The 115,343-nt window shown below is 36.0% G+C and carries 97 protein-coding genes and 1 tRNA gene (1 of these 98 running past the window's edge); 27 read left to right on the top strand and 71 right to left on the bottom strand.

Translation table 11 applies throughout. From position 1 onward, the window contains the following. The 3 genes in view from J3U42_RS00485 to rbsK are tightly spaced (at most 21 nt apart) and all read right to left on the bottom strand, a layout consistent with a single transcriptional unit that may run on beyond the window. Window positions 1–490, bottom strand: partial view of an MFS transporter gene (locus J3U42_RS00485; protein ID WP_267334977.1) — the start only. It extends 899 nt beyond the left edge of the window; the window shows 490 of its 1,389 coding nt (coding positions 1–490); it begins with the start codon at window positions 488–490; its stop codon lies beyond the left edge, outside the window. Next, window positions 487–1,443, bottom strand: coding sequence for a nucleoside hydrolase (locus tag J3U42_RS00480; RefSeq protein WP_267329907.1), 957 nt, complete (start codon window positions 1,441–1,443; stop codon window positions 487–489). The genes J3U42_RS00485 and J3U42_RS00480 overlap by 4 nt, the downstream gene beginning before the upstream one ends. A 21-nt stretch (window positions 1,444–1,464) precedes the next feature. Next, complete coding sequence (gene rbsK, locus J3U42_RS00475; RefSeq protein WP_267329906.1) at window positions 1,465–2,658, bottom strand: ribokinase; 1,194 nt, start codon at window positions 2,656–2,658, stop codon at window positions 1,465–1,467. Between the two features lie 364 nt (window positions 2,659–3,022). Between rbsK and J3U42_RS00470 the strand changes: the two genes are divergently transcribed. Together J3U42_RS00470 and pntB are read left to right on the top strand one after the other, a co-directional pair. Further along, complete coding sequence (locus J3U42_RS00470; RefSeq protein ID WP_220218074.1) at window positions 3,023–4,555, top strand: Re/Si-specific NAD(P)(+) transhydrogenase subunit alpha; 1,533 nt, start codon at window positions 3,023–3,025, stop codon at window positions 4,553–4,555. Between the two features lie 15 nt (window positions 4,556–4,570). Next, a complete protein-coding gene (gene pntB, locus J3U42_RS00465) occupies window positions 4,571–5,959 on the top strand; it encodes a Re/Si-specific NAD(P)(+) transhydrogenase subunit beta (protein WP_220218075.1) in 1,389 nt (462 codons plus the stop codon). A gap of 369 nt (window positions 5,960–6,328) precedes the next feature. Here pntB and fabR read toward each other — a convergent pair whose 3' ends face one another. Continuing rightward, a complete protein-coding gene (fabR, locus tag J3U42_RS00460; protein ID WP_267334976.1) occupies window positions 6,329–6,973 on the bottom strand; it encodes an HTH-type transcriptional repressor FabR in 645 nt (214 codons plus the stop codon). 28 nt (window positions 6,974–7,001) lie between these two features. Next, window positions 7,002–7,931 carry a DNA-binding transcriptional regulator OxyR gene (gene oxyR, locus J3U42_RS00455; protein WP_220218077.1) on the bottom strand — a complete coding sequence of 310 codons (930 nt, stop codon included), beginning with the start codon at window positions 7,929–7,931 and terminating at the stop codon, window positions 7,002–7,004. 418 nt (window positions 7,932–8,349) lie between these two features. Between oxyR and pcnB the strand changes: the two genes are divergently transcribed. From pcnB to sppA, 6 genes are all read left to right on the top strand, one after another. Then, complete coding sequence (gene pcnB / locus J3U42_RS00450; RefSeq protein WP_324169855.1) at window positions 8,350–9,678, top strand: polynucleotide adenylyltransferase PcnB; 1,329 nt, start codon at window positions 8,350–8,352, stop codon at window positions 9,676–9,678. Window positions 9,679–9,753: 75 nt separating this feature from the next. Continuing rightward, window positions 9,754–12,102 carry an LPS assembly protein LptD gene (gene lptD / locus J3U42_RS00445; RefSeq protein ID WP_267334974.1) on the top strand — a complete coding sequence of 783 codons (2,349 nt, stop codon included), beginning with the start codon at window positions 9,754–9,756 and terminating at the stop codon, window positions 12,100–12,102. 88 nt (window positions 12,103–12,190) lie between these two features. Continuing rightward, window positions 12,191–13,504, top strand: a complete 1,314-nt coding sequence (gene surA, locus J3U42_RS00440) for a peptidylprolyl isomerase SurA (RefSeq protein ID WP_220218079.1) — start codon at window positions 12,191–12,193, stop codon at window positions 13,502–13,504. Further along, entirely contained in the window at window positions 13,497–14,294 is a 798-nt protein-coding gene (gene rsmA, locus J3U42_RS00435) for a 16S rRNA (adenine(1518)-N(6)/adenine(1519)-N(6))-dimethyltransferase RsmA (protein WP_267334972.1), read from the top strand. The genes surA and rsmA overlap by 8 nt, the downstream gene beginning before the upstream one ends. A 4-nt stretch (window positions 14,295–14,298) precedes the next feature. Next, complete coding sequence (gene apaH, locus J3U42_RS00430; RefSeq protein WP_220218081.1) at window positions 14,299–15,117, top strand: bis(5'-nucleosyl)-tetraphosphatase (symmetrical) ApaH; 819 nt, start codon at window positions 14,299–14,301, stop codon at window positions 15,115–15,117. 29 nt (window positions 15,118–15,146) lie between these two features. After that, window positions 15,147–16,964 carry a signal peptide peptidase SppA gene (gene sppA, locus J3U42_RS00425; RefSeq protein WP_267334970.1) on the top strand — a complete coding sequence of 606 codons (1,818 nt, stop codon included), beginning with the start codon at window positions 15,147–15,149 and terminating at the stop codon, window positions 16,962–16,964. A 38-nt stretch (window positions 16,965–17,002) separates the two neighbouring features. Here the strand turns inward: sppA and J3U42_RS00420 are convergent, their stop codons facing one another. The 5 genes from J3U42_RS00420 to moaC form a co-directional block, all read right to left on the bottom strand. Beyond that, window positions 17,003–18,832, bottom strand: a complete 1,830-nt coding sequence (locus J3U42_RS00420; RefSeq protein ID WP_267334968.1) for a sulfatase-like hydrolase/transferase — start codon at window positions 18,830–18,832, stop codon at window positions 17,003–17,005. 179 nt (window positions 18,833–19,011) lie between these two features. Next, a complete protein-coding gene (locus J3U42_RS00415; RefSeq protein WP_220218084.1) occupies window positions 19,012–19,740 on the bottom strand; it encodes a Bax inhibitor-1/YccA family protein in 729 nt (242 codons plus the stop codon). Between the two features lie 56 nt (window positions 19,741–19,796). Beyond that, window positions 19,797–20,240: a molybdopterin synthase catalytic subunit MoaE gene (gene moaE, locus J3U42_RS00410; protein WP_267334966.1), complete on the bottom strand. Its 444-nt coding sequence runs from the start codon at window positions 20,238–20,240 to the stop codon at window positions 19,797–19,799. Between the two features lie 4 nt (window positions 20,241–20,244). Continuing rightward, window positions 20,245–20,490: a molybdopterin synthase sulfur carrier subunit gene (gene moaD / locus J3U42_RS00405; RefSeq protein WP_220218086.1), complete on the bottom strand. Its 246-nt coding sequence runs from the start codon at window positions 20,488–20,490 to the stop codon at window positions 20,245–20,247. Between the two features lie 17 nt (window positions 20,491–20,507). Further along, window positions 20,508–20,987 (bottom strand): cyclic pyranopterin monophosphate synthase MoaC, encoded by a 480-nt coding sequence (moaC, locus tag J3U42_RS00400; RefSeq protein ID WP_220218087.1) that lies wholly within the window; start codon window positions 20,985–20,987, stop codon window positions 20,508–20,510. Window positions 20,988–21,231: 244 nt separating this feature from the next. Here moaC and priA point away from each other — a divergent pair, with 244 nt between their 5' ends. Beyond that, the gene (gene priA, locus J3U42_RS00395; RefSeq protein WP_267334964.1) at window positions 21,232–23,400 is read left to right on the top strand and encodes a primosomal protein N'; all 2,169 of its coding nucleotides are present in this window, start codon (window positions 21,232–21,234) and stop codon (window positions 23,398–23,400) included. A 43-nt stretch (window positions 23,401–23,443) separates the two neighbouring features. Here the strand turns inward: priA and J3U42_RS00390 are convergent, their stop codons facing one another. The 21 genes from J3U42_RS00390 to accD all read right to left on the bottom strand — a co-directional run bounded on the left by J3U42_RS00390 (window position 23,444) and on the right by accD (window position 49,220). Continuing rightward, on the bottom strand, window positions 23,444–23,749 hold the full coding sequence (locus J3U42_RS00390; protein WP_267334962.1) for a ComEA family DNA-binding protein: 306 nt from the start codon (window positions 23,747–23,749) through the stop codon (window positions 23,444–23,446). 162 nt (window positions 23,750–23,911) lie between these two features. Beyond that, window positions 23,912–25,765, bottom strand: coding sequence for a SurA N-terminal domain-containing protein (locus tag J3U42_RS00385; protein ID WP_267334960.1), 1,854 nt, complete (start codon window positions 25,763–25,765; stop codon window positions 23,912–23,914). A 136-nt stretch (window positions 25,766–25,901) separates the two neighbouring features. Then, window positions 25,902–28,337 (bottom strand): endopeptidase La, encoded by a 2,436-nt coding sequence (lon, locus tag J3U42_RS00380; protein ID WP_267334958.1) that lies wholly within the window; start codon window positions 28,335–28,337, stop codon window positions 25,902–25,904. Between the two features lie 186 nt (window positions 28,338–28,523). Beyond that, window positions 28,524–29,798, bottom strand: a complete 1,275-nt coding sequence (gene clpX, locus J3U42_RS00375; RefSeq protein ID WP_267334956.1) for an ATP-dependent protease ATP-binding subunit ClpX — start codon at window positions 29,796–29,798, stop codon at window positions 28,524–28,526. Window positions 29,799–29,808: 10 nt separating this feature from the next. Continuing rightward, window positions 29,809–30,411 carry an ATP-dependent Clp endopeptidase proteolytic subunit ClpP gene (gene clpP / locus J3U42_RS00370; protein WP_294833167.1) on the bottom strand — a complete coding sequence of 201 codons (603 nt, stop codon included), beginning with the start codon at window positions 30,409–30,411 and terminating at the stop codon, window positions 29,809–29,811. A gap of 92 nt (window positions 30,412–30,503) precedes the next feature. Then, on the bottom strand, window positions 30,504–31,805 hold the full coding sequence (gene tig, locus J3U42_RS00365) for a trigger factor (protein WP_267329897.1): 1,302 nt from the start codon (window positions 31,803–31,805) through the stop codon (window positions 30,504–30,506). A 108-nt stretch (window positions 31,806–31,913) separates the two neighbouring features. Then, window positions 31,914–32,942 carry a UDP-3-O-(3-hydroxymyristoyl)glucosamine N-acyltransferase gene (gene lpxD / locus J3U42_RS00360; protein ID WP_220218094.1) on the bottom strand — a complete coding sequence of 343 codons (1,029 nt, stop codon included), beginning with the start codon at window positions 32,940–32,942 and terminating at the stop codon, window positions 31,914–31,916. Continuing rightward, window positions 32,942–33,430, bottom strand: coding sequence for an OmpH family outer membrane protein (locus J3U42_RS00355; protein ID WP_220218095.1), 489 nt, complete (start codon window positions 33,428–33,430; stop codon window positions 32,942–32,944). Before J3U42_RS00355 ends, lpxD begins: the two co-directional genes overlap by 1 nt. A 41-nt stretch (window positions 33,431–33,471) precedes the next feature. Beyond that, on the bottom strand, window positions 33,472–35,892 hold the full coding sequence (bamA, locus tag J3U42_RS00350; RefSeq protein WP_267329896.1) for an outer membrane protein assembly factor BamA: 2,421 nt from the start codon (window positions 35,890–35,892) through the stop codon (window positions 33,472–33,474). Between the two features lie 25 nt (window positions 35,893–35,917). Further along, window positions 35,918–37,240, bottom strand: coding sequence for an RIP metalloprotease RseP (rseP, locus tag J3U42_RS00345; RefSeq protein ID WP_267329895.1), 1,323 nt, complete (start codon window positions 37,238–37,240; stop codon window positions 35,918–35,920). A gap of 13 nt (window positions 37,241–37,253) precedes the next feature. Then, entirely contained in the window at window positions 37,254–38,096 is an 843-nt protein-coding gene (locus tag J3U42_RS00340; RefSeq protein ID WP_267334954.1) for a phosphatidate cytidylyltransferase, read from the bottom strand. Next, window positions 38,090–38,821 (bottom strand): isoprenyl transferase, encoded by a 732-nt coding sequence (locus J3U42_RS00335; RefSeq protein ID WP_267334952.1) that lies wholly within the window; start codon window positions 38,819–38,821, stop codon window positions 38,090–38,092. The genes J3U42_RS00340 and J3U42_RS00335 overlap by 7 nt, the downstream gene beginning before the upstream one ends. Window positions 38,822–38,880: 59 nt before the next feature. Next, window positions 38,881–39,513 carry a cAMP-activated global transcriptional regulator CRP gene (gene crp / locus J3U42_RS00330; protein WP_220219656.1) on the bottom strand — a complete coding sequence of 211 codons (633 nt, stop codon included), beginning with the start codon at window positions 39,511–39,513 and terminating at the stop codon, window positions 38,881–38,883. Window positions 39,514–39,600: 87 nt separating this feature from the next. Then, entirely contained in the window at window positions 39,601–39,807 is a 207-nt protein-coding gene (locus J3U42_RS00325; RefSeq protein WP_220219657.1) for a YheU family protein, read from the bottom strand. A gap of 257 nt (window positions 39,808–40,064) precedes the next feature. Beyond that, entirely contained in the window at window positions 40,065–41,093 is a 1,029-nt protein-coding gene (locus J3U42_RS00320) for a hypothetical protein (RefSeq protein WP_267334950.1), read from the bottom strand. A gap of 118 nt (window positions 41,094–41,211) precedes the next feature. Further along, window positions 41,212–43,902 (bottom strand): inverse autotransporter beta domain-containing protein, encoded by a 2,691-nt coding sequence (locus tag J3U42_RS00315; RefSeq protein WP_267334948.1) that lies wholly within the window; start codon window positions 43,900–43,902, stop codon window positions 41,212–41,214. Window positions 43,903–44,363: 461 nt separating this feature from the next. After that, window positions 44,364–45,881 carry an amidophosphoribosyltransferase gene (gene purF / locus J3U42_RS00310; RefSeq protein WP_220218102.1) on the bottom strand — a complete coding sequence of 506 codons (1,518 nt, stop codon included), beginning with the start codon at window positions 45,879–45,881 and terminating at the stop codon, window positions 44,364–44,366. Between the two features lie 17 nt (window positions 45,882–45,898). Next, window positions 45,899–46,384 carry a CvpA family protein gene (locus J3U42_RS00305; protein WP_366518669.1) on the bottom strand — a complete coding sequence of 162 codons (486 nt, stop codon included), beginning with the start codon at window positions 46,382–46,384 and terminating at the stop codon, window positions 45,899–45,901. Window positions 46,385–46,460: 76 nt separating this feature from the next. Beyond that, complete coding sequence (locus tag J3U42_RS00300; protein ID WP_220218104.1) at window positions 46,461–47,036, bottom strand: SPOR domain-containing protein; 576 nt, start codon at window positions 47,034–47,036, stop codon at window positions 46,461–46,463. Between the two features lie 12 nt (window positions 47,037–47,048). Further along, entirely contained in the window at window positions 47,049–48,323 is a 1,275-nt protein-coding gene (gene folC, locus J3U42_RS00295; RefSeq protein ID WP_267329888.1) for a bifunctional tetrahydrofolate synthase/dihydrofolate synthase, read from the bottom strand. Between the two features lie 6 nt (window positions 48,324–48,329). Continuing rightward, window positions 48,330–49,220, bottom strand: a complete 891-nt coding sequence (gene accD, locus J3U42_RS00290) for an acetyl-CoA carboxylase, carboxyltransferase subunit beta (protein WP_220218106.1) — start codon at window positions 49,218–49,220, stop codon at window positions 48,330–48,332. A gap of 292 nt (window positions 49,221–49,512) precedes the next feature. On the opposite strand from accD, the gene tmaR reads away from it, so the two are divergent. Further along, window positions 49,513–49,833 carry a PTS system regulator TmaR gene (gene tmaR / locus J3U42_RS00285; RefSeq protein WP_220218107.1) on the top strand — a complete coding sequence of 107 codons (321 nt, stop codon included), beginning with the start codon at window positions 49,513–49,515 and terminating at the stop codon, window positions 49,831–49,833. A 61-nt stretch (window positions 49,834–49,894) separates the two neighbouring features. On the opposite strand, the gene yciH is transcribed toward tmaR, so the two are convergent. From yciH to tmk, 7 genes are read right to left on the bottom strand one after another with little or no spacing between them, the layout of a single operon-like run. Then, window positions 49,895–50,215, bottom strand: coding sequence for a stress response translation initiation inhibitor YciH (yciH, locus tag J3U42_RS00280; protein WP_220218108.1), 321 nt, complete (start codon window positions 50,213–50,215; stop codon window positions 49,895–49,897). Window positions 50,216–50,222: 7 nt separating this feature from the next. Then, complete coding sequence (gene pyrF, locus J3U42_RS00275) at window positions 50,223–50,927, bottom strand: orotidine-5'-phosphate decarboxylase (RefSeq protein ID WP_267334945.1); 705 nt, start codon at window positions 50,925–50,927, stop codon at window positions 50,223–50,225. A 28-nt stretch (window positions 50,928–50,955) separates the two neighbouring features. Next, window positions 50,956–52,131: an SGNH/GDSL hydrolase family protein gene (locus tag J3U42_RS00270; RefSeq protein ID WP_267334943.1), complete on the bottom strand. Its 1,176-nt coding sequence runs from the start codon at window positions 52,129–52,131 to the stop codon at window positions 50,956–50,958. Continuing rightward, window positions 52,124–53,635 carry a GDSL-type esterase/lipase family protein gene (locus tag J3U42_RS00265; protein ID WP_267334941.1) on the bottom strand — a complete coding sequence of 504 codons (1,512 nt, stop codon included), beginning with the start codon at window positions 53,633–53,635 and terminating at the stop codon, window positions 52,124–52,126. The genes J3U42_RS00270 and J3U42_RS00265 overlap by 8 nt, the downstream gene beginning before the upstream one ends. Window positions 53,636–53,653: 18 nt before the next feature. Beyond that, window positions 53,654–55,054: an MBOAT family O-acyltransferase gene (locus J3U42_RS00260; protein ID WP_267329883.1), complete on the bottom strand. Its 1,401-nt coding sequence runs from the start codon at window positions 55,052–55,054 to the stop codon at window positions 53,654–53,656. A gap of 52 nt (window positions 55,055–55,106) precedes the next feature. Then, the gene (holB, locus tag J3U42_RS00255) at window positions 55,107–56,105 is read right to left on the bottom strand and encodes a DNA polymerase III subunit delta' (protein ID WP_267334939.1); all 999 of its coding nucleotides are present in this window, start codon (window positions 56,103–56,105) and stop codon (window positions 55,107–55,109) included. Continuing rightward, a complete protein-coding gene (tmk, locus tag J3U42_RS00250) occupies window positions 56,102–56,743 on the bottom strand; it encodes a dTMP kinase (RefSeq protein WP_267334937.1) in 642 nt (213 codons plus the stop codon). Before tmk ends, holB begins: the two co-directional genes overlap by 4 nt. 343 nt (window positions 56,744–57,086) lie before the next feature. Between tmk and J3U42_RS00245 the strand changes: the two genes are divergently transcribed. Beyond that, entirely contained in the window at window positions 57,087–57,509 is a 423-nt protein-coding gene (locus J3U42_RS00245) for a hypothetical protein (RefSeq protein WP_267334935.1), read from the top strand. A gap of 15 nt (window positions 57,510–57,524) precedes the next feature. Further along, complete coding sequence (gene frdD / locus J3U42_RS00240; RefSeq protein ID WP_220218116.1) at window positions 57,525–57,881, top strand: fumarate reductase subunit FrdD; 357 nt, start codon at window positions 57,525–57,527, stop codon at window positions 57,879–57,881. Between the two features lie 67 nt (window positions 57,882–57,948). Here the strand turns inward: frdD and J3U42_RS00235 are convergent, their stop codons facing one another. The 5 genes from J3U42_RS00235 to J3U42_RS00215 form a co-directional block, all read right to left on the bottom strand. Next, window positions 57,949–58,788 carry a hypothetical protein gene (locus tag J3U42_RS00235; protein ID WP_267334933.1) on the bottom strand — a complete coding sequence of 280 codons (840 nt, stop codon included), beginning with the start codon at window positions 58,786–58,788 and terminating at the stop codon, window positions 57,949–57,951. A gap of 64 nt (window positions 58,789–58,852) precedes the next feature. Beyond that, on the bottom strand, window positions 58,853–60,577 hold the full coding sequence (yejF, locus tag J3U42_RS00230; protein ID WP_220218118.1) for a microcin C ABC transporter ATP-binding protein YejF: 1,725 nt from the start codon (window positions 60,575–60,577) through the stop codon (window positions 58,853–58,855). After that, entirely contained in the window at window positions 60,577–61,605 is a 1,029-nt protein-coding gene (locus J3U42_RS00225) for an ABC transporter permease (RefSeq protein WP_220218119.1), read from the bottom strand. The genes yejF and J3U42_RS00225 overlap by 1 nt, the downstream gene beginning before the upstream one ends. After that, window positions 61,605–62,693: a microcin C ABC transporter permease YejB gene (locus J3U42_RS00220; RefSeq protein WP_220218120.1), complete on the bottom strand. Its 1,089-nt coding sequence runs from the start codon at window positions 62,691–62,693 to the stop codon at window positions 61,605–61,607. Before J3U42_RS00220 ends, J3U42_RS00225 begins: the two co-directional genes overlap by 1 nt. Window position 62,694: 1 nt before the next feature. After that, a complete protein-coding gene (locus J3U42_RS00215) occupies window positions 62,695–64,647 on the bottom strand; it encodes an extracellular solute-binding protein (protein WP_267334928.1) in 1,953 nt (650 codons plus the stop codon). 927 nt (window positions 64,648–65,574) lie between these two features. Between J3U42_RS00215 and J3U42_RS00210 the strand changes: the two genes are divergently transcribed. From J3U42_RS00210 to J3U42_RS00185, 6 genes are read left to right on the top strand one after another with little or no spacing between them, the layout of a single operon-like run. Beyond that, the gene (locus tag J3U42_RS00210) at window positions 65,575–68,001 is read left to right on the top strand and encodes a type VI secretion system Vgr family protein (RefSeq protein ID WP_267334926.1); all 2,427 of its coding nucleotides are present in this window, start codon (window positions 65,575–65,577) and stop codon (window positions 67,999–68,001) included. A gap of 2 nt (window positions 68,002–68,003) precedes the next feature. Then, complete coding sequence (locus J3U42_RS00205; protein ID WP_267334924.1) at window positions 68,004–68,912, top strand: hypothetical protein; 909 nt, start codon at window positions 68,004–68,006, stop codon at window positions 68,910–68,912. A gap of 50 nt (window positions 68,913–68,962) precedes the next feature. Beyond that, window positions 68,963–72,961, top strand: a complete 3,999-nt coding sequence (locus J3U42_RS00200; RefSeq protein WP_267334922.1) for a toxin VasX — start codon at window positions 68,963–68,965, stop codon at window positions 72,959–72,961. 11 nt (window positions 72,962–72,972) lie between these two features. Then, window positions 72,973–73,809: a DUF6708 domain-containing protein gene (locus J3U42_RS00195; RefSeq protein ID WP_267334920.1), complete on the top strand. Its 837-nt coding sequence runs from the start codon at window positions 72,973–72,975 to the stop codon at window positions 73,807–73,809. A 48-nt stretch (window positions 73,810–73,857) separates the two neighbouring features. Further along, a complete protein-coding gene (locus J3U42_RS00190; RefSeq protein WP_267334918.1) occupies window positions 73,858–74,682 on the top strand; it encodes a DUF6708 domain-containing protein in 825 nt (274 codons plus the stop codon). Between the two features lie 58 nt (window positions 74,683–74,740). Continuing rightward, window positions 74,741–75,625 (top strand): putative type VI secretion system effector, encoded by an 885-nt coding sequence (locus tag J3U42_RS00185; RefSeq protein ID WP_267334916.1) that lies wholly within the window; start codon window positions 74,741–74,743, stop codon window positions 75,623–75,625. 356 nt (window positions 75,626–75,981) lie between these two features. Here J3U42_RS00185 and J3U42_RS00180 read toward each other — a convergent pair whose 3' ends face one another. From J3U42_RS00180 to J3U42_RS00105, 17 genes are all read right to left on the bottom strand, one after another. Then, on the bottom strand, window positions 75,982–76,752 hold the full coding sequence (locus J3U42_RS00180) for a hypothetical protein (protein WP_267334914.1): 771 nt from the start codon (window positions 76,750–76,752) through the stop codon (window positions 75,982–75,984). A gap of 899 nt (window positions 76,753–77,651) precedes the next feature. Then, window positions 77,652–78,422, bottom strand: a complete 771-nt coding sequence (locus tag J3U42_RS00175; protein WP_220218130.1) for an antA/AntB antirepressor family protein — start codon at window positions 78,420–78,422, stop codon at window positions 77,652–77,654. Window positions 78,423–78,639: 217 nt separating this feature from the next. After that, window positions 78,640–78,837: a hypothetical protein gene (locus J3U42_RS00170; RefSeq protein WP_220218131.1), complete on the bottom strand. Its 198-nt coding sequence runs from the start codon at window positions 78,835–78,837 to the stop codon at window positions 78,640–78,642. Window positions 78,838–78,994: 157 nt separating this feature from the next. Then, on the bottom strand, window positions 78,995–80,587 hold the full coding sequence (locus J3U42_RS00165; RefSeq protein ID WP_267334911.1) for a hypothetical protein: 1,593 nt from the start codon (window positions 80,585–80,587) through the stop codon (window positions 78,995–78,997). A 163-nt stretch (window positions 80,588–80,750) separates the two neighbouring features. Beyond that, window positions 80,751–81,305: a hypothetical protein gene (locus J3U42_RS00160; RefSeq protein ID WP_220218133.1), complete on the bottom strand. Its 555-nt coding sequence runs from the start codon at window positions 81,303–81,305 to the stop codon at window positions 80,751–80,753. Next, window positions 81,292–81,474, bottom strand: a complete 183-nt coding sequence (locus J3U42_RS00155; protein ID WP_267334909.1) for a hypothetical protein — start codon at window positions 81,472–81,474, stop codon at window positions 81,292–81,294. The genes J3U42_RS00160 and J3U42_RS00155 overlap by 14 nt, the downstream gene beginning before the upstream one ends. A 1,059-nt stretch (window positions 81,475–82,533) precedes the next feature. Continuing rightward, window positions 82,534–82,677 (bottom strand): Arm DNA-binding domain-containing protein, encoded by a 144-nt coding sequence (locus J3U42_RS12370; protein ID WP_416380428.1) that lies wholly within the window; start codon window positions 82,675–82,677, stop codon window positions 82,534–82,536. A 14-nt stretch (window positions 82,678–82,691) separates the two neighbouring features. Beyond that, a complete protein-coding gene (locus J3U42_RS00150; RefSeq protein WP_267334907.1) occupies window positions 82,692–82,844 on the bottom strand; it encodes a hypothetical protein in 153 nt (50 codons plus the stop codon). Window positions 82,845–83,031: 187 nt separating this feature from the next. Beyond that, window positions 83,032–83,107: transfer RNA gene (locus J3U42_RS00145), tRNA-Ala, on the bottom strand. A gap of 125 nt (window positions 83,108–83,232) precedes the next feature. Continuing rightward, window positions 83,233–84,231: a protein translocase subunit SecF gene (gene secF, locus J3U42_RS00140; RefSeq protein ID WP_220218136.1), complete on the bottom strand. Its 999-nt coding sequence runs from the start codon at window positions 84,229–84,231 to the stop codon at window positions 83,233–83,235. Between the two features lie 9 nt (window positions 84,232–84,240). Then, window positions 84,241–86,097, bottom strand: a complete 1,857-nt coding sequence (secD, locus tag J3U42_RS00135; protein WP_267329868.1) for a protein translocase subunit SecD — start codon at window positions 86,095–86,097, stop codon at window positions 84,241–84,243. 60 nt (window positions 86,098–86,157) lie between these two features. After that, complete coding sequence (gene yajC / locus J3U42_RS00130; protein ID WP_220218138.1) at window positions 86,158–86,490, bottom strand: preprotein translocase subunit YajC; 333 nt, start codon at window positions 86,488–86,490, stop codon at window positions 86,158–86,160. A gap of 190 nt (window positions 86,491–86,680) precedes the next feature. Beyond that, on the bottom strand, window positions 86,681–88,597 hold the full coding sequence (nuoN, locus tag J3U42_RS00125; RefSeq protein WP_267334905.1) for an NADH-quinone oxidoreductase subunit N: 1,917 nt from the start codon (window positions 88,595–88,597) through the stop codon (window positions 86,681–86,683). 6 nt (window positions 88,598–88,603) lie between these two features. After that, window positions 88,604–90,148: a complex I subunit 4 family protein gene (locus J3U42_RS00120; RefSeq protein WP_220218140.1), complete on the bottom strand. Its 1,545-nt coding sequence runs from the start codon at window positions 90,146–90,148 to the stop codon at window positions 88,604–88,606. A gap of 17 nt (window positions 90,149–90,165) precedes the next feature. Further along, complete coding sequence (locus J3U42_RS00115) at window positions 90,166–92,013, bottom strand: NADH-quinone oxidoreductase subunit L (protein WP_267329865.1); 1,848 nt, start codon at window positions 92,011–92,013, stop codon at window positions 90,166–90,168. Then, window positions 92,010–92,312 carry an NADH-quinone oxidoreductase subunit NuoK gene (nuoK, locus tag J3U42_RS00110; RefSeq protein WP_220218142.1) on the bottom strand — a complete coding sequence of 101 codons (303 nt, stop codon included), beginning with the start codon at window positions 92,310–92,312 and terminating at the stop codon, window positions 92,010–92,012. The genes J3U42_RS00115 and nuoK overlap by 4 nt, the downstream gene beginning before the upstream one ends. Before the next feature lies 1 nt (window position 92,313). Continuing rightward, window positions 92,314–92,805: an NADH-quinone oxidoreductase subunit J gene (locus tag J3U42_RS00105; RefSeq protein ID WP_267329864.1), complete on the bottom strand. Its 492-nt coding sequence runs from the start codon at window positions 92,803–92,805 to the stop codon at window positions 92,314–92,316. Between the two features lie 349 nt (window positions 92,806–93,154). Between J3U42_RS00105 and ppc the strand changes: the two genes are divergently transcribed. Beyond that, window positions 93,155–95,797, top strand: coding sequence for a phosphoenolpyruvate carboxylase (gene ppc, locus J3U42_RS00100; protein ID WP_267334902.1), 2,643 nt, complete (start codon window positions 93,155–93,157; stop codon window positions 95,795–95,797). A gap of 36 nt (window positions 95,798–95,833) precedes the next feature. On the opposite strand, the gene J3U42_RS00095 is transcribed toward ppc, so the two are convergent. The 5 genes from J3U42_RS00095 to aspS form a co-directional block, all read right to left on the bottom strand. After that, the gene (locus J3U42_RS00095; protein ID WP_220218145.1) at window positions 95,834–96,895 is read right to left on the bottom strand and encodes a tetratricopeptide repeat protein; all 1,062 of its coding nucleotides are present in this window, start codon (window positions 96,893–96,895) and stop codon (window positions 95,834–95,836) included. A gap of 227 nt (window positions 96,896–97,122) precedes the next feature. Further along, entirely contained in the window at window positions 97,123–98,586 is a 1,464-nt protein-coding gene (gene ubiD / locus J3U42_RS00090) for a 4-hydroxy-3-polyprenylbenzoate decarboxylase (protein ID WP_267334900.1), read from the bottom strand. 77 nt (window positions 98,587–98,663) lie between these two features. Continuing rightward, window positions 98,664–99,083, bottom strand: a complete 420-nt coding sequence (locus J3U42_RS00085; RefSeq protein ID WP_267334898.1) for a hypothetical protein — start codon at window positions 99,081–99,083, stop codon at window positions 98,664–98,666. Next, on the bottom strand, window positions 99,070–99,540 hold the full coding sequence (nudB, locus tag J3U42_RS00080; RefSeq protein ID WP_220218148.1) for a dihydroneopterin triphosphate diphosphatase: 471 nt from the start codon (window positions 99,538–99,540) through the stop codon (window positions 99,070–99,072). The genes J3U42_RS00085 and nudB overlap by 14 nt, the downstream gene beginning before the upstream one ends. A 16-nt stretch (window positions 99,541–99,556) precedes the next feature. Continuing rightward, window positions 99,557–101,314: an aspartate--tRNA ligase gene (gene aspS, locus J3U42_RS00075; RefSeq protein ID WP_255556144.1), complete on the bottom strand. Its 1,758-nt coding sequence runs from the start codon at window positions 101,312–101,314 to the stop codon at window positions 99,557–99,559. 286 nt (window positions 101,315–101,600) lie between these two features. Here aspS and J3U42_RS00070 point away from each other — a divergent pair, with 286 nt between their 5' ends. The 6 genes from J3U42_RS00070 (at window position 101,601) to dusC (ending at window position 106,585) form a co-directional block, all read left to right on the top strand. Continuing rightward, window positions 101,601–102,146, top strand: a complete 546-nt coding sequence (locus J3U42_RS00070) for a cysteine hydrolase family protein (RefSeq protein WP_220218149.1) — start codon at window positions 101,601–101,603, stop codon at window positions 102,144–102,146. 52 nt (window positions 102,147–102,198) lie between these two features. Beyond that, entirely contained in the window at window positions 102,199–102,984 is a 786-nt protein-coding gene (locus J3U42_RS00065) for a DUF3100 domain-containing protein (protein ID WP_267334894.1), read from the top strand. Window positions 102,985–102,986: 2 nt separating this feature from the next. Further along, a complete protein-coding gene (locus J3U42_RS00060) occupies window positions 102,987–103,436 on the top strand; it encodes a hypothetical protein (protein WP_220218151.1) in 450 nt (149 codons plus the stop codon). 20 nt (window positions 103,437–103,456) lie between these two features. After that, window positions 103,457–104,776 carry an amidohydrolase gene (locus J3U42_RS00055; RefSeq protein ID WP_267334892.1) on the top strand — a complete coding sequence of 440 codons (1,320 nt, stop codon included), beginning with the start codon at window positions 103,457–103,459 and terminating at the stop codon, window positions 104,774–104,776. 76 nt (window positions 104,777–104,852) lie between these two features. Then, window positions 104,853–105,626, top strand: coding sequence for a molybdopterin-synthase adenylyltransferase MoeB (locus tag J3U42_RS00050; RefSeq protein ID WP_267334890.1), 774 nt, complete (start codon window positions 104,853–104,855; stop codon window positions 105,624–105,626). After that, complete coding sequence (dusC, locus tag J3U42_RS00045; RefSeq protein ID WP_267334888.1) at window positions 105,623–106,585, top strand: tRNA dihydrouridine(16) synthase DusC; 963 nt, start codon at window positions 105,623–105,625, stop codon at window positions 106,583–106,585. Before J3U42_RS00050 ends, dusC begins: the two co-directional genes overlap by 4 nt. Here the strand turns inward: dusC and J3U42_RS00040 are convergent. From J3U42_RS00040 to J3U42_RS00015, 6 genes are all read right to left on the bottom strand, one after another. Then, window positions 106,574–107,569 carry a hypothetical protein gene (locus J3U42_RS00040; RefSeq protein ID WP_267334886.1) on the bottom strand — a complete coding sequence of 332 codons (996 nt, stop codon included), beginning with the start codon at window positions 107,567–107,569 and terminating at the stop codon, window positions 106,574–106,576. The genes dusC and J3U42_RS00040 overlap by 12 nt on opposite strands. Window positions 107,570–107,889: 320 nt before the next feature. Then, window positions 107,890–108,780, bottom strand: coding sequence for an L-ribulose-5-phosphate 3-epimerase (locus tag J3U42_RS00035; protein WP_267334884.1), 891 nt, complete (start codon window positions 108,778–108,780; stop codon window positions 107,890–107,892). A 68-nt stretch (window positions 108,781–108,848) separates the two neighbouring features. Next, the gene (locus J3U42_RS00030) at window positions 108,849–109,493 is read right to left on the bottom strand and encodes a 3-keto-L-gulonate-6-phosphate decarboxylase UlaD (protein ID WP_220218157.1); all 645 of its coding nucleotides are present in this window, start codon (window positions 109,491–109,493) and stop codon (window positions 108,849–108,851) included. 19 nt (window positions 109,494–109,512) lie between these two features. After that, window positions 109,513–110,205: an L-ribulose-5-phosphate 4-epimerase gene (locus J3U42_RS00025; protein WP_267329852.1), complete on the bottom strand. Its 693-nt coding sequence runs from the start codon at window positions 110,203–110,205 to the stop codon at window positions 109,513–109,515. A gap of 3 nt (window positions 110,206–110,208) precedes the next feature. Further along, window positions 110,209–110,682 (bottom strand): PTS sugar transporter subunit IIA, encoded by a 474-nt coding sequence (locus tag J3U42_RS00020; RefSeq protein ID WP_220218159.1) that lies wholly within the window; start codon window positions 110,680–110,682, stop codon window positions 110,209–110,211. 21 nt (window positions 110,683–110,703) lie between these two features. Next, complete coding sequence (locus tag J3U42_RS00015) at window positions 110,704–112,470, bottom strand: PTS ascorbate-specific subunit IIBC (RefSeq protein WP_220218160.1); 1,767 nt, start codon at window positions 112,468–112,470, stop codon at window positions 110,704–110,706. Between the two features lie 448 nt (window positions 112,471–112,918). Here J3U42_RS00015 and ulaR point away from each other — a divergent pair, with 448 nt between their 5' ends. Both ulaR and ulaG read left to right on the top strand, forming a co-directional pair. Then, the gene (ulaR, locus tag J3U42_RS00010; protein ID WP_220218161.1) at window positions 112,919–113,680 is read left to right on the top strand and encodes an HTH-type transcriptional regulator UlaR; all 762 of its coding nucleotides are present in this window, start codon (window positions 112,919–112,921) and stop codon (window positions 113,678–113,680) included. Between the two features lie 25 nt (window positions 113,681–113,705). Continuing rightward, window positions 113,706–114,773: an L-ascorbate 6-phosphate lactonase gene (gene ulaG, locus J3U42_RS00005; protein WP_267329851.1), complete on the top strand. Its 1,068-nt coding sequence runs from the start codon at window positions 113,706–113,708 to the stop codon at window positions 114,771–114,773. Window positions 114,774–115,343: the final 570 nt, after the last annotated feature.

Genomic DNA, 115,343 nt, shown 5'->3' with positions numbered 1-115,343 from the left:
AATAAGTAGCAAGGAATCCGCCTGCAATAGCATCCACACCAGCAATACCGCCATTAACGGCTGTGATTATGCCCATTAACATACCGTATTGTTTTACATCTTTAACTTCATAACTTAGCATTATCAAACATAATGGCACAACTGGTCCCGATACCCCTTGAATAATCCGTGCGGCATATAAAACTTCAATATTTGGCGCAATAGCGGCTAAAACCGTACCAATAGTCATGATAAGCAGCATGCCAGTTAGTACTTTTTTTCTTCCTTTTATATCACTTAATCGTGGCAAAAATAGTGAAAATAGCGCTGCTGCGGTAAAAAAAGAAGTTTGGGAGAGCCCTACCGCCGCATCATTTGTCCCTAATTCTTTTGCAATGGTAACTAATACGGGGCTTAACATACTTGCATTGAGTTGGAAAGCAACACATGCAGCCAGTAAAGCGAGCATTAGGGTAAATATATTTGATTTAGCTTTACTCTGTTCAATCATACATTTACCTCACCAATTCGTTTTAGGGAATCAACAATTAAATCCCAAAAACCGGTATGATCAAGTTCTGTTGCAACTTGAGTATGGCAACGCTCATCAGCAGGAAAACGAAAATCAGCAACTGTCATTCCCAAAGTTAAAGTCCCTGTCAATTCAATATCAACCGGTACTCGTTTAGTTTTGATTAATTCAGGATTAATAACATAAGCCACAGCACAAGGATCATGCACAGGCGGATAAGTAAAACCTTGAGCTTGTTTATACATTTTTCCGAAGAACTCTAACATCTCCAACACAAATTTAGCTGGTTTGGTTTTGATTGCAGCTATTTTCTCAATTACTTCAGGCGTGGCTAATGCTTGATGAGTCAGATCTAATCCAACCATCGTCAATGGCCATTTTTCATTAAATACTATATGTGCTGCTTCAGGATCTATTTTGATATTAAATTCTGCCACAGCGCTCCAGTTACCGACATGGTACCCGCCCCCCATTAACACAACTTCTTTAACACGTTCAGCAATTTTAGGTTCTTTACGTACCGCCATTGCAATATTGGTTAACCCACCAGTTGGAACTAGCGTGACAGTTTTAGGCGGATGAGACATGATTGTGTCAATGATTAAATCAATAGCATGCCTGTTATCCAACTCAATGGTTGGTTCAGGTAATACCGGGCCATCAAGTCCAGAGTCGCCATGGATATCCGGTGCAATTTCAATATTTCTCACTAAAGGCCTTACTGCACCAGCCGCAAAAGGTACATTAGTGATATTTGCAATTCGTGCAACAGATAATGCATTACGTGTTACTTTATCTAATGTTTGATTACCAACAACTGTGGTTACCGCAAGCAATTCAATATTAGGATTGCCATGAGCTAACAATAGTGCGATAGCATCATCATGACCGGGATCGCAATCAAGAATAATTTTTTTTGGCTGATTTATCATAAATCGGTTCCTCTACTAAATTTATTTATTTGCCATTCGTTTAAGCACATTTTGATGAGATGGCATATTTGATGCACCTTCACGCTCAACAGCTAAAGATGCAAAAGCCGAAGCATATACTGCGGATTGATAAAGCGTCTCGCCTTTAGCCAATGAAGCACAAAAAGCCCCATTAAAAGCATCACCTGCACCGGTTGTGTCAACAGGAACAGCTAAGAAAGGCTTAATATGTTGATGTTGTTTACCATCAAATATGAGTGCGCCTTTACTCCCCAAAGTAATAATGACGGTTTGTATTCCAAATGAGTATATTTTTTCCGCTGCAAGCTTAGCTTTATCCAAATCATTAACTTCAATTCCAGACATTAAACTTGCTTCAGTTTCATTGGGCGTAATGATATCAATATAAGTTAATAGCTGTTGAATATCTTGAGAATAAGGGGCCGGGTTAAGCACAACTTTAACCCCGATAGCTTTAGCTAATTTCATCGCATTTAAAACAGCATCAATATTATTTTCAAGTTGCACTAATAGAATATCAGATTGTTTAAGATAACTTTCCAACATTACAATTTCTTTATCAGTAATTGTTAAATTTGCACCAGGATAGATAGCAATCATATTTTCGCCATTTTCTTCAGATACATAAATAACCGCACTGCCCGTTGGCTCTTTATCGGATTGATACAAAGTAAACGAATTAATTTTTGACGAGGATAGATGTTCATGGGCAAATTGACTAAATTGGTCAGTGCCAACTTTTGCAACAAAATGTACCTTAGCATCGGCGTAACTTGCGGCAAGCGCTTGATTTGCCCCTTTACCACCAGGACCAATCATACTTTTTTGCGCAAGGATTGACTCTCCCCCTTTTGGAAATCTTGCTACTTGAGCAACAATATCAATATTAAATGAGCCTAAAATACAAACGTTACCGTTCATTACTTCTCCTCGTATTTTACTTTTCTGTTTTTCATATCCCGTCAGTAACGAGGAAATACATTCTTTATCAGTAATATTACTCACTAATCTGTGCCTTTTAATAATGGCACCACCGTGACAACGAATAACGAACAATTGCTGAGCGAGCGTTGCAAGATCTTTTCTAATCGTCTCTTTAGATACTTTAAATATTTCTGAAAAATATTGGACACTACCTTTTTCATGTTTATCTAAATAAGCTAAGATAGCTTTTTGTCTTTCTTCTAAGAACATCAAGTAATCCTCTAAATGATTGATTCAAAGTATAGCTTGCTTGAATCATAAAAAGAGTGATGATAATCATATCTTATGAGATAAAACAGAAGCAAACGGAACCATGGCAGGTCACGATCGAGCGCTCTAAAAATAATAAAATTTAATAAAAAACCATTAATTTTATTACTGTCTAATCGATTATTAATCGTTATCAACAAAACAACGCTATTTTAAATTTAAATGATAAATGTGCAGCAAGTTATCATAAAAAATTATAATAAGATTTCGATAATAAAATATAAATTCCCTACTCGCACTGACGCTAATTTATGCTAAAATCGGAAAACATGAACAAACTCACTTAACATAAGGATGTAACGCAATGCATATCGGTATACCTAAAGAACGGTTAGCCAATGAAGCAAGAGTTGCAGCAACACCACAAACTGTTGGACAACTGTTAAAACTTGGATTTACAGTTTCAGTAGAACAAGGTGCTGGACATGCTGCCAATTTTGAAGACCAAGCTTTCATTGATGCAGGAGCCACAATCGAAAACACCCAAGATATTTGGAAAAATGATTTAATCTTAAAATTTCATGCACCTAATGATGATGAAATCGCTCTGATGAAAGAGGGTTCAACCCTTATCAGCTACATCTATCCTGCGCAACACAAAGATCTGTTAGAAAAATTAGCTAATAAAGATATTAACGTTATGGCAATGGATTGTGTTCCACGTATTTCCCGTGCGCAGTCTCTTGATGCTTTAAGTTCAATGTCTAATATTGCTGGCTATCGTTCTGTTATTGAAGCAGCTAACCAATTTGGTCGATTCTTTACCGGTCAAGTTACCGCTGCTGGTAAAGTACCACCAGCGAAAGTATTAGTCATTGGTGCCGGCGTAGCTGGACTTGCTGCTATTGGGGCAGCTGTGAGTTTAGGCGCTATTGTTAGAGCTTTTGATACTCGACCTGAAGTTGCCGAACAAATTAATAGTATGGGCGCTGACTTCCTCGAGCTCGATTTTGAAGAAGAAGCAGGCTCTGGGGACGGTTATGCTAAACAGATGTCAGCTGCTTTTATTGAAGCTGAAATGGCACTATTTGCTGAGCAAGCAAAAGATGTTGATATCATCATCACAACGGCTTTAATTCCGGGCAAACCTGCGCCAAAATTAATTTCTAAAGAAATGGTCGAATCAATGAAACCAGGCAGTGTTATCGTTGATTTAGCGGCTTTAACTGGCGGTAACTGTGAATTAACAAAACCAGGTGAAGTGTTTGAAACAGATAATAATGTGAAAATTGTTGGTTATACTGATTTAGCTAATCGCATGCCAGCACAAGCATCTCAATTATACGGTACTAACATTGTTAATCTTCTAAAACTGTTAACCAAAGAAAAAGACGGCAATATCGATATTAATTTTGATGATGTTGTTCTTCGTGGTGTGACGGTCGTGAAAGATAAAGAGATCACCTGGCCAGCGCCGCCAATTCAAGTATCTGCTCAACCGCAACAAAAAGCGGCTGCACCTGTTGCTAAGCCTGAACCAAAACCAATGGATCCGCAAAAAAAATACGGCATTTTAGCCTTACTTATTTTTGCTTATTTTTGGCTGGCAGACTCAGTGCCTGAAAGCTTCTTAGGTCACTTTACTGTCTTTGCCCTGTCTTGCGTAGTTGGTTACTATGTTGTTTGGAATGTGACACACTCGTTACATACACCACTTATGTCAGTAACAAATGCGATATCGGGTATTATTTTAGTCGGCGCTATATTGCAAGTCGGTGATGATAATGGCCTAACGACAGCGATTGCCTTCGTTGCTATTTTAATTGCTAGCATCAATATTTTTGGTGGTTTCTTTGTTACCCAAAGAATGCTGAAAATGTTCCAACGTGGCAAGTAAAGGAGGAGATCACTAATGTCAGGAATTATTCAAGCAGCTTATGTTATTGCTGCATTACTATTTATTTTCAGTTTACGCGGTCTTTCTAATCAAGAGTCAGCCAAATCGGGGAATATCTACGGTATGATTGGTATGGCAATTGCGCTTATTGCAGCAGTTGCAAGTATCAAAGGTGGATTACACTGGATCATTATTGCAATGATTATTGGTGCGGCAATTGGCTTATATCTTGCCAAAAAAGTTGAAATGACACAAATGCCGGAACTTGTGGCGTTACTGCACAGTTTTGTCGGTATGGCTGCGGTACTAGTCGGTTTCAATAGTTTCTTGGATCTCAATACCCATTTTATTCCAAAAAATGAATTAACCGTACATCTTGTTGAAATATTTGTTGGTGTCTTTATCGGTGCGGTAACTTTTTCCGGCTCGATTGTTGCCTTCGGTAAATTAAACGGTCGCATTAGTTCAAAGGCATTATCTATTCCAAATAAACACTACTGGAATTTAGCCGCTATTGTTGCTTCTGTTATTTTAATGTTTATTTTTATCAAACAAGAAAATGGCGCAGGTGCGAGTTTTTGCTTAATTGCAATGACTGTGATCGCCTTTGTGTTTGGTTTCCATTTGGTTGCATCTATCGGCGGTGCTGATATGCCGGTTGTTATATCAATGCTTAACTCATATTCTGGTTGGGCTGCTGCTGCTGCCGGCTTTATGTTAGAAAATGATCTGTTAATTGTGACCGGTGCTTTAGTTGGTTCTTCCGGTGCGATCCTTTCATACATTATGTGTAAAGCAATGAATCGTTCATTTATCAGTGTTATCGCTGGTGGATTTGGTAGCGACGGTACTTCAGCAAGCGCTTCTGATGAAGAGCAAGGTGAATATCGTGAAATGCAACCAGCTGAAGTTGCTCAAACATTAAAAGAAGCGCGTTCAGTAATTATCGTACCGGGTTATGGTATGGCTGTTGCTCAAGCACAAGGTGCGGTAAGCAATATTACTGAAAAACTTCGTGGTATGGGTATAGAAGTCCGTTTTGGTATTCACCCGGTTGCAGGGCGTTTACCTGGGCATATGAATGTATTATTAGCCGAAGCTAAAGTACCTTACGATATTGTATTAGAAATGGATGAAATCAATGATGACTTCCCTGATACAGATGTTGTTTGGGTAATTGGTGCAAATGATACCGTTAACCCAGCGGCAGAAGAAGATCCAAATAGCCCTATCGCTGGTATGCCTGTTCTTGAAGTTTGGAAAGCAAAAACAGTTATTATTTCTAAACGTTCAATGAATACGGGCTATGCCGGAGTACAAAATCCACTATTCTTTAAAGAAAATAGCTATATGTTATTTGGTGATGCTAAAGATAGTGTTGAAAAAGTTCTACAAAATCTTTAATAACATTATGTTATTAATAGCAAAAATTACTGCGGTTTATCCGCAGTAATTTAATAAAAAGATAATTGTCTCAAGGCAAATTGTGCTCAGTTTAAAAATTCGATATCAACTCTATTGCTTTGTAATATATCTCGTTTTTGCTTTTACTCGCATCAGCCTAACAAATAATGCCCTTTCCTGTCGATACTTGCTTTAAATTCTCTATTGCTTCTGTTTTACCAACTTGTATAAAACCAAAGTGAATTACATCTGAAATAACAGGCTAAGATGATCACAACTTTCATAAAAATCGTTGTAAATAGTCTATCTTAATCAAGGTGATATAATGGGGTGATTGTAAATTAAGCTACCGATTTCAACTTATAATAATTATTCATTATCATTTTTGATTATTTCTTTATGATAAAGATAAAACGCACCACGTGAAACCATACGAAGTTGGAATATCAGATCTTCAATCAGTTCTTGACGTTGTACAATGTCAAAATCAATTGCTTCCGCACCAGCATTAAATGCAATAGTTACCATTGCTTCGGCTTGAGCTTCATTATAATGATGTGGCATTTGATTAGCATTATCTAAATAATCAACAAGCTCGACAATAAAGTGCTGTATTTCACGTGCGATTGCCGATCTGAATGCGGAAGAAGTCCCGGCTTTTTCTCTAAGCAGTAATAAAAATACTTTAGGGTTTTTATCAATAAATTCAATAAATGTGGTTACTGAAGTTCGAAGAACACTTCCCCCTTTTTCAATACGCTTTCGAGCTTGGCGCAATAATTGACGAAGTGTTAAACCACTTTCGTCAACCATCGCTAAACCTAACTCATCCATATCACGAAAATGGCGATAAAAAGAAGTTGCGGCTATCCCCGCTTCTCGAGCAACTTCACGTAAACTTAAACTTGCAAAACCTTGCTCAGCATTGAGTTGGTTAAAGGCCGCATCAATCAACGATCGACGAGTCCTTTCTTTTTGCTGAGCTCGAACTCCACAGTTTTTTACATTTTTCATGCTGTTACTTTAACTTAAGTAGATTTAATTATTTGTTGGTTTGCTCTAATAATCGCTCTTTTTCGGCGAACACTTTTGGCATATGATCTCGAATTGTTTTGGCGATAGTTTCATAACGCGCACGTAATGGAGACCCAGGTCGATAGATAAGCGCTATACTACGGGTTGGTACAGGATCGGTACAAGGAATATAACAAATATTATCCCTAATACGTTCATTTGGTGCAGCAAGTTCAGGGAATAATGTAATACCTCTTCCTGCTGATATCATACTTCTTAAAGTTTCAAGACTGGTCGCTTTAAACTGCTTATCTTCATCAATGCCTACTTGGAAACAATATCCCATAGCATGTTCACGTAAACAGTGGCCGTCTTCTAACATTAAAAATTTCTGACCTTTTAGCGACGAAAGTTTAACTGTTTTTTGGTTAGCTAATTCACTGTTAGCCGGAACAGCTAAAAACATTGGCTCATCAAATAAAGGAAGTTCGATAAATTGTGATGTTTCTTTTACTTGAGCAACAATTGCACAATCGAGCTTGCCGCTTTCTAATTGCGCAACAATATTGGCTGTTTGCGCTTCATGTAAATAGAGTTCTAATTGTGGAAAAGACTCATGTAATACAGTAATTACGTGAGGTAACAAATAAGGGGCGATTGTGGGTATTAATCCAATATGCATCGGACCAGACATCTCTTCACCTTGACGACTGGCCATCTCTTTTAATATTTGAATATTACGTAAAATTTCTTTAGCTTGTTCAACAAGCATCATTCCAGTTTGTGTAAATAATACCTTGCGACTAGTACGTTCTAATAGCATCACGCCTAGTTCATCTTCTAGCTTTCTAATTTGACCACTTAATGTTGGTTGACTTACATTACAAGCATCAGCTGCTTTACGAAAGTGCCGAAATTCAGCTAACGAAACAAAATATTCCAAATCTCGAATATTCATAATGTCCCCAATAAGTTATCGTTAATGGTATATACTTAAGTAACTTATATCTAAGATTAAAGTAATAAATAACATCAAATATTTTTAAACTAAGTGAGTTTTAAAAAAATTATCAAATAAGAATACTTAGAGTATATGTGTTGTTAATTTTTAATTAGCTAGTTAAATTACAGATAAAATATATGCAATATCGATTCTGTTACCTTAAAGCCAATATGGTCAATTGTACTATATAAATTGCTATTGTTGATAATTATGTTCAAAAAATCAAATAGAATATTTAAGTGATCTAACAAAAACTGACCATTGCAACCACCGCTTAAACGGCGGTTAACAAGAAAAATGGAAAGTTAAAAGTAATTGCGATATAATCCCGCGCTAGATTGCAATTAAGACAATTAAAATTCTGAGGTGAACTATTTTTAAACAAGTTTCTCGATTTTGTCGTAGAATTTTTCGCAATGAACAACAATCAGACTATGTTTCCATATCCCGTAAAGAACACAATATCTCTCGTAAAGACATAAGTGAAAACGCGCTAAAAGTTCTTTATCGATTAAATAAACAAGGATATGAAGCTTATCTAGTCGGAGGTTGTATTCGAGATCTTTTATTGGGTAAAACCCCCAAAGATTTTGATATTGCAACAAACGCTACGCCAGAACAAATTCAAAAAACATTTCGTAATTGCCGATTAGTTGGTCGACGTTTTCGTCTTGCCCACATTATGTTCGGAAAGGAAATTATTGAAGTAGCGACTTTTCGTGGTGATCATGGTGCTCAAAACGAGCAAACGAATGTATCTAAACGTTCGCAATCTGGAATGTTATTAAGAGATAATGTTTACGGAACAATTGAGCAAGATGCTATCCGTCGTGATTTTACGATGAATGCGCTTTATTATAGTATTAAAGACTTCACTATACGTGATTATTGTGGCGGTTTAAACGATTTAAAAAATGGCATAATCCGCTTAATTGGTGACCCTCAAACTCGCTACCGTGAAGATCCGGTGCGAATGCTCAGAACGATTCGGTTTGCCGCTAAACTCAACATGAAAATTGATAAAGCGACACTTGAACCAATCGAATCACTGGCACCATTACTCAAAAATATTCCTTCAGCACGACTTTTTGATGAATCGCTAAAATTATTACAGTCTGGAAACGGTTTCAAAACCTATGGCTTATTAAAAGCGCATCATCTGTTTGAGCAGCTATTTCCGGTGATTGAGCGATTCTCAACTCAAAATCAAAATAGTTATTTAGATAAAATTGTCGAACAGGTTTTAAAAAATACTGATTACCGTATAGCAAATAATCAAAGAGTGAATCCAGCCTTTTTATTTGCATCATTTTTCTGGTATCCAATTATCGAACAAGCGCAATTAACTTGCCTTGAAAGTGGCTTACAGTTTCATGATGCTTTTGCAATGGCAATCAATGATATTTTATCTGAACAGTGTCGTATCATTGCTATACCAAGACGTTTAACAACCATTATGGGTGATATTTGGCGTTTACAATTACGGATGAAAAAGCGAGAAGGTAAACGAGCTTTCACAATTTTAGAACATCCCAAATTCAGAGCAGCTTATGACTTACTGGAAATGCGAGCTTCCATTGAGAAAGGTGAACTGCTTGATCTGGCTAAATGGTGGGATGAATTTCAACATACATCGGTTGAAAAAAGAATAACAATGGTTAAACATTTAAACAAAACAAACAAGCGAAGAGTCAAACGTTAATTTTTCATTCGCACTTTTATAAATAACCGCTATAATATCGTAATTAAAATAATCATAAAGACATTTTAATCATTGATGAAAAAACTAGCGCCTTCACTTATTGCTATAGCGGTTACATTTTCTTTATATGCTTATAACCATCCCAGCTATGCAATAGGCTTACCTAAAAATGATACCACTAACCCTAAGTGTCTAATCAATATACCTCGATTTGAAGGGGCTTTAGCCAATGGCGACATCAATTCCCTACCCGTCAATGCCGAAGCCGATCGTTTTGAAGGAATTTATCCGGATATGGCAATTTATGAAGGTGATGTGTCTGTAATACAAGGCAATCGTACCGTTCTTGCCAATAAAGTTACCATTGATACTAAAGATAAAAATAATCGCATCGTCACCATACACGGCAATGTTACTTATCAAGATAATTTGATTAAAATGAAAGGTGAAGATGCATCAATGAATTTAAATAACAATGATGCCAATATCAAACCGAGTGAATATCATCTTGTCAATCGACTTGGACGTGGTAATGCCGATGAAGTAAAACTGGAGAAAAGCCGGTATATTATTTTAAAAAATGGCAGTTTCACCGCTTGCCCGGTAGATGATAGTAGTTGGAGTATAAGAGGAACAACAGTTATTCACGATAATCAAGAAGAGCTTTTAGAAGTTTGGAATGCAATATTTAAAGTGGGTAACATTCCGGTATTATACTCCCCTTACCTACAATTACCGACAGGTGATAAAAGGCGTTCAGGTTTGTTGATGCCAAATTTTGGGTATGACAGTGTTGATGGCGTGGATTTTTCTTTGCCGGTATATTGGAACATTGCACCAAATTACGATGCGACGATTACCCCAAGATTACTACAACATCGAGGATTACAGCTACAAACTGAATTTCGCTACTTAAACGAATTAGGCTTAGGTACGTTAGCATTTGATTGGTTACAAAATGATAGTCGGTATCGTCATGATAGAAAAAAACATTTAAACGGTTACAATTATGACAATAACAGTAATCGATGGTTATTCTATTGGAAAAATGATGAGTTAATTAACTACAATTGGCGTTTTTACACAGATGTTACACGGGTAAGTGATAATAAATATTTAACCGACTTAAACTCTCGTTATGCTTCGCAAACGGCTGGATATTTAACACAATTTTATAAAGTTGGTTACAATGATGAAAATTGGGATATCGCCTTAGGTTATCGACACTTCCAATCATTTTATACTGGCGCCATGCTGTATCAAACTGAGCCTCAGTTAGATATCAATTACTATAATTATGATTTTGGACCATTTAAATTTAAAACTTTTTCTCAAATTTCGCATTTTATCAGTTCAGAAAAAGGCCTCCCAAAAGCTTGGCGGGTACATTTGGAACCAACCTTAAATTATACTTATACTAATTCCTGGACAACCTTATCGACGGAAGCCGGTTTTATGGCTACGCACTATAATCAGGATAATATCAAAAAATACCATGAATTAGATAAAACGGTAAACCGATTTTTACCTAAATTTAGTATTGACGGTAAAGTGGTTTTCGAACGTGATACCCACATCAATGGCTACACTCAGACATTAGAACCTAGGGTGAAATATATTTACATCCCTTACCGGGATCAATCGAATATAGAAATCTATGATTCTACATTGCTACAATCAGATTATATTGGGCTATTTAGAGATCTACCTTATAGTGGTTTAGATCGCATTGCTTCAACGAATAAAATAGCCGCTGGTATTACAACTCGCCTATACGATAGCAATAAAGTCGAAAAATTCAATTTGTCAATCGGGCAAATTAACTATTTCTCTAAATCAAAATCAACGGCGAATAACTCCGAATTAGATAAAAATTCAGATACAGGTAGCATTACTTGGGCTGCTGATAATTTTTGGCGTATATCTGATGACATTATCTTCCGAAGTGGTATCCAATACGATACTCGGATTAATACCGTTTCTTTAGCTAATACCGCATTAGAATATCGCCCGACTGGCAACAAATTATTACAATTGTCCTATCGCTATGCTAATCATAAATATATTAACACCGTTGATTATCGACCATTAGACAAACGCTATAAACAAGATATTTCACAAGCGGGAATTACTGTTGCTTGGCCTATTTCTGATACGCTTAGTGCAGTAGGTACCTATTATCACGACGTCAAATTAGGGCAAATGGCTGATAGTTCAGTTGGCTTGCATTACAGTGATTGTTGTTGGGGTGTGTCAGTGCAATATGGTAGAAAATTAACCGATTGGAATACTATTTCAAATGAAAGTAAATTTAAAAATAAACTTTCAATCAATTTTGAATTACGGGGCTTAGGATCGAATCGTGATGCCCAAGCAAAAATGCTCAATTTTGGTAAATTACCATATAACACCATTTTTGAATAAAATATAATAATAATAACTTACTATTACATTTAATGTACATTTAATACAGCCAGTTTGATGCTGTAATAACACAATGAGTTGATCAAATATGAAATTATTAAAACTTTTTATTGCTTTAAACTTAAGTGTAAGTATAGGACTTATTACACCTTTATCAGCGACTGCGGCGCCTAGAGTTGTCGAACAAGTTGCGGCAGTTGTTAATAATAACGTTATTTTAGAAAGTGACGTTAATGACATGCTCAAAACGATTAAAGCAAGCACCGATCCCAGTAATCTACCTAATGATAAAGTGCTTAGACAACAAATTATCGATCGATTAATTACTGAAAATTTAATCTTGCAAAAAGCAGCAAAAGCCAAAATCACAATTAGTGATGAAGATGTAACTAATGCTATTGGTAGAATCGCTGCCGAAAATGGTATGACCATTGATGAGCTAAGAAGTAGACTATCAACAATGGGGATAAGTTATGCTAACTACCGTGAACGTATTCATAAAGATATGTTGATTGAACAAGCTCGCATGAATGAAGTGAGACCAAGAATCAAAGTATCTGAAAAAGAAGTTGAAAATCTAACTAAGACAATTGCAAAACAACCAACCAATAATATTGATGTCAAAATCAGCCATATTTTGATTTCAATCCCGGAAAAAGCAACTAAACAACAAGTTGATAATGCAACTAGCAAAGCCAGAGATATTATTAACCGTGCGAAAAAAGGGGAAAATTTTGCTAAACTTGCAACTTCTTTTTCAAATGATGATCTCGCTTTAAAAGGTGGCTCCATGGGCTGGAATAAACTGAGTGAGTTACCAACTATTTTTGAAGAGCGACTTTTGCGTGCACCTAAAGGAAGTGTTATTGGACCAATTCGTTCAGGTGTTGGCTTACATATCATAAAAGTTGATGATTCCCGAACTGAAGCACCGAAAAAAATTACACTCCAAGAAGTTAATGCTCGCCACATTCTAATCAAAACAAATGTATTAGTGACTGACCAAGTTGCAAAACAAAAATTAACTGATATTCGAAAAGCGATTACCAGCAAAGCCACAACATTTGCAGCCGCTGCTAAAGCAAACTCAGACGATCCCGGTTCAAAAGATAAAGGTGGAGAATTAGGTTGGAGCAGACCCGAAATGTACGACCCAGGATTTAGAAATGGCTTAATGCAACTGAAAAAAGGTGAAATCAGCCAACCAGTGAAATCGTCTTATGGCTGGCATTTAATTCAGCTAATCGATTCAAGACAAACTGACGGCACGGAATTAGTTCAAAAAGATCAAGCATACCGACTTATTTTTAATCGTAAATTTGCTGAAGAAGCGCAAGTGTGGATTCAAGAAATAAAAGGCGATGCATATATTAAAATTACAGGTGAAAACAAAAATGAATAACCGTGTTCACCAAGGACATTTTGCCCGTAAACGTTTCGGGCAAAATTTTTTACATGATGATTACATTATCGAAAGTATTGTTGCAGCAATACAGCCTAAACCAGACCAAGCACTTGTTGAGATAGGACCCGGCCTTGCAGCCTTAACCATTCCGGTAAGTAAACATGTTGATCATCTTACCGTCGTTGAAATTGACCGTGATTTAGCGAGTCGATTAATTGACAACCCATTTTTGAAAGATAAAGTCACTGTCATTGAACAAGATGCTTTAACATTTGATTTCAATCAACTTTCTGAGCAAATAGGAAAACCGTTACGGGTTTTTGGTAATTTACCTTATAACATATCAACCCCGTTAATGTTTCATCTGTTTGAATTTGCCAATACCATTACAGATATGCATTTTATGTTACAAAAAGAAGTTGTCACTCGATTAGTGGCCGCTCCGAATAGTAAAGATTACGGCAGGCTTAGTGTCATGGCTCAATACTATTGTCAGATTATTCCTGTGCTTGAAGTGCCACCGACATCATTTAAACCAGCTCCTAAAGTAGATTCAGCTGTTGTTAAACTTATACCATACCAACAAAAGCCTTATCCTGTTAATGATGTGAAAATACTTTCACGTGTTACCACAGAAGCATTTAATCAACGCCGTAAAACGATTCGAAACAGCTTAAGCAATATGTTTACTGCTGAACAATTAGTTCAATTAAATATCGATCCTAATTTACGTGCTGAAAACTTAACAGTCGAGCAGTACTGCCAACTGGCAAACGCATGGAAATAGTGTTATGGCAAACCTACTTATCGGAGATATTCATGGTTGCTATGATGAGTTTATGCGCTTACTTGAAAAAGCTAAATTCTCATCATCTGATACATTGTGGCTTACTGGCGATCTTGTCGCCAGGGGTCCAAAATCATTACAAGTGCTTAGATTTGTAAAAGAAAATATCAATCAAATCAGATTAGTATTAGGCAATCACGACCTTCATTTGCTCTCGATTTATGCCCGTGTTACGCCGCCCAAAAAGAAAGATAATCTTGAAGAAATTATTCAAGCACCGGATTATGATGAATTGATGAATTGGCTGCGTAAGCAACCTCTTGTTCAAATAGATGATGAATTAAAATTGATTATGACCCATGCGGGGATCTCCCCACAATGGGACTTGCCAACCCTAAAAAAATGTGCGCATGACTTACATGTGATGCTGGCCAGTGATTCTTACCCGCTCTTTCTTGATAAAATGTATGGTAATTTCCCTGATGAATGGTCACCCCAATTACAAGGTTTAGACCGTTTACGCTATATCGCCAATGCATTAACTCGTATGCGTTTTTGCTATGAAGACGGCAGGCTGGATTTTTATTATAAAAAACCACCCGATCAAGTGCCTACAAAACTTAAACCTTGGTTTTTACTACCAAGTAAGATCCCGGCAGAATATAGTGTCGCTTTTGGTCATTGGGCAGCGTTAAATGGAAAAGGTACCCCAGAAAATATTTATGCCCTTGATACAGGATGTTGCTGGGGAGGAAAGTTGACATGTTTAAGATTTGAAGACAAAAAATATTTTAAAAAACGAAATAATGCGGCTAAAAATTAGAAAATCAAAACTTATAAGGACTATTTATTATGTCTGTACTTAACGTTATAAAATCAATTTGGAAAATCATTAATCTGATAAGAGAAATATTTCTCAATCTAATATTCTTAATCATTATTATTTTAATTTTCAGCGTCATTGCATTAATTAAAGAAGCACAAACTGAAGAGATTACTCCGCAACAAGGCGCTTTACTTGTCGATCTTGAAGGGGTAATTGTTGATAATACATTCTATAGCGATGAAATTTACGCCTTACAAAACAAAATTTATGGCAAAAAGGTGAATACGTCTCGCGAAAATAGTTTATTTGAATTAACCGAAAAATTAGCACAAGCGACAACTGACCCCAACATTGACAGTATAATTCTTAAACTGGACAATTTTGTGGGGACTGACATGAGTTCGCTACAATATATTGGAAAATATTTATCCAAATTTAAAGAAGCTAAAAAACCTATCTACGCTATTGGTTCTAACTTTAATCAGAGTCAATATTATTTAGCAAGTTATGCTGACAAAATCTATTTAACCCCTCTAGGGGCGGTGAATGTATATGGTTTATCCGCTAACAATTTATACTATAAAACGTTACTGGATAATTTAAAGGTTAACACCCATGTTTTCCGTGTTGGTACCTATAAATCAGCAATAGAACCATTTATTCGTAATGATATGTCGGATGAAGCAAAAAGCAATACCAGCCGTTGGCTTAATTTAATGTGGGATAACTACCTAGCTGATATCTCAACATTAAGAAAAAAAGCGGCTTCACAATTAGTGCCTGAGCCTGATGTTATGTTGTCACAAATAAAAGCAGCTGATGGCAGTATGACAAATTATGCTTTATCTAATGGCTTAATCGATAACATTGCAAGTTATTACGAGTTTGAGGGTGAAGTCGATAGCCAAGACACAGTAAGCATTTATGATTATAAACTTAAAAACAATCAACAACAGACAGCTAAAAAACCACGCATAGCCGTTGTATTTGTTAATGGTACGATTACTGATAGTGGCAATAGTAGTGGTGTTGCAGGTAGTCAAGATATTGTTGAACAACTCAGATATATTCGTCAAGATTTGAATAAAAACAACATACAAGCTGTCATTTTACGGGTAAATAGTCCGGGCGGTAGTGTCGATGCGTCAGAAGCGATTCGTAGTGAACTCGAAGCATTACAGGATTATGAAATTCCTATCGTTGTTTCAATGGGTGGCATGGCTGCTTCCGGAGGGTATTGGATTTCTACAGCGTCGAATTACATTGTCGCAAGCCCAAATACGATTACCGGCTCTATTGGTATTTTTGGTATTATCCCAACATTTGAAAACTCGTTATCACATATTGGTGTTTACAGCGACGGGGTATCAACATCACCTTTAGCTAACCAAAATATGGCTCAAAATCTTCCTGATGAATTAAATCAACTTATGCAACTCAATATCGATAATGGCTATAACTCATTTATTTCTTTGGTTGCTAAAGCACGAAATATGACAACCGAACAAGTCGATAAAATTGCTCAAGGACAAGTTTGGTTAGGTGTTGAAGCCAGCAAAAATGGACTAGTTGATAAATTAGGTGATTTTGATGATGCCGTTGAAATGGCAGCTACATTGGCGAATTTAACCGATTATGAAATAGATTGGCAAAAACCGGAAGGGAGCTGGTTTAGTGATTTCTATACAGGCTTAATAGCAATGTTACCTAAATCGACAGCAGAAGTAGTATTTGAACAATTGCCACAAGCTAAACAGCTACGAGAACAAATTTCTTTATGGGATAAGTTCCACGATACTCAAAACCGTTATATTTATTGTTTAAATTGTGCTGATGTGCGCTAATTGTTGTTTAAATATATCCACCCTATTGGGTGGATATATTAGTCACGCTTTTCGGAAGATCGGAAAAAATAACGCATACTCTTCATCGCTTCTTGAATATAATGATAATTAGGTGTTTGATCCACCTCATTATTATGCACATCCATATAATGGCTTACACCAATGCGGTTGACAAAATAGATATTATCGGACGTTCGAACGGCATAAGAGCTGTAGTTTGACATCAATAGCCAATCACGATTGAGTATAGGACTAAACAGATCATATCCAGTTGAGTAATCACTGATATCATTTTTTACATGCAGATAATGCTTCATTAATGTTGGCACCACATCTTCATGACTCGTCAGTTTATTGGCGTTATTTTTAAGATTTTCCAGTTCATTAGCACCTATAATAATGAACGGCACCTTTGTTTGTGCATCGGTATAGTTACCGTTATGCCCCCAAAAACCCAGTTTATTATCATTCATTTCCTGCGAATGGTCACCGGTAATGATAATAAGCGTATCATCTAAAGTTCCCGACTTTTCTAATTCTTCATAGATGTTTTGCAATAAGAAATCAACATAATATACACTTTGTTTATAACGATTAAAAATAGGTAAAGGATCGGTCTCATTATTTAGCGTCATATAATTTAGATCGCCTATTGGTTTAAATTTAACCGGGAAGTCATCCGGAAAATCATAAGCATGTGGCGCATCATAAAATAAGAATGAAAAGCTTGGTTTAGATACATCACGATTTTTATACCAAGCCAACCAATCATCGGTAATTTGTTGGTCACGACTTGCGGCTGTCCCATCTTTACTACTAATTCTTAAGTTTTTAATTGTGACAAAAGCCGTTCTATCAAATTCCGGCGCAGTAATTTTAGCTGAGGTAAAAATGCCAATATTATATTTTTCTTTTTGCAATGTTGTGACAAATAATGACGGTATACTATTACGTAAAAATGCATCCCAATACGTACCAGCTATACCATAAAATAAGCCAAAAATACCGGTACGTGTCGCATTACCCGTTGAGTAATGATTATCAAAAATAACAGCGTTATGTTTTAACGCAAAACGATAACTATTTGGAGAAATAGTTTCATTGAACGTATCATACCGCCAAGAATCAAGCACAATAAACACAATGTTCTTCAATTTTTGATTTTCAGGATTGATAACCAGCGCCTTTTTGGGATAGCTGATGCTATCATGTTTGTTATCTATTTCGAAAATAACTTTACGCTGACCTTGCTTATCAAAAAAGCCCATTATTTTTTTGGAAGTAAATGGACGATACAACGGAATATACTCTTTTACCACCATAATTGGAGAATAAGCATAATAAAAAGCTACCATATGAACAAGATGGCTAATAATTAACGAACTCGATAGGAAAAGAGTAAAAAACAAAACGACTTTCGATCGCCTTTTTTGGCGTGTTGTTTTTTTATCAAGCAAGTAAAGAAGAAAGTATTCAAGACTAAAAGAGACAATGATCAAGCTAAACATCAGCAAGTAAGTAACTAATGAAAAATCGACAACCTGACCAGAAAACACCATAGATAATACCGACTCATTGACATGAAATCGGTATTGCTCAAAGACAATAGTATCAATGTATAACCCTATCTGAAACAGACCAAACAATATAGCAAGTAGGATATTTGCAAAAAATTTCTTTAATTTAACTAAAGGCAGGCAAATAATGAAAAATAACAGGTAGGCTAAGAAAAAATGACCAAATACGGCAAATATTGAAAAAACGCTACTTATTACGGAAAGTGAAGCTCCCGGCACTAAAAAAAACCGAACGGAAATCAGCGATGAAATAAATACATTTATTAAAACAAAACAATAGAGTTTTTTCATTATTATTCTCTAATAGAGAGAGCGGCAATGGATATATCATAAAATGATATAATATTTTATATTGAAACATAGTGCTTTTCTGAAACTTTTTAACAAAATAACACTATATTGTGATGGTGCTTAAATAATTAATAAAAAGGGCTCATAAAAAGAGCCCTTCAAGTCATTTATAAATCAATTTATCGTCTATCAGCAAAGATTCTTAATAGCAAAATAAATAAATTGATAAAATCAAGATATAGCGATAACGCACCTAAAATAACATAGCGTCTAAATACATTTGCATCATCCTGTGATAGATGTTCGCCAAACTCTTTTAACTTTTGGGTGTCATATGCAGTTAAACCAGCAAAAATAAATACGCCAATATAGGTAATTGCCCACATTAATGCCTGGTTACCCATAAAGAAATTAACAATAGAGGCAATAATAATTCCAATTAACCCCATATATAAAAAACTACCCCAACTCGTTAAGTCACGTTTAGTGGTATAACCGTAAAAAGCTAAAGCAGCAAACATTCCTGCTGTAATAAAAAATACACTTGCAATAGAAGAGTGTGTATAACAAATAAAAATCGAACTTAATGTTATACCATTTAATACTGAATATAGCATAAATAGGGTCGTGGCGGTTTTTCCTGAAAAACGATCAATCATAGGTGATAAGCAAAATACTATGGCCAATTCTGCAACTATTAACGCTATAGATAAAAATGAAAGAGAGACTTGCCCTCGGCTATTAATATCAAATAGTAGATTTAATAAAGATGAATTGGCTGTATACCAACTAACTAAACCAGTTAATAATATACCTACTGCCATCCAACCATATACATGACTCAAATATGTTTGTATTTTGCTATTTGATTTTTCAATAATTGAGCCATTTGGCGTAAAACTTGTCATTTTTACCTCTCATCAAAAAATTAGACAATTCGTAACTATTATATAGTAAATAGTTATTAATACCATTTTTTCAACAATTCTGTATCAGATTTTTTAACTTCAACCCATTTTTCACCATTAATCGTTCGCTCTTTCTTCCAAAAAGGCGCTTGATTTTTTAATATATCCATGATGAATTCAGCCGCGGCAAAGGCATCTGAACGATGCGAACAACTCACACCAACAAATACAATTTTTTCATTAGTTTTGATATCGCCAACCCGATGAATAACGGCAATCTTGCCAAGTTGCCATTTACTGCGTGCTTGAGCAATAATATTAGTTAATACCTTTTCGGTCATACCAGCGTAGTGCTCTAAATAAAGCCCAATTGTCGGTTGTTCTAAACAACGAACTTTACCCATAAATGTCACTACCGCACCGTCTTCGGAGCGCTCACTAAGCCAATCGATATATCTTTCGACATCAATAGAATCTTGACTAACTTCAATAATGTTCATCAAGTTAACCTCCTGTCACGGGTGGAAAAAATGCCACCTCATCACCCGGTTGAATAAGATAATTAAAATCAACCAGTGATTGGTTAACCGCACAAAGCACCACTTTTTCTTTTAATGCTAAAGACCATTTATCACCCCGTTTGCTTAGTTGTTCAAGAAGATCTGCAACCGTTAGTTGTTGAGCATCTAAAAGAAGGGAATCAGTATCAATTAACTCTCGAATTTGAGCAAAAAACATAATTTTATTCATTTTGTCACAACTATTATTTATTTAGCAGAATAATCACCCGATTTACCACCGACTTTGGTCAGCAATCTTACTTGTGTAATAACCATATCTTTTTGAACAGCTTTACACATATCATATATTGTTAATGCCGCTACCGATGCGGCAACTAAGGCTTCCATTTCAACACCGGTTTGCCCATTTAACCGACATAGGGACTTAACCCTTACACAATGGTTATCAATGTCTGCTGTGATATCCACCTCTATTTTACTCAAAAGTAGTGGATGACATAGGGGAATAAGTTCCGAAGTTTTTTTTGCGGCTTGAATGCCGGCAATTCTCGCTGTTGCAAACACATCACCCTTATGATGTTTACCTTCAAGAATCATGTTAAGTGTTTGAGCATTCATTAATACCAATGATTCAGCACTTGCTTCACGAGTGGTAATTTGTTTATCTGAAACATCTACCATGTGCGCATCACCATGTTGATTAATATGCGTGAATGAATCTGACATCTTAAGTTCCTATGAAAAATGATAATTTATTTTCAATATTCAAGATAACAAATTTTGCATTGGGATACTACCGCCAGTCAATAAAGTTATGCAATGTAATTAACCTTGAAGATTGAGTTTAACAAAACCAATTTTCAAAGCTCAATCTATCTAAAAATACCACAATAATTAGGTAAGATTTTGCGAGTTAGTAAAAAACTGCGTACAATAGAGATAATATGTTAACTGCAATTGTGACCGTTTAATGCTTATTGCTCATATCGCTTTACCTGTTCCACTTTATCAACTTTATGATTACCGTTTAACACAACCTGCCGAAGTAGGCATGCGGGTAAAGGTGCCTTTTGGTAAACGTGATGCTATTGGCGTTATTGTTAGTATAGATCAACAAACCGATGTCCCAATTGAATGCCTAAAAGATATTAGTGAAATCATTGATAATGAGCCACTATTTACACCGGCTGTTTGGCAGCTGCTTAAGTGGGCTGTAAGTTATTATCATTTTCCAATTGGTGAAGTCATATTTCACGCTATTCCTGTATTACTTAGACAAGGAAAACAAGCAAGCAAAGCTGAGATCAAACAGTGGCAATTAACCGAGCTTGGTAAGAATTGTGATTTGAAATCATTGTCTCGATCATATAAACAACAATTACTGTTAACTTCATTGAAAAACAATACGTTTTCTGAAAATGATTTCAGCGCCAATATTTTTCATCAATTAGAAAAGAAACAATTAATAAAACAAGTCAGTGTCACTCCTGATACAGTTGAATGGCAAAGTCATTTTTCAACCAATCCAACATCAATTAGACTAAACGAAGAACAAGCCAAAGCCATAGCTTCGGTTAATCAACAAAATCAACAGTTTAACGTATTTCTACTAGAAGGTATAACCGGTTCAGGTAAAACCGAAGTCTATTTAAATATCCTTTCCGATATATTATCTGCTGGCAAACAAGCATTGATACTTGTGCCGGAAATAGGTTTAACACCCCAAACAATCAAACGTTTTAAACAGCGTTTTAATGCGCCAATAGATATTTTGCATTCCGGGCTAACCGATAAACAACGGTTTGAAGTCTGGCTTAGAAGCCGGTCTGGAGAAAACGCCATTGTTGTCGGCACTCGTTCTGCACTTTTCACGCCATTTAAACATTTAGGCATGATTATTATTGATGAAGAGCATGATAATTCTTATAAGCAACAAGAAGGCTGGCGTTACCATGCCCGTGATCTTGCGATTATCCGGGCAAAAATTGAAAATATTCCCATTATATTAGGTTCAGCAACGCCATCACTTGAAACGTTAAATAATGCACAAAATCAAAAATATCAGTTATTACAGCTAACCCAAAGAGCTGGTGATGCTTCGCTTGCTCAACAATCTATTTTAGATATTCGTGGGTTAGTGCTTTGTGCTGGTCTATCTCAACCACTCATTGATCAGATAAAAAAACATCTATCAAATAACAATCAGGTCATGCTATTTTTAAATCGACGTGGTTTTTCACCGTCTATCATTTGTCATGATTGTGGATGGATTGCCGAATGCCCTCGCTGTGATATGCCTTATACTTATCACCAAAAACAGCATAAACTGATATGTCACTATTGTGATACACCAAGAGCCCTGCCTTATCAATGCCCAAAATGTGGGTCGACACATTTGATTCCAATTGGGTTTGGTACCGAACAACTTGAAAAGCAACTTGAAATTCTGTTTCCTAATATCAAAATTAGCCGTATTGACCGTGATACTGTGAGTAAAAAAGGCGCATTGGATAATTACTTAAAAGAAATACAACAAGGCGGCGCTCATATTCTAGTTGGCACACAAATTTTAGCGAAAGGTCACCATTTTCCCGATGTCACATTAGTCGGTATTGTCGATGTTGACGGTGCATTATTTTCCAGTGATTTTAGAGCGACAGAGCGGTTTGCTCAGATTTATACACAAGTATCAGGTAGAGCGGGTCGGGAAGCGAAAACCGGCGAGGTGATTTTACAAACTTATCATCCCGATCATCCTTTGCTTAATGTCTTACTGTCGAAAGGCTACCAAGAATTTGCTAAATTTACACTTCGAGAGCGCAGGCAGACACATTTACCACCTTTCAGTTATCAAGTTATGATAAGGGCTGCAGATCGCAATAATCACCATGCGCCAAATTTTTTACAACAAATCCATGATTGGTTAAAAAGTTTAGATGATCATCGCTTATGGCAACTAGGCCCAATGCCATCAAATCAACCCAAAAAAGCGGGGTATTATCGCTGGCAACTACTTTTACAACATACGCATCGCCAGCAATTACAACAAATTTTAGACCAATTAATCATATCTATCGACAAGTGGAGTGAGACATCTAAAGTCCGATGGAGCATAGATGTTGATCCTATAGATAATTAGTTGCAGGTAATATCCACCAATATTTATTGGCGGATAACACTTACTATAAGGTTATTTTTCCTGCATTTTTATCTAGTATTGCTTGCCCGATGCCAGAAACTTCCTTCAATTGTTCGATTGATACAAAAGGTCCAAATTTTTCCCGATATTCGATAATTTTTTGCGCTTTATTTGCGCCAATTCCATTTAATGCTTTTGTTAACTCTTCTGCTGTTGCAGTGTTAATATTGACTTGATCTAGCTGCTTTTGTTGTTGCTGTGCAGTAGCGGGAGGAGCAGATTGAGCATAACTAAAACCGGAAAAGGTAAAGCTTAATAATAAAAGACTTAAAATTGATAATAATTTCATATATTTAACCTCAAAAGTTGTTTAAAATAAATAGGCAAGTAAGTTTGCGCTATCACTATCTCACTTCATCAGTTAAAAATGTTTTATAACTTACAGAAATGCGAAAAGCCACCTAAGTGGCTTTTCATTTTTACTTAAATTACAGTAATTTTTCGAAATTCATCACAAATTAGAATCTGGCATGATTTCAATTTTCGCCTTGGAACGAATATCAGCTGTAAGATAATAATAAGTATTGTTAATAAATAACGGTGTTAATTCCGATGAAATATCTTGGCGCTCCGGCGTATCAACTTTGATTAGCGAGACAATATAAGCTTGATTTTTTTTGAAAATTTCAGCACCAAATTCATTTTTATTTTTCTGTGGCGGCTCTAATGAGAAAATCATATCAATGACAGCCGGCTCAAAATCGGTTGAATTTCGTGTTACAGTATAGCGTTGACCAAATGAGACCTTATCTGAACGACCAGATTTTCTTAAATCATCTAATACATTATCCACTGTTGATTTAAAGCGATTATCTACAATTTCATTAACCATTTTTTGATGAATATCATCTTTGACTTCTTCAAATGGCGCTATACCTTCCGGACGATAATCAGTCACTTGAACAACAAATTCATACGTACCATAATTTCGTTCAACCGGAATTAACTCAGATATGTTATTTGTTGCATGATCATCAACAATCATTTCATTACTAAAAACAACATCCCTAACTTCAGGATGAGAAAGAATTGTGGACGGTTGATTATAGTAAGTCCAATCAGTTGTAAATACCTCAAGACCTGTCTCCTGTGCTATCTCTTCGATAGATTTAGGAGAATGACTTAAAGCTGCTTTGATTTTATCTTCGATAGCCTCAAAATCTTGTTGTACTTTCTGATTTATAAGTTTTTCATATATTTTAACTTTAGCGAAGTCAAAATCCATCACTTCTGATTTCTTCATACCATCAAGTTTGATAAAAACATAACCGCCATCAGCTGCAATTGGCGCAGAAACTTGACCAATTTGTGTTAAATGAGCTTCTTTAAACACTTCTGGTAGTGAATCATCTTCAACAAGCCAACCAATAGAACCATTTTTACCATATGGCGAAACTTTATTATCTTGATTGATCTTTTTGGCAATCGTATCAAAATCGACAGAAGAAGCAAGATCACTCGCTATTTTATCTGCCTGTTCCTTATCGGTAACGTAAATTACACTATAGGCATTTTTAGCAGGATATGTATAGGTTTTGATCTCTTTTTCATATTCTTGTTTAACTTCATCATCACTCACTTTAACACTTTTTCTAACTGCCTCTAAAGTATTACGAATGAACTTAAGTTTTACGCGTTCTTTTTTGAAAAATTCTTTTGAGTGTTCATCATAATATTTTTGCTCATCTTCTGATGTTATGTTTATATCATCAACATTATCTATAGATGAATCAACTAATGTTGCGTAAACCGTACGAGTTTGATTTTTAAGTGAGGATATATCAGAATCAACAGGCAATACAAAACTGGTTTTAACTAACGCCTCGATAACTTGCTCTTGCTGTAATACCGATCTTATAGCTTCTGCATAACTTTCCGGTGTGAATTTATTTTTAGCAAGTAAAGTTAAATATTTTTCTTTATCAAATTTACCGTTAGTAAAAAATTCATCTTGCTGCTGGATATATTTTTTAATAAGTGAATTGCTAACAGCTGATTTAATTTTTTGCGAAAACTGATAAGCTAAGTAATTATCAATCTGTTTTGTTAGGACATCACGACGTATTGTTTTAATAAACGAACTATCGCCTAAAGAATTCGCTGTTGCCTTTTTTGCTACTGCTTCAAATTGTTCTCGGCTAATACCTTCACCATCAACTTTGGCAATGTATAGTTGCGCATCACTCGCACTATTACTACCAAAGCCTAAAAAACCAACGCCTGTAAAAATGAAGCTTACCATAATTATTGCAAAAATAATTTTAACAACAATATTGTTTGCAGCTGTTCGGATTGTCTCCATCATTGTTTAAGATTCTCCATATACCTAATGTTGAATCACGCAAGTATAGCATATTTAGCTAAATTCGCTATTGCCTGAGTGTGACGTATAAAAAAAAAGATCAACATAGTTATGTTGATCTTTTAAATAAAATTGAAATTTAATTTAAGCTGGTTGGTATTTCAACACTTGTTTTTACTTTTTTTAGCGCTTTTTTGGTAGGTTGTTTTAAAGCAACTTCTCCGGTAATAACTTCCATACCAAACGGATTATTCTGTAAAGCAATAGCAATCACTTCATCAATCCATTTGACCGGCCGAATGTCCAGTTCAGCTTTTACATTATCCGGAATTTCTTCCAGATCCTTCACATTATCTTTCGGTATTAGTACCGTTTTAATTCCACCTCTATGAGCGGCTAACAGTTTTTCTTTTAAACCACCAATCGGTAGAACTTCGCCTCGTAATGTGATTTCACCTGTCATTGCGACATCAGAACGTACAGCATTCCCGGTTAATGTCGATATTAAAGAGGTACACATTGCAATGCCGGCACTGGGACCATCTTTTGGTGTGGCACCGTCTGGAACATGCACATGAATATCTCGTTTTTCATAAAAATCACTATTAATACCTAGCTTTTCCGCACGAGAGCGTACGACTGTTAAAGCTGTTTGGATAGATTCTTGCATGACATCACCAAGCGAGCCGGTATAAGTCAATTTACCTTTGCCCGGTACACTTACCGACTCAATTGTAAGTAAATCACCACCAACTTCTGTCCAAGCCAAACCGATAACTTGCCCTATGCGGTTTTCATTATCTGTTTTACCATAGTCAAAACGTTGTATACCTAAATAATCTTTTAAATTATCTTGATTAACAGTCACTTTTTTCAATTTAGGATCTAAAGCCAATTGTTTGACAACTTTACGGCAAATTTTGGCAATTTCTCGCTCTAAACTACGAACACCTGCTTCACGGGTGTAATAACGGATAATTCCGATGATTGCAGAATCATCAATGCTTATTTCTTTGGCTTTTAAGCCGTTATTTTCGATCTGCTTAGTGATTAAATGTTGCTTAGCTATATTCAATTTTTCATCTTCGGTATAGCCAGAAAGCCGAATCACTTCCATTCTGTCTAATAATGGCGCAGGTATATTCATCGAATTTGCTGTCGCAACAAACATGACATCCGATAAATCATAATCAACTTCTAAATAATGATCACTAAATGCATTATTTTGTTCCGGATCAAGCACTTCTAATAATGCTGATGCAGGGTCGCCACGCATATCAGATGCCATTTTATCAATTTCATCTAATAAAAATAATGGATTTTTAACGCCAACTTTTACCATACGTTGGATTAATTTACCCGGCATTGATCCAATATAAGTCCGTCTATGACCACGAATTTCAGCCTCGTCACGCACGCCACCAAGTGCCATACGCACATATTGGCGACCGGTTGCTTTGGCAATAGACTGACCTAGTGATGTTTTACCAACACCCGGTGGTCCAACCAAACATAAAATAGGCCCTTTAACTTTATTAACTCGACCTTGTACGGCGAGATATTCTAAAATACGGTCTTTTACTCGCTCAAGCCCATAATGGTCTTTATCCAAAATCTTTTGCGCTGCACCAATATCTTTTTTAACTTTACTGCGCTTATGCCAAGGTACCTGTAACATCCAATCAATGTAACCACGAACTACTGTTGCTTCCGCCGACATTGCTGGCATCATTTTTAATTTATTAAGTTCAGCTAATGCTTTTTCGGTAGCCTCTTGAGGCATTTTAGCTTTAGTAATTTTTTCTTTTAACTCTTCATACTCATCAGGTTTATTATCGATATCACCTAATTCTTTATGAATGGCTTTAATCTGCTCATTAAGGTAATACTCTTTTTGAGCTTTTTCCATTTGCTGTTTAACACGTTGTCGAATATTTTTTTCAACTTGCAGTAAATCAATTTCTGCTTCCATTAACGAAATAAGCAGTTCAAAACGCTTTTCCAGATTCGTTGTAAACAAAATTTCCTGCTTTTGATCAACTTTTAAAAATAGCGTTGCTGCTATTGAATCGGCTAATTGTGATGGTTCTTTAATTAAGTGAATTGAATCAACAACTTCTTGTGTGACTTTTTTATTCAGCTTTGCATACTCATCAAAATTAGATAAAACAACTCGAATCATTGCTTGACTAACGTCATTGGTTCTTTTCGATTCCTTTGACGGTGCAATATTTGCAATTAAAAAATCATCTTCTTTACGTTCAACAATATCGACAATTTTTGCTCTCTCTACGCCTTCAACCAGCACTTTTACCGTTCCGTCAGGCAATTGAAGCAGTTGTAAAATGTTCGCAATCGTACCCACTTTATATAAATCATTCACATCTGGTTCATCTTGAGAAGGATTTTTTTGCGTAACAAGAAAAACTTGCTTATCCATTTCCATTGCGCTTTCAAGGCAACGAATCGATTTATTTCGACCTACGAAGAGAGGAATTACCATGTGCGGAAAGACAACAACATCACGTAATGGCAAAATAGGCATAATTAATTGGTTAGTTTGTTTTGTTTTCATTTTATTCTCTCTACTAGTACAAACCCATTAAATAAATATGAGGGTCATTTTTAGATATTCAAGCCTATTTTTTCAGTTAAACATGCACTATTACTAAAACATGACAATATTTATGAGAGCTTTTATTTTTATATTAATATGGGGCAGTGCAACTTGCCATCTTACTACAGATGGCAAGGTAATTTATCAAGCAGAAAGTTCCGCATTTTGCCGATGAATTAACTTCGGTGCTTGATTTTTATCAACAGTATTTTTTCGAACAATAACTTTTTCAACATTATCCATTGATGGTAAATCATACATTGTGTCTAATAGTATATTTTCAACAATTGAGCGTAATCCTCTGGCACCGGTTTTACGCTGCATCGCTTTTATCGCTATAGCTTCAAGCGCTTGTTTGTCAAATTCTAATTGAACGCCATCAAGTTCAAACAATGCTTCGAATTGTTTAGTTAATGCATTTTTCGGTTCAGTTAAGATATTAATTAAAGCATCTTTATCAAGTTCAGATAACGTACCAATTACTGGTAATCGACCGATAAATTCTGGTATTAAACCAAATTTAACTAAATCCTCAGCTTCAATTTGTGCCAATAATTCAGATTCTGTCGCTTTATTTTTAGCGCTTTTTACATTAGCACCAAAACCAATTCCTGTATTAGTTGAAATACGGTTTTCAATCACTTTATTCAGACCACTAAATGCACCACCACAGATGAAAAGGATTTTAGAGGTATCAACCTGTAAAAACTCTTGTTGTGGCAGTTTTCGTCCACCTTTTGGTGGAACTGAAGCAATTGTGCCTTCAATAATTTTTAATAAAGCTTGCTGCACTCCCTCTCCCGAAACATCTCGAGTTATAGAAGGATTGTCCGATTTTCGTGAAATTTTATCGATTTCATCAACATAGATGATACCACGTTGAGCTTTTTCAACATCGTAATCACAATTTTGCAATAATTTTAGAATGATGTTTTCTACATCTTCGCCAACATAGCCCGCTTCAGTTAAGGTTGTGGCATCAGCCATTGCAAAAGGTACATCTAAGAATCTAGCCAAAGTTTCGGCTAATAATGTTTTACCACTTCCTGTAGGGCCAATTAATAAAATATTACTCTTACCTAACTCAACATTATTACGACTGGCATAATTGCGTAAGCGTTTATAGTGATTATATACTGCAACAGATAATACTTTTTTTGCTCGATCTTGACCTATTACATATTCATCAAGGTGTTGTCGAATTTCATGTGGGGTTGGTAATGGTTTTCCCATAAACTCTTCATGAGAAAGGAAGTTTTTTGACTCTTCTTTCAAAATATCATTACATAATCCAATGCATTCGTTGCAGATATAACTAGATGACGGTCCCGCAATGAGTTTATGAACTTCACGCTCACTTTTACCACAAAAAGTACAATAGTGTAATTTTTCTGAATTTTCATTATTCACTTTTATCACCTACCTAAATTTAAGATCGTTTATCATATATGGCATCAACTAATCCATATTCAACCGCTCTTTCTGCTGACATAAAATTATCACGATCTGTATCTTTTTCAATTACACTAATATCTTGCCCAGTATGGAATGCCAAAATATTATTTAATCGACTTTTAACTTGTAAAATCTCTTGAGCATGAATTTGGATATCAGAAGCTTGCCCTTGGAAACCACCTAAAGGCTGATGAATCATAACTCTAGCATTAGGTAAACAATAACGCTTGCCTTTTGCTCCAGCGGTTAAAAGCAAAGATCCCATAGAACAGGCTTGTCCTAAGCAGATTGTACTTACATCCGGTTTAATAAATTGCATTGTGTCATAAATTGCCATACCGGCCGTTACCACACCACCAGGAGAATTAATATACAAATAAATGTCTTTTTCGGGATTTTCAGCTTCTAGAAATAACATTTGAGCAATAATAAGATTAGCCATATTATCTTCAACCTGACCGGTCAAAAATATAACACGCTCTTTTAATAGTCGAGAGTAAATATCGTAAGCTCGTTCGCCACGAGAACTCTGCTCAACAACCATTGGAATAACACCCATGTATGGTTCTAAAGGCATTTTCATCTCCTAATTAAATAAAACAGCCCAAACAATTAATCCTTATTTGGGCTTTAATAACAATATTTTGATTAATTAAAACAGCGAGTGAACTAAGATGCTTGCTGGTTCATTAATTCAGAAAACGAATAGTTTTTATCTGTTACTTTAGCACTCTCTAATAAAAGATCGACAACTTGATCTTCTAACGCAACAGACCGAATATTATCCATTGCTTTTTTATCGTTACGATAATATTCAGAAACTTCATTCGGGTCTTCGTATGCAGTTGCAATGTCATCAATTAATGATTGAACACGTGCATCATCGGCTTTAAGTTTATTGCTTTCAATGATTTCACTAAATAATAAACCAACTGATACACGACGTTTAGCTTCTGCTTCAAATAACTCTTTAGGAAGATCCATAGATTGCTTCACATTACCGCCAAAGCGTGACACTGCTTGCTGACGTAATACATCAACTTCACGGTCAACTAACGCTGAAGGAATATCGATTTCGTTGTTTTTAATTAAACCGTCGATAACTTGCGCTTTAATTTTATTACGAATAGTTGCTTTAAGTTCACGAGCCATATTTTTACGAACTTCGTTACGTAAGCTGTCAATTGTACCGTCTGCAATACCAAATCTTTTAATGACTTCTTCAGTCAATTCCGGAAGTTCTAACTCTTCTACTTTTTTCAACGTTGCTGCAAATACTGCTGGTTTACCTTTTAAATTCTCAGCATGGTAATCTTCCGGGAAGGTAACGTTAATATCAAACTGATCTGAAGCTTTGTGCCCGATAATAGCATCTTCAAAACCAGGAATCATTCGACCTTGACCTAACACTAAAACAAAATCGTTTGCTTTGCCGCCTTCGAATTCTTCGCCATCTACTTTACCAACAAAATCCAATGTTACTCGATATTGTTCTTTAGCTGGTTCATTAACTTCTTTCCAAGTGCCTTGTTGTTTACGTAATGTTTCAATCATAGTATCAACATCGGCATCAACAACTTCAGCAACTGGTTTCTCAACTTCGATTTTATCTAAATCTTTAACTTTTATTTCAGGATAAACTTCAAACTCAACAGTAAAAGTGTAATCTTCTCCATTTTTATATTCTTTTGGAGTATAAACAGGTGCACCTGCCGGGTTTAATTTTTCTTGAATAATTGCTTCAACGAAATTTCGTTGCATTAAATCACTTAATGCATCTTGTAAAATAGAAGCGCCATAACGTTGTTCAACAATTTTTAAAGGTACTTTTCCTTTACGGAAACCATCAATACGCACTTTTTTGGCGGTATTAATAAGCTCTTTATCAACCGCTTTTGTAATGTCTTCTGATTTAATTGTAATTGATAAACGACGACCTAAACCTTGTGTTGTTTCAACCGAAACTTGCATCTTTATACCTCGAAATTATTGAATAATATCTGCTCGTAATTATTTTAGAATGATAATTGAGCTAAAAAAATTTATAAAATAGGCAAGCATTATACTCACCGTTAACGCCTACGTCGAGACATTTAATAGTTTCTTCTCAAGCGCCTTCAAGCGTTTATTCATTTGATCAATATGTAATACTAACGAAGCCGTTTTTCGCCATACTTTATTTTCTTGCAGTGGAATACCTGAAGAGTAAACACCCGGCTCTGTTATCGGTCGCATTACCATTCCCATACCGGTCACAGTAACTTGATCACATATTTCCATATGCCCGTTAATCACACTCGCTCCACCGATTAAGCAATGGCGGCCAATGGTTAGACTACCGGCCATAATAACACCACCAGCAACTGCTGTATGGTCACCAATGATATCGTTGTGAGCAATTTGACATTGATTATCGATAATAACCCCATTACCGATAATGGTGTCATCTAATGCCCCGCGATCGATAGTTGTCGATGCACCAATTTCAACATCGTTGCCAATCACAACTCGACCTAATTGAGGTATTTTAATCCATTTACCTTTATCATTAGCATAGCCAAATCCATCAGCACCAATTACTGTAGAGGATTGAATCAGGCAGTTATCACCTATTACACAGTTATGATAAACGGTGACATTAGCCCATAATTTTGTATTGGCACCAATTACAGTATTTTTACCAATAAAACAACCCGCACCAATAATACAATTATCGCCTAGCACTACACCGCTTTCGATAACTGCATTTGCACCAATAGAAACATTGCGACCTAACTTAGCCGTAGAATCAATAACAGCCGATACAGCTATATCTTCAGCCGGCTTGGGCGTGGTATCAAGAAGTTGAGCTAATTTTGCATAAGTAAGATAAGGATTTTTTACAACCAGTGCAGCGCCGTGCCAATGGTTAAGACTGTCTTCAGTCATGACAACAGCAGAAGCGTTACATTGTGATAATTGATTTTGTAATTTTTTATCAGACAAAAAAGTAATTTGTCCGGGTGCGGCACTTTTCATTGATGCAATACCAGTGATGGTTAAATTACCATCACCATGTAACGTTGCATCAAGTTGCTTAGCTAGTTGCTCTAAACGAAAAGCAAACATTATTTTTTAACCTTTTCCAATACTTTATCTGTAATATCAACAGCATCTGAAGCAGATAATGTCGCTTCAGCTTTTAATACAAGATCGTATTTTTCTGTTTCAACAATCTCTTTGACGGCATCTTGAATTTTTTTCAACAATTTGTTAGCTTCTTCAGCTTCAACTTTACGATACTCTTCAGTAAATGCTTTAGCTTTATTTTCAAAATCAGAAACAACTTTGTTTAGTTTTGTTTTTTCAGAAGCTGACAATGTTAAACCGTCTTTTTTAAGACGTGCTAATGCATCATTAGCTTTCTTTTCTTCTTCCGCTAATGCCTTGGCTCTTGATTCAAATTTCTTGTTCAGATCATTGCTAACTTGTTCACGCTGCGGCATTTTTTGCAAGACAGTCATTACATCAATTACGCCAATTTTAATTTCAGCATTTGCCATACCAGTAAAGAGTAATGCAAAACTAATCCCCAAAATACTAATAATTTTTTTCACTTTTTTCACCTATGTGTATTTTATTTACTTATAACATGGAATTACCATGTTGAACCTATATTAAATTGAAATTGTTGTGCTGAATCACCATTATATTTCTTCAATGGTTGAGCATATGAGAACACCAATGGCCCTAATGGAGACATCCACTGAACAGCAACACCTGCTGACATTCTAATATCAGAAGGAGAACTATAGTCAGGAAGATTACGTCCTTTCAAATCCCATTGAGTATCCCACACAGTACCGGCATCAAAGAAAACTGATGTTCTTAAACTATCCGAATACTTCTCGCCTGCAAATGGAGTCGGCACAATTAATTCCGTACTTAAAAATGCAATCGCATTACCGCCTACGGCATCTTTTGAGCTTTCACACCCTTTGGTATCACCTAAATTACGACAACCATTGCGATTCAAGTAAACAGCTTTAGGACCAACTGTATTGGACTTAAATCCACGTAAAACGGTTGAACCACCAGCATAGAAGTTTTCGTAGAATGGTAACTCTTTACCACCGAATCCACCACCATAACCTAATCGACCACGAGTTAAAAATATCCAATTATGATCATTATCAAGTGGATAATAGTAAGATGCATCACTTATGAATTTATAGAATCGGTTGTCGAAAACTGGCACAGTCACTTTAGCACTTGCCGTCATTTTCAAACCTTCCGTAGGGAAAAAGCCACGATCTAATGAATTATATGTCCAATAAGCATTTAATAATAAATCGTTGGTATCAAAAGATAATGAATTTTTATCTTTGGTTTTTTCGCCCATTTTATCGAAATAACGCCACATACCATACTGAGGTCTCATATCAGATAATTTATGGTTAGCATATTCTGTACCAAAGCGAAGGAAATTATTTTCACTGATTGGAAAACCTAAGTTTGCTGAAGCGCCCCAGGTTTTACTTGAATATTCAGATTCATCATCATCGTCATCGGCTTTATAAGTGTTATAATAAACACTTCCACCTAAGCTAACGCCATCGATAGTAAAGAATGGATCAACAATAGATAATGATGCTGTTTTATCACTACTGGTGGTATTTATATCGAATGAAACGCTATTACCTGTTCCTAACCAGTTGTCTTGAGTGATCCCGGCATTAAAACTAATACCACTGTCTGAACCAATACCGACACCTAATTTGATACTACCGGTATTACGCTCCGAGACTTTATAAATGACATCTACTTGATCATCGATGCCTGGTACACGTTCAGTACTTGCTTCAACACTATCGAAAAAGCCTAAACGATTTAACCGATCTTTACCCAGTTCAACTAAACCATTACTTAACCAAGAACCTTCCATTTGGCGCAGTTCTCGCCGAATTACCGTTTCGCTCGATATGTTGTTTCCGCTGATTTTAATATTACGCACATAATAACGTTGACCAACATCAACCATAACGATTAAATTAACCGTATGGTTCTCATCATTCATTTCCGGTTGAATAGAAACATGAGGATAAGCGTAACCAAAGTTAGCAAGTAAGCGTTTGATACTATCTTCAATTTCAGTGATTTTTTTACCATTATACAGTTCACCGATTGATACCTTATCTTGCGCTATTTTGGCAATCGCATCTTTGTGACCGGCAAAATTACCCTTAAAATCCAATTCGGATAGTTTATATTGTTCACCTTCATGAATATTTATTGTAACGTAAATGCCTTTTTTATCCGGCGTTAAACTGACTTGAGTCGATTCAATATTAAAACGTGCATAACCACGATTTAAATAAAAACTTTGTAATTCATCTAAATCAGATGCTAATTTTTGTTTTTGATATTTGCGATCACCAAGCATGTTCCACCAAGGCACTTCATCTCTTAAAGAGAAACGTGAAATTAACTCTTCAGATGAGAAAGCTTTGGCGCCAACAATATTAATTTGATCAATCAAAGCTGATTTGCCTTCAGCAATCTCTAGCTTTAAATCAACGCGATTACGAGATAACGGTGTGACAACAGCCTTAATTCGGGCATTATATTTACCCACACTGTAATAAAAATCTTCTAGCCCTTTTTCGATAGCGGAAAGCATTGTACGATCTAATGCATCCCCTTCCCGAATTCCTGTGCTATCAAGATTTTTTTTGAGCATGTCATCTTTAACAGATTTGTTACCCACGAATGTTATACTTGAAATTGTTGGACGCTCTTCAACAGTAATAATTAATCTATCTCCATCACGAGATACAGTAATATTGTCGAAGTTACCACTTGAGTAAAGTGACTTGATAATATGCCCTAAATCGGATTCGTTAACATAGTCACCAATTTGGATTGGCATTTCAAGCATTGCAGCGCCGACAGTAACACGCTGTAATCCTTCAAATTTAATATCTTTTACAACAAAATCATCCATACAAAATGCATTGGAACTATACACAGCTGTTGTACTAAACAGCAAAGATGCTATAAGTAATTTATTTATTTTCATCGTAAATGTTTATAACCTCATCCCATCACAATCGTAAAAAATCATTAAATAGTGCAATTCCCATTATTACCATTAATAAAACCAAACCAGCACGAAGAAAACGCTCTTGTGCTTTATCTGATAGGGCTTTTCCTCTTATCTTTTCAAAAAACAGAAACATAAGATGCCCACCATCTAACATAGGTAATGGAACAAGATTGATAACCCCTAAGCTTATACTAATAAATGCTAGAAAATATAAGTAAGGAGTAAATCCATAACTTGCTGTTTGCCCTGCGCTTTTTGCTATTGTTATTGGTCCGGATAGATGTTTTAAACCAATAACACCTGTTACTAATTGATAAAGTGAACGTACAGTTAACTGGGTTGTTAATGCTGTTTGTCCTAATGCTTTATCAAATCCTTCTAAAAAACCATACTGCGTTATAACTGCATCAGATGTTGGATAAAACCCTGCAACACCTTCACCATTTTTTTGAACTTTTGGTACAAGCTTTAGATAAATATCTTCATTATTTCGATTTACTTTTAAATCAATAGTACCCGCTTTTTTTATTGTATTTGTAAAATCAACCCAATTTGTACATGGATGCTGATTATAGCTGATAATCATATCGCCTACTTTTAAGCCGGCTTGTTCAGCAGCGGAACCAGGTATAATTTTACTCACAATTGGATAAATTTCCAATGTTTTAGGTATAAACCCAAAAGCTGTTATGGCTGAATCTTTTTCAATATCAAAATGCCAATTGCTAATGTTAACCATTTTATGCACTTCCTGATGATTATCATCATTAACTGCATTATCAATATAAGAAAAATCAACCTGAGATTTTCCCATAGCTGAAATCAACGCTAGGTTAACATCATTCCAGCTTTCAACCTTCACATTATTAACTGTTTTTAACTCTGCTCCGGCGGGTACGCCAACTGTCGCCACAGGAGTAGAAGGTATTATATCTCTTATTTTAACAGGATAAGTTGCTACGCCCATTAAAAATATAATCCAATAAATTATCAGCGCTAATATAAAATTAGCGAAAGGCCCGGCAAATACAATTGCTGCTCGTTGCCAAATCTTTTTTTTATCAAAAGCAAATTTTTCACTATTTTCTGATAATTGAGCTGTTCTTCCGTCGAGCATTCTAACATAACCACCAAGCGGAATCATAGCAATTACCAATTCTGTTCCACTTGAAAATTTATGTGACCATAGTTTTTTGCCAAAACCAATGGAAAAACACTCTACTTGAACACCACACATACGGGCAACCAGAAAATGCCCATATTCATGTATGGTCACCAATATACTGATAGTTACAATAAATAACAACAATGACCAAAGCAAAATCAATAACCCTTTATAATAGATACAAAGATAAAGTAGCAAATACAGGAACGGCAGCGGTTAAACTATCTATACGGTCTAAAATTCCACCATGGCCAGGTATAAGGTGCCCACTATCTTTTATTCCCGCTTCTCTTTTAAACATGCTTTCAGTTAAGTCACCCAAAACGGAGACTAGAATGGCGCATAAAGAACTAATCAAAAATAAACTGAATGAAATTTTAAAGAAAAATGAAAAGTAAGCTATAACACAAATTATTGTGGACAAAACTACGCCACCAATGAAGCCTTCGATAGTTTTTCCGGGTGATACTTTTGCTGCTAATTTTCGTTTACCAAAAGTACGACCTGCAAAATAAGCACCAGTATCAGTTGCCCATACTAGCACAAATACATACAGCAACCAAATAGCCCCATGATAAGAGTTAAAAACATAATTAATCGATCGTAATTGAATCATGCCTATAAAAAACGGAACTAAAGTGAAAAGCGTAAATAATAACTTTATGACATTACAACCAGACCAATATTGGGTACTTTTAGGATATGTAGCAACCAGGCATAATGCAACTAGCCACCAAATAATCGATAAATACAATATCACTTTATATAGACTCGCTTTAAATGTTAATGAGTCAGGAATAAAATAAAGTACACTGAGCAAAACAATAGCAATTAACGTAAAGATTAACTTTGATTGTTTTTGATCAATATGCAGAAATTGAGTCCACTCCCATGCTGCAAGCCCACAAACCAAAATGATTATGCAGGAAAATACCGATAGTGGTGCAAAAAATAAAATAATGATTACAAGTGGGATAAGCACAAGTGCCGCTAAAATACGGTGAATTAGCATGTATGATCCTCATTACGAACGCCACCAAAACGCCGTTCTCTATTGTTAAATTTGTTGATCGCCTCATCAAATAAGCTCTGAGTAAAGTCAGGCCATAATACGTCTGTAAAATAGAATTCAGAATACGCAATCTGCCATAATAAGAAATTACTTATTCGATATTCGCCACCGGTACGTATAACTAAATCGACATCAGGAAACTCACTCATGCTCATAGCAGAATTAAAATGATCTTCTGTAATATCATCGACACTGATTTTACCTTCTACCACTTGCGTTGCCATTTTTTTAGCTGATTGCAGTATATCCCACCGGCCGCCATAGTTAGCTGCGATATTAAGTACCAAACCGGAGTTATCTTTGGTTAACTGCTGAGCTTTAATAATCATATTTTGTAGCTCATCATTAAAACGTGAGATATCACCAATGATATTCAACCGCACATTATGACTGTTGAGTTTTTTGATTTCTCGATTTAAAGCATAGATAAAAAGCGCAAGTAACGCCGAAACTTCTTTTTCCGGGCGTTTCCAATTTTCACTGCTAAAAGCATACAAAGTCAGTACTTTTATATTGATACTTGCCGCATACATAACAATTTTTCGCACTGCTTTTAAGCCTGCTCGATGACCAATAGTTCGTAATTGATTACGTTGTTGAGCCCAGCGACCATTACCATCCATAATTATAGCCACATGACTTGGAATACATCGTTCTTTTGTCATGTAATATCTCGTAATATATCATTCATTGTTCAAATTATGTTTTATTAATGTCGATTCGACTAACGGGTACCATAAACGACAATTGTTTTGCCATGGGCAGATATTAAGTGCTGATCTTCCAGCATTTTCAATATTCGCCCAACGGTTTCACGGGAACAACCAACAATTTGCCCAATTTCCTGACGGGTGATCTTAATCTGCATTCCATCGGGATGTGTCATTGCATCCGGTTGCTTAGCTAAGTTTAATAAAGTCTGTGCTATGCGTCCAGCAACATCTAAAAAAGCTAAGTTACTTACTTTTTCAGAAGTCACCTGCAATCGGCTGGCCATTTGACTGGCTAAACGCATAAGGATATCGGGATTGACTTGAACAAGTTGTTTAAACTTTTTGTATGAAATTTCGGCAACCTCACAGCTGGTTTTTGCTTTCACCCAAGCTGTTCGCTCAGTTCCTTCTTCAAAGAGACCAAGTTCACCAAGAAATTGATTTTGGTTTAAATAAGACAAAATCATTTCATTGCCGTCATCATCTTTAATTAATACAGCGACAGATCCTTTTAAAATATAATAGAGAGTTTCGGCTTTTTCTCCTTGATGAATGAGGGTGCTTTTAGCAGGATATTTATGAATATGGCAATGAGATAAAAACCATTCTAATGTCGTATCCGTTTGCTGTTTACCAATCATTATGCCATCCTCTCCATTTTACTGACTTCTTGCACACTATAACAAAGTTACACAATAAATTATATAATAATATACAATCATTTTAAGTCGTTATCTGACAAGTTTGATATCAATTGTTTGATGAAGTTCAGACCAAAAAATTGCCGCTCTGCCATCTACCAACTGTTGCTTAACATCATTAACTTTATCTTGTAGGGATTTTTCTTCTAACCCATAATCAGTCCCTTCACGTAACACAAAGTATTGTATAAGATTATTTAGAGTTTCAGGTTCAAGATCCTGCCAAGAAATTTTCATCATTGATTGAATTAAGTTAAATTTTCACTATTTTATAACATAAGATGAGCAATAAAAAGGGTGAGTTTACGTTGAATAATCAGGCTGAAATAACAAATGTAAAATTTATGATCAAACATAGGTTTAAGGGTTAAAATGATAAAACGTTTATTATTTATGTTAAACAAGATACCTTAACACTAATGCTTATAAAAAAATATAATCATAAAAAAAACCACTCTTTCGAGTGGTTTTTAATTTCACAACATGATTTAAAATTATAAACCAGTAGCTTTAAGATTGAATCCTTGTGCACCAGCTTTATAACCATTAGTTGATGTTGTATAAATGGTGTTGTTCTTACCACCAGCAGGATCACCCAATAAGATTGTATCGTTATTAGTTCCTGATAAACCAGTAGTTAGTGAATTACCATCTGCATTTACATTTTCATAAGAACCGCTTAATGTCCATGTTATAGTATAGTTAGCTGTTTTTTCTGATTCGCCATTATTTGGTAAGCCGTCACTATTATCATCGTTCCATATTATAGCAGCAAATGTTTCGCCGTATTTAGGTGCTGGAGCTCCAGCAGCGGTATAGTTAACACTTCTATCTATAGTACCATTACCATCGGTTTTAAAGATACCTAACTTAGTATCATTGCCTTCGATAGGACCTGTACCGTTACCGCCGTTAGTATCACCCGGACCGAATGGACCACCGGTAACAGTGTCTAACTCTACTTTATTACCTTGGTGATCAGGAACTGTATTGGCCCAAATATCGTTTACATATAACCATTCGTTTTCAGCTGGTAAACCATAGGTAGTTTTTTCTTGAAGTCGGTAACCAACTACTTCAGCACCGGCAAAGTCATTAGTAATTTGGAAAGAAATTATACCTTCTTCATCAGTATTGGTGGCAGTAAAAGTTACATTATTAACTTTATCCCAAGTAGCGCTAGTTCTATCTTTTTTGATATAAACTTCAAGTGTATCTTTTACAACTTGAGTGCTATCTGTATCACCATCGGCATCTCTTAAATCATATTTAAGATGAATCCAGTCGCCCACTTTAACTTTATTTTTAACGCCATTAGTATCACCAACAAGGTTATTACCAGCTTGGTCAGTAGTTACAGTAAGGGTCATGGTATGTTCAACATTAACGTTTTTAGAAAACATTACAGGCTTATTACCTTGGATTGGGGTTGATGCAGTACCATCTACGGCATAAGCACTACTTGCTGTAAAACCAGCGATAAATAAGCCTAATGCCACTTTTTTAATTGTTAGATTTTTCATGTTTAACTTCCTATTTTTCTTTAAATTAACATGTTGTATTTATATAAATACACCATTTTCGGGTGTTCCCTATTAGGTTACCTAAGTATTTGATGTACCAGGTAACCGAAACTTATTATTAATTAACGCTAACTTGCAATTTAAACCCTTGGTCGCCAGCACATGCCGGTAGCGAGGTATTAATTGGAGTCCAATCTATATATGATGGCGCCCCATTAACTGCACTAATACTTGTTCCGGATGAAGCATAACTATTCATGTTAAGGCTTCTAATTGTATAGTGAGCATTTATCCCCATACCTACGTTAAACCATGGACCGGTAGGATTATCAATTGCGTTTGGTAGTGCAGCTGTTGTTGCATTCCCCGGACAAGCGGAACTATTATCATCAACCAAAGACCACACTACAAAAGGATCAGTGATTTCAGTTGTACCATCTACACTATAAGCTTTGACATAGTATTCATTGCCAACTTTCCATTCGTTTGGACCACTTGGTTCAAATTGAAGGGTATTACCAACGGTGCTCGCAACTAATACGCCGTCACTACGATAAACTTTAATTAAACCAGCTTGGCCACCAGCAAAGTCTACAGACGCTTTATTAAATGATGTACCATATTGATCCAATGCAACTGTAAAATCTACGACGCCAACAAAATTGGATGCAACGTCAATGGTGTAAGTATCACCTAATGCTTCAGCACCTGCGGCAGTCGAAGCTTTATCAGAAATCTTACCGCCCTTCTTAACTTGTTCAAATGATTTAACAATAATACAAGGCTCTTTTGACGGGCAAGAATTTACATTGCCTGAAGTACCATCAATCAAGTTTACTTTCTTACCGTTACTTGTAGCTGTCCATAAATTTAAAACGGATGACTGGAATGTTTTACCAATTTTCTGCATCAGTAAAGCATCACTGAAACCGTCAAAATCATCTGCTAAGCTCCAACTTCTTGTCGCACCTGATTTAGGTTTTACTAAGCTAGCTAATAACGTTACGCTATTATGTCCATCAGCATCTTGATTAATTAGTGAAGTTGGATTACCTGTTTGATCTATCGCCCATACACCAACTTTACGAAGCTCAGGGTTAGGTAATACTTCAAACGAAACTGAATTAGATGTTGCTGTTTTACCACGGTTATCCGTTACCGTTACCGATAATGAATATCTACCATTAGTTCTAACTGGATGACGGTCACCATTGTCATCTAAATAGTTAGGGGCAATAATTTTCCAGTTATTGAGTTCAGCCGGTGGATTTGCCCATGTAGAAGTTGTACAAATTCCTATATTAGAACATAAGAAACCGCCTCCGGCATCAATATCTAACATATCGCCTGACCATGTTAATTTAGATAAGCCTTTAACATTATGAGCACCAATTGTGACACCATAGCTGTGTCCTTCAATCAATTGAACTGCTTCAAGCCCTAAATCAACTGTCATTTTCTTGTCTTTATATTCAAGAACAATGAAGTTATTACGATCTACGAAATCCGTACGGCTACCTTTTAAGGAGCGTGCAAGTTGAACCATATCAGGATCAAGTTGGTCTTTCAGTGGTACGCCAATACGATAATCAAGTGTTAACTGCGCATTAGTAGCTTTTTTACTATCTTGACCATGCTTGTGTTCCGCTTTAATTGTAATAAGAGGAACTGGCGTATAATCAACACCAAAAGTTAAAGCACTTGGATTCTTTTGTAGATTATCTTTACCAAATAGCGCAACTTTATCACCAAAGTATTTTTCATACATAAGTGAACCACCTAAATGTGGATACTGAGGTAAATAGCCCTGGAAACGGACATCATAACCTTTCGCTGCTCTTTCTAAGTAATCATCAAAATCTTTGGAATCTTTCCAATCAGATAGTGGATGATAATAGTTCACCGCTAACTTCATGTAATCACTCCAAGCTTCAGCACCAATACCTAAACGGTTGTGCGAACGTTGGAAATCATGATCTAAAAATACGTTATAACCAAGTAACCATTTATTATCTGCCACATCCCAACGTTGACCGATACCAAAGTTACCTATACGTCGATTGTGTTCATATTCCTGAAATGACAACTGAGTAAAGATTAATGTACTGTCAGTATCATACCAAGGACTAAACAATTTAAGATTAACGTTATCGAAGCTGCCTTTATCACTTAAGTTAAATTGTAATTGAGCTTTACCAAAACGACCTAAGAAGTCTTGTACAGTATTGCGTACCGGATCGACAACTTGATTTTTAACGCCATTACGAATGTAATCTTCGGCGTATTGTTTACCTTTATTTCTTAAATGGCCTGATAAACCACCATTTTCTGCAGAAGTAATTGATTTCCAATCTTGTGATGCTAACGTTTGTAACGTTGAAGCGATTTGAGTTGCAAGCGCATCTTTATTTTGCTTAGGATCATAGTTATCATCAGAACCTAGACTAGGTAGATTTTCATACTTATCTGTTTTATTACTGTTTGTAGTAAGTGCAGGTAAAACTTGTGAGTTTTCAGGTAGAACTAAAAGTTCACCAACATCAACAACATCTTTTTTATCAAATCGACCAGCATTCATTTCTCGCAACTCAGAAACAGAAATGCCACTCACAAGTGCGATTTGATATAAGCTACGCCGTTCATTATTGATCATCTCACGAGCTTTTACGCCGTTTTTCAATTCAAACACTTTATTACTATCAACAGTATTTGACGACACTTTGGTATCCACTGCATTAGCAACTGATTGCCAACCCAACGCGGCAATAACAAGTGCTGATACTACTGTAAAATTAAGATTCTTTCTCATCTTAATTATTCCTTATATTCCACTGACAAGCGTATGAAACAAAACTTTTAATTCTGATACCGCATCGTCGTTATTAATTGTGATTTTTAAAAATATTACCAAAATAGTTTATTGTTTTTAATATTACTATTTTTTGTTCTTTAAATTTCTTTACAAAAGTAATTAAAGTTACGGGAATTTTATTACAAAAAAGTCATTTAGCAAAATATTTTATTAGTTTTTTTTAACATTTTTGTAAAGATATTTTTTATCTTTAATTATCAATATGTTATAAAACAGAAAAAAACAAGAAAAGTAACAGTTTTGAGTAATTTATTGAAAATAATGACATTAACAATAACATCAAAAGAGAAAAAATTGAAAAAAATGTCATGTTAATTGTGATTTAGGTAAAAAAAAACTTGAAATTGACACTTCAAGTTTTTTTCTACGTTTGCAGTCCGATATCAAGACAATTAAAATCATTGTTCTTCGTTATAAATTTCCAGATTTTCAGACTCTTTAAAGGTGGGCGAATTTTTGATTGTACTTCTTTGCTGTTCTAAAGAAGAAAAATAACGGCTATCAATTCCTTCCGTAATATATTTACCGTCAAATACTGAACACTCAAAATGTTCAATTTTCGGGTTTTCTTGTCTAATTGCATCAATTAAATCAGTGAGATCTTGAAAAATAAGTTTATCAGCACCAATGTCATGAGCGATTTCATCAACTGTTCGATTATAGGCAATGAGTTCACTTGCTATTGGCATATCAATACCATAAACATTTGGATGTCTGATTTCCGGCGCAGCGGAAGCTAAATAAACTTTTTTGGCACCCACTGAACGCACCATTTCTAAAATTTTTTCCGAAGTAGTTCCCCGCACAATGGAATCATCGACTAACAGAACATTTTTACCTTCAAACTCAATACGATTAGCATTGAGTTTTCTTCTAACCGATAGTTTGCGGGCGCTTTGACCCGGCATAATAAATGTTCGACCAATATAACGATTTTTAACAAATCCTTGCCGATAAGGTTTATTTAATATTCTTGCGATTTCTAAAGCTGCATCACAGGAAGTTTCGGGAATAGGAATAACAACATCGATATCAATATCTTTCCACTCTCTGGCAATTTTTTGTCCCAGCTTTTGCCCCATTGAAATGCGAGATTGGTAAACCGATACCCCATTCATTAATGAATCAGGTCTGGCAAAATAGACATATTCAAATATACATGGATAGTATTGAGGATTATCAGCACATTGTTGAGCGTAAAGTTGGCCATCTTGAGTAATGTAAATCGCCTCACCGGGCTCGACATCTCGCATAAACTCAAAGTCAAGAATATCGAGTGCAACACTTTCCGATGCAACCATATATTCAACCTTTTGATTTTCAACCACCCTTTTACCAATCACTAATGGACGGATGCCATAAGGATCACGAAATGCGACTAAACCATGTCCAATAATCATTGCAACACATGCATAAGCACCTTTTATAATATTATGCAAATTATGTATTGCTGTGAAAATATTATCTGCACTGAGTGGATAAGTGGGAAACTTATCTAGCTCGCTGGCAAAAACATTAAGTAAAACTTCTGAATCTGAATTGGTATTGATATGACGTCTGGCAAGTTCGAATACTTTATCACGCAGTTGATCAGTATTAGTTAAATTACCATTGTGAGCCAGCGCAATGCCGTAAGGGGAGTTGACATAAAATGGCTGGGCTTCAGAGGGACTGGAGCTACCAGCAGTCGGATAACGAATATGCCCAATACCTAATTTGCCTTGTAAACGCTGCATATGATGTTCTTGAAACACATCTTTAACTAAACCATTTGCTTTGCGCAGGCGAAAACGATTTTGCTCATCGATAGTCACAATACCGGCCGCATCTTGCCCCCGATGTTGTAAAACCGTCAGGGCATCATAAATTGATTGATTAACAGTGCTACATCCTACAATACCTACCACACCACACATACGATGCTCCCTAAGACTTACTGTACTAAAAATGAAGACGATTGTTGGATAAAATCAAAAAACCACCGAATAATAAAATGGAAGTGTGGAATTAATTGTGATTGAGTCCAATATGGTGATTGGGATAAAGGCGTAAAGGTATCGACAAAAAAGAGTACTGCCGCTACCACTAAAATGCCACGCAAAACCCCAAAACAGATACCTAACACACGATCAGTTCCCGACAGTCCGGTTTTTTGAACTAATTGAGCGATGATATAAGAAACAATCCCACATACAATTAATGTCGCAACAAAGAGAATAGCAATTGCCACCGCAATACGGATAATATCGCTTTCAAAAAAGGTGAGATAGCCAGTAATATAGACATAAAAACGGCTAGCAATAAAAAACGCTAAAACCCAACTGATTAATGATAATGCTTCACGAACAAAGCCCCGCACTATACTAATCAAAGCGGAAAAAACAATCACACCGATAATCGTAAAATCAACCCAATTCATCATAATAACTCACAATTTTATTTAAATAATTTTTATTTTAATTACAGTCAATACCCATAATGGGTATCAGAAAATTTTAATTAGGGACAATAATACCTTTTAACTTTGTTAAATTATTTAAGCTACTAATGACTTGCTCTGCTTGTTCTTTTTTAGCATAAGGCCCCACTTGTAGTTTAATCAACTGATTTGGTTCGGGATTTTTAGGTATTACTATTACGTTATAATTATTAAGTCTTAATAAAGCAACTAACTCTTCAATTTTTTGTCTATTTTTAAGCGCAGTTAGTTGTATCATGTACGGTTTAACTTCTTGCTCAGTCGAAGTTGTAGTCGATGTTGCTGTAGAAGAATCGGTATTATCATCGGTAATATCAGACGGCGGTATTGAGTTGAGATTTTGGTCTGAATCCGGCGTGTATGACACATCATAATTATTAGTCACATTATTATCGGTAAATGTCACTTCTTGATTCTGCTGATTGACAACTTCGGGCTGTAATATTGGGATAGTTGAAGTGTGTTGATTCGATTTATCTGTAATAATTAACGGCGCAACCGCTGCAATTATAAGCAGTAATGTTGCAAAACCCACAAGCTGATTTCTAATTTTATTTTGATTGCTGTTATTGTTTTTTTGATTTTTAGTCATAATAAAAGTCACTTAACAGTCAAATTCAGCTAAAACATCTGATACAGTATAAAATGAACCACAAACAACAATAATATCATCTTCTTGTGCATCTTGCACCGCCTTTTGATAAGCATCAATGACGGTATCAAACGTCAAAATATTGTGCTCATGATTGTTTAATAAATATTGTTTCAATACTTCAGCCTTACAACCTCGCTCACCATAAAGTGATGCACAATACCAATTATCGCCATTTAATACCGCTAAAGTACTTTTGATATCTTTATCTTTAAGCATACCAATAACAAACCGTACTTTACCTGCTATTGCTCGCTCTTTTTTCAAATTTGCTAGCTGTTTAGCTAAGTAACTTGCAGCATGTGGATTGTGGGCGACATCTACAATCACAAGTGGTGAATTTTGAATAATCTGAAATCGCCCCGTTAAACTAGCATCAGCAAGACCTTGTGATATTGCTTCTTGAGTAATGTTGATAGAGGAATAAGTTAATGCCGCCACCGCTGTTGCAGCGTTTGCTAAAGGAACGTTGGGCATAGGGAGATGTTGATATTGTTTGACTGGGGAGTCAAATTGCCACAAGTTTTTATCGATCTGCTTGTAACGCCACTCTTGATTTACTCGATAATATGGACAGTTTACTGATTTTGCAACATCTAAAATTGATGCCGGTATATCCGGCTCGCCAATAATAGCAATGCTATTTGATTTAAAGATCCCTGCTTTCTCACGCCCGATACTTTCACGATTGTCACCTAAATAATCGGTGTGATCAATATCGATTGAGGTGATAACAGCCACATTCGCATCAACAATGTTGGTTGCATCAAGCCGACCACCAAGGCCAACTTCTAAAATGGCAACATCGAGTTTAGCTTGTTTAAACTGATAAAGTGCCGCTAACGTACCATATTCAAAGTAAGTTAACGAAATATCCCCACGTGCTTTTTCAATTTCAATAAATGCATTAATGGTATCTTGATCTTTTGACTCGTGATTATTTATCCGAACTCGTTCAGTAAAACGCAACAAATGCGGTGAGCTATAAACACCAACTTTTAAATTAGCGTTTAGCAGCATCATTTCAAGCGTGCGACAGGTCGTACCTTTGCCATTGGTGCCGGCAACGGTAAATACATAAGGAGCAGGTTGCAACAATTCAAGCCGCTTTGCGACAGTTTTAACCCGTTCAAGTCCAAGTTCAATCGTTGCCGGATGCAATTGCTCTAAATAACAAAGCCATGTCTTAAGATCTGACATGGCATCTGGTTTTTTATGTTGTTGCATGCTCAATTAATCTGTCTCGTAATTGCTGACATCGTTAAAAGGATTAGGCAATTTCATTAATTTTGCCAGTAAGCTAGCAATTTTCGGTCGCATATCTTTGCGATGAATAATCATATCAATTGCGCCTTTTTCAAGCAAAAACTCACTGCGTTGAAAGCCTTCTGGTAACGTTTCACGAACAGTTTGTTGAATAACTCGAGGGCCAGCAAAACCGATTAACGCTTTAGGCTCGGCAATATTGATATCGCCAAGCATAGCAAGGCTTGCTGAAACCCCACCCATGGTAGGGTCAGTCATTACTGAAATATAAGGTAACCCTTCATCTTGCATTTTGGCCAAAATAGCACTGGTTTTTGCCATTTGCATTAAAGAAAATAGCGCTTCTTGCATTCTTGCCCCACCACTGGTGGAAAAACAAATTAACGGGCATTTATCTTCAATTGCTTGCTCAGCCGCTCGAGTAAATAATGCCCCCACAACAGATGACATTGAACCGCCAATAAAAGCAAATTCAAAACAAGCAACAACAACCGGAATACCGTGTAATGTACCTTTCATGACGACCATCGCTTCTTTTTCGTGCGTCTCTTTTTGAGCGGCAGTTAAGCGATCTTTATATTTTTTAGTATCTTTAAATTTTAAGATATCTTTTGGTGAAAGTTCAGAACCGATTTCAACATCAGACCCTTCATCTAAAAATCGATACAACCGCACACGGGCAGGTATATGCATATGGTGATCACATTTAGGGCATACTTCTAAATTACGGTCTAATTCCGCTTGATAAATAATTTGTTCACAATTACTACATTTAGTCCAAACACCACCTGGAATATTCGCCTTCTTATGATCTGACGATATGTTATTTTTACTTAGAATTTTTTCAATCCAGCTCATTATGATTCTCTCATTCTGGTACGCTTTATAAATATCAGCGTATTGTATAATAATTTGTACTAATTCTTAATAGTTGTTTTTGTTTTTATCCCATTTTGTCAAAAACTTTCAGAAATAGTATACGTTTAAGCAAAAAAATATTTTAAATTTACTAAAATAATAAGGATTTATAAATAATTTAAAATCCCACTTTGGTAAATAATAAAATATAATTAATATGACCTTAAAAAATTATTGGTATATAATTAGTTTAAATTATTTTTTCCATTTTTTTAGAAATAAGGGGTTATAGATGGACAAGGAAAAATCAGCCGCACCTACGTTTCAAGATGTACTTGAATACATTCGTTTATCACGTCGTTTAAATAAATTAAAACGTGAAATTTCCGATAACGAGAAAAAAATACGTGACAACCAAAAACGAGTGTTATTACTTGAAAACTTAAGTGATTATATTAAACCTGATATGACTTACGACGAACTTCAAGCGATTATTGCCAATATGAAAAGCGATTATGATGATCGTGTTGATGATTATATTATCAAAAATGCTGAAATTTCTAAAGAACGCCGCGATATCAGCAAAAAAATGCGCAGTTACCGATCAAACTAATTTGATCAAGTTAACTCCCACTTTCAAATTAAATAGTGGGAGTTTTTAATATAAAATCTTATCAGCCCCCGGCTAACTTCACTTTAAATCCTTTATCTTCAAGTAGTGTCTTTAATAATTCCCGTTTATCGCCTTGAATTTCTATCGAGCCTTCCTTTACCGATCCACCGCATCCGCAACGCTTTTTGAGTTCAGCAGCCAATTGCATTAATTGGCTATCGTCTAAATCAAAGCCTGATATGACACACACACCTTTACCTTTGCGACCAGAGGTTTGGCGTTGAATTCGAATAACACCATCGCCTTTTGGTCGAGTCGGAGCTGCTTTACTGGGGGTAACTCTACCTTGCTCGGTTGAATAAACAATTGGATTTTCAGACATAATTAACTTAACTCTTACTTAAATCAAGTGTTGATAAAATAGCATGTAATGCTTTAGTTGGCTCTTCGGCTTGAGTGATAGGGCGTCCAATCACTAAATAATCAGAACCGGCAGCCTGCGCACGCTGTGGCGTCATGATTCGGCGTTGATCATCGGGATTAGAGCCTGCTGGTCTGATACCGGGTGTGACGAGTTTGAAATCACTGCCCAAGCGAGTCCTAAAACTTTGCACTTCTTTAGCTGAACATACAACGCCATCAAGCCCACAATTTTTAGCCAGAGACGCTAATCTTGTCGCTTGCTCTAATGGAGATACATTAATCCCTATCTCTTGAAGATCGGCAGATTCCATACTGGTTAATACCGTTACAGCGATTAACAATGGCGCATCTTTACCATAGGAATAAAGCGCATCTTTTGCTGCCGTCATCATTCTTGAACCACCGCTAGCATGAACATTAGTCATCCAAACGCCTAAATCAGCCGCTGCTGCAACTGCTTTTGCAACAGTATTTGGAATATCATGAAATTTGAGATCTAAGAAAATATCAAAACCTTTATGTTTAATCTGTCTGATAAAATCGGGACCGGCATGAGTAAACAGCTCTTTACCGATTTTAAGACGACAATCTTTTGGATCTACTTGATCAATAAAATTCCATGCCGATTTAACATCTGAAAAATCTACCGCAACGATAATTGGAGATGACATAACCTATATTTTCCTTCTTAAGCTTAAATTACTTATTCTTTCTAACAAATTCATTTAAATCAGTATAAAAAATTTGGGCGCTCTTTTTATACCCTTGTAAGGTTTGATGAACTAAATCCGGACGAGCAAGCCCCTGCTGGCGCCACTTCTTAACAGCATTTTCACCGCCCATAGCGAGTTGCCAATTCCAAAATAGTGTCTTTTCCGATTTAGCAACCTGTTTTTGAATATCCATGACCGTTTTAAACGATTTTGGATAATCATTATCATTCACCATGGTGTCCGGAGGAGACATTAATAAGATTGCCGCGCCTGGAAGCGATTTGCGAATTTGGCGAATACTGCTTATCAAGTTTTGGCGATAAGCATCGGCATCTAATGTTTCATCAAAACTCTCATTAGTGCCGTACTCAATGATGACTAAATCACTATTAGAAGAGGCTAATTGTTTTAACCAACTTGCTCCCCATTTTTGCCAAATTGTCTGTTTGGCACCATTCGAGGCTATCGCCGAAACAACAACGCCGGATTGTTTATTGCGAGTTAACCACATTCCAGCCAATTCTACATTATGTTGGCCTTTAATGACTATTGGCAGTTTAGAAATTATTGACGAAGTTTGCCACACATTGATTTTTGGTGAATCAGTCAAATTGATTTTCTTATCATTCACATCATAAACACTTAGCGTATTGTCCGTATTTTTGGTCTTTTTAAATGTTAATTTAACCTGCCAGTCTGAATTGGTTGCCGTTTTTGGGGTAATTTTAATCGTTGCGGAATCTTTTGTTGGTACGGCAATAAAACCGCCGATTGGAAAATCAGGGTTACTCATAGTACGGCTATTTAAAACTTCCCAATTTTTAGTATTCCAACTGACTGCAACATGATTTTGACCTTTTATAGCAACAGGCGGTATCCAACCAATACCGGCATTTCCATATTTTTTTTGCATCAACGTTCTAAATTCACCGGTAAAAAAGTCAGCAGCAGTATGTGAATCGCCGATTTGGGTGATGTTAACGACCTGATTGCTTTTCTTATTTTTTATTAATGAATTTAATCGCATCGACAATTTTTTCGCATTAGGATCACCAAAATCAACAACGCTCGATACAGTGCTAGTCTTGCTTTCTGCCACACTACAACCAACGGCGATAGTGACAGCAATAACTGTAATAATAAATTTAAAAAATCTAATCACTATGGTTATCCTCTAATAATTTGAAAGTGATTTTATCCATAATTGCCTTGGCCAGAATTTTTTGGCCTGTCGGAGTAAAATGAATTCCGTCATCAGTCCTGACTTTAATTTTTTTATTTTCAGACTCAATAAAACTATTGTAATTTGTATAGGTACAACCCAATAAATTATTAGTAGTTAAAAAATGTTGCTGTGCTTTTTTAAGTTCAGATATATATAACGTATTAAGGTAAACCATACCATCATTTAATTTTGATTTACTCATACAAGGTGCTGCAAGCCAGAGCACTTGAACATCATGCTCTCTGGCGCTATTGAGAATGCTGGCAATACGTAAACGATATTGCTCTTCCCATAATTCAGATTTGAATTTAGCATATTTACTGTAACCTTTAACCGGAAAGTCCCAAGAATCATTGGCACCTAAAAAAACCACAAGTAATTTGATAGAAGGATCGTTAGCTAAATTATTTTTGATTGTTTCGGGCCAATCAAAGGCCTTAGGGTAAGAAAGTCCTGTACTTTGTTTACTCAAATTAATGCTTTCTATTTTATATTCTTTAAAAAGCATTTTTTTAACATATGGTGCAACCCCTTGCATTAATGAATCACCAGCAAAAAATACTTTATCATTTTCAGTCAATACAATGGGTAACGGCTCATTATTTAAAGCACTAGTGTGCAAATGAGTTACTGGCACTTTTGGTGAATCGAGTTGCTTAATCTCATCTAAAGTAAAAAATTGCTCTAACGGGTCTAATTTATTAGGATTCTGATTCTTTAATGACGAGCCTGATAATGACTCATCTTTAGGTTGATTGACCTCTTCAACTTTCACTGCTTGTAAAGGGGTATTGCCCAATTTTGCATTAGATTGAGATTTATTGAGCGACGATAAATCAATTTTAGACGATTTAGCCGTTCCGATATCGACATCAGGTTGCTGGATGGCTGATAGATTGCCGTCACTTTGGTTAACCCCTTGAATATTAGATTTTTCTGATACCCCATTTTGTATCATTTGTTCTGATTTTTCTCGTCTATGTGCTGCTTGTTGCTGTAATTCCTTTTCCCGTAATTCTTTTTCCCGTAATTCTTGTTCCCGTAATTCTTGTTCCCGTAATTCTTGTTCCCGCAACTCTTGTTGCCGTAATTCCTGTTCCAGTAACTCTTGTCCCAGTAATTCTTGTTCCGGTTTTAGTTCTTCCGGATCGATTTCCTGAACAAGGCTTTGTGAATTGACTAAATCAAAATGATATGTTTGCTGCCAATAAATAAGCACTGATTTATAATAAATGATTATTAATGCTATAGCAGTCACCAATAGCAATACAAAAACATACCAAGCGGACAATGTTCTTTGGGTATATGCAGTAGCATAATCGAGTTGGCTTGTGTTTTTATTTTGAACAAAAACGTCGTCTGCCAACGAGTCATGACATTGCTGTAAAATATTTAACTCATCTTCCGGGTCATTTTTTGAAATTAATTTTTTACATTTCATATTAATTAAACGTCATACTCAAAAGTTAGCATAAATGAAGTTTGGTACACCAGAAGGTGCAAAATAAATAATTAGCCACAATACATAAATAATCACGAAAGGCAAAAAGTACTTATTGATATTGCTAATGTTCCATGCAAACCAATTGGGAATATCTTTAACTATCGGATAGATTAAAAATAATATACAGAAGCATAAAAATGGTTCCACATAATGTGATTCAATCAAAAAATTTTGAGATAATGCTGTCAAATAATCTGATGCATCAAGCAGACTTTCACAATTAAAAAATATCCAAGCGAAGCATACATAATGAAAGGTAAATAGCCTTGCTATTATCGGTAAGCGCTGCGATAACCAATTTCGTCCAAATAAACGGTCCCCAATATTAAGCGCCACAATACCCAGCCCATGGCATCCACCCCAAATGATAAAATTAATCCCGGCACCATGCCATAAACCTGATAATAACATAGCTAACATGACATTAATTTGAGTACGACTAAAACCTCGACGACTGCCACCTAGTGGAATATAAATATAATCCCGAATCCAATGAGATAAACTAATATGCCAGCGATCCCAAAAATCCCTCAAATTTAGCGCCAGATAAGGAAAATTAAAATTAATGGGTAAGCGAAAGCCCAATAACAACGCAATGCCTGTCACTAGATCCGTATAGCCCGAAAAATTGAGATAGATTTGCACGGCATAAGCATAAAGCCCGACTAACAAATCAATGAAGCTAAATTCTAACGGATTGGCAAATATAGGATTGACCCAATGTTCACTTATTAAACCACCTAAACAATAGACTTTTAGTACCGCTAGCATGATCAACGTAAATGCTCGATAAGGCTCTAATATTTCACGAGGATGAGTAATCGCAATTTGCGGCAAAAAGTCTTTAGCTCGATTAATCGGACCGGCAATCACACTAGGGAAAAAAGATAAAAATAAGGCAAAATCCCAGAATTTAGCGATCGGAATCTCTTTACGTTTTACTGATACCAAATAGCTTATTGAATGAAAAGTATAAAACGAGATACCGATAGGGATTACGACAGTTATAACCGGTAATAATACGGTTAAATCAAGGAAATTTAACAGTGCTTGTAGTTCATAGCGAAAGAAATCAAAATATTTAAATAACGCCAGATTAATAATCGATACGCATAATCCCAATATTAACCAAAATTTGGCATGGCGTTTTGAGGCGTTTATCAGCAAAGCGAATAGATAGATAACACAAGTATAACTAAATAAAATCAGTGCAAATTGCCAACTATAACTAGCAACAATAACGTAACTAAAGACCAATAGCAGCATATTTTGTACTTTAGGTAATAAGCGGCAAGCCCAATAAAAGGCAAAAAAAGCGACAAACAATATCCCGAATTCAATAGATAAATAACTCACCGCTATTCCTTTTTACTTAAACATAGTCTATTTCTGAAACTTTTTCACAGCATTATTTGTTATCACCACTGCAAATAAGTTCAGATTGTGCCAACACATTGTAGATTATTAATTCTTTATTTAGCCCGGTTATTGTCAACAACTGGTTTCTTGCTTGTAACCAAATTTGATAGAGTGCAGATATCTCTTGATGACTTTTGGTTGCTAACAATCTGACGAGTGGAACTTGATCACGATTAACAATAAACCGTCCTACTTTTTGTTTTGCTTTTAATGCATCACTTAATAAGGCACAAAACCAGATAATTCTCTCTAAAAAAGCTTCGTTATCAATAGTTTTTGCTAATTGCCAAAAATCGTTTTGTGCAATGACTGCTGATAAATTTTCACAAAACGCTTTCCGTTGTAGCCACTTCTCTTGATCGAGTAAAGCTAAGGCTGTTAACGGCGCATTTTCGCTCAATAAAAGCGCAGAGGCAAGCTCATTATCGCTATAATGTTGACAATGCTGCTTTTTTAACCATTTAACTGAATCATCTAATTCCGGTACCGGTAAAAAGTAGGAAAAACAACGACTATATATGGTCGGTAACAAGTGACTGTTATGATCATCACTCAAGATAAAATAAGTGTTTTGCGGTGGCTCTTCTAATGTTTTGAGTAAAGCATTAGCCGCCGCTTCTGTCATCAAAGCAGCGTGTTTAACCCAAATCACTTTATTACCACCTTGCTGTGATTTTTCGTAAACTTTGGATGTGATACTACGAACTTGATCAATACCAATTGACTGTTTACCTTGCTCATTAGTCAAAACATAATAATCTGGGTGATGATGCGATAAAAACAGTTGGCAACTATGGCATTTTAAACAGGGTTTAAGTTGCGATGAAGCTTGACACAACAAACGGTTAGCCAACATTTGTACAAGTTCATCTTCGCCACTTCCTTGAATATAATTGATGAGCAAAGCATGGTGGGCACGGTTATGCAAAATCGCTTGAGCCAATTGCTGATAAGGCGATATTAACCATGGATAATCATTGAAAATCATTGCGTAATAACCTGCGTTGCTAACCATGAAGTTAAAATAGTTTGAATTTGCATAGTGACATCATCAATCGATTTAGTCGCATCGATAACAGCAATGGTACTATCTTGCTGTGCAAGCGCTAAGTAGCGATCTCGTATTCGCTCAAAAAATGGCAAAGATTGCTGTTCAATACGATCAAGTTCACCTCGTGATCTTGCCCGCATTAAACCAATTTGCGGCTCCACATCTAAATATAAAGTAAGATCAGGTTTGAAATCACCTAACACCTGTGTTTTTAACGTTTCAATAAATTCCTTATCTAACTGACGACCACCACCTTGATAAGCTTGAGTTGATAAATCGTGCCGATCACCAATCACCCACCGCCCGGCTTTCAGTGCAGGTTTAATTACATTATCAATCAGTTGGATTCGAGCAGCATATAACATGAGTAATTCAGCCTTATCCGTTAATGGCTCATGATCTAAACCATTTTTGATAATATTGCGCAGCGCTTCAGCAATTGGCGTTCCGCCAGGCTCGCGTGTGAACTGCAAATCACAAATATTATTTTGATTTAAAATAGTTGCTACCGTCCTAATTGCGGTTGTTTTACCTGCACCTTCAAGACCTTCGATGACAATAAATTTTCCTGTCATACTTATTTCCTAAACTGTTGATGATGAATCTACGTTGAATATCGCAATATTGTACGCTATTTTTCCCTATTATTTTAGCCAGTAATGTAATTACTTTTATCCAGCAAAAGATAACATCAATTAAAAAGCAAAAAAGCACATACCAGCCTTAACATTATTTGATTATACTCATCCATGCCATGGTTAACGCTTGACGCACATTATGCCAATCCTTAGATCACTAAAACCCCTATCATGTACTGCTTTAGATTAGCGACAAAAACATGCTTTACCTCTATAATTAGATTTAAAATAAATTCAATAAGCAAAACTATTGCCATAACCAATACCAATTGAGAAATTTATGAATCAAACCAATAATAATCAAAATTTGAATAATCAAAGTAGCGATACTTATTTTGGTGAACTGCAATCAAACACAAAACCACCATTGTTAATTTCGATTCTAATAAAACTTAGGCCGTTTTCAATGATTTGGGTAAGTATGGTGTTAATGTATGGGGTAATTTGTATGTATACCAATGGCCTTGGACAAGACGAGTTTTATCGTTTTATCTTTTTTTTACGTAGCCCATTAGCCGTTATAATAAATTGCCTTGCTCTTTTCGTTATGCTCTTTCATTGTTTAAGCTGGTTTAACTTGTTACCCAATGCTATTTTTTCGCCAAGTCATCATAACAAAGCTAAAATCTATCTAATAACATTAGGCTTATGGTTAATAATGATTGCGATATCGACCAGCCTATTATGGTTAGTTTTAAAATAAAGTGGTATTAAATCAATGACAACAAAAAAAGAACATTCAAAACAAAAAACAGGTAAAGTAATCAAAGGTTTATATATTGTAGGTAGTACTTGGGCAGCGATTTTTTCACCAATTGTACTGGTCATTTTAGCCTTTATCATTCCATTTGGTGATGCAATTACACGCTCCTATATTCTTAAATTGGCAAATACTCAAGCGGGTAAAATATTTCTATTTCTAACCATTTCATTACCAATTTGGTTTGCATTACAACAGATTTTAACGCTATTACATCAATATAATATCTACCCTAAACGAGAAAAAGGATTAACTTACCTCTTAGCCTTAGCATGGACAATACATGCTATTTACGTTTTGTTTGTGCGATTATAGTTCGCACATTTAAGCATAATAAAGACAAAAGCGTTAACTTTATGTTAACGCTTGTTTTAAAACATGATTAATAATAAGTAATTGTTCTGACAGTAGTGAGTTGGTTTACATTTTGAAGACTTACCGTTGCGTGGAGCCAATCATTTTTATCATTAAGCCCTGAAAATTCAGTTATTACAGTACCGTATTTGGCGTCAGCTGATGATGTATTTAATTTTATTTCTTTTAACCGCTGAAGATGATCAAAGAGATATGAATAGTGATCCATACGGCTTGTTCTACCGGTACTGTTATAGGAAACGTCTCTTAGATGTTGGTTTTCATAAGTAAAAGTATAAGTAGAATCGCCTTTTGGGCTGTCCACGTTATTGTTATGTTTTATTTCAACGTCTTCAATTTTCCATGTTATTTGTTTTCTCACTAAGCAGTTATTATTATCAAATTGGTAACTATCATTTTGGCTAAAAACAAAATCATCCGATTTTTTAATTTGTTCAGACTCAATAATTTTACCTTGTGCATCAACTTTAAAATTGATAATCGTATGTGTCTTATCAGATTGGTTTTCGATAATAGTTTGCCAACCAAAATCCTTTTTTTGTAAACTTTCAGTATAATCAAGCTGATTGTTTTTTAAATAGAGGTCATATTGGCTTTGAGTGAATAAACCCTTTTCATCATAATCAATGATTTGTTTAGCCATTAATCCATTATTATATTGCAAAGTTCGAGTCTCTTGCTTAATGCCTTTAGCTGGAGTATCGATAAAATCATCGACTTTTAAAATATAGTTGTTTGCTAGAACCACATTTTGTGAAGGATTATCAGTACACATCAACGCCAAAACATCCATTGATGTTATAGATAAACATGTTGCGAATAAAATAGATTTTATTTTTTTTTGCATACTAACCTACTTAGTTGATCGTTATATTAACTTTATAGAACTAACCCTTTATCATTATTTAACATTACTGCTTTCTCATTAACAGTGCATCGGCCCAGTTAATGGCTGAGACTTTCGTTGATTCTGTTTTGTTATCATCCGATTGATCATCATTTTCAATCTTATCTCCATGAATTAGGGTTTTACTCACTTTTCGTGGCGGCTTGTCCAAAAATGAAAGCAGCATCTTGGTATAGTCAGATTCTGGCGAAGAGAAGATCTGCTCACGCGATCCTTGTTCAATAATTTCGCCATCTTTCATCACCACCACTTGATGACATATTGAGTAAACTAAGGCTAAATCATGACTAATAAACAAGTAGCTTAGCTGGTACTTTTCTTGCAATGATTTGAGCAAATTAATAATTTGCTTTTGTATAGAATGATCTAATGATGACGTTGGTTCATCTAAAATTAATAATTCCGGTTGTAAAATCAGTGCTCTGGCAATAGCAATACGTTGCCGCTGCCCTCCTGAGAACTCCGTTGGGTAACGAAAACGCATCTGCGGATCTAGCCCAACTTCTTGCATAATATCAATCACGGCTTGTTCAATTTCACTTTTAGTTAATTTCTTATGAGCCGTTAACCCTTCGCTAATTATTTGCTCAACATTAAACCGAGGATTGAGAGACGAGAACGGGTCTTGAAAAACAACTTGAATACGACTGCGAAAAGGCAGTAATTTTTTACCGGTCAAATTATGGATAGGGTAACTATCAAATAAAATATCACCTTGAGATTTAATCAGTCGCAACACGGCCAAAGCTGTCGTGGTTTTTCCGGAGCCAGACTCACCGACAATTCCAACTGTTTCGCCTTGATGTACCGCAAAACCGATGTTGTTGACAATTTTCTTTTTTTGACTGGTAAATAACTGTTTCTTGGTAACAACTTCAACATCCAAATGGTTGACATTAAGCAAGATACCCGGCGTTTCAGGCAACGGAACGGGGTCACCACTTGGCTGAGAATTTAGCAATGTTTGAGTATATTCATGTTTAGGTCGTAAAAAGATACGATGCTTATTGTTATATTCAACAATTTCACCATGTTGCATCACAGCAACTTTATCAGCTAATTTTTTAACAATGCCTAGATTATGTGAAATAAACAACATGCTCATGTTGAGTTCATTTTTTAGATCTTTAAGTAGCTGAATAATTTGTGCCTGTACTGAAACATCTAATGCGGTTGTTGGCTCATCGGCAATTAACAATTTAGGATGAGTTAATATTGCCATTGCAATCATGACACGTTGTCTTTCGCCACCGGATAGCTGATGAGGATAAGATGAAAGTTTACTTTTAGCATCTTTAATACCTACCCTGTCAAGATATTGTAATATTTCCGAACGAGCGACATTTCGACTCATTCCACGATGTAACGCCAGTACCTCATAAAGCTGCTTCTCAACAGTATGTAATGGATTAAGTGAGACCATAGGCTCCTGAAAAATCATACTGATTTGATTACCACGAATTTTACGTAGCTGTTTTTCTGGCGCGTTCAACAATGATTGCGCTTCAAATCTGATATCGCCGGTTGGATAAGTCACCTGCTCTTTACGCAATAAACGTAATATCGACAATGCGGTAACACTTTTACCGGAGCCGGACTCGCCAACTAATGCTAATGTTTCTTGCTCATGAATATCAAAACTGACCTTTTTGACAACTTCAGATTCAATGCGTGAACCACGTTTGAAGGCAATGCTTAAATCATGGACGGATAATAAAGGAGAACTCATTAGCACACTCCTTTGTTTGGATCGAACGCATCTCTTACTGCTTCACCAATAAAGATTAATAGTGAAAGCAAAGTTGCAATAATTAAAAAAGAACTGATACCTAGCCACGGAGCTTGTAGGTTATTTTTGCCTTGTAACAGTAATCGCCCTAGTGACGGTGAATCGATAGGTAAACCAAAGCCTAAAAAATCGAGCGAAGTTAACGTCGTAATCGCCCCACATAAAATAAACGGTAAATATGTTAATGTTGCCACCATAGCATTAGGTAAAATATGGCGAAACATAATTTTTCTATCGCTTACGCCCAATGCTTTAGCCGCACGGACATAATCAAAATTACGCGTCCGTAAAAATTCAGTACGCACCACGCCCGATAATGACATCCAACCAAATAAAACGGTTATGCCTAATAACCACCAGAAATTAAGGGGTAAAATACTGGCCAATAAAATAATCATAAACATTTGTGGCAATCCACTCCAGATCTCAATAAATCTTTGTCCGAGTAAATCAATCTTACCCCCGTAATAACCTTGAATGGCGCCAATCACAATTGCAATAATTGAGGTTATCGCCGTTAAAAAAATGGCAAACAGCATTGAGAGGCGAAAACCGTATAACATATTAGCAAACACATCAAAACCGGCATCTGTCGTTCCCAGTAAATGAGCGCTGGAAGGCGGTGTTGGGAATGTCCTTTGTGTATCATAAATTAAGGTATTGTAGCTAAAACGAAAAGGCGGCCACAAAATCCAACCGTTATCCTCAATTCGTTTTTGGACAGTCGGATCTAAGTAATTAGTTTGTGTCTCAAATTGCCCCCCGAATGTGGTTTCGGGATAAAAATGAAAAATTGGCGAATAATAGTTATTTTGATATTTAATGAAAATCGGTCGATCATTCACAATAAAATCTGAAAATAGACTGATTAAAAATAACAAGGCAAATAACAAAAATGAGTAATAACCACGACGATTTTGTTTAAATCGTTGCCAACGTTGTCGATTAATAGAATAGTTGTTGGTCATTAGTTGCGTGCCTCAAAGTCAATACGGGGATCAATAATCATATAAGATAAATCAGATATTAATTTAGTAAGAAGCCCAATTAAGGTAAAAATATAGAGTGAACCAAAGATCACCGGATAATCTCGCTGTAAAATGGCTTCATAACCTAATAACCCAAGCCCATTAAGCGAGAAAATAATCTCAATTAATAACGAACCGGTAAATAAAATTCCAACAAAAGTAGCCGGAAAACTCGAAACAATCAGTAAAGTTGCATTACGAAAAACATGACGGTATAAAATTTTCCTTTCAGTTAATCCTTTTGCCCGAGCTGTAAGCACATACTGTTTGCGTATTTCATCTAAGAATGAATTTTTGGTCAACATGGTCAAAGAAGCAAATCCTCCGACAACCATTGCAACCGTCGGTAAACAGATATGCCATGCGTAATCTTTCACTTTGCCCCAAAAATCAAGTTGATCAAAATTGTTTGAAATCAGCCCTCTTAGTGGGAATATATCCCAATAACTGCCACCGGCAAAAAGCACAATCAATAAAATCGCTAATAAAAAAGAGGGAATAGCATAACCAATAATAATTAATGTGCTAGACCAAAAATCAAACGCCGAGCCATCTTTTACCGCTTTACGAATACCTAAAGGAATTGAAATAATATAAACAATTATCGTACTCCAAAGCCCCAGTGAAATAGAAACAGGTAAGCTTTTAATAATCAAACCAACCACAGATTCACTTTTAAAAAAACTATCACCAAAATCGAATAAGATATATTTTTTCAACGTCTCAATATAGCGTTCTAATATCGGTTTATCAAAGCCATATTGCTTTTCAATCATCGCAATCACTTGCGGATCAAGCCCACGAGCACCGCGATAATTCGATTCGTTTTTAGGTTGCTGTGATTGAATCGACGCACTATTTCCGGAAGATAGTAACCCTTGTCCGGACTGTGGTCCCATTTCGATTAAAGCTAAAGCTTGATCAACCGGCCCACCCGGCGCAATTTGTACAATAAAAAAGTTAATTGTTAAAATAACAAACAGTGTTGGAATAATCAGTAATAATCTTCGGATTAAATAATTTAGCATATCAATGTTCCCGATTTTTTGGCAGGCTGGCTGCTTTATCTGCATCATACCACCAACTATCAATCCCTATCGCATATGTAGGCTCAATCGCTGGTTTCCCAAATTTGTTCCAATATGCATAATAAGTTTTACTGTTAAACCACATTGGGATCATAGGATATTCTTGGGTTAAAATACGATCGAGCGCTCTGCCCAAAGGAATTAATGTTTTCTCATCATCGATGTTTTCGTTAATTGCATCAATAAGGTTATCAATTGCTTGATTATGTAACCCCGAACCATTCCAGGATGAATTGAGATATTGGCTACCCCAATAAACTGATAAATTAGAGTTAGGATAATTCATTGCATAATAAACTTGCGGCATCATATCATAATCACGCTTACGCAAACGGCGTAAATGCTGTGACGAATCTAACAAACTAATTTTCATGGTAATCCCTAAACGGGCTAAATTTTGCTGAAAAGGAATTGCATATTTAACATCATCACCCACATAAGCGGTGAGTTCAAATTCAAATGGCTGGTTGGTCTTTTCATTAATTAGTTTGCCTTCTTTTATTACCCAGCCGGCCTGTTTTAATAGCTCCGCTGCTTTTAACAAATTATCACGGTTAAAACCTTGTCCATCACTTTTCGCGACAAAATAGGCATCATCAAAAGCTTGCTCCGGAATGATATCTTTATACGGCATTAACCATGTCAATTCTTGCTCTGTTGGTTTACCAATTGCGGCATAAATGGTGTTTTCAAAAAAACTATAAGGGCGTTTATAGCTGTCATAATAAAAAGCATGATTTAGCCATTCAAAATCAAAAGCTAATGTTATTGCCTGCCGAACTCTAATATCTTTAAACAGATCTTTTTGCAAGTTAAATGCCAGCCATTTGGTATTGGTAGCCGTGGTAACCGGGCGTTCTTGCTTGATAATATTTTTAGCATCAAAGTGTTGCCCTTGATATTGAGTAAACCAATTTTTAGGCTCTGACTCTTCACGTATATCATATTCACCAGCTTTAAAAGCTTCTAAGGCAATACTATTATCCATATAGTATTCAATACGTTTTTCATCAAAATTATTTAACCCTTTATTAATTGGCAAATCTTTTGCCCAATAATCAGGATTAAGTTTATAAACAACATATTGCCCGAGTTTATAATCACTTATATAGTATGGACCACTGGCTAATGGCGGAGTACTCAATGGCTCAGAAAAGTCATGATCTTGCCAAAAGTGTTTAGGAATAACTTTCATCGAACCGGCGAACGACAACAATTTAGTACGGTCTTTTTCCGGTAATTCAATGCGCACAAGATAAGTGTCAATTGCTTGCACAGTTACCCCTTCATAAAAAACCCGATAGGACGGCACACCTTCAGTCATAAATTTATGAAAGGTGAATTCAACATCTCGCGCAGTTATTGGCCGACCGTCTTGAAAGCGAGCGTTAGGGTTAATTGTCACTTCAGCCCAGCGGTAACTATCTGAATAGGTAATAGAGGTGGCAATTAAAGGATAAAAACTTTGAATATCATCTGAAGAGTTAGTAAAAAGCGTATCGTAAAGCGCTCCCGAATTTCGCTCAGGCGCTCCACGGCTTGCAAAGCGGTTAAGATTATCAAATGAACCTATTTCAGCAAACTTAATTACTCCACCTTTGGGCGCATTAGGATTAACATAATCTAGGTGTTCAAAATTATCAGGGTATTTAGGCTCACCAGAAAGTGAAAAAATCGTTTTGTGATAAATTATTTCACTGGGTTGGCTTGTATCAGTCGCATCAATCTGATCATCTTGTGTTAATGGCTCCACTGAATCAACTTCCGTTTGCGTTTCAGTTGAAATCGTATCGGGTTTAGTATCTGCATAAATTGGCACAGAACATATGACTAATCCACTCAGGCAACATGAGATAAGTGTTGTTTTTATATTTTGTTTAATTTGCCCAATCATCCTAATTTAGTTCCTACTTGAATTAACAAAAGATTGTGTATCTCATTAACGGGTTATCAAACTACCCCAACCACTTAATAAGAGCATAATACTTGTTTGTTAAGCTCACTATTTTGCCAAACTTCAAACCAATGAGCAAAACCTAATTAATCACCACGAAAGTAAAAATTATTATAACACTAATCATATCGTTATTGATTTGGTCTTTAATCATTTTCAATTAAACAATCTCATTTCGTCAATAAAATCTTGTCAAGAACTTTCAGAAAATATATACGTTTTAGTATAAAACAGATCGCCATATTACTAATAACATCGATTCAAAACGCCATAAAACAACGTTTTATTTATTGGCTCATCATTATTTTTATACCTTTGATAAAAATTTATGACTAAATCAGATCAATTGACTAAAGGCTTATGAGCTTAAAAATGACTTTTCGCTATCAAAGCGAACTTTTAGACTATAAAACTCATCTTAAACAGTCAATGTCTGAATTTAACATAACCCATTATTTTTATTTATTTTCATCGCATTTGTTAAATTAGTGTATAGAAATTGCAAATTTGATTAAAAATGGTCTTTTTTATATACTCTTTTGATTATCATTACTGATTAAAAAAGTGTTGAAAAGAATTTAATAAAATTAAAAAATTTTAGTTACTCGTAAGAGTAAGGAAATAGAAACCACCGAATGGCAATTACCCACATGATGTAATTGCATATCGATAAAATTGATAAAAATAAGCGTTATTATTTCCTGCCATGATTAGGTTTAACCATTGATACCACTGATATTATATCAATGCCTCCAAATCACCTCAATTTTATTAGCTATCTAAATAACAACACGCTAAAGGAATAATCGATAATAATTCATAACTCATAGTAACTTGAGTTAAAAAAAGGAATTTGTAGGAGAACACATGGCTAGTGGTTTAAATAAGATCATCAATCAAGTTGGTGAGCACTTAATTAATGGATTATCGGGTGCGGTTGCACAAAATCGCTATATTCTCACCATAGAAGAACTTAATTCACCGATCTCTATATTAAAGGTAAAAAGCGAAGAACAATTAAATCAACCATGGCGCTATACGATTACATTTACCAGTACTGATAAAACACTATCGAATGAAACTTTTTTGAACAAGAATGCCTCATTCTCATTTAATCCTGCGACTAACAATACGATTAATTCGACAATTCAATCTCTGATCGATTTAACCTACGGTAACGATAGCAACCAACGCAAAATTTTTGGCATTATCACCGAGTTTAACCAATTATCGTTCAATAAAGATGAAGCTCACTATCAAGTTGTATTATCACCAAGATTAGCCAAACTAGCCTTAAATCACAATTACGCAATATTCCAAAATCAAAGCATTGTTAGTGTTGTCGAGGAAGTTCTTAGAAATCATGGGTTACGAGGCATAGATTACCGGCTTGAACTAAAAGAACAATACCCAGTAAGGGAGTTTATTACCCAATGGGAAGAAAGTGATCTTGAATTTATCCAAAGGCTAATGGCTGATGTAGGTATTTGGTTTCGTTTTGAAACGCATGCCGAACACGACTGCGATGTACTAATCATTAGCGATGATGAACAAGGCTATGAAAAAGTAGCCGATATTGAATACCAACGACCAAGTGGAACTCAAGATAGCATGCAAGAAAGCGTATGGGATATAAGCATGCACAGTAAAATTGTTGAATCTTCGGTGAATGTGCAAGATTACAACTACCGTAAAGCAAAAAACAATTTACACGGTGAAAGTAATACCCAACTGAAAGACATGACCACTTATGGGACAGATTATCGCTATGGTGAGCATTATAACGATCTCAATACAAATCAATTAGATGATGGTGAAGAAATCAGTGGGGATAACAAAACTGAAAGTGGTAACTGGTATGCAAGTATTCGCCACCAACATGCAATCAGTCAACAAATTATTATCCACGGAAAAACAAACTGTTATCACTTAGTACCCGGGCAACTGATTTGTATTAACAATAATCCGCTAACAAACATTGATGAAGGTATCTTAATTACCAGCGTGACAGGTAGCGGCTCTCGCAGTGATGCCTATGAACAAAGCTTTACAGCTATTCCATATAATATTTCTAAACCTTATCGCCCAACACCACTTGATTGGCCACAAGTCGCCGGTACGCTACCGGCGCGGGTAACCAGCCCGGATAACGATACTTATGGATATATCGATACCCAAGGGCGTTACCGAGTAAAATTCAATTTTGACCTTAAAAAATGGCGAAATGGTAAAGAAAGCTTATGGGTTAGACTGGCAAAACCTTATGCGGGAAACACTTATGGTTTCCACTTTCCACTTATTGACGGTACAGAAGTGGCCATTGCCTTTATGAACAGCGATCCGGATAGACCATATATTGCAAACGTCATGCATAACAGTACTCATCATGACCATGTGACTACAATCAATAAACATCGCAATGTCATTCGCACCCCAACCAATAATAAATTACGCATGGATGACAAACGGGGGCAAGAACATATCAAACTTGCCACCGAATATGGCAAGACCCAACTCAATTTGGGTCATTTAGTGGATCAGCAAAAACAACAGCGAGGAGAAGGCTTTGAACTTCGAACTGATGAATGGGGAGCAATTGCTGCCAATCGAGGATTGTATCTCACTACACAAACCGAACCCAAAGCGCAAGGTAAACAGCTTGATATGCAAGGGGCAATTACCGAATTAGAAAATGCTTTATCGATTGCTAAAGCACTTGAAAATGTGGCCGAACAAGCACAAAGCCATGCAGCGGATATAGATTCACAACAACAATTACAAAGTGCAGTAACCAACCTGTCACAACCGGGAATTCTTACTTATGCACAAGAAGGTATTGCATTAACCAGCCCAGAAAATATTCAACTCACTACTGCTCATAGCCTAAGCACCACATCGGCAAATCAAACTGATATTACTGCTTTGAAAAATATAACCCTTTCCACCCCTGAAGCTATTAGCCTTTTGGCACAAAAATCGGGGATGAAAGTATTTGCTAATCAAGGTGATATAGATGTACAAGCCCAAACCGACCAAATAGCGATAGCGGCAAAACAAGATATTCAAATTGATAGTGTTAACAGTCATGTCGATTTTTCTGCAGCAAAAGAGATCAAGCTTATTTGCGGTGGTTCGTATATCAAAATAAGTGAAGCAGGTATTGAGTTAGGCACCCAAGATAATATCTATCTTAAATGTAATGCGATGCAAAAAATGTCACCAGCGACTGAAACCAAAACAATTCAATTAAAATCAAGTGATTTAGATGTTAAACGCTGTTCCGAAATGGATTAAATATGCTTACAGAATTAAATAAAAGAGCCAGTTTCAACAAATATCGCTATCTTCTAGTTGATAATTTAGTCGTTCTAAATTCGGTCAGTCCATTATCACATAAAGGGTTGCAGAGTTTATACGGTGAAGAAAAATCATTTGGCGAAAGAAAACTTACAACGGTTTTGCGCACGGATTTAGATTATGATCCAAGTGTATGTCCGACACTGGTTATGCTTGCTGAACCTTATCAATTTTTAGAACAGGCAATAATTGACAAAATTACGATGCAAGCTACAGTCGAATGTTTTTGGTCTAAACGTTATATCTGTGCATTTATCGTCACTGACCTTAAACCATCAATACTGGCAAAACAGATTATTAATATTGGTAATAACATCGCTAAAACATTGCGACAACGTTATTATCCCTTCTTTGAGCCTTTTCGAATGCAATTTTTACATGAATCCGGTTCAGACCAAGATAACGTATGGCTAAAAGCCCAATTTTCACAAATTGAAAACTATTACTATCCGTCAATTCACAACGGCGAATTTATTCGCTATACAAACGACGACAAACCAATAATAGAAAAAGAATGGAACACTCAATACTGTGAGCGTTTAAAAAAAATAAGGGTCATTCGCACCCTTGTTAATGCATGGGCAAATAACCGCACACAATTTGAAGAACAAAAAAATGTGCCACTTGAAAAGCAGGTAATCATACAAGCAACACAACTGATTGAGCAAGCTGACAAATTAGGCTTAACCGATGTTGCCGATATTCTGTTTTGGGGGTTGAATGGATTACGCTACCAGCATGTATTTACAACACATCCACAAGTTCTTGAACAAATCCCTAAAGCACAACAGTCACCCGGTACATTGTCTAAACATGTCATTGACGCCAATATTAACCTTGAAATCTAAATCCACCCATTAACAGAATAATGGAAAAAGAAAGAATTAAAGAGTATAAGATGAAAAGAACAGAAAACATCGCCATAGAAAATAAAAATGAAGCCAGTGGTAATTGCCTTGCGTGTGGTCGTACAGGAATACCGGTATTTTTGCTGCGTCAAGCAGTAATAAAAATGAAAGAGCATAAAACGCTCAAGGCGAATGTTGATTATCAAGATTTGGCGAATTATGCAAAAAAATTAAATTTTAAATCCCGTATGCCAAATGAAGAATTGCAAGATTATGGTTATATTTTACGGACTTTACGAAACGGTTACATCTATGTTATGCAACAACAAGGTGAAGATATAAATAGTCGAATAATGCATACTTATGAATGTATTGAAGGGGCGTTAAGATTAAAAAACAACCATGAACTTGCTCATACCGAGCCAAGACCGATATCAAAGGCCTGTAAAAACGCCTGTCACACTATTCCGGCAGCATTTATCAATCTACAACAACACTATACTCAAGCATGGGTGGCGTACTGTTCGCAACCGTGGAGTAAAACCGTGATTGAAAATTATTTAAAAGAGCAAGATAATCAAGTATTATCCCGTTTTACACGAATTGATATAACTAACCTAGCGCACTCACCGTCAGAAGCAACTGGTAACCGCGCCGTCCCGTTTACAGATATCTTTGGGCAGGTAAGTAATACCGAAACGCCCAGCAAAGTATTAGAATTTCGCTTTGATGATAATAAATTACCTTTCTTTGAATCGGCGCATCCCTTTAATAGTTTTAAACAACAAAAACAGCAATTTGCAAGGCATACTAGCCAGTTATATAAAGGATCGAAACCAATATCGTGTGGAGTCGTATTAGAAGACACGTTTGGCATTGCCGAAGAACTTAACACGCAGCGAATTGTGCATCTGCATATATTTAATGAAACCCCCTTAACACAAAACGAAATATCGTTAGCAGAACAGCAGATTGATAGTTTTGAAAGTTTAGAACACGAAACCAAAATTTACGAGCAACGCGCGAAAAACATGTTCAAAACCATTAATCCTGAGTTACAACGACAATTTAACTATTATAAACCGGTAATGTTCAAAAAACGCATGATATTGCAACTAATAGAACAATATCGTTCATCTATCGTATCCGTTTATGATCAAGAAATAGCAAGAGCATTGGAAAGCATTGAAAATTTAAAAAATTCGGGGCAAGACAAAGATGGTTATAATGGAATCCCTCAATCGACAAGAATGCATAATAAAATAGGTCATTTGAGTTCAGAAAAAAAAGAAAAGCTTGAGGATTTTGATAATTGCATCAATCTAAATGAAATAAAAAAATTCAATGGTGAATTAGAAGAAGCATATACAGAAGTAGTGAATTACCATAAAGAGTGGTCGATAGACTATTTTACGTATGCACGTTGGTTATTCGGCAAAGAAGGCTTAACCTCAAAATTTAGTGAAAAACAACCGCGCAGCCTTAACACCAACCATTTCTGGCAACGTGAATTTGATTTTAGCACTCAAGAAACGCGACTAGCCTATTTATCGCAAGTGACAAATATGTTACTCGATACCACTCATTCAGAAATAAAATTGGATGAAGATAACGCATTATGGGACGAACTACTAAGTAATCCAGAAAGTATTTATTACATTAGTGAATATCATAACACTAAAGGCATTGATCGTAATGAAACAGTTTACATCGATTTAGAAAATGATCAGTTATTGACGCCAGAAGAAATATTATCTAAAACAACTAACTTCTTTGGGACGGTTTATAATGCTTTTGTAACAGATAAAATTGAAACAGACACCAATAAAAAGATCGAAATATTAGAAAAAAATAAAACCGAGCTTGAAATTAAAATTGAACAAAACAAACAAAAAATAGACGAACTAGCTGAACAAAAAAAACAAATTCCAGATTATGATCCAATAAATCAAAATAAACTCAGGCGCCAAATACGGGGTTATGAAGCAAATCTGATTGAATTGAATAAAAATCTTGAAGCGATAAATAGAGAATTAGCCAATATTGCCAATTCTACCCCAAACTCAACTTCATCGAATGAATTGGGCGAAAGGTTACTTAATCGAACTGCATTAAAAAAACAAGCAATACTGTCAAAAGATAACAAAATCAAACCAATCGAAACGCATTGGATGCGGCTAAATGCTTTTGATGAACTTGCCAAGTTAGGGGCGCTACCGATTGAAATTAATGTGCAGATTAGACCTGAAAATATCGTCAAAATCCAAAATCTATTAACACAAATGCATCGAGGATTTTACAATAGAGGTATCTATCACCCTCATGAATTAGAACTTTTACAAAGTATTGAAATCGACGAACAGGTCACCAATACAAAATCAACCAAAACAAAAAAAGCAAGATTTACATTATGCTTTCCTGATAAAGCCAGTCAAACCGTGTTTATGGACTTTATCAAAAGCACTAATGGTACATTAAGCCCACATGACTTAAAAAAATTTATAGAGAACAACTATAAAAAATATTTCCAATTAATTTATAAACAAAAAACATTGCTAGAAAATATAGACGTTAACAATAAAGGAAGAGCAACAACCGTTGACATATTGGAAAAAACCAGTGAAGAAGCCATTGCCAAAGCAAAAGCTGAAATTGAAAAGCAAAGTTCAACAGCAGCAGAAGCAATAAATAAAATAGAACAGAATAAAGTTAATATAGACAATAAAATTACAATAAAATCAGCGAGCAGCAATATCAAAAGTGGTCGAAAAAACCTTGCAGTTAATCTGGCGGTAAGTGGTATATTAGGCACTATTACTCTAATTAATATTAGCGAGAAACTTGAAGAGTGGGATGAATTTAAAGAAGGAAATGGTGAAACCAATTTAAGAATGCAAATGCTAAATGAGCTGGTCTCACTGGTATTAACTGGCGTTGATTTAATCAATCAATATAAAAATATTCATCTCAATATGCAATTAATTAAAGGCATCAACGCAGGAAAAGATATAGCAAGCTTAAAGAATAAAATCATATTGAACTCGATGATATCTAAAACAGTTAGTGTCTTTACAGCAGCAATTACCATACTCGAAGCTTTTGATGAGTTAAAAAGTGCATTTAATATGGGGAATATGAAAGATAAAAATTATCTCATAATGAGATCCTCTGGCGCTATTATTATGATAATTGGTGCAATTATATTGTTATCTGGTACATTTATTGCTGCAGTTATAGGAGCAAGTTCAATATTTATAGGTGATTTATTTATTAAATCTAGTAAAAAATATGACAACTTTAGAAACATTCAACATTGGTTAAATCGTTGTTGCTTTGGTAAACAACAAGAATTTGACTATTTAGGCTATCAAGCTTACCACGAAGACGAGTTATACACTCATAGTGGCTTTGGTTTGGCGCTCAATGACTATGCGGTTATGACCTATAATATTCAAACCTTTATCCGTTTAAAACCGCTGTATAATCCACCAAGAACGTCTCCCCAGCCCGATTCCCCCAATCTGTTTCAGCGACATATCTATTTTTATTTGGATATTCCTAATTTTGCGAAATACCATCAAAACGAAAGCGCAACTGCGCTAATTAGGATATTTATTAATGATTACCCAAATCTAAAAAGCGAGCCAGACCCAATATCTGAAAAATATATAGACTTTAAGTACCATATTACGTCACATAAAATAGAGTTAATAGCAATCAGCAAAAACTATGGCGATCTTAATCTTATCTGGACTGATAAAGCCGCCTATTTTGAAAGATATGATCGTAATCTCGATATTCTTGGACGCCCGATACCCGATTACTATAAACTTGATGAACCTGACGAATTTAGATTAAACCCATCAATGACTAGCAAAATAGTTGAAAAAACCGATAATGATACGCCATTAGCAAATGAATTAATTATAAATAAATGGGTGGCTGGTACCATAGGTGCAATTAATATTCCAAAATATCATATAATTATTCAATATAATAATCGTGAAGATGTGCCTTTAGTCATTACCAAAAAAAATAAGATAAAATAAGGAGTAAAACAATGCCGTCAAAATATCAACCTCAAATCCCTGGTTGGATAGGTGATTTAGTTAAAGGCGGTAATTATTTAACAGGAGCCGATCAACGTTTATTGTATGCTAATGATAATTATTGCGTTTTTATACGTAAAACATTATTCGATCAACTTTTTTATCTTTCATTATGTTTCATATTGCTATGTGTAAGTAGTCTAATTCTTTTTTTTGGCGCTAAATTATGTCATCTTCTATTAGGGTTCACAATGAAAGAAGATCTAACTGTATTCATTATTATTACAATCGGTTTAATCACTTGTATTTTTGCTTTATACGCAATAGTTGTTCCTTGTTTATTCCAAAACCTTTTCACTCGTAAAGGCAGCCCCATTATTTTTAACCGCAAAACCCGTAAAGTGTACGTCAATGAAAGTTATTTTTTCAATTTTAAGGTATTACGCAATCCATTAACTTTTTTACACCCCAATAAAAAGCGTATTAAAGAATACGATTGGGCGGATTTACACGGGGTGGTTGTGCATAACTTTTCCCGATATTCCCTCAATAGTACCATTTTAATGGTGTGCAAACCCAATACCCATAAAACCATTGACCATATTATGTTAGATCCGCTACGCAATGGCATTGGTAGTTATCTGGTCTGGGGCTGGGTCAATAATTTTATGTGTGCGAACGATTTAATCAGCTTTAATGACGGCAAATATAAATGGGAACAAGAAACCCAATTCAAAAAAGAGATTATTAAAGGGCAAGGTTGGCCTGAATGGATGGTTGAAGCATTCAATGCTACAACGCTAGATGAGTTAGCCGAAATCAAACAAAAGCACCATGTTAATGCGTGATAACAAGCTAGGATGTAAAACAAATAAAAGAAGGAATCAGAAGTTAACATGCCATCAAAATATCAACCCCAAATCTCTGGTTGGATAGGTGATTTAGTTAAAGGCGGTAATTATTTAACCGGAGCCGATGAACGTTTACTGTATGCTAATGATAATTTTTGTGCTTTTATTCGTAAGACATTATCTAATCAGTTTTTATATTTATGTATTTTTTTAATAGTATTTGTTTGTTTGATACCTGTTATTTATGTCTGTATTTTACTTATGATAGATTTCTATACTGAAAAAGAAGATTCAATACTGTTTTTAATTATTTTCATACAGATTATTTCGTTATTTGCAATCTATGTATCTATTCCTGAAATTTATCAGAATCTATTTACACGTCGGGGAAGCCCCATTATTTTCAACCGTAAAACCGGTAAAGTGTACGTCAATGAAAGTTATTTTTTCAATTTTAAGGTATTACGCAATCCATTAACTTTTTTACACCCCAATAAAAAACGTATTAAAGAATACGATTGGACCGATTTACACGGGGTGGTTGTGCATAACTTTTCCCGATATTCCCTCAACTCCACCATTTTAATGGTGTGCAAACCCAATACCCATAAAACCATTGATCATATTATGTTAGATCCGCTACGCAATGGCATTGGTAGTTATCAGGTCTGGGGTTGGGTCAATAATTTTATGTGTGCGAACGATTTAATCAGCTTTAATGACGGCAAATATAAATGGGAACAAGAAACCCAATTCAAAAAAGAGATTATTAAAGGACAAGGTTGGCCTGAATGGATGGTTGAAGCGTTTAATGCTTCAACGCTAGATGAGTTAGCCGAAATCAAACGAAAATATAATATTCATGAATAATTACAAAATTACATATCATCATTCAATAATACAGAACAGCAAGACAGTAAGCCAAAGTATGAACAAAGAAACTAGCAACTATTATCAAATTATCACCGGCAAAATAACCGAATTGGAAGTTATCGACACCGATTTAAGTCTGTTTGGCAAAGGCACGCTTGCCAGTTTGCCAGTACTAGGACAATTAGCATTCGGTAACACCACCGAAGCCGCCAGCCAGATCGGTATGGCTACTGATCAAGAAGAAGCCGTTGACTATCTTAATAGCGTACAATACTTTCGCTGTAAAATTGGTCATTTAACGGTGCAAGGTATTTTTTGTCGGGCTTTTTTTCGCAATGGAGATCAAGTTGAAGTGGTGGTTGAACCGCTAGAAGGCGGTAGCTATTATGCCTACGCCTTACGTCGACCGATTGATCATCGCCTATGGTTATATCCATGGGCTATGAAAGGGACTAAAGCTAGTAGTAAAAAAGCTTTTAAAGGAGCTGGAATTTTTACATTATGTATGTTTATTGGTAGTTTGATTCTCTATTTATGTTTAACACAGATATTATGGATTATTGCTATTTTTATTGGGACTTCTTTAATATTCCATGGGTTAATTTTTCTTTTTTTATTTTGGTTGTATAAAAACATACTAGGTGGTGGCTCTAAAGAAGCTGATAAAATCTTTGCTACCCTTGGCTATCCAGAACCCAAAAACGTGGATATGGAAGAAGAATATATGGAGATGTTCTTTAATAATAAATCAATGAACGAACCCGACTTTTATATCGATGTTACCACCGACGAATTTAACCGAAAAGATCCTGCCGGAGTAAAATGGGTTGCCTTCTACCGTGAAGCGCCAACAATTCCCGATTATATTACCGTGATCCATACCGAAATAGAAAAAAATAAACCCACACCTGCAATAGGTAATACCACAGAATGGAGGTAAAATAAGTTTTGCGCGCTGAGAACTTTTGACTAAGTAGAATTTAAAAGATGATTAAATCTTAAATTGATGAGGCAAGGGAAACTTAACTATATCAATAAAACCCTTTAAAATATAACAACAAAAAACCATAAAACATAATTGTATACCTAAAACAAAATATGACTCATAAATTAAGCATTTTTATCTTGCCAAGTTGAAAAGCTAAAAATTGATTTTGAAATTTTAACGTTGTAAAAATTTGAGTGGAGGGCGGTGTCCATTTGAAAAGTTGCAGACTTTTACGTTACCCCCATAAAATAAAATTTTATAAAAAGCGTTCACTAAATAAAAAATAGCTGTACAGAGATAATTATTATTTACCAGTATTCTATGTCTCTTACTGTGGTTACCTTTTTATTTGAGCCTTGATTTTTTCTAATTGTGGTGGATTTAATCCAGTCTCCATATTCATTATAATCATAAAAATATGTTTCTGAGCCAACTATTTTTTTATTACCCATTACTATTGTTAGTATCATCTTTTCTATCTGTTTTTTTTCATTGTACAAATAGTCTGTTATATTGATTATCCTCAATTCATTGGAGTTATAGAGTAGGGATTCACTCTTAATAGGTAAATCATTTTCCCAGTACATACTTACTTTATTTATTATCTTTCCAACTTCTGTAAGAGATTGAATCAATTTTTTATCTTGATAATTATTTATTGTTTTATATTTTGAGTCATTTTTAAAAATTTGATGATCATTATCGCCTGTATATTCTATAATTTGGTTGTTATGATTTCTTATAAAATTCCCATCAGTTATGTTTACTCTAAATAAATGATTGTAAAGTTTAAATTTGTTTTTCTCATAATCGTATTCAAAAGAAATTCCAAATACATCACTGTTTGTATAATTACCATTAGCTGATAGGATATCTCCTGACTTAGTATACTTAAACACTTGTATGCTATCTAATTTTCCATCGACTTCGGTTTTTATTGTTTGTTGTTTCATATAATGTGAAACAGGAGCAAACATAGGGGGAGATGATTCAAATGCTTTAAATCGATCGAAAGGCTGATGAGATGAATCGCAACCCGTAAGAAATAAAAATAATAAAAAATAACAATAATTTTTCACTTGGCCCTCCTCATAAACAATAAGAAAATAGCATATAAGATTGAATATTAAGATGCAAATTAACAATAAAACCCGTTACTATTTTATATTTAACAATAAAATTTGAGTCACTAACTTATTTTTTCAGCTTTGGAAAGTCAATCTTCATTACTATTTTTTTGACGGTTCTTTTGCTCTTTTATGGATGTACTTTTTTATTTAATAACCAAGGGATTAGCCAAATTATTGTCTAAGCTAAAGGGCTGTTTAAGTCTATATTGTGTATATATTAATATAAGCATGATACAAATATCTTCTTGGATTGAAGGAGGGAATTCTCAAACTGCTTATAAACATCCCATTAAGATAAAAAACTAAAAGATGGTCAGATTCGCGTTTAATCGCGGTCGCTTCCTCTGATTGTAGTTGCTTGTGTAATCTTTCTTTAGCAGATTAAATCTTTTTGAGGTATTCCTATTATAGGTATTTTTAGCCTGAGCGATTCAAGTACTGAGCTTATCCTTAAGGGGCTAAATGGTTTGCCTGATTGGGTAAATAACTCGACTAATGTTCGCTTTAACACTTTATCGCTGATTGGTTGCCATGCATTATCTTTATAGTGGTAAATTTATCTGTAAGTAGATTAATCGCAAGTTTATTACCATAATATTGATTTAACAAGTCAACGCGTTGAAAACTAAAGTTTGCTTGCCAAAAACATCGAAAAATTAAATTATTCCCAAAAAATAGCTATCTGATTGGCTATTGATAGTAGGAAAATCTTAATTGCCAACTAAGAAGAAAAGTTTCACCTTTTAGATAGCGCGAATCGTGCCATAATGATCTACTAAGCAATTATTTATGGGATATAGATAGCCATAGCCCTATTGCTAGGGCTTTCAAATAGTTTAAATTAGCTTTTAGGGACATAATGCTTCATCGCCCAATAACCGAATCATATAGCTTTTTGATAGCTTGATAAGCTCTAGTTTTCGTTTTTTGTAATTCCAACCCATATCAATTAAAGTAATATTTGATTTTTCTAGGTAGGCTAGGTGATTAAGCTGTTGTTCATTAAGATAATCGCGAATATCACCAGTGATATTATGTGCTTTTCTAAAATCCTTTGCAGACATACCAAGCACAATACCATTAATCATATTAAATTCATTGGTGTAGTGATATGGTTTAGTCTCTTTACCGTGTGATAGCCTTTGTAAAGTTAATGCATCACGCATAGGACGGGTATAATCTGCCACCTCAATGCGTGCTTTTAACCGCTTAAGCTCTTTCTTCTCGATTACTGGTGTAATTTCTTTAAAGTGCTGTTCACAACGGATAAAGTACTTTCTAATCGCTCTACCTTTCTCGTTGTTTTCAATCATTGCTAATTCTTTAGCTGTTCCAATTGTCAGTATATAATCTGTACTTTTACAATCTCCATATCGCTTAGTTGTCCATTTTATTTGTTGATTGTTATTTGTACTTTGACTCCTGAATTCTGACAAATCAAACATTAAAAAATCATCATTTTTAATAAGCCCGTATTCTTTTATTCTTCCCTTTATCCATGTTGAAAAATCATTTCCTACTTTTAAGTAATTATGCAAATCTTTTGCGCTAACTGTTTGCTGTAATTTGCCGTTTAATTGCGTTTCGATTACTGGTACTAAATTATTAAAATCTGTCATTTTTTATCTCCAAATATGGCTATTTATTCCCCATTTAGCTAAATTTAGGCAAGGGGATACCGTCAGCGCAAAAATGCGCTTTGTTCTTAAATAATTAACTAAATGGTTATCTTTTTATGTGGACATTTATAGCAAGATTGACTATGATTGGAGTAGTCTAAGTTCCAATCTAAGCCCTTTACTATTTCGTTATATAAAGGGTTTTGCTTTATTTCCATTATGCCACCTCGCGACGTTCTACTTTGCGAGATTCAAGCCAAGAATAAATCTCATCAAAAAAGCATAACTTTGGAATGCCTACAAAAATAGGCTTGGATGCTAATAGGTCAGTTTTGATTAAATTATAGTAGAATCTTTTAATTCTAAATTCTGCATAAGCTAAAAATTTGATAATTGTAATTAATATTTTGTTCATATGTGTATCACTCCGTTTTTTGTTGAACTGGAATGATTAAATCACATTAAAGTACTATCATAGCAACCCTATTAGGGGTTACAGTAATAGTAAAAAAGGAACTGTGTCAGTTACTTAATCATTGGTATTACTGGTTTTATTACTATAATAGTAAAAGTTACTTACTTCTATTAATTGGGCATGAAACTAATTCTATTGCTTTGGCTAGTTGGTCTGTTTGAACATTGTAATTGGTTTTTAAATCTTCACAAATAGCATCTTGTGTAGGTCTAGTTCTTCTATCTTGCTCATTATAATTAGACCATTCTTTATTCCTAATTTTGATTGCTATTAATAATGGGTCATCTTTTCTATATGTGCCGAGTAAAATAGGTACTAGTTTTTTTAGTTTCTCAATTTCTTTCTTAGCTTGTTCTAAATCTTTTTGTAAATCATTATGCGACGTCTGCTTCTTAGGTAAAATGATATTATCACTTTTTCTAATCATTTCTTTGTTAAGATACTTTTGAATAATAAGCTTATCTATAGCAACTTTGTCATATAAAGGAAAACGATGAGTATTACTATCCCATTCATTAATGGGCAAACGATAATTTTCATTATTAATTTTAGTTGCAATACAAATTCCTTCAGCAAATAAATTTAAAAGTTCTCTGGCTTTCGAGTTAAATTCTACTGAATAAGGCTCAATCCCAGATATTAAGGTATACTCGTACATTAAAATGTTATACTTTCTTATTATAAGTAATAATTTTTTTCCAGTTTCCGAAATATCAGTTTGATACTGCTTAGTAATTATGTTTATTAACGCTTTTAGTGAGATAAAATCATTATCAGTAAGGGAAGAATTATCACAATTAATATTGCTGGTCTTCTCAAATTTCTCAATTTTCTGCTTTAATGAAACAATTTCATCTTTTAAGCTTACATTTTCAGAAATAATTTGTTCATATTGAGTTTTATTATTTGAAAAATTAATATTATTTGTTAATGTTCCAAAGGAAGCTGATGTATAAAAATTAATATTTAAATCAGATAAAAGATTTTTGATATCATTTCTCAAAAAACCAATATTAGAGTAATTATATCCATTAATCTTATCTAGTTTATTATCTACTTGGGGAATGCTATTATTAACAATAATTTCTAAAAGAATATCATTTAGATTCAAAAATTCTGCTTCTACAATTTCACCCGTAATTTTTTTATTGTATAGTTTTAGCATAGGGATGTTTTTTTGCATAAGTTTTAATTTCAATGCTTTTGCTAATCTATCAGTTTGGACATCAGGATAGGCATAAGAGAGGTGATGAAACAATTCTACAATAGAAATAAATTGAAATTCATGTTTATCAATGGCATCTAAAAAAACATCTTTATCACTATTAGTTTCACAAAACTTGAAATATTTATTATTTTTCAATATAAAACCTGATTTACTTGCCCACTCAAATAAATCTTTTTTAAAAATAATTGTTTGGTCTGAAGCTATAGGCCAGTCTTTAGTTGTTTCGTTATATTCCCCTTGATCAATAAGGTTACCATTACTATCACGTTTAATCATGTAATAGTATAAAGGAATAATTTCTTTGATTCTTATTGCATAACATATCTGATTAATATTATTATCCAACTCTTCAATTTTTTCAGGAAATTTATCAAAAAAATTTTTTTTGTTTGTTGGCTCCAAATTCATCAATATAAATGCAGCTTCATCAATAGTTAATCGAGTAAGTTTTAAATAATCCATACGTTGCTCACATTCGCTAATAGATATTTGCGTCAGTTCGCTAGGATTTCGAATGTTCGAGGATCAGCCTAGACGCAAATAACACTTTAACATACAGTTATATACATTATAGCAACGTGTTTATATACATTAAATTATTTTAGATATGAAATTATTGAGGTTACTAATCGGGAATTTTTATACACATAGTAATAAGATGATCGTCATCGTCTTTTTTTGTGGGCAATACTCTAAATCCTTGTTTTTCGTATAACTCTATCAATGAGGGATGATTATTACATTCTAATATAGCAAATCTACCGCCAGCCATAGCACGGATTTGTTTAATTATTGTAAAAGTTTCTTGTAATATTAACCCAAGATTTATAGGGTTATTTTCAACTGCGAAATTTTTACCAATTTGACCAATCAAATGAACTTTTATTTCTTTGGCGTGCTTATTAAAGCCATCCATTTTAGAAACTAATGTATTAGATAATTCAAACTCACTTGATTGTATTGATGTAAATGCTAAAGAAAAATAGGCGAGAATATCAGGAGAATCTTCGTTGATAATAAGATAGGTTTTTGATACGTTTCTTTTGCTAAATTTTATTGCTAAATTACATAAAAAATTCTCTAAATCTTTATTTTTATCACATGAGAAACAACAAAGGAGGCTTTTTATTTCCTCCTCGTCATATTCATTAATAAGTTCATCTAAATTAACCGTGAGCATTTTTTTTGGTTAAAACTTTAGAAAATAATTTTATTGCTTTTTTAGATTCGGTTTTCTCGTCTCTCTCGCGAGTTTTTATCGTACTTTGTGCTTTCTCTAATTCGAGAAATACATTAAGATCGCGAGGCTCAGCTAAAACAAAGTTTTTGCTAAATGAAGATGTCGCCATATTATGCCTCCATATAAGTACAATTACACAAGTTGTGAAGTATTATATAGTCCTATTTTGTTATATCAAGATGTATTTAACAAAATATAACTGAATATAAATTAATATTAATGAATATTAGAGTTATATAAAATTTCCCAATCTTGATAAATAAATATATCTACTATGAAAAAATTGCAGGATTAAAATGATATATAAGGATAATTAAATAAGAGAAGTTATAAAAGGCAATAATAAATATATAAGCCATCGGACTGTTTCAAAACATAAAGCGCGCTTATCAGCAAGGTAATGAATAGCCCTTAATAAGCTTTGAAATTTAAACCCATGCAATCAAAATAATTACATTGCTTCTAACGTGTCCTTAAATTCTTCAAGCCAAGTAGGGAGGGATAGTAAATTTCTACAACGCTAATCTTTTTACACCGCCCAGCCTCATTTTTATGCAAAATCGCGAATTGAAATAATTTTTTTACTATCAATGAATGTGCTGACTTTTTATAAGATTGCAATTTTAATACCTGTATGGTGAAAATCACCATAGAGCATTTAGTCTTTTCCTCTAGTAGTAACCATGGATCAACCTTAAAATCACTTATTCTTAATATTATAATTAATATTTATTTTAGTGAAAAAGAAGGTGTATGGAATTATCCTATATTTCAATTACTTAATTATAGAATCATGATTATATTTATATGTGAATAGTAGTGAACACCAAAAAAAATATATAATAAGCACATAATATATTGATATATATAATTAATTTTAAAGAGTCAATACCAGCGAACACTTTTAATGAAAAGTTTAGAATAATGGGGGTAAGTAAAAAAACCAGTTTAATAACTGGTATATGTTAAGGATGATATTTGAAAAAGCTCACCTCACATTTGAGGAGTGGATCTTATTGATAATTGAAAGAGTAACTCAAATATGAGGTAGGATAATTATAGCGTAATACATTTAATGTTTAACTAGCTTTAAATTACGGTTACCTGATAAAGAGACATTCCCTTTACTGGCTTGCTCGACAAAGTACCCCACCAGTCAAGCATGATTCTACGCTGTTTTAGGTAATCGACGTGAGCAGTGCTGCTTTAATAATATTAGGGTTATGCCATCCTTAATTAATTCACGCACTTCATAGCGTTGTTTTCGCGCTTGCTGTGGTGAAACTTCCGGATAACTACCAAAACTGACTATAGTTCTATTATTTGTTATAGGGCGATAATATCTAAATTGCCATTTTTTGTCCCTGTTGACTGGAAAAGCAAAAGCAAACCATTTCCATCATAATGAGAATAATCTTCACTTTGTGACTTGGCGTTCTTAATTTGTGTATCAGTCATTGGAGCTATTTTTTTAGGCATACTTTCACCTTTTGGTGACTACGGATTTATAGGGCTATGTCCGTGAAGTCCTTAATACAGTCCCCAAAAATATGAATGTAAATGTTTCTTACTGATGCTTACAGGGTAATGAAATAGGCTTCAAAGCTTAGTGTTATTATATTTGGTGTGCGTTAGGGGTTTAAAAGAATCTTACGAAATCTTAAATTGGTGGAGCCAAGGGGGATCGAACCCCTGACCTCAACGCTGCCAGCGTTGCGCTCTCCCAGCTGAGCTATGGCCCCAAAATGAAATGAATAAAACTGCGGCTAATAATATGCAACTAAATGGTAGGTGTCAATCGGTTTGATGTTGTTTGTTTGAAAAACAACCGAATTAAACGCTACCGATAAACGGTAGCGTTCAGATATTAACGCAGAATAGCTGGTTGATCTGCACCTTCTACTTCTACTTTTGGTGGCATAAAGTGTTCACGTTTAACGCCTAATTTAAGTGACATATAAGCCGCCACATAAATTGAAGAGATTGTACCAAGAACAATACCAACCCCTAACGTTTCTGAGAATCCTTTTAACATCGATCCGCCAAAAATATACAGAATGATAACAACCGCAAGTGTGGTACCTGAAGTCATTAAAGTACGATGTAATGTTTGAGTTAACGAGATATTAATCACATCGTAAGGGGATGCACGACGAATCTTTCTGAAGTTTTCACGAATTCGGTCAAATACCACGATAGTATCATTTAGCGAGTAACCAATTATCGATAACATCGCCGCAATAATGGTTAAATCTAACTCACGTTCAAATAATGAAAGATAACCGGCTGTGATAATAACATCGTGCGCTAAAGCCACAACAGCACCGGTACCAAATCGCCATTCAAAACGAAATGCAATATAGATTAGGATACAGACTAAAGCGGCGCAAATGGCTAAAATACCGTCTTGTGCAAGCTCAGCCCCGACGGTTGGTCCAACAAATTCAATGCGTTTGATTTGAGCATTTTCATCGATGCTTTTATGTATCAAATTAGAGATTTGTGAACCTAACGCATTATCAATCGCCGCTGAAGCGCCATCTTCTTGTTTAGCAGTAGCTAAACGAATAATGATGTCTTTACTACTACCATAATATTGCACTACTGGCTCATGATAACCAGCTTGACGCAAACTATTACGCAGATCATCAAGGTTAACCGATTTAGTTACCGTCAGCTCAATGGTTGTACCACCAGTAAAATCTTGCCCAAGATTAAAGCCTTTGACAAAGATAACAACAATAGAGGCAACAACCAATAGCATTGAAATGACAAAAGCAATAAAGCCGTATTTTAAAAAGTCGAGGACTCTGCGGCCATGATTGAGCTCTCTAACATCATGATTTTCTTTTTTATCAACACTCACAATAAACCTCTAAATTGATAACTTATCAACACGGCGTCCGCCATAAACAAGATTGGCTAATGCTCGAGTTCCGACAATGGATGTAAACATCGATGTTAAAATACCGATTCCTAATGTAATGGCAAAGCCTTTAATCGATCCTGTACCAACGGCATAAAGAATAATAGCAGTAATTAATGTGGTGATGTTGGCATCAAAAATACTACTCCAAGCGCCAGCATATCCTTCATTAATAGCATGCTGTACTCCTCGCCCGTTACTGAGCTCTTCTTTTATCCGCTCATTAATCAGCACATTGGCATCAACCGCCATGCCTACCGTTAAAACGATACCGGCTATACCTGGCATACTTAACGTTGCTCCCGGCAATAAGGACATCGCCCCAACAATAAGAATTAAGTTAGCCACTAACGCTAAACTTGCAAACACACCAAATAGGCGATAGACCACTAACATGAAGATAACGGAAATGAGTAATCCCCATATACACGATTCTAAACCTTGAGTGATATTTTCTTGCCCCATTGACGGCCCAACTGTGCGCTCTTCAATAATTTGAATTGGCGCAATGAGTGCACCCGCTCGTAGTAATAGCGACAAATTTTTTGCTTCATCAATACTTTTAATATTCGTCACCTGAAAACGATCGCTGAATATACCTTGAATAGTTGCAACATTAATAACTCGCTCTTGTTTTTCAAGAACTGGTTTATCATTTTCATCGCGTTTGCCGGTATCTTTATATTCAACAAATAGCGTTGCCATTGCTTTTCCCAAATTCTTTTGGGTGAAATCAAGCATCGTTTTGCCGCCCGCACTGTCTAAATTGATACTCACCTCTGGTCGGCCATATTCACTAACTCTGGATGAAGAGTCAGTAATATGATCACCGGTTAATACAATTCGTTTAAATAGTAGCACCGGGTAACCGTCTTCCATATATTTCAATTCCGATCCATATGGCACACGCATATCACCATTGATAATAGCGGCAAGGTTTTTTGATCCTTCTTCATTAACTTGTCTAAATTCTAATGTAGCTGTGGCACCTAAAATACGTTTTGCTAATGCCGTATCTTGAATTCCCGGTAACTCGACCACAATACGATCTGCACCTTGACGTTGCACTATTGGTTCAGCAACGCCCAATTGGTTAACACGGTTACGTAAAATAGTGGTATTTTGCTGAACAGCATCATTTTTTGCTTGTTGTAAACGCTGGTCGCTGACATTGATTACGATACTGTCATCAGTTTGGGAAGTTAATTTAAAATCTGGTAATACGTTAAGCTTTGTAATCGCTTTATTGCGATCGTCAGTATTATCAAATTGCATAACAATTTGTTGATTGTTATTTTTATTAAGAGATTTGTACTTTAAATTGCTATTTTTAAACTCAGTTCTTATATTTTCAACCGATTGCTCAGTGAGTTTACTTAATGCAGTTGTCATATCCACTTCCATTAAAAAGTGAACACCGCCTCGTAAATCTAAGCCGAGTTTCATTGGTTCGGCACCTAATACCCTTAGCCAAGCAGGTGTTGCAGGTGCTAAGTTTAAAGCGACGACATAATTATCACCTAAGGCTTGAGAAATTAATTCTTTAGCTTTAAGTTGAGTATCATTATCACCAACACGAATTAAGATAGATTTATTTTCAAACACCAATGATTTGGGTTCGATTTGATTATCACTTAAAAGCTTTTTGATATTATCTTGTGTGGTAACATTAATTTCAGCACCATTAGACGCTGAAATCTGTATAGCGGGGTCTTCACCATAAATATTTGGAAGCGCATAAAGTAGGCCGGCGCAAATAACGACGACCAACATAATGTACTTCCACAAAGGATAGCGGTTTAACACGACATATTCTCTTGTGGGTTTAGGTAATAAACACAATGAACTATAATAGCTAACACACTATTATAATGATTTCATTGTTCCTTTTGGTAAAACAGATGTGATAAAGTCACGTTTGATAACAACTTCAGTTGTATCGTTTAACTCTAACGCAATATAACCATTGTCATTCACTTTTGATACACGACCAATAAGTCCACCATTGGTTAATACTTCATCACCTTTAGAAATTGATGCCATTAACTCACGATGCGCTTTAGCACGTTTTTGTTGTGGGCGCATGATCATAAAATAGAAAAATAACCCAAACACAACAAGCATTATAGGTAAGAAATAAGGATTGTTTTCGCCTGCTGCCCCTTCAACGGCATACGCATTAGAAATAAAAAAGTCCATATTTGTCCTCTTGATATAAATAAAATATTAAAGGTCAGAATTATAACACAATAAATAAATCTGTTATTAACTATTTCTTGTCAAGATCTTTCAGAAATTACCTACGTTTGAGCAAAAAACATACACCGCTTAATAAAGATCTAGGTGCAAAATATTCCGCCTATCAAATGATGAAGGCGGAAAATGGTGGTTATGTGGTTAAATATTGAGCCATGCTAACTAAGTTAAACATCCATTTAGGATATACGCCACAAATTATGGTTAGCAGTGCTGATAAAACAATAAATAACTCACTAAATTTAATATCACGCCATGTTGATTTGCTAACGTTTTGATTGCTATTGAGATCATCACGTCCTACTGGTCTGATATATAAGTTGATAATAAGTCGGGCATAAAAATATAAGCCTAATGTACTACCAAGAACAATAGCGGCATTTAACCACCATAATTCTGCGGTCACACCTAACATTAATAGTAGAAAACGACCAATAAACCCTGCGGTAAGCGGCACGCCAGCTAAAGACAATAACCCCACGCCCATAGCAAGTGCAAGAATTGGGCGGCGCCAGAATAAGCCGGAAAGATCTATTTCGTTTTCGTGATCTTGGAGTTCATCAGAATGTGATTCCAAACTAATCACACCCAATACACAAATGTTAGCTAATATATATCCAATTAAATAAACGCCAATGGTTTCTAATGCCAACACTTGATATTGCACTGCAATTAATGCAACCAGTAAATAACCAAAATGGGCAATCGATGAGTAAGCCAATAAACGTTTTAAGCTAGTTTGCATTAAAGCAAATAAGTTACCCCATAAGATTGAGCAAAATGCCATACAAACTAAGATAATACGGATCGTTTCATTATTCACAATCGGCGCCAACAAAAATAGTCTGGCAATGGCACAAAATACTGCCACTTTTCCAACGGTTGATAATAGCAACGCAACTACGGTTGGCGCACCTTGATAAACATCAGGTAACCATAGTTGAAAAGGAACTAAAGAGAGTTTAAATCCAATACCGACCAACATCAAACACACGCCCATGAGTAATAATGTACTTGGGTAAGACATTGTTGAGAGTTGATAACTTAAACCACTAAAAGTTAGTTCACCGGTTGTAGCATAATAAAAAGCAATCCCCATGATTAAAAATGCACTGGCTATCGATGATAAAATCATATATTTAACCGCCGCTTCTAACGAGTGCGTCTGAGAATATTGATAACCGATTAAACCAACAAACGGTATTGAAAGCAGTTCAATACCAATAAAAAAGGCGATTAAATGACTGGCGTAGACTAATGTCACTCCGCCTAATGCCATGAAAAGTAAAATGACATAAAATACCCCATGATGAATTTTCTCATGAATAAACCAGCGATAAGCTAAGCAAGCAACCACAATAGCAACAATTAAAATCAAGCTGCTATATAGCAATCCATATCCGTCACAGGTAAAAAGTGCAGTAATTTGACGGGCTTTCCATCCGTCATCTGAATCATCTGCCGCCGATTGCTCTTGCGTTGATGTGGCTTGTGCCGCATTGTTGCTATCTTGAGTATTTTCTTGAGTGCTTTCTTGGGTATTATTTTGAGTACTTTGTTGAGTATTGTTTTGTGTACTTTCTTGAGTATTGTCTTGATTGTTATTTTGATTAGCAACGTCATTAGCATTTTGGTTGCTATTTCCGTTACTGTTTACATCACTATTTTCATTAGTATTGGTTTCACTGGTATTCGTTTGGTTAGCATCACTTTCCTCAGTACTGCTATTTTCACCATTATCTGACGGTTGGTTGGCGTCCTCAGTAGAGTCAGCATCAACGGCAATTGTCTCTTCGCTTGACGGTTGCTGATCTTGAGCGGGTGCAGGCGGTGTAACCGATAATTGCATGTTATCATTACTAATATCAGTAATGGCTTGAGTATTGAACGAAATTTTATAGCCGATGATTGACGAACAAAGCAGCGCACAGCTAAGCGCTAACACCGTTAAAATTGTACATAATTTGGTGCCAATCTTGAAATAAAAGAGAGCAATGAGCAAAACAATGATGGCAAAGCTTAATACAAATATTGGCGATAAAGCTATCATAAGTTATTACTCTCCTACTCGTTCTGATGTTATATACTGCTGGGTTTGATTGACAATAGAATAAGACATATCTAACACCACTTGCGGATATAAACCAATAAAAATAAGCACTAACAACACACTCGATAACAATAAAATATCAATTTTACTGAGCAGATGTTTAGTTACCCCGGCTTTATCCACAACGCCATAAAATATCGGTTGCATACGGATAATAAACGAAATAGACAGTAATAATAAGCCAATCACTAACATAATAGTATAGTAAGAAAATGATGAAGAACTGCCTAATAACATCATATAATTACCAATAAAATTGGCAGTACCGGGGATGCCTAACACCGCCAAAATAAAAAATAGCGTAAATGATGATAGATATTGCACTTGTTCTTTTAAACCGGTGAACTGATTGATGTTTCTTGTCGAATAACATTCAGCTAATAAACCACTGACCATAAACATGCCTACGATAGCAAGATTAATGGCTATCATTTGAATCACCACACCTTGATAAGCAACGACCGAGCCACTGTAAATAATTGCGGTAACAAAACTCATTAAGGCAATATGAATATAAGCAATGAGTTTTTTAATATCTGTTTGATTAAAGGCGAGTAAAGCGGCATAAACAACAGTAAAGAGCGCTAAAGCCAATATAAATGGCATAATGACCAGCGTTGCATTTGGGAACAGTGGCACCACAAAGCGTAATAATCCAAATGTTGCGGTATTAAGTAGTAAACCGCTAATCATCATCGAACCGGTGGTTGATGATTCAATATGCGCATCAATAAGCCAGCTATGGAATGGCACAAATGGGATTCGTACGATAAAGGCCGCTAAAAAACCTAGCATAATTAAAAATTCGGTATGGCTCGAAATGGGTGTTTTAGTCAGTATTTGATAATCAAAAGTCCAATGCCCGGTCAAATTCCAGTTAATTAAAGCTAATGACACAATCGAGATTAACATCATTAAACTACTAACTTGGGTATAAATTAAAAATTTACTGGCACCATTAAAGCGCAATTGTGAACTTGAATCCCGTCGACCCCATAAAGAGATGATAAAGTAAATCGGAATGGCAACCGCTTCCCAGAAAAAGAACATTAAAAACAGATCGGTAATGACAAACAACATCATAACCGCTGACGCCATAAATAACAGGCATAGATAAAATAAACCACTGTTAGTCAGGTTTTCTTTACAAGAATAGACAATAGTGAGCAAAACGATGAATAGCGAGGAGGTAATAACAATCATCGATAAACCGTCTAACACTAAATGGAAATGAATGCCCAATAATGGGATCCATTCAAGATTGACTTCCTCAGCCCAACTAGCGCCTTGCTCAATGGTGTTTATCGCATGTGACCATAAAGTAATTGCCAATATTAAAGTTATTAATATGGTAGTGAAAGCAACCATCATAGGCAATTTTTGCCAACGTACTTGTAGCTGGTTAGTGTTGACAGTTCTTTGCAAAAACATATGGCATAACCAGCCAACAAATCCGCCTAATACCGGTAAAAAAACAAGCCATAACAACATGAAAGTTCACACCTTTATCAAATAAAAATCAGTAACATTAAAATCATAATGCTACCTATGACAATTGACACCATATACCATCTAATATGCCCATTTTCTAAGCTGACAATATATGCATTTATTTTTTTAATTCCCAACATGATCCAATTGTCCCATATGGCTAATGGATCAAGTTTTAACAAGTTAGCTAAATAGATATAAGGTTTAACAAATAGCGTGTGTAATAAATAGTCAAAGTGCCAATCGCTTTTACATAATCTGCCAAAGAATTTAACCATTGGCGTATTAAGCACTTCCTGCACTTCACTATTAGGATGCGCATAAAAGAAGTAAGCGATCACAAAACTCAATAACGTTACAGCGGCGAGTAACAACTGGAATGTTATTCGACCTTTTGTGTCAATATCGGCAATAGGTATAATGCCTTGAATCGGAAATGGAAAATAGATAAATAGCGCTGTAGGAAATATCAATAAGATAAAAATAGGCAAATAATATATCCAGCTAGTTTTGGTTAACTTGCGATGTTTAGATTTATGGTAAAACACCATAAAAATTAAGCGCCAAATACAAAGACTAGACAATAAGATACCAATCAGACCAATCGTACCGGACATTAGACTATCTTGCGCCATAAGTCCCCAAATAATATCCCCTTTGATATAAAATGACGCTGACACCCATGGCATGGCACTTAACGACAGCATAATTAACAAAAATACAACAAATAAGGTTGGGTTAGTCTTGTGTAGACCACCTAATTTAGTGATATCACGCTCACCTTGACAATTTCGAATTAAAATTGCTGAGGCAAGTATTAATAGCGTACTGGTAACAGCGTAGTTGATTAAGCAGTTAAGTGATAAGTCCCAGCTTTTGGTTGAAAATGCATAGAACAAGTAGCTTATCTGAGCCAGATTAATATAAGTCACGATTCGTTTGATATCATTTTGTACCAACGCTATTGAGCTGGCAAATAACACCGTGAGGGAAGATATCAACATCATGATAGAAAGCGTATCAGATGACATCATAAACAAGTTACTTAATCTTAAAACCAGATAAACGCCAGCAAAAATAACGGTAGAACATTGCATTAAAGCAATTGCCGGCATTGGCGCAAGTGTGGTTTGGGCAAACCATGAATGCATAGGGAAAAGGGCTGATTTACTCATCGCACCCAAAAATAGCATAAAGGTTATCCAAAAGATGATATCAGAATCAATAGCTAAATTTTCGTGCGCTTGGGTTAAAATATCATGAATATTTAAAGTTTCGACAGTCTGATAAAGTAAAAAGATACCAATTATCAAAAAGATATCCGTTAAATGCATCATCACAAATGCTTTAACCGCCGCATAACCGTTTCGAGCTTGTTGGTAATAGATCCCAATTAGCAAGTAAGTACTTATGCTCACCCCTTCCCAACCGAGTAACATAACAAATAGATTATCCACCAGTACCACAGTTAAAATACTTGCAACTAATAAGTTACTGTAGGCATAGAAGGTATAGATATCTTGTCTTGATTTTAGATAACAAGCGGCAAAAAAGTAGATTAATATGCCAAAAAAAGAGGTTAAAACTAAAAAGATTAACGATAACCCATCTAAAGTTAATGAGAGAGGCACAACAAAATCACCGACCGAAAACCACGTCCATAAAGATCGGGTATAGACTAAGGTCATATCCGGCACTGTATTGGAATTAAAATCAATACATGAAAAAACGGTAATTAATGCTATAAGCAACATGGTACTGTTACCAAAAATAATAACATCAATTGAACGAATATGCCTTCCCATAAAAACCAGAATTAAGAAAGATATTAAGGGAATAATGATTGCTAAATAAAGTAAATTCATCCTTTCATTTCACTCAGTGAGTCAATATTAGAGATTTTGCGACGGTAAATTAATTTCATAAGTAGAGCAAGACCAACGCAAGCTTGAGCAATAACAGTTATTACAGCTAATAAAGCGAGCACTCGCCCGTCTGATTGTTGCCATGAACTACTTGCAGCAAATAAGGCAACGATTACGCCATTATTCATAATCATCAGGCTGAGTAATAAAAAATATAAATTACGTCGAATCATCACGCCTAACAGTCCGATCACAAATAAAATAGACGCAAGAATAAGACAATGCATAAGTGGTATCATATTATTTCTCCAACAAAAGTCGATGCATAAAATGATAAGCAATTACACCGGCACCTAATAACAGAAAAATAGCTAATTCGACCATTAAAATGTAAGCATATACTGACATTTCATGCATCAATTCGTGCGATTCTCGAAGTTGAGAATAGTCAGTGCTTACAACACCATAAATGAGTATAACCAGTAAAATAAACGCTAAAATGAGTGGACCTAACCAAATTTTAGGGCTAATACCACGCTGACCATTTTCGACATTATCAACCTTTATTTTAAGGAGACTTGCAACCGACATAAACAGCACGATTGCACCACCAATAAAAAAGATCATATATAAAATAGCCGAAAGATAGATTTTAAGCAGAATAAATATCGATGCTGTAGCAAAAAGTGAAATAGCTAGGTACAAAATAGCTTTATCAACACGTAAGCAAATAATCACTTTCATACTGGCAATAACAGCAATAATTGACGCAATATAAAAAATAGCGTTCATTTAATAACCCAATATACATTCACAATTCCCTTAGTATATACCCAAATGCTTATAAGATACAGTTTACTGACAATCTGTTCATGGAAAAACAGACATAAAATAAACAAAAAGGTAAAAAAAACGAAATTATTAGCAGGGTTTGATTAGCTTCACATGGGTATCAACTATAATAAAAACAGTAAAATTAATAAAGTCCATAAAATTTTATTATTTAAATTCAACGAAACATTGTTATAAAGTATATAACCTGAGCATATTAACTCATATTTAAACCTAATTCTTTAAATTGTCATTTTGGTCATACAGCTTAAAGGCGCTTAGGCAAAATATACATAAAAACGAGAATAGAATGAATAGTAAATACTCATCAATGCGAAGCAACGTCAACATGTTAGGCACATTATTGGGTGATGCAATTAAACGTGCCACCGGTGATCAGACATTTGATTTAGTTGAACAAATAAGACAACTATCTAAATCAGCTCAACAAGGAAATAAGCAAGCGCATAGCGAATTGCTTAAATTAATTGAGAATCTTAATGATCATGATTTATTGCATGTTGCACGGGCATTCAATCAGTTCTTAAATTTGGTTAATACTGCTGCCGAATATTATGGCATTTCACCGCATGGGGAAGCATCGAGCAGTCCTAAAAAAATGACCGAGTTGTTTAATTCGCTCAAAAACTTAAATTTTTCCAATGAAACCATAACGCAAGCAATTAACGATCTGTCTATTGAATTGGTATTAACCGCTCATCCAACTGAAATTAATCGCCGCACCATGATTAATACTTACACGGCGATTAACAGCTGTTTATCGCAACTGGATCATAATGATTTAGCCGATTATGAAGTAGAACGCATTATGCGTCGATTAAAACAGTTAGTTTGCCAAGCATGGTATACCGATGAAATTCGCAAAAAACGCCCAACGCCGCTAGATGAAGCAAAATGGGGATTTTCCGTTATCGAAGACAGTTTATGGGAAGGTGTGCCACTGTTTTTACGGGAATTTAATGACCAGCTGGTTGATGCCTTTAATCAAGAATTATCGGTTGAACATGTACCTATCAAATTTACGTCATGGATGGGAGGCGACCGAGACGGCAACCCGAATGTTACGGCTAATGTGACCGAAAGAGTCATGTTACAAGCCAGATTAAAGGCGATCGAACTATTTTTAGCTGATATCCAAATACTAGTGCGTGAATTATCCATGACTGAATGTAGCCAATCGGTGATTGATCTATTAGATGAACCGAATAAATCAGCCTCAGAACCTTATCGCATGGTGATGAAGCAACTACGTTCACGCTTAGTAAAAACCCATAGCTATATTGTTTCATTATTAAATAATGAACAAGTCTTAGCTCCCCATGATATCTTGCTTAAAAATGAACAATTATGGACACCGCTTTATACCTGTTATCAATCTTTGATTGAAAACGGAATGTCAACCATTGCGCATGGTCCACTGCTTGATACGCTACGCCGTATTAAAAGTTTTGGTCTTCAATTGGTAAGATTAGATATTCGTCAAGATAGCTCAGTGCACACAGAAGCACTCGATGCATTAACCAAAGAGCTGAATTTAGGCAGCTATGCGCAGTGGTCGGAAGATGAAAAGCAGGCATTTTTATTAACCGAATTGCAATCCAATCGCCCACTACTTCCATACAACTGGCAACCTGATGAAATGGTACAAGAAGTATTAGATACTTGTCGGGTAATTAAAAAAGCAGGCGAAGAATCAATTGCATCTTACGTCATCTCAATGGCCAAAGCACCTTCAGATATTTTAGCGGTCTACCTATTATTAAAGATAGTTGACTGCCAAAAAAATATCCCTGTTGCCCCGCTATTTGAAACCCTTGAAGATCTAAACAATGCCAAATCTGTCATGCAAAAGCTGTTAGATATTCCTTGGTATCGCCAACAGATCAAAGGTAAACAAATGGTCATGATCGGCTATTCTGATTCCGCCAAAGATGCCGGCTCACTGGCTGCCTCCTGGGCACAATATCGCTCACAAGAAGAGCTGGTCAATTTGTTTGAAAAATACCATGTCAACTTAGTCCTATTTCACGGACGGGGTGGTTCAATTGGTCGAGGTGGCGCACCAGCGCACGCCGCCTTACTTTCTCAACCACCGGGATCGTTAAAAGGGGGACTTCGAGTTACAGAACAAGGCGAGATGATCCGTTTTAAACTTGGTTTACCGGAAGTGGCGTTAAGTAGCTTAATGCTCTACGCTTCAGCAATATTACAAGCTAACTTATTGCCACCACCTCAGCCAAAACAAGCATGGCGAGATATTATGGATGAAATGTCCGACGTTTCCTGCCAATGTTACCGAAGCTACGTTCGTGAACGTGCTGAATTTGTTGACTACTTTCGCGCGGTCACGCCTGAAGCAGAATTAGGCAGATTACCATTAGGTTCAAGACCACAAAAACGGCGAACTGGCGGTGGTATTGAAAGCTTGCGCGCCATTCCTTGGATTTTCGCATGGACACAAAACCGCCTAATGGTACCTTCATGGCTCGGTGCAGGTAGTGCGTTAAGATTAGTAATTAATGCCGGTAAAAAAGATCTGCTACAAGATATGTATCACAACTGGCCATTTTTTAATGCCCGATTAGGGATGCTGGAAATGGTATACGCCAAAGCCGCACCAAATATTCATGAATATTATGAACAAAGGCTTGTCGACCCTATCTTATGGCCGTTAGGCGAAGAGTTACGGACTTTATTAACCGAAGATATCAACACCGTATTAACTATTACTGATGATATTAGTTTAATGGCAGATTTGCCATGGATTGCCGAATCAGTCGCTTTACGCAATATCTATATTGAGCCGCTGAATTTATTACAAGCGGAGCTATTGAATCGTTCACGCAAACATAGTGATGAAAATAGTGTTGTGGAGCAAGGGTTGATGATAACGATATCAGGTATTGCCGCAGGTATGCGTAATTCCGGATAAATCACATAAATAAAAAAAGGGCGTTGTGCCCTTTTTTTATTTTTCTACAGTAAGCTCTTCTAAATAATTTTTTGCATCCGGATCACCTTGTTCACTTGCTTTAGTGAACCAGTATATAGCTTTCTTTTTATCTTTCTCTAAACCTTGACCCTGTAAATATTTAACGGCTAAATTATATTGTGCATCGACACTACCTTGCTCAGCAGCTTTGAAATACCACTCAACCGCTTTTTTCTCGTCTTTTTCAACGCCACTACCGACGTCATACATCACAGCGATATTATACTGCGCTTCGGCATTACCCGCTTCGGCAGCTTGAGTAAACCAATAAGCAGCTTGTTCATTATCAGGGCGAGTACCGCTACCGGTTGCATAGATAATCCCTAAATTAAACATCGCTAATACGTGGCCATGTTGAGCTGCTTGAGTAAAAAAGTAAGTGGCAGCCACATCGTCTTTCGTTAACCCATCACCTTTTTGAGACATTAACCCCAGATAATATTGTGCTTCAGCGTTGTTATCTTTAGCGGCTTGACTAAACCAGTCAGCAGCCGTTATCCGATTTTCCTCTACCCCGTCACCAAAATAGTACATAATACCTAAATTAAGATAGGCATCATACACTCCGCCATCACCGGCTTGGGTCAGATAGTCGATAGCCGTTTGGATGTTTTTTTCGACCCCTTCACCATTTTTATACATCATCGCTAAATTATACTTTGCTAAAGCATAATTTTGATCAGCAGCCATTTTAAAATACTTAATTGCTTGAGGTAAGTTGCGTTTGGTACCTAAGCCATTGAGATACATATAAGCTAAATTATTTTGCGCTTTAGCTAACCCTTGTTCAGCCGCTTTTCCATACCAAAACAGCGCTTTTAAATCACTACTTTGATCACCGGAAGCTTGTTTATAAATAGTGGCAAGTGAGTATTGCGATTCGGCATTACCTTTTTCCGCAGAAAGTTGTAAAGAAGGAATTAATGCATTAGGATCGCTTACCTTTATTTCGGTATCGGTCTGCACTTTGGCTTCATTTGCTGTTACCGTAAAAGTTATCGATAATAGCAAAGCTAATAAAGTTTGTATTTTTCTCATAATTTTCTATTTACCATAACATGGCAGTGATTATACATAATTGCGTCACAAGGCAATAGTTTTTGTTTATAAAACAATAAAGATAACTCAGTTATATCAATTAACTGGATAAAAACCCGTATCATTGTATATACAACTTAAAGCTATCTTTAACTCTCTAGCAACACTTTTTTAACTAAACCAAATAGCATTGAGGTAATAACTAAAAACAGTATTGATAAAACAGACTAAAGACCAAGTTCATCCCAAATATCGTCAATATGCGCAATTATTTTAGGATCTTTTTTAATTATTTTTCCCCATTCACGATGGCTTTCACCCACCCATTTATTGGTCGCATCTAACCCCATTTTAGAGCCTAATCCCGAAACAGGCGAGGCAAAATCGAGATAATCAATCGGTGTATTATCAATAAATGTAGTATCACGATGCGGATCCATACGGGTAGAAATTGCCCACATCACATCTTTCCAGTCCCGGGCATTAATATCATCATCACACACAATAACAAACTTAGTATACATAAATTGACGGAGATAAGACCAAACCCCCATCATAATTCGTTTGGCATGACCGGGATACTGCTTTTTAATCGTAACGATAGCAATACGATAAGAGCACCCTTCTGGCGGTAAGTAAAAATCAACAATTTCGGGAAACTGTTTTTGTAATATGGGAATAAACACTTCATTTAATGCCAATCCCATAACCGCAGGTTCATCCGGTGGTCTGCCGGTGTAAGTGGAGTGATATATCGCATCTTGACGACGAGTCAAATGGGTAACGGTAAATACAGCAAATTGCTCAACTTCGTTATAATAACCGGTATGATCACCAAACGGACCTTCCGGCGCCATTTCATTTGGATCAATATACCCTTCTAAAATAATTTCAGCGCTGGCAGGGACATCCAGTTCGTTGGATAAAGATTTGACAACTTCCGTTCGCCCGCCTCGTAGTAATCCAGCAAAAGCGTATTCTGATAAGGTATCAGGTACCGGGGTTACCGCCCCTAATATCGTTGCCGGATCGGCACCAATTGCGACACTAACCGGAAACTTTTCATTAGGGTATGCTTGTTGCCATTCGGCAAAATCAAGGGCGCCACCACGATGTGACAACCAACGCATAATTAACTTATTTTTTCCTAATAACTGTAAACGATATATCCCTAAGTTTTGCCGATCTTTATAGGGGCCTTTGGTAATCGTCAGTCCCCAGGAAAGCAGTGGCGCGACATCTTCCGGCCAGCAATGCATAATAGGTAAACGATTTAGATCCACTTCGTCATCTTTAAAAATCACTTCCTGACAAGGTGCAGATGATCGGCGTTTAACCGGCATATTTAACACTTGCTTATATTTAGGTAATACATTGAAAAATTGACGAATGCCTTTAGGCGGATCCGGCTCACGTAAAAAAGCTAATAGTTCGCCAATTTCACGCAGTGCGGTGGTATCTTCCCGCCCCATTCCCATAGCAACACGTTTGGCAGTACCAAATAAATTACAAAGTACCGGCATATCGTAACCGATAGGATTTTCAAATAATAGCGCCGGACCTTGCTGACGTAATACCCGATCAGCAATTTCCGTCATTTCAAGATAAGGATTAATAGGGTAAGTTATTCTTTTTAACTCACCTTGCTGCTCAAGATAAGTTAAAAATTCACGAAAAGTAGAAAAATGCATGATTACTCCCGATTAGTCCCGACACTTTTTTTAATTATATTCAAAGTTGATGTGAATAATCCAATTTTGACTATTGATTAATCAACATCGAAATTCAAACTGTAAATAGGCTGTTGTTTATCAGCATTACACTTAACTATTTTGGCTAAAAGAAATTGATATTGATTTTGGTCAAGCTCAGTAAACTCGTCTTTATCAACTTGATACAATAGATAGCTTTTATGTTTATCTTCAAATGTAAATGAAGCTATCCAATCATTACGATCTTCATAATAATCGTTAGTATAGATTTCCACAATCGTGTCATCTTTCAGATCCGGATTGTTGGCGAATTGGTGATCTACAATATTTTCAGAAATGACATTATCGGACTCATTAAACACTAAATAATCATGCGGATTTGTCCTACACTCTTTAATGATGATGGTATCGGCATGGCTATTAAAACTAAAAAAGAACAAACTGCTTAAAACAATAGCGAACTTACTTAATTTCATTGTTGACCTCTTCATTATGTTTCATGATGCTATCAATTTTACCGATCGCCTCAGCATTGTTTGGCGATAAAGTAAGATTTGCAGCGTTTTTTATTGTCATCCATTGATAAGATAAATGTTCAGATAATATTGGGGTTACCTCAGAGGAAATTGGCAGATAAAACCAATGTTCTTTATTTATTTTAACATTTGGAGCATATCTATGTATAAATTGCGGGAAAATCTCAAATTCAACACTATAATTAGCGTCAATTAACTTTAGCTTTTGACCGATTATATCGATACCTGTTTCTTCCATAACTTCACGAATTGCCGTATCTTGCGGCAATTCGTCATCTTCCATACTACCTGTGACCGACTGCCAAAAATTCGGATCGTCTTTGCGTTGCAACATCAAACAGCGTTTGGTTGTTTGACAAAAAATAACAACTAAGACAGATTCCGGTTTTTTAAACATTCGCATCAAATTATCGCTATTTTTTACTGACTTCAATGCCAAGTTCGACCAATGCGGCAGGATTAGCCGGGCTTGGTGCATCAGTTAATAAACAGGTTGCCGCTGTAGTTTTAGGGAAGGCAATAACATCACGAATATTATCAGTGCCCGATAACAGCATAGTTAATCTATCTAACCCAAATGCTAAGCCTGCGTGTGGTGGAGTACCATATTTTAATGCATCAAGTAAGAAGCCAAACTTTTCACGTTGATCATGTTCATCAATCCCCAAAATAGAGAATACGGCTTGCTGCATTTCACTACGATAAATACGCACCGATCCACCACCAACTTCATAACCATTAATCACCATATCATACGCATTTGCCACCGCCGCTTGTGGATTATTGATAAGTTGCTCCGGTGTAAAATCTTTCGGTGAGGTAAATGGATGATGCATTGCACTAAGTCCGTCATCCGTCTCTTCAAACATCGGAAAATCAACCACCCAAAGCACCGCCCATTTACTTTCGTCGGTTAAAGCTAAATCTTTACCAATTTTTAAACGTAAAGCGCCAAGTGCATCACTGACCACTTTATAGCTATCAGCACCAAATAATAAGATATCACCGTCTTTGGCATTAGCACGATCAAGTAACGCTTCCATTTGCGATTGATTGAAGAATTTCGCAATCGGGCTTTGTACCCCGTCTAAACCTTTGCTACGCTCATTAACTTTGATCCAAGCCATACCTTTAGCGCCGTAAACTGAAATAAATTGCGTATAATCATCTAACTGTTTACGTGTTAACTGCGCACCATTAGGTACACACAGCAAAGCAACCCGACCTTTGGCATCATTGGCTGGCGCAGAAAATACTTTAAAATCGACATCTTTAACCAAATCTGCCACATCAATAATTTCCAGCGGATTACGTAAATCCGGCTTATCACTGCCGTAACGGCGCATTGCTTCAGCATAAGTCATTACCGGGAATTTACCCAGATCGACATTTTTGACATGTCGCCAAAGTTCGCGGATCATCTGTTCCATGATTTCACGAACTTGTTCAGCAGTCATAAACGATGTTTCAACGTCAATTTGCGTAAATTCTGGCTGGCGGTCAGCACGAAGATCCTCATCACGAAAACATTTAACAATTTGATAATAACGATCAAAACCTGACATCATTAACAGTTGTTTAAACAGTTGTGGCGATTGTGGCAGCGCATAAAACTCACCATGATGAATACGACTAGGTACTAAATAGTCACGAGCGCCTTCCGGCGTTGCTTTGGTTAACATCGGTGTTTCGATATCTAAAAAGCCGTGCTCATTCATAAAAGCGCGCACAAAAGCCGTGATCTTCGCTCGAGTTTTAAAAATGGTAGACATTTCCGGGCGACGCAGATCGATATAGCGATATTTCAATCGCTGCTCTTCACTGTTATTTTGATTAAAATCGAGTGGTAAAACATCGCTGCGATTAAATATTGTCAATTCTGTCGCCAATACCTCAACTTCACCGGTAGCCATATCTTTATTGATTTGTCCTTCCGGTCTGGCTCGCACTTTACCTTTAATTTGAATACAAAATTCATTACGAAGTTCGCCAGCAAGTTGATATGCTTGTTGATAATCGGGATCAAAAAAGACTTGCACAATCCCTTCACGATCACGCATATCAATAAAAATCATACCACCTAAGTCTCGACGTTTATTAACCCAACCGCATAAAGTGACTTCTTGATTAATATAATTTGCATTGAGTTGCCCGCAATAAATTGTTCTCATTAAAATATCCTGTGTACTATTGCCAAAAATGCTAGTTATTATAGAGCAATTTATCCGGGTATAAAGACTATGATAAAAATAATCATCATTTAATTTACTTATACTCAGTTTTTGATAATAAATTTACTTTATAAATAAGTTATATAAAGTAAATGAAATTCAAAAAGATACCAATTATTCCTTTATAGTACTGACAAATCTCATCAAAACGGTTAATGAAAATCACTTGTCATATCATATATTTATTAATAAGCTTTAACTTTCTTAGCTAATTTGTTTACTTTATATGAAAGCTTTAATTTCAATTGATTACACTAACGATTTCGTTGCAGACAATGGTGCTTTAACGACCGGTTCAGTTGGTCAACATATTGAGTCTGAAATAGTAAAAGTAACGCAATCATTTATTAAAGATAACCATTTTGTCGTTTTCGCCATTGATGCGCATGATCCTTCAGATAGCTATCATCCGGAAAATAAACTCTTTCCACCACATAATCTTATTGGCACTAGTGGGCAACAATTATTTGGTCGTTTAGATTCGCTATATCAAAAACATAAAAATAGTGATCACCTTTATTGGATCAATAAACGTCACTACTCTGCCTTTTGTGGCACAGATCTCGATTTACGCTTACGTGAAAGACACATTAGTGAAATCCACTTAACCGGCGTTTGTACTGATATTTGCATATTACATACCGCCGTCGATGCCTACAATTTAGGTTATAACATCGTGATTCATCAAAATGCGGTAGCTAGCTTCGATCCCGTTGGTCATCAATGGGCTTTGAATCATTTTAAAAATACGTTGGGAGCAACAATAGTTTAAGATAGATAGTTTAAAAAAATTAGACTAATAGCAATAAAAATAAGGAGTTAGGATGGAGGTTTTAAAAGACTATAGAGTGCATTTTCTTGCACTGCTTGTTGTTTTATTATGTGAGTTTATCGGTAAGCAATCAATTTGGACAATTGTGGTTTACCCAATGCTGTTTGCCATGATAATTGGCGGCATTATTAGTTTACCGAAATTGAAGATACTGAAAATTAAAAATATGAATCATGCCAGCACCGTGATGATTATTACCTTAATGCTACTGGTTGCCAAACTTGGAGTATCAGTGGGTCCCAAAATTGATATGATTTTACACGACGCAAAACTCGCTTTGATTTTTCAAGAGCTGGGACATTTTGCCGGTACCATATTATTAGGCTTACCGCTGGCAATGATGCTAGGGATGAAACGAGAAGCGGTTGGCGCTACTTACTCGGTTGCGCGTGAACCCAATATTGCGATTGTTGCCGACAAATATGGCCTTGAATCGCCGGAAGGACGTGGTGTGATGGCAATGTATGTTTGTGGCACACTTTATGGCGCAATATGGATGAGTATTCTTGCCACTTTAATGGCTAAATTTAATATTTTGCATCCTTATGCTTTAGCCATGGGCGCTGGGGTTGGAAGTGGCAGCATGATGGCCGCCTCCCTTGCACCAATCAGCGATCTTTACCCGCACATGGCGAACGAAATTAAAGCTTATGCCACAACCGCTAATTTAATGTCGAGCATTGTTGGCATCTATATTTATACTTTATTTTCTCTACCATTTGCATCATTTTTGTATAATACGCTTGCCCGTTTTCGACGCAATAAAGAGGGCGCATAATTATGAAGATTTTAGAAACACTCTTTTTACTTATTTTAGTTGCAATTATCATGGCTGCTGGCAACTCAGTCGGTTATCACATTGATTTTATGCTTTCACTACAAGCCATGGCTATTTTAGTCGCGATATCCATTGTCGGCTTTTTTATCAGCAAAATTCCGGTGCTCAATAAACTACCGGTTATTTTATGGGTATCGGTTGCCGCTGCGGTGGCGTCCTCCCCAATCTTTCCATTTAATGAGCAAGTGGTATCGATAACCAATGAGGTCTCTTTGCTAGCGGTTTGTACACCGGTGCTTGCCTATGCAGGATTAGCAATCGGTAAAGATCTTGCTTTATTTAAAAGTATATCGTGGCGAATCATTCCGGTATCGCTAGCGGTATTTTCGGGCACCTTTATTTTTGCGGCAATTATTGCTCAAATCACATTACAATGGGAAGGCGTTATCTAATTTAGATAAGGATGATATTGATGACAAAAGAAGAACTTAAAAAACAGGTTTGCCAAGCGATTGCCAACCGTAAAGCAGATATAAAAACCCTTGCTGAAGCGATTTGGGTTGAACCGGAGCTGGGCTATAAAGAGCATAAAACCGCCAAAAAAGTTGAACAAGCGTTTGATGCGCTCGGCGTACCGTATAAAAATAAACTGGCGGTAACTGGCGTTAAAGGCCGCTTAAAAGGGGGGAAAGGTAGCCAATACAGCGTTGCTGTCATTGGCGAACTTGATGCAATTATTTGCGCTGACCACCCGTCCGCAGATGAAACATCCGGTGCTGCGCATTGTTGTGGTCATAATGCCCAAATTGCCAACATGATGGCGGTCACTATGGGATTAATTGACGCCGGCGCCATGCAGTTTTTAGCCGGCGATGTGGTGCCATTTGCTGTACCGGCCGAAGAGTATGTTGAAATTACTTACCGAAATCGCCTTATTGAAGAAGGCAAAATTAAATATATCGGCGGTAAACCGGAACTGATTTCACGAGGTGAATTTGATGATGTTGATATGGCATTACAAATCCATTTAACCAGTGTACCGACCGAACAACAAGACGGATTTATCGAAATCTCAACAACCAGTAATGGTTTTATTGGTAAATTAATCCGCTACAAAGGGGAAGCCGCTCATGCGGCAGCCGCACCACATGCCGGCGTCAATGCATTAAATGCCGCCATGATGGGCATGATGGGCGTTCATGCGATTCGTGAAACATTTCAGGAAAAAGACTATATTCGTTTTCACCCAATCATTACTCAAGGCGGCGATTTGGTCAATGTGGTACCCAGCGATGTGCGTATGGAAAGCTATGTAAGGGCTGGTAACGTTCCGGCGATGATTGATGCCAATGAGCGAATTAATCAAGCCTTAAAAGCCGGCGCAATGGCGGTAGGAGCAACGTGTGAAATTAAAGATCTACCCGGTTATCTACCTTTGCATAATAACCCAACATTAAATACCCTTTTAAAAGCCAATGCTGAAGCATTAATTGGCGAAGAAAATGTATCTGTTGCGCCGCATATGACGGGTAGCACTGACACCGGCGATTTATCACATATCATGCCGGTTAGTCATCCATGGATTGGCTCAGTCAGAGGCGTACTGCACGGTAAAGACTACACGGTATTTGATGAAGATATGGCCTACATCCGCCCCGCTCAAATGATGGCATGTACCATTATCGATCTGCTTTATGATGACGCCCAAACGGCACAAACATTATTATCCAACTATAAACCACTGATGAGTAAAGAAGAGTATTTAAGCTTCTTGTCGAAATTCGATAAATAATGTTTTTCACTTGGCACAATGTTTGTGCCAAGTTTCTGCTATAATAGCGATTTTTTAACAACCAACACAACTTCCTATGCAAGCGCTAACCGATCAAGAACTCTATCGTTATGACAGACAAATCACTTTACGTGGTTTTGATATTGATAAACAGCAGATCTTAAAAAATAGCGCTGTTTTAATAATTGGTCTGGGCGGATTAGGTTGTGCCGCTTCACTCTATTTAGCCAGTGCCGGTATCGGTAAATTAACTTTAGTCGATTTTGATACCGTGTCGGCATCTAACTTAAACCGGCAAATTTTATATACTGCGCAGTCAATCAACAAATTTAAAGTGGATGAAGCCAAACAAGCATTACTTAACATCAATGCGGATATCGAAATAATTGCAATCAATGATAAAATTGAAGATGAGAAGTTAATGGCATTAATTCAACAACACGACATTGTCATTGACTGCACCGATAACTTATCCACCCGGGAACAGATTAATGGCAACTGTTATCAGCTTAAAAAACCGCTAGTTTCTGCTGCGGCTATACGAATGGAAGGGTTATTAACAACCTTTACTTATCAAGCTAATACGCCATGTTACCACTGTTTAAGCCGACTGTTTGGGCAAGATCAACTAAGTTGCGTTGAAGCCGGTGTCATGGCGCCATTAGTCGGCATGTTTGGGTCGATGCAAGCCCTCGAAGCCATTAAAGTTTTAACCAATTATGGCAAGCCATTAGTGGGTCGGGTGCTGATGATTGATACCATGAGTATGCAATTTAATCAGGTTGGACTTTCAAAGCAGCCCGATTGTCCGATCTGTGGTGAAAGCGATAAAAATCGGGTAACACAATGAATATTAACCGAATTATATTAGCACCAATGGAAGGTGTATTGGATTATCATGTCCGACAAATCTTAACTGAAATAAATCAATTTGATTATTGCGTGACGGAGTTTGTGCGCGTCACGCATCATAAATTATCCAATCGAACCTTTTATCGACTTTGCCCAGAGCTTAACCATGGCGGAAAAACCACATCGGGCACACCTGTTCGTGTCCAAATACTGGGACAATCACCGCAATGGATGGCAGAAAATGCGCTCAAAGCGATCGAATTAGGCTCCTATGGCGTGGATATTAATTTTGGTTGCCCGGCTAAAACCGTGGTTGGCAGTCATGGCGGCGCCTATTTATTACAATATCCACAGCAGATCTTCGATATTGTTCAACATGTCCGACAAGCGATTGGCAACGAGCAAATATTATCGGTTAAAATTCGTCTCGGTTGGCATGATAAATCACTTTGCTATGAGATTGCGCAAGCCATTGCCAGTGCCGGAGCTACTGAATTGGTGGTTCATGGTCGAACAAAACAGGACGGTTATCAAGCGGACAAAATCGATTGGCAGACCATAGGCCACATAAAACAAAAAGTGACCATTCCGGTCATAGCCAATGGTGAAATCTTTGCTATTAAAGATGCCCAAAATTGTTTGAATCAGAGCCTAAGTTGCGATCTAATGCTGGGTCGGGGAATATTAACCATACCCAATTTAGCCAATATGATACGCTTTAAACAAGCACCGTTAAGCTGGCAAGACGTTTTACAAATATTAAGTCGCTACGCAAGCAGTCATGTAGCCGATGCCAAACCGTTTTACCATTCTGCTCGAATCAAACAATGGCTGGCATATCTAAGACAACATTATCAACCGGCAGCTTCATTATTGCGCAATATTCGAACGCTTAAATCACAACAAGAGATCATTGGTTTTTTAGAAAGTGAACAACAACAATCATTACTTAAATAACATATGCCCTTTTGTGGAACCGGCAAAGTAATAACGAGTAATTGAAGCGACAATAAAGCACGGGCAAATCATCGATATCAATAACGTTATTAAAGGTAGAATATAGCTAAAATGCGATCGCAAGTTATTTGCCCAATAAATTAATCTAGTATTATTAAACAATAACGCCAAACAAAGCAGATTGAAAATCACCGTAAATAGATTAATTAACAGCGCACTTTTAATAATTCTATCGGTCTGTAGCACTACAAAAGTTTGTTTGAACTGTTTTCGACTAATTAATATAACCAGCAATAAATTAATCAAAAAAACCATAAGTGGGAAGATCTCATTTAACTCACTTGCATGATAATAGTTAGAAATGGTTAGGGTGGTGAACAATAATAAAGCGGTAAACACAACAAACAAGAACATATATAGCGCAATAAACAACACAAAGTGAATACGAGTGCTATTTTGTTGGTTAAGCTCAAAAACCTGTTTACTTTTATCAAACCATGGACTCATCAGTTTAATATAAAAATAGATAATCAGACCGATTAAGGTCAGCTTAAGCACATTATAGCTGATAGCCGCCGTCACAATCCCGCCACTTGAATTAGGCGCGATAAACCTTGCCAATAAGTCACTGTTAACAAAAATGTGATCAAATATTAAGTCAAAGATTTTGACTATAACTACATTGATTTCTAACAAAAGGAGATTTTTCAGCGTGAAAATATGAATATTACATCGATTTAAAGCGAAAGCCGAAACAATAAAACTTAATAAAGCAACCGGAATTAAATTATAAAATTCATTATGCAAGTAGAGGATATAATCGCTAATAATTGACCATAATAGATAAAAATGGTCAATTACCCCAATAAAGGGATACAAAAATAACCATAGAATAATAAGCACACTGAAAATAAAAAACAGTGCAACAAAAGTAAGAGGTAATGTAAAAAAAGATAATTTTTTTGAAACAATGCTTAAAGTCATTTAATACCTTATTTTTATTTCAATTTGGAAATTTAAAATCTGGTTAAAACACGACCTTGAAACATATAATATAGATTAGACAGCATAACCAAAACCGATAAATAAAATACCACAAGCGCAAACAATCACCAATAATATTTTTAATATCTGCCTTGTTTATTAAGGGTTAAACAGTGAAAAACAGTTTATGAATCAATTGGTTAAAAATAATCGTTAGCTGTTTAACCTTAGTGATAATAATAAGCGTATAAACACGCTTCACCAGCTTGAAGGGGGTGAAGCAGTGTAAAAAATGAGTGGAACAATTAACCTAAACCCGATTAACTAAATAGTGGAAAATCGGCTTGCTGAGCAATATCGGTTAAGCGCTGTTTAGCCGTCACGATATTTTGTTTCCAGTTTTGATCTTGTGCCCACATTTCAATTACCAGCGGTGCGGTATAATTCATCTGTTTGAGCGTTCTGAAGATCGCAGCAAAATCGACTTCACCTTCACCGATCACTAAATCACGAAACTGTCCAGCGTAATTGGGTTTAACTTTGTAAGTATCTTTTAGGTGTATTTGCACAATATGTTCACTACTGAGTAATAGCTCGGTGCACACATCATAGTTCCAACCGGTAATATTACCCACATCCGGATAAGCCATAAAATAAGGGGAGTTGACTGATTTTCGTAAAATCTCAAATTTACTGAGCGAATTGAGATAATTGGTATCCATAATCTCAACCGCTAACATCACGCCCCTTCGCTCAGCTTGTTTGGCGCTCCATTGCATTCCTTCAATAAAACGCTGATGAGTCTCTAAATTAGCCGGTTCGTAATAAACATCATAGCCCGCTAACTGAATCACTCTCACGCCTAACTTATAAGCAAGTAAAATGGCTTTATTCATAATGATTTTAGCTTGTTGTCGGATACTCTCCTGCGCTGAGCCAAATGGGTATTTACGGTGAGCGCTTAAACAAATGGAATGAAAATAGATGCCGGTTTGTTCACATAATCGCTTTAAGCTGAAAATCTCTTCATCTGACCAATCGAGCCTTGCTTGACGTTCATCAGTTTCGTCAATCGACAGTTCGATAAAGTCGAATCCTAATGATTTCGCTTGGTTAAATTTTTCTTGCCATGAAAGCGTATTAGGAAGTGCTTTTTCATAAAGACCGATCAAAGGCGATGATTTGATGATATTGATTGAACTTTCTGTCATAGTTTAAACCTAATAGTGATTAAATAAAGCTTGATGCAGTCACCAATTAAGTGGCTGCATCAATCCGCTTACCAATATTTAGCAATTTGATCTCTCAACGCTTGCGCCGTTTGTTGACCGTTTTCATTGGCTAGTGCTCGACCAGCGATAAATGCTTTGGTTTTAATTCCTTTGAACAGATGTATATCTTCCGGCACAATGCCACCGGTAATGGATAACTCTAACCCCAGATCAGAAAGTTGGCGCATTTTAACCAGATCTTCTTCGCCCCAACCAACCCCTGCCAATTCGGCATCTCGTGAGCGATGATAGATCGCTTGTTTGATGCCTAATTTACGCCACGCTTTGGCATCTTCAAGCGTCCAATGACCATACAGCTCAATTTGAATTTCACCGTTATACTCATCAGCCACTTTTTTACAAGCTTCAATGGTTGCAATATGCGCCGCAGCTGAAACCGTGAGCCAATTTGCGCCAGCAGAAAACGCCATTTTCGCCAAAATAGCACCGCCATCGGTGGTTTTTAAATCACACACTAAAATATGATTAGGGTGCTTTTCTCTTAAGGTTTTCACACCAATAATGCCGGCACCAAATGCCAGAATCGTTCCTACTTCGATAATATCGACAAATCCGGCAACATTCTCTGCTACCTCTAAAGCCGGCTTTAATTCTGTTTGATCTAAGGCTATTTGTAACATAGGTTTTGTCATTTTACTTCCCCTTTAAATTCTATTTTTGACCATAATAAGCATTGGCACCATGCTTACGGAAATAGTGTTTATCTGATAAAGCTTGTTGAATATGAATTGTTGGATTGAGCTGACGAGTTGACAGCGCCATTTTAGCCACCTCTTCGAGTACCACTGCGTTATGTACTGCATCAATGGCATCTTTTCCCCAACAAAATGGCGCATGTCCTGAAATTAATGCGCCAGGCATAGCAACCGGATCAAGACCACGACGCTTGAACTCCTCTACAATCACTAATCCGGTGTTTTTTTCATAATCTGACGCAATTTCATTTTCAGTCAATCGCCTTGTACAAGGTACATCGCCATAAAAATAATCCGCATGCGTTGTGCCTAATGCCGGTACATCTAATTCTGCTTGCGCCCAAATGGTGGCAAAAGGTGAATGGGTATGCACTATGCCACCAATGTTGCTAAACGCTTTGTAAAGCTCAAGATGCGTTGCGGTATCGCTTGACGGGTTTAATCGTCCTTCGACTATCTCACCTTCTAGTGACAAGACAACAATGTCTTCGACCTTCATATTTTCATACTCTACGCCGGAGGGTTTAATCGCAATCACCCCTTTAGTACGATCAATTTGCGAAACGTTACCCCAAGTAAAGGTCACTAAGTGATGTTTGGGCAGGGTTAAATTAGCTTGTAATACTTTCTCTTTTAAAGCCTGATACATAAATCAACCTCCCATTAATGCCTTATCGATGACGGCATAAACATCTTCTTTGGTTTTACAAGCTCTTAACTTATCGAGATCAACACCAGTTTCACTGTTTTCATCATCGAGTACTTGTGTCACTTCCATTAACCCTTGCATATGCTCATCTGAAGTACTGCCCGCTAACGTGATAAGCACATCAACCGGTTCCGGTTCGCCGTCAAAGTAGACCGGTTTATTGAGTGTGACTAAAGCAAATGCTGTTCGATTCACGCCGTCTTCGGGTCTGGCGTGTGGCATGGCAAAATTAGGGGCGATAATAATGTAAGGTCCCATGGTTTTTACGCAGTGAATAATCGCCTCATAATAAGAGGGTTTAATCGCTTGAGATGCAACAAGCATATCCGTTCCTAACTTGATAGCTTCCTGCCAAGTGGCTGCATCAGCTTTAAGTAAAATAGAGTTGTTTTCAATCAATGATTCTTTCAAAGCCATGTTGCGCTCCTTTTATATAATTTACTGGGCAAGAACTTTTTTAATCAGTTCAATAAGTTCATCACCAAATGTGTTTGGATTAAGCATATTTTGTACACCTAAAGCATGTTGTCCTTCGTTGACTTCAATCTCGTGGATCAGATGCTTAGAGGCAACGATGATATCGACATTAGGTAAACGGGATTTGTAATCGGTAACTGCACATGAATCCATAACATTGGCTATGCCTTTCTTATCTAAATAATTGGCAATTTTCATTTTCATCATCATTGAAGAGCCTTGACCACTGCCGCATACCGCTAAAATGCGCACCGGTTTACCTTCACTAATTGCCACTTCTTCCATTTTTTCAACGACCGCTTCGTTAACATCTTCAGTTGGATCATCGACCAGCGGTCTGTTTTTTTGTTCTGCTTCTTCTTGACGTAACTGTTTAGCCGCAAAGAACATATAGACTAAAGCTAAAGCGATAAGCACATAGATGAATAAGTAAGAGAAAGATAATCCTTGTAAAATAGGCGGGAACAAGATAGCCCAGTCAGCCATACCCATCCAAGAATCGATTGGTGTACCATTTTGCGCAAAGATATGAATCACCCAGGCAGAGCCAAATACTTCAATCATGCCCATAACAAAACAGATCTTCATCACCGCTTTCCAGCCACCAAAATGGTTAGAAAATACGCCAATGGTCGCATTAGAGAAGAACATTGGGATAAAGCCCGGAATGATCATAATCGGCGATTTAAAGACCAGTAATAAAGCGATAGCTAAAAATTGCCCTAATGCACCCCAGATAAAACCAAACACCATTGCATTAGGTGAAAACGCATAAATCGCCGCACAGTCAATGGCGAGTACCGCATTAGGAATTAATTTTTCAGAAATACCTTTAAAAGCTTCAGATAATTCGGCAACAAACATTCTCACGCCGCCAACAATAACTTGAATTGCTACCGCAAATTTAAGCCCTGTCTCTAAAATATAGATTGTCCAATGGGTTGAACCGGCCATTGTTTGTAAATTATCTAAACCGAAAGAAAGTAGAATAATGCCAAAAAAGATCGTCATGACAATTGCGGTTGCCGCAATGCTATCATGGAAAATATGCAACCATTTCGGAAGTTTTAGATTATCCACTGAATCATTTTTATCACCTAATTTCGGCGCTAATTTAACCGCAATCCACGACCCTAATTGTTGCTGATGACCAATTGAAAACCCAGCTCCACCGGTGACTGCCTCAGTTGGTTTAAACATCATATTGGAAAAAATTCCCCAATATAGCGCCGTAATAACAGCTGAGTAGATGATTGTTTCCCACATGCTAAAACCAAATAGGAAATAAAATAGTGCAATTAAGCCCACTTGTTGGAACATGATATGTCCGGTAAGCATAATTGTCCGAATTCCGGTTATACGGCGGAAAATAACCAATAAAATATTAATCGCAAGCGCTAATAATACCGCATAGCCTACCCATGAATAATACTCACCCATGCCTGTCTCAACCGCCACCATTGAGGCATAAGTATCGATAATTGATCCTTTGATACCATGATATTCAGAAAGTTTGGCGATAACCGGTTTAAAGGTCGAAACCAAAACGCCCGAACCAACTTGCAATAACATGAAACCGACGATAGTTTTAATTGTTCCTTTTAAAATAGTGGTGATATCTTTTCTTAAAAGGCAATAGCCTAACATTGTCACTAACCCAAGTAACAAAGGCGCCTTTGTCATCACTTGGCTATAAAAAATATAAAATATGTTATAGATTACTTCCATAGACCCCTCTCAATGGTAATGGACACTACTGCTTCAATTATTCGAAGAACTGACAACAGATAGATGAATAAATCATCAAAATGTCTCTTATATGGTTGTTAATGATGAAGTTAATTTTGAGATAAATTTAAACTTCATTGGTTAATCAATCGCAAATGACTCAATTAACCGACATCATCTTTTCACAATCACAATTAATCACTCAATGATTATTTATGATTAATTTGACCAAGATCACCTTTCTAATTCATTCGACTTAATATCTGTGATTGTGATCACACTTTTGTTAAAAAAACCGATCCAAACAAATGCAAAAGTTATTTTTTTACAATATATTAAAGAAATATCACTGGAATAGGATTTTTAAAATAATTGACAATATTGTGAATGAAAACTATTATCACAAATAATCAAATTTAATCAAAAAATGGACAACTTGAGGCGATAAATGAACGAAATAACTCGACATAATGAAATTGTTGCTTTAGTGAGCGAAAAAGGGATGCTCAAAGTGACAGAATTGATCGAACTTTTTTCGATCTCACCGGCTACAGCCCGTCGTGATATCACAAAATTAGATCAAGAAGGGCGAGTAAAAAAAGTTCGTAATGGCATTATGCGATTAGAAGAACAAAAAGCGATTTGGGTGCCAATTGACATCAACAACACCGAAAACTATCACGAAAAAGCACGCATTGCGATACGAGCAGCAAAGCTATGCAGTAACGATGAAAATGTGGTGATTAATTGTGGATCAACCGCTTTTTTATTAGGACGTGAATTGTGTGGCAAGCAGGTTTCGATTATCACCAACTACTTTCCACTGGCTTGTTATTTAATTGAGCATGATCATGAAAATGTCATCATTATGGGTGGTTTATATAACAAAACACAAAATATCATCCTCAACCCAATTGCCAGTATCACAGATTCCTATGCCGGTAAATGGATGTTTACCAGTGGCAAAACCCTTACGCCAACAGGCCTTTATAAAAATGAAATATTAAGCGCTGTAGCTGAACAGCAAATATTAGAAAAAGCGGAAAAATTGGTAGTGGTGGTCGATAGTTCAAAAATCGATACCAAAGCAAATTCAGGCATGCTTTTTTGCCCAGTAAGTAAAATTGATATCTTAATTACCGGTAAGCAAGCAAACAAGGAAGTAATTGAGAGCATCAAAAAACAAGGTGTAGAAGTGATTTTAGTCTAATTATTATTGTTAAAAGGAACATAGTATGAGTAAAGTGAACGAAATTACCCGTGAATCGTGGATATTAAATACGTTTCCTGAGTGGGGAACTTGGCTTAATGAAGAGATTGAAACAACCGAGGTTAAACCCAATACGTTTACCATGTGGTGGCTTGCTTGTACCGGGATTTGGTTAAAATCGGCTGGTAATACAAATATCTCGGTGGATTTTTGGTGTGGAACAGGTAAAAAAACTCATGCCAACCCTTTCATGAACAAACAACATCAAATGATGCGTATGGGCGGCGTGCGTGAGTTACAACCCAATTTAAGAACCAGCCCTTTTGTGCTTGATCCTTTTGCAATTAAAGAGATCGACGCAGTAATGGCAACCCACGATCATGCTGATCACATTGACGTTAATGTGGCAGCGGCGGTAATTCAAAATTGTTCACCGAAAGTCAAATTTATTGGTCCTAAAGCTTGTGTCGAATTATGGAAAAGCTGGGGCGTGCCGGAAGATCGTTGCATCGTTGCCAAAGTGGGCGATACCATAGAAGTGGGTGATATCACCATTCGTGTGCTTGACTCATTTGACCGAACTTCTTTAGTAACGCTACCTAAAGGCGTCTCTTCAACCGATAAATCGATTTTAGACGGTATGGATGATAGAGCGGTTAACTATCTGTTTGAAACATCCGGCGGATCACTTTATCACTCTGGCGATTCTCACTATTCTAACTACTATGCGAAACATGGTAACGATTATAAGATTGACGTGGCGTTGCTCTCTTACGGTGAAAACCCTCGTGGTGTAACCGATAAAATGACCTCATCAGACATTTTACGTGCAGCCGAATCACTTAATACTAAAGTCGTGATTCCATTCCACCACGATATCTGGGCAAACTTCCAAAGTGATCCTCGTGAAATTGAAGTGTTATGGGAAATGAAAAAAGATCGCCTTGATTACCAATTCTCGCCATTCTTCTGGCAAGTTGGTGGGCGTTATACTTATCCAACTGATAAAGGTAAAATGCATTATCAACACTATCGTGGCTTTAGAGATATCTTTACTGACGAACCGGAATTACCTTACCGTTCGTTTTTATAGTCGATGTAGTGGCCTGTCAGTTTGACAGGCCAGTTTGTCAAATTTTGGTTAATGTCATTTGATTAAATAAGCTTTTATTTAGTCCTTTGGGTCGGTTAGTTTAACGGCCCCTTTTTGTTAATATCCTTTCTATTTAAGCGTTCGCTGGATTATTTAGTGTTTTGGGTTTTGGTTGAGGTTATTTAGATTTTATACTTAAACGTGGGTGTTTTCTGAAAGTTCTTGTCAAAGGTTTGTGTTTTTGCTTAAACGCCTATGTTTTCTGAAACTTTTTGACAAGGTTTTGTGTTTTTTGCTTAAACACCTATAATTTCTGAAAGTTTTTGACAGGATTTTATGGATGATGAAAGCAATAGGTTTTTGATCTTTAGGTTTCGGACGCTGGGAATTGGTCGATATTTTCATTTCGGTGTCTGCGTACGAATAGGGGGATTTTATGCGAAATCCCCCTATAGCCCCTCGCAGCACCACCCAAAGCGGTCTGGCGACTGCCCTCCGCCTTCGTTCGGTCTTAACGCACCGGCGCTGATTTGTTCCTGACAAAGCAGCGCCTCGCCAAACATCCCTGTT

Source organism: Gilliamella sp. B2923, assembly GCF_026536565.1.
In the GTDB taxonomy this organism is placed as follows: domain Bacteria; phylum Pseudomonadota; class Gammaproteobacteria; order Enterobacterales; family Orbaceae; genus Gilliamella.
The sequence above is the reverse complement of the archived record's forward strand: the minus strand, read 5'-3'. Positions and strand labels throughout refer to the sequence as shown.

Coding starts and splice junctions, on each gene's coding strand:
- J3U42_RS00480 (WP_267329907.1), bottom strand. CDS start 1,443: ATGATAAATCAGCCAAAAAAAATTATTCTTGATTGCGATCCCGGTCAT.
- rbsK (WP_267329906.1), bottom strand. CDS start 2,658: ATGTTCTTAGAAGAAAGACAAAAAGCTATCTTAGCTTATTTAGATAAA.
- J3U42_RS00470 (WP_220218074.1), top strand. CDS start 3,023: ATGCATATCGGTATACCTAAAGAACGGTTAGCCAATGAAGCAAGAGTT.
- pntB (WP_220218075.1), top strand. CDS start 4,571: ATGTCAGGAATTATTCAAGCAGCTTATGTTATTGCTGCATTACTATTT.
- fabR (WP_267334976.1), bottom strand. CDS start 6,973: ATGAAAAATGTAAAAAACTGTGGAGTTCGAGCTCAGCAAAAAGAAAGG.
- oxyR (WP_220218077.1), bottom strand. CDS start 7,931: ATGAATATTCGAGATTTGGAATATTTTGTTTCGTTAGCTGAATTTCGG.
- lptD (WP_267334974.1), top strand. CDS start 9,754: ATGAAAAAACTAGCGCCTTCACTTATTGCTATAGCGGTTACATTTTCT.
- surA (WP_220218079.1), top strand. CDS start 12,191: ATGAAATTATTAAAACTTTTTATTGCTTTAAACTTAAGTGTAAGTATA.
- rsmA (WP_267334972.1), top strand. CDS start 13,497: ATGAATAACCGTGTTCACCAAGGACATTTTGCCCGTAAACGTTTCGGG.
- apaH (WP_220218081.1), top strand. CDS start 14,299: ATGGCAAACCTACTTATCGGAGATATTCATGGTTGCTATGATGAGTTT.
- sppA (WP_267334970.1), top strand. CDS start 15,147: ATGTCTGTACTTAACGTTATAAAATCAATTTGGAAAATCATTAATCTG.
- J3U42_RS00420 (WP_267334968.1), bottom strand. CDS start 18,832: ATGAAAAAACTCTATTGTTTTGTTTTAATAAATGTATTTATTTCATCG.
- J3U42_RS00415 (WP_220218084.1), bottom strand. CDS start 19,740: ATGACAAGTTTTACGCCAAATGGCTCAATTATTGAAAAATCAAATAGC.
- moaE (WP_267334966.1), bottom strand. CDS start 20,240: ATGAACATTATTGAAGTTAGTCAAGATTCTATTGATGTCGAAAGATAT.
- moaD (WP_220218086.1), bottom strand. CDS start 20,490: ATGAATAAAATTATGTTTTTTGCTCAAATTCGAGAGTTAATTGATACT.
- moaC (WP_220218087.1), bottom strand. CDS start 20,987: ATGTCAGATTCATTCACGCATATTAATCAACATGGTGATGCGCACATG.
- priA (WP_267334964.1), top strand. CDS start 21,232: ATGCTTATTGCTCATATCGCTTTACCTGTTCCACTTTATCAACTTTAT.
- J3U42_RS00390 (WP_267334962.1), bottom strand. CDS start 23,749: ATGAAATTATTATCAATTTTAAGTCTTTTATTATTAAGCTTTACCTTT.
- J3U42_RS00385 (WP_267334960.1), bottom strand. CDS start 25,765: ATGATGGAGACAATCCGAACAGCTGCAAACAATATTGTTGTTAAAATT.
- lon (WP_267334958.1), bottom strand. CDS start 28,337: ATGAAAACAAAACAAACTAACCAATTAATTATGCCTATTTTGCCATTA.
- clpP (WP_294833167.1), bottom strand. CDS start 30,411: ATGCCTTTAGAACCATACATGGGTGTTATTCCAATGGTTGTTGAGCAG.
- tig (WP_267329897.1), bottom strand. CDS start 31,805: ATGCAAGTTTCGGTTGAAACAACACAAGGTTTAGGTCGTCGTTTATCA.
- lpxD (WP_220218094.1), bottom strand. CDS start 32,942: ATGTTTGCTTTTCGTTTAGAGCAACTAGCTAAGCAACTTGATGCAACG.
- bamA (WP_267329896.1), bottom strand. CDS start 35,892: ATGAAAATAAATAAATTACTTATAGCATCTTTGCTGTTTAGTACAACA.
- J3U42_RS00340 (WP_267334954.1), bottom strand. CDS start 38,096: ATGCTAATTCACCGTATTTTAGCGGCACTTGTGCTTATCCCACTTGTA.
- J3U42_RS00335 (WP_267334952.1), bottom strand. CDS start 38,821: ATGACAAAAGAACGATGTATTCCAAGTCATGTGGCTATAATTATGGAT.
- J3U42_RS00325 (WP_220219657.1), bottom strand. CDS start 39,807: ATGAAAATTTCTTGGCAGGATCTTGAACCTGAAACTCTAAATAATCTT.
- J3U42_RS00320 (WP_267334950.1), bottom strand. CDS start 41,093: ATGAAAAATCTAACAATTAAAAAAGTGGCATTAGGCTTATTTATCGCT.
- J3U42_RS00315 (WP_267334948.1), bottom strand. CDS start 43,902: ATGAGAAAGAATCTTAATTTTACAGTAGTATCAGCACTTGTTATTGCC.
- purF (WP_220218102.1), bottom strand. CDS start 45,881: ATGTGTGGTGTGGTAGGTATTGTAGGATGTAGCACTGTTAATCAATCA.
- J3U42_RS00305 (WP_366518669.1), bottom strand. CDS start 46,384: ATGAATTGGGTTGATTTTACGATTATCGGTGTGATTGTTTTTTCCGCT.
- J3U42_RS00300 (WP_220218104.1), bottom strand. CDS start 47,036: ATGACTAAAAATCAAAAAAACAATAACAGCAATCAAAATAAAATTAGA.
- folC (WP_267329888.1), bottom strand. CDS start 48,323: ATGCAACAACATAAAAAACCAGATGCCATGTCAGATCTTAAGACATGG.
- accD (WP_220218106.1), bottom strand. CDS start 49,220: ATGAGCTGGATTGAAAAAATTCTAAGTAAAAATAACATATCGTCAGAT.
- tmaR (WP_220218107.1), top strand. CDS start 49,513: ATGGACAAGGAAAAATCAGCCGCACCTACGTTTCAAGATGTACTTGAA.
- yciH (WP_220218108.1), bottom strand. CDS start 50,215: ATGTCTGAAAATCCAATTGTTTATTCAACCGAGCAAGGTAGAGTTACC.
- pyrF (WP_267334945.1), bottom strand. CDS start 50,927: ATGTCATCTCCAATTATCGTTGCGGTAGATTTTTCAGATGTTAAATCG.
- J3U42_RS00265 (WP_267334941.1), bottom strand. CDS start 53,635: ATGAAATGTAAAAAATTAATTTCAAAAAATGACCCGGAAGATGAGTTA.
- holB (WP_267334939.1), bottom strand. CDS start 56,105: ATGATTTTCAATGATTATCCATGGTTAATATCGCCTTATCAGCAATTG.
- tmk (WP_267334937.1), bottom strand. CDS start 56,743: ATGACAGGAAAATTTATTGTCATCGAAGGTCTTGAAGGTGCAGGTAAA.
- J3U42_RS00245 (WP_267334935.1), top strand. CDS start 57,087: ATGAATCAAACCAATAATAATCAAAATTTGAATAATCAAAGTAGCGAT.
- frdD (WP_220218116.1), top strand. CDS start 57,525: ATGACAACAAAAAAAGAACATTCAAAACAAAAAACAGGTAAAGTAATC.
- J3U42_RS00235 (WP_267334933.1), bottom strand. CDS start 58,788: ATGCAAAAAAAAATAAAATCTATTTTATTCGCAACATGTTTATCTATA.
- yejF (WP_220218118.1), bottom strand. CDS start 60,577: ATGAGTTCTCCTTTATTATCCGTCCATGATTTAAGCATTGCCTTCAAA.
- J3U42_RS00225 (WP_220218119.1), bottom strand. CDS start 61,605: ATGACCAACAACTATTCTATTAATCGACAACGTTGGCAACGATTTAAA.
- J3U42_RS00220 (WP_220218120.1), bottom strand. CDS start 62,693: ATGCTAAATTATTTAATCCGAAGATTATTACTGATTATTCCAACACTG.
- J3U42_RS00215 (WP_267334928.1), bottom strand. CDS start 64,647: ATGATTGGGCAAATTAAACAAAATATAAAAACAACACTTATCTCATGT.
- J3U42_RS00210 (WP_267334926.1), top strand. CDS start 65,575: ATGGCTAGTGGTTTAAATAAGATCATCAATCAAGTTGGTGAGCACTTA.
- J3U42_RS00205 (WP_267334924.1), top strand. CDS start 68,004: ATGCTTACAGAATTAAATAAAAGAGCCAGTTTCAACAAATATCGCTAT.
- J3U42_RS00200 (WP_267334922.1), top strand. CDS start 68,963: ATGAAAAGAACAGAAAACATCGCCATAGAAAATAAAAATGAAGCCAGT.
- J3U42_RS00195 (WP_267334920.1), top strand. CDS start 72,973: ATGCCGTCAAAATATCAACCTCAAATCCCTGGTTGGATAGGTGATTTA.
- J3U42_RS00190 (WP_267334918.1), top strand. CDS start 73,858: ATGCCATCAAAATATCAACCCCAAATCTCTGGTTGGATAGGTGATTTA.
- J3U42_RS00185 (WP_267334916.1), top strand. CDS start 74,741: ATGAACAAAGAAACTAGCAACTATTATCAAATTATCACCGGCAAAATA.
- J3U42_RS00175 (WP_220218130.1), bottom strand. CDS start 78,422: ATGACAGATTTTAATAATTTAGTACCAGTAATCGAAACGCAATTAAAC.
- J3U42_RS00170 (WP_220218131.1), bottom strand. CDS start 78,837: ATGAACAAAATATTAATTACAATTATCAAATTTTTAGCTTATGCAGAA.
- J3U42_RS00165 (WP_267334911.1), bottom strand. CDS start 80,587: ATGGATTATTTAAAACTTACTCGATTAACTATTGATGAAGCTGCATTT.
- J3U42_RS00160 (WP_220218133.1), bottom strand. CDS start 81,305: ATGCTCACGGTTAATTTAGATGAACTTATTAATGAATATGACGAGGAG.
- J3U42_RS00155 (WP_267334909.1), bottom strand. CDS start 81,474: ATGGCGACATCTTCATTTAGCAAAAACTTTGTTTTAGCTGAGCCTCGC.
- J3U42_RS00150 (WP_267334907.1), bottom strand. CDS start 82,844: ATGCCTAAAAAAATAGCTCCAATGACTGATACACAAATTAAGAACGCC.
- yajC (WP_220218138.1), bottom strand. CDS start 86,490: ATGGACTTTTTTATTTCTAATGCGTATGCCGTTGAAGGGGCAGCAGGC.
- nuoN (WP_267334905.1), bottom strand. CDS start 88,597: ATGATAGCTTTATCGCCAATATTTGTATTAAGCTTTGCCATCATTGTT.
- J3U42_RS00120 (WP_220218140.1), bottom strand. CDS start 90,148: ATGTTGTTATGGCTTGTTTTTTTACCGGTATTAGGCGGATTTGTTGGC.
- J3U42_RS00115 (WP_267329865.1), bottom strand. CDS start 92,013: ATGAATTTACTTTATTTAGCAATCATTATTCCCTTAATATCTTTCTTA.
- nuoK (WP_220218142.1), bottom strand. CDS start 92,312: ATGATACCACTTATGCATTGTCTTATTCTTGCGTCTATTTTATTTGTG.
- J3U42_RS00105 (WP_267329864.1), bottom strand. CDS start 92,805: ATGAACGCTATTTTTTATATTGCGTCAATTATTGCTGTTATTGCCAGT.
- ppc (WP_267334902.1), top strand. CDS start 93,155: ATGAATAGTAAATACTCATCAATGCGAAGCAACGTCAACATGTTAGGC.
- J3U42_RS00095 (WP_220218145.1), bottom strand. CDS start 96,895: ATGAGAAAAATACAAACTTTATTAGCTTTGCTATTATCGATAACTTTT.
- ubiD (WP_267334900.1), bottom strand. CDS start 98,586: ATGCATTTTTCTACTTTTCGTGAATTTTTAACTTATCTTGAGCAGCAA.
- J3U42_RS00085 (WP_267334898.1), bottom strand. CDS start 99,083: ATGAAATTAAGTAAGTTCGCTATTGTTTTAAGCAGTTTGTTCTTTTTT.
- nudB (WP_220218148.1), bottom strand. CDS start 99,540: ATGTTTAAAAAACCGGAATCTGTCTTAGTTGTTATTTTTTGTCAAACA.
- aspS (WP_255556144.1), bottom strand. CDS start 101,314: ATGAGAACAATTTATTGCGGGCAACTCAATGCAAATTATATTAATCAA.
- J3U42_RS00070 (WP_220218149.1), top strand. CDS start 101,601: ATGAAAGCTTTAATTTCAATTGATTACACTAACGATTTCGTTGCAGAC.
- J3U42_RS00065 (WP_267334894.1), top strand. CDS start 102,199: ATGGAGGTTTTAAAAGACTATAGAGTGCATTTTCTTGCACTGCTTGTT.
- J3U42_RS00060 (WP_220218151.1), top strand. CDS start 102,987: ATGAAGATTTTAGAAACACTCTTTTTACTTATTTTAGTTGCAATTATC.
- J3U42_RS00055 (WP_267334892.1), top strand. CDS start 103,457: ATGACAAAAGAAGAACTTAAAAAACAGGTTTGCCAAGCGATTGCCAAC.
- J3U42_RS00050 (WP_267334890.1), top strand. CDS start 104,853: ATGCAAGCGCTAACCGATCAAGAACTCTATCGTTATGACAGACAAATC.
- dusC (WP_267334888.1), top strand. CDS start 105,623: ATGAATATTAACCGAATTATATTAGCACCAATGGAAGGTGTATTGGAT.
- J3U42_RS00040 (WP_267334886.1), bottom strand. CDS start 107,569: ATGACTTTAAGCATTGTTTCAAAAAAATTATCTTTTTTTACATTACCT.
- J3U42_RS00035 (WP_267334884.1), bottom strand. CDS start 108,780: ATGACAGAAAGTTCAATCAATATCATCAAATCATCGCCTTTGATCGGT.
- J3U42_RS00030 (WP_220218157.1), bottom strand. CDS start 109,493: ATGACAAAACCTATGTTACAAATAGCCTTAGATCAAACAGAATTAAAG.
- J3U42_RS00025 (WP_267329852.1), bottom strand. CDS start 110,205: ATGTATCAGGCTTTAAAAGAGAAAGTATTACAAGCTAATTTAACCCTG.
- J3U42_RS00020 (WP_220218159.1), bottom strand. CDS start 110,682: ATGGCTTTGAAAGAATCATTGATTGAAAACAACTCTATTTTACTTAAA.
- J3U42_RS00015 (WP_220218160.1), bottom strand. CDS start 112,470: ATGGAAGTAATCTATAACATATTTTATATTTTTTATAGCCAAGTGATG.
- ulaR (WP_220218161.1), top strand. CDS start 112,919: ATGAACGAAATAACTCGACATAATGAAATTGTTGCTTTAGTGAGCGAA.
- ulaG (WP_267329851.1), top strand. CDS start 113,706: ATGAGTAAAGTGAACGAAATTACCCGTGAATCGTGGATATTAAATACG.